The 115,343-nt window shown below is 60.8% G+C and carries 90 protein-coding genes and 3 pseudogenes (1 of these 93 running past the window's edge); 50 read left to right on the forward strand and 43 right to left on the reverse strand.

Translation table 11 applies throughout. From position 1 onward, the window contains the following. Positions 1 to 56: 56 nt before the first annotated feature. The 4 genes from ABH944_RS29490 to ABH944_RS29505 all read right to left on the reverse strand — a co-directional run bounded on the left by ABH944_RS29490 (position 57) and on the right by ABH944_RS29505 (position 4,193). Positions 57 to 239, reverse strand: coding sequence for a lipocalin-like domain-containing protein (locus tag ABH944_RS29490; protein ID WP_404610802.1), 183 nt, complete (start codon positions 237 to 239; stop codon positions 57 to 59). Between the two features lie 173 nt (positions 240 to 412). Further along, positions 413 to 1,546, reverse strand: a complete 1,134-nt coding sequence (locus ABH944_RS29495) for an NAD(P)H-dependent flavin oxidoreductase (protein ID WP_404610803.1) — start codon at positions 1,544 to 1,546, stop codon at positions 413 to 415. Positions 1,547 to 1,780: 234 nt separating this feature from the next. After that, positions 1,781 to 2,653, reverse strand: a complete 873-nt coding sequence (locus tag ABH944_RS29500; RefSeq protein WP_404610805.1) for a manganese catalase family protein — start codon at positions 2,651 to 2,653, stop codon at positions 1,781 to 1,783. Between the two features lie 418 nt (positions 2,654 to 3,071). After that, positions 3,072 to 4,193 (reverse strand): ATP-binding protein, encoded by a 1,122-nt coding sequence (locus ABH944_RS29505; protein WP_404610806.1) that lies wholly within the window; start codon positions 4,191 to 4,193, stop codon positions 3,072 to 3,074. A 132-nt stretch (positions 4,194 to 4,325) separates the two neighbouring features. On the opposite strand from ABH944_RS29505, the gene ABH944_RS29510 reads away from it, so the two are divergent. After that, on the forward strand, positions 4,326 to 4,742 hold the full coding sequence (locus ABH944_RS29510; protein WP_404610807.1) for a response regulator: 417 nt from the start codon (positions 4,326 to 4,328) through the stop codon (positions 4,740 to 4,742). Positions 4,743 to 5,039: 297 nt separating this feature from the next. On the opposite strand, the gene ABH944_RS29515 is transcribed toward ABH944_RS29510, so the two are convergent. Then, positions 5,040 to 5,444, reverse strand: a complete 405-nt coding sequence (locus tag ABH944_RS29515; protein ID WP_404610808.1) for a VOC family protein — start codon at positions 5,442 to 5,444, stop codon at positions 5,040 to 5,042. Positions 5,445 to 5,810: 366 nt separating this feature from the next. Continuing rightward, positions 5,811 to 6,764 (reverse strand): LysR family transcriptional regulator, encoded by a 954-nt coding sequence (locus ABH944_RS29520; protein WP_404610942.1) that lies wholly within the window; start codon positions 6,762 to 6,764, stop codon positions 5,811 to 5,813. Positions 6,765 to 6,854: 90 nt separating this feature from the next. Here ABH944_RS29520 and ABH944_RS29525 point away from each other — a divergent pair, with 90 nt between their 5' ends. The 3 genes and pseudogenes from ABH944_RS29525 to ABH944_RS29535 all read left to right on the forward strand — a co-directional run. Then, positions 6,855 to 7,550, forward strand: a complete 696-nt coding sequence (locus ABH944_RS29525) for a glutathione S-transferase family protein (protein ID WP_404610809.1) — start codon at positions 6,855 to 6,857, stop codon at positions 7,548 to 7,550. 81 nt (positions 7,551 to 7,631) lie between these two features. After that, positions 7,632 to 7,997, forward strand: a complete 366-nt coding sequence (locus tag ABH944_RS29530) for a nuclear transport factor 2 family protein (RefSeq protein ID WP_404610810.1) — start codon at positions 7,632 to 7,634, stop codon at positions 7,995 to 7,997. A gap of 207 nt (positions 7,998 to 8,204) precedes the next feature. After that, positions 8,205 to 8,439, forward strand: a pseudogene (locus ABH944_RS29535) (NAD(P)H-dependent oxidoreductase); the annotation flags it as partial. Positions 8,440 to 8,545: 106 nt separating this feature from the next. Here the strand turns inward: ABH944_RS29535 and ABH944_RS29540 are convergent. Next, on the reverse strand, positions 8,546 to 10,408 hold the full coding sequence (locus ABH944_RS29540; protein ID WP_404610811.1) for a hybrid sensor histidine kinase/response regulator: 1,863 nt from the start codon (positions 10,406 to 10,408) through the stop codon (positions 8,546 to 8,548). Between the two features lie 380 nt (positions 10,409 to 10,788). On the opposite strand from ABH944_RS29540, the gene ABH944_RS29545 reads away from it, so the two are divergent. Further along, a complete protein-coding gene (locus ABH944_RS29545; RefSeq protein ID WP_404610812.1) occupies positions 10,789 to 11,052 on the forward strand; it encodes a hypothetical protein in 264 nt (87 codons plus the stop codon). Between the two features lie 245 nt (positions 11,053 to 11,297). Here ABH944_RS29545 and ABH944_RS29550 read toward each other — a convergent pair whose 3' ends face one another. Beyond that, positions 11,298 to 11,897, reverse strand: a complete 600-nt coding sequence (locus tag ABH944_RS29550; RefSeq protein ID WP_404610813.1) for an NADPH-dependent F420 reductase — start codon at positions 11,895 to 11,897, stop codon at positions 11,298 to 11,300. A 105-nt stretch (positions 11,898 to 12,002) separates the two neighbouring features. Next, positions 12,003 to 12,491 (reverse strand): annotated as a pseudogene (locus ABH944_RS29555) (SDR family NAD(P)-dependent oxidoreductase); the annotation flags it as partial. Positions 12,492 to 12,824: 333 nt separating this feature from the next. On the opposite strand from ABH944_RS29555, the gene ABH944_RS29560 reads away from it, so the two are divergent. Together ABH944_RS29560 and nudC are read left to right on the forward strand one after the other, a co-directional pair. Further along, the gene (locus tag ABH944_RS29560; RefSeq protein WP_404610814.1) at positions 12,825 to 13,190 is read left to right on the forward strand and encodes a hypothetical protein; all 366 of its coding nucleotides are present in this window, start codon (positions 12,825 to 12,827) and stop codon (positions 13,188 to 13,190) included. A 177-nt stretch (positions 13,191 to 13,367) separates the two neighbouring features. Beyond that, positions 13,368 to 14,312: an NAD(+) diphosphatase gene (nudC, locus tag ABH944_RS29565; protein ID WP_404610815.1), complete on the forward strand. Its 945-nt coding sequence runs from the start codon at positions 13,368 to 13,370 to the stop codon at positions 14,310 to 14,312. Between the two features lie 7 nt (positions 14,313 to 14,319). Here the strand turns inward: nudC and ABH944_RS29570 are convergent, their stop codons facing one another. Beyond that, the gene (locus ABH944_RS29570) at positions 14,320 to 15,312 is read right to left on the reverse strand and encodes an NAD(P)H-quinone oxidoreductase (RefSeq protein ID WP_404610816.1); all 993 of its coding nucleotides are present in this window, start codon (positions 15,310 to 15,312) and stop codon (positions 14,320 to 14,322) included. 184 nt (positions 15,313 to 15,496) lie between these two features. Between ABH944_RS29570 and ABH944_RS29575 the strand changes: the two genes are divergently transcribed. After that, complete coding sequence (locus ABH944_RS29575) at positions 15,497 to 16,390, forward strand: LysR family transcriptional regulator (protein ID WP_404610817.1); 894 nt, start codon at positions 15,497 to 15,499, stop codon at positions 16,388 to 16,390. A gap of 67 nt (positions 16,391 to 16,457) precedes the next feature. Here ABH944_RS29575 and ABH944_RS29580 read toward each other — a convergent pair whose 3' ends face one another. Continuing rightward, complete coding sequence (locus ABH944_RS29580) at positions 16,458 to 17,210, reverse strand: hypothetical protein (protein WP_404610818.1); 753 nt, start codon at positions 17,208 to 17,210, stop codon at positions 16,458 to 16,460. A gap of 414 nt (positions 17,211 to 17,624) precedes the next feature. Here ABH944_RS29580 and ABH944_RS29585 point away from each other — a divergent pair, with 414 nt between their 5' ends. Continuing rightward, positions 17,625 to 18,059, forward strand: a complete 435-nt coding sequence (locus ABH944_RS29585; RefSeq protein WP_404610819.1) for a hypothetical protein — start codon at positions 17,625 to 17,627, stop codon at positions 18,057 to 18,059. A 143-nt stretch (positions 18,060 to 18,202) separates the two neighbouring features. On the opposite strand, the gene ABH944_RS29590 is transcribed toward ABH944_RS29585, so the two are convergent. From ABH944_RS29590 to ABH944_RS29610, 5 genes are all read right to left on the reverse strand, one after another. Further along, entirely contained in the window at positions 18,203 to 19,690 is a 1,488-nt protein-coding gene (locus ABH944_RS29590) for a SulP family inorganic anion transporter (protein ID WP_404610820.1), read from the reverse strand. 494 nt (positions 19,691 to 20,184) lie between these two features. Further along, on the reverse strand, positions 20,185 to 20,673 hold the full coding sequence (locus ABH944_RS29595; RefSeq protein WP_404610821.1) for an NUDIX domain-containing protein: 489 nt from the start codon (positions 20,671 to 20,673) through the stop codon (positions 20,185 to 20,187). A gap of 156 nt (positions 20,674 to 20,829) precedes the next feature. Continuing rightward, a complete protein-coding gene (locus ABH944_RS29600) occupies positions 20,830 to 21,291 on the reverse strand; it encodes a contact-dependent growth inhibition system immunity protein (protein ID WP_404659574.1) in 462 nt (153 codons plus the stop codon). A gap of 366 nt (positions 21,292 to 21,657) precedes the next feature. Continuing rightward, positions 21,658 to 22,002, reverse strand: a complete 345-nt coding sequence (locus tag ABH944_RS29605) for a DoxX family protein (protein WP_404610823.1) — start codon at positions 22,000 to 22,002, stop codon at positions 21,658 to 21,660. Between the two features lie 2 nt (positions 22,003 to 22,004). Next, complete coding sequence (locus tag ABH944_RS29610; RefSeq protein WP_404610824.1) at positions 22,005 to 22,928, reverse strand: NAD-dependent epimerase/dehydratase family protein; 924 nt, start codon at positions 22,926 to 22,928, stop codon at positions 22,005 to 22,007. 128 nt (positions 22,929 to 23,056) lie between these two features. Between ABH944_RS29610 and ABH944_RS29615 the strand changes: the two genes are divergently transcribed. Next, positions 23,057 to 23,662, forward strand: a complete 606-nt coding sequence (locus tag ABH944_RS29615; protein ID WP_404610825.1) for a TetR/AcrR family transcriptional regulator — start codon at positions 23,057 to 23,059, stop codon at positions 23,660 to 23,662. Positions 23,663 to 23,775: 113 nt separating this feature from the next. Here ABH944_RS29615 and argG read toward each other — a convergent pair whose 3' ends face one another. Then, positions 23,776 to 25,110: an argininosuccinate synthase gene (gene argG / locus ABH944_RS29620; protein WP_404610826.1), complete on the reverse strand. Its 1,335-nt coding sequence runs from the start codon at positions 25,108 to 25,110 to the stop codon at positions 23,776 to 23,778. 181 nt (positions 25,111 to 25,291) lie between these two features. Then, positions 25,292 to 26,308 carry a GGDEF domain-containing protein gene (locus ABH944_RS29625; protein ID WP_404610827.1) on the reverse strand — a complete coding sequence of 339 codons (1,017 nt, stop codon included), beginning with the start codon at positions 26,306 to 26,308 and terminating at the stop codon, positions 25,292 to 25,294. 440 nt (positions 26,309 to 26,748) lie between these two features. On the opposite strand from ABH944_RS29625, the gene ABH944_RS29630 reads away from it, so the two are divergent. Next, positions 26,749 to 27,003 carry a hypothetical protein gene (locus ABH944_RS29630; protein WP_404610828.1) on the forward strand — a complete coding sequence of 85 codons (255 nt, stop codon included), beginning with the start codon at positions 26,749 to 26,751 and terminating at the stop codon, positions 27,001 to 27,003. 16 nt (positions 27,004 to 27,019) lie between these two features. Here ABH944_RS29630 and ABH944_RS29635 read toward each other — a convergent pair whose 3' ends face one another. Both ABH944_RS29635 and ABH944_RS29640 read right to left on the reverse strand, forming a co-directional pair. Next, complete coding sequence (locus tag ABH944_RS29635; RefSeq protein WP_404610829.1) at positions 27,020 to 27,865, reverse strand: hypothetical protein; 846 nt, start codon at positions 27,863 to 27,865, stop codon at positions 27,020 to 27,022. A 178-nt stretch (positions 27,866 to 28,043) separates the two neighbouring features. Further along, complete coding sequence (locus ABH944_RS29640) at positions 28,044 to 28,640, reverse strand: nitroreductase family protein (protein ID WP_404610830.1); 597 nt, start codon at positions 28,638 to 28,640, stop codon at positions 28,044 to 28,046. A 146-nt stretch (positions 28,641 to 28,786) separates the two neighbouring features. Here ABH944_RS29640 and ABH944_RS29645 point away from each other — a divergent pair, with 146 nt between their 5' ends. The 12 genes from ABH944_RS29645 (at position 28,787) to fhuB (ending at position 64,711) form a co-directional block, all read left to right on the forward strand. Beyond that, positions 28,787 to 29,434, forward strand: a complete 648-nt coding sequence (locus ABH944_RS29645) for a 4'-phosphopantetheinyl transferase family protein (RefSeq protein ID WP_404610831.1) — start codon at positions 28,787 to 28,789, stop codon at positions 29,432 to 29,434. Between the two features lie 103 nt (positions 29,435 to 29,537). Continuing rightward, positions 29,538 to 29,762, forward strand: a complete 225-nt coding sequence (locus ABH944_RS29650; RefSeq protein WP_404610832.1) for an MbtH family protein — start codon at positions 29,538 to 29,540, stop codon at positions 29,760 to 29,762. 12 nt (positions 29,763 to 29,774) lie between these two features. After that, a complete protein-coding gene (locus ABH944_RS29655) occupies positions 29,775 to 30,599 on the forward strand; it encodes a thioesterase II family protein (protein WP_404610833.1) in 825 nt (274 codons plus the stop codon). Beyond that, on the forward strand, positions 30,596 to 32,032 hold the full coding sequence (locus ABH944_RS29660; RefSeq protein ID WP_404610834.1) for a cupin domain-containing protein: 1,437 nt from the start codon (positions 30,596 to 30,598) through the stop codon (positions 32,030 to 32,032). Before ABH944_RS29655 ends, ABH944_RS29660 begins: the two co-directional genes overlap by 4 nt. Positions 32,033 to 32,270: 238 nt before the next feature. After that, positions 32,271 to 43,541 carry an amino acid adenylation domain-containing protein gene (locus ABH944_RS29665; protein WP_404610835.1) on the forward strand — a complete coding sequence of 3,757 codons (11,271 nt, stop codon included), beginning with the start codon at positions 32,271 to 32,273 and terminating at the stop codon, positions 43,539 to 43,541. Next, a complete protein-coding gene (locus ABH944_RS29670) occupies positions 43,538 to 50,176 on the forward strand; it encodes an amino acid adenylation domain-containing protein (protein ID WP_404610836.1) in 6,639 nt (2,212 codons plus the stop codon). Before ABH944_RS29665 ends, ABH944_RS29670 begins: the two co-directional genes overlap by 4 nt. Positions 50,177 to 50,193: 17 nt before the next feature. Continuing rightward, positions 50,194 to 51,201 carry a TauD/TfdA family dioxygenase gene (locus ABH944_RS29675; RefSeq protein ID WP_404610837.1) on the forward strand — a complete coding sequence of 336 codons (1,008 nt, stop codon included), beginning with the start codon at positions 50,194 to 50,196 and terminating at the stop codon, positions 51,199 to 51,201. 39 nt (positions 51,202 to 51,240) lie between these two features. Continuing rightward, complete coding sequence (locus ABH944_RS29680; protein WP_404610838.1) at positions 51,241 to 51,495, forward strand: phosphopantetheine-binding protein; 255 nt, start codon at positions 51,241 to 51,243, stop codon at positions 51,493 to 51,495. A gap of 182 nt (positions 51,496 to 51,677) precedes the next feature. Then, positions 51,678 to 53,942 carry a TonB-dependent siderophore receptor gene (locus ABH944_RS29685; protein WP_404610839.1) on the forward strand — a complete coding sequence of 755 codons (2,265 nt, stop codon included), beginning with the start codon at positions 51,678 to 51,680 and terminating at the stop codon, positions 53,940 to 53,942. 22 nt (positions 53,943 to 53,964) lie between these two features. After that, positions 53,965 to 61,767, forward strand: a complete 7,803-nt coding sequence (locus ABH944_RS29690; RefSeq protein WP_404610840.1) for an amino acid adenylation domain-containing protein — start codon at positions 53,965 to 53,967, stop codon at positions 61,765 to 61,767. Continuing rightward, a complete protein-coding gene (locus tag ABH944_RS29695) occupies positions 61,764 to 62,684 on the forward strand; it encodes an iron-siderophore ABC transporter substrate-binding protein (protein ID WP_404610841.1) in 921 nt (306 codons plus the stop codon). The genes ABH944_RS29690 and ABH944_RS29695 overlap by 4 nt, the downstream gene beginning before the upstream one ends. Further along, entirely contained in the window at positions 62,681 to 64,711 is a 2,031-nt protein-coding gene (gene fhuB, locus ABH944_RS29700) for a Fe(3+)-hydroxamate ABC transporter permease FhuB (RefSeq protein ID WP_404610842.1), read from the forward strand. Before ABH944_RS29695 ends, fhuB begins: the two co-directional genes overlap by 4 nt. Before the next feature lie 24 nt (positions 64,712 to 64,735). Here the strand turns inward: fhuB and ABH944_RS29705 are convergent, their stop codons facing one another. Then, complete coding sequence (locus ABH944_RS29705) at positions 64,736 to 65,752, reverse strand: Ldh family oxidoreductase (protein ID WP_404610843.1); 1,017 nt, start codon at positions 65,750 to 65,752, stop codon at positions 64,736 to 64,738. 267 nt (positions 65,753 to 66,019) lie between these two features. On the opposite strand from ABH944_RS29705, the gene ABH944_RS29710 reads away from it, so the two are divergent. The 11 genes from ABH944_RS29710 (at position 66,020) to ABH944_RS29760 (ending at position 79,514) form a co-directional block, all read left to right on the forward strand. Then, on the forward strand, positions 66,020 to 67,432 hold the full coding sequence (locus ABH944_RS29710) for an MFS transporter (protein ID WP_404610844.1): 1,413 nt from the start codon (positions 66,020 to 66,022) through the stop codon (positions 67,430 to 67,432). 2 nt (positions 67,433 to 67,434) lie between these two features. Beyond that, positions 67,435 to 67,974 carry a GAF domain-containing protein gene (locus ABH944_RS29715; protein ID WP_404610845.1) on the forward strand — a complete coding sequence of 180 codons (540 nt, stop codon included), beginning with the start codon at positions 67,435 to 67,437 and terminating at the stop codon, positions 67,972 to 67,974. 68 nt (positions 67,975 to 68,042) lie between these two features. Further along, positions 68,043 to 69,317: an NAD(P)/FAD-dependent oxidoreductase gene (locus tag ABH944_RS29720; RefSeq protein ID WP_404610846.1), complete on the forward strand. Its 1,275-nt coding sequence runs from the start codon at positions 68,043 to 68,045 to the stop codon at positions 69,315 to 69,317. Positions 69,318 to 69,393: 76 nt separating this feature from the next. Continuing rightward, positions 69,394 to 70,293 (forward strand): dihydrodipicolinate synthase family protein, encoded by a 900-nt coding sequence (locus ABH944_RS29725; RefSeq protein ID WP_404610847.1) that lies wholly within the window; start codon positions 69,394 to 69,396, stop codon positions 70,291 to 70,293. Between the two features lie 119 nt (positions 70,294 to 70,412). Then, positions 70,413 to 71,411 carry a 4-hydroxyproline epimerase gene (locus ABH944_RS29730; RefSeq protein WP_404610848.1) on the forward strand — a complete coding sequence of 333 codons (999 nt, stop codon included), beginning with the start codon at positions 70,413 to 70,415 and terminating at the stop codon, positions 71,409 to 71,411. A 41-nt stretch (positions 71,412 to 71,452) separates the two neighbouring features. Beyond that, positions 71,453 to 72,688 (forward strand): metal-dependent hydrolase family protein, encoded by a 1,236-nt coding sequence (locus tag ABH944_RS29735; RefSeq protein ID WP_404610849.1) that lies wholly within the window; start codon positions 71,453 to 71,455, stop codon positions 72,686 to 72,688. A 15-nt stretch (positions 72,689 to 72,703) separates the two neighbouring features. Next, positions 72,704 to 73,504 carry a GntR family transcriptional regulator gene (locus ABH944_RS29740; RefSeq protein WP_404610850.1) on the forward strand — a complete coding sequence of 267 codons (801 nt, stop codon included), beginning with the start codon at positions 72,704 to 72,706 and terminating at the stop codon, positions 73,502 to 73,504. Positions 73,505 to 73,889: 385 nt separating this feature from the next. Continuing rightward, a complete protein-coding gene (locus tag ABH944_RS29745; protein WP_404610851.1) occupies positions 73,890 to 75,602 on the forward strand; it encodes a cyclic peptide export ABC transporter in 1,713 nt (570 codons plus the stop codon). A 6-nt stretch (positions 75,603 to 75,608) separates the two neighbouring features. Next, positions 75,609 to 76,448 (forward strand): ATP-binding cassette domain-containing protein, encoded by an 840-nt coding sequence (locus ABH944_RS29750; protein WP_404610852.1) that lies wholly within the window; start codon positions 75,609 to 75,611, stop codon positions 76,446 to 76,448. 16 nt (positions 76,449 to 76,464) lie between these two features. After that, positions 76,465 to 78,918 (forward strand): penicillin acylase family protein, encoded by a 2,454-nt coding sequence (locus ABH944_RS29755; protein ID WP_404610853.1) that lies wholly within the window; start codon positions 76,465 to 76,467, stop codon positions 78,916 to 78,918. A gap of 89 nt (positions 78,919 to 79,007) precedes the next feature. Then, positions 79,008 to 79,514: a GAF domain-containing protein gene (locus tag ABH944_RS29760; protein ID WP_404610943.1), complete on the forward strand. Its 507-nt coding sequence runs from the start codon at positions 79,008 to 79,010 to the stop codon at positions 79,512 to 79,514. A gap of 89 nt (positions 79,515 to 79,603) precedes the next feature. Here the strand turns inward: ABH944_RS29760 and ABH944_RS29765 are convergent, their stop codons facing one another. The 3 genes from ABH944_RS29765 to ABH944_RS29775 form a co-directional block, all read right to left on the reverse strand. Continuing rightward, entirely contained in the window at positions 79,604 to 80,380 is a 777-nt protein-coding gene (locus ABH944_RS29765) for an alpha/beta hydrolase family protein (protein ID WP_404610944.1), read from the reverse strand. 15 nt (positions 80,381 to 80,395) lie between these two features. Then, on the reverse strand, positions 80,396 to 80,554 hold the full coding sequence (locus ABH944_RS29770; protein ID WP_404610854.1) for a hypothetical protein: 159 nt from the start codon (positions 80,552 to 80,554) through the stop codon (positions 80,396 to 80,398). 211 nt (positions 80,555 to 80,765) lie between these two features. Continuing rightward, positions 80,766 to 81,344 (reverse strand): TetR/AcrR family transcriptional regulator, encoded by a 579-nt coding sequence (locus ABH944_RS29775; protein ID WP_404610855.1) that lies wholly within the window; start codon positions 81,342 to 81,344, stop codon positions 80,766 to 80,768. A 150-nt stretch (positions 81,345 to 81,494) separates the two neighbouring features. Between ABH944_RS29775 and ABH944_RS29780 the strand changes: the two genes are divergently transcribed. Further along, positions 81,495 to 81,917 carry a tautomerase family protein gene (locus ABH944_RS29780; protein ID WP_404610857.1) on the forward strand — a complete coding sequence of 141 codons (423 nt, stop codon included), beginning with the start codon at positions 81,495 to 81,497 and terminating at the stop codon, positions 81,915 to 81,917. Between the two features lie 152 nt (positions 81,918 to 82,069). On the opposite strand, the gene ABH944_RS29785 is transcribed toward ABH944_RS29780, so the two are convergent. Both ABH944_RS29785 and ABH944_RS29790 read right to left on the reverse strand, forming a co-directional pair. After that, positions 82,070 to 82,684 carry an HAD family hydrolase gene (locus tag ABH944_RS29785; RefSeq protein ID WP_404610858.1) on the reverse strand — a complete coding sequence of 205 codons (615 nt, stop codon included), beginning with the start codon at positions 82,682 to 82,684 and terminating at the stop codon, positions 82,070 to 82,072. Between the two features lie 202 nt (positions 82,685 to 82,886). Beyond that, on the reverse strand, positions 82,887 to 83,273 hold the full coding sequence (locus ABH944_RS29790) for a potassium channel family protein (protein WP_404610859.1): 387 nt from the start codon (positions 83,271 to 83,273) through the stop codon (positions 82,887 to 82,889). A 457-nt stretch (positions 83,274 to 83,730) separates the two neighbouring features. On the opposite strand from ABH944_RS29790, the gene ABH944_RS29795 reads away from it, so the two are divergent. Beyond that, entirely contained in the window at positions 83,731 to 85,137 is a 1,407-nt protein-coding gene (locus ABH944_RS29795) for a phospholipase D-like domain-containing protein (protein WP_404610860.1), read from the forward strand. A 34-nt stretch (positions 85,138 to 85,171) separates the two neighbouring features. Here the strand turns inward: ABH944_RS29795 and ABH944_RS29800 are convergent, their stop codons facing one another. The 4 genes from ABH944_RS29800 to ABH944_RS29815 form a co-directional block, all read right to left on the reverse strand. Further along, complete coding sequence (locus tag ABH944_RS29800; RefSeq protein WP_404610861.1) at positions 85,172 to 86,203, reverse strand: threonine aldolase family protein; 1,032 nt, start codon at positions 86,201 to 86,203, stop codon at positions 85,172 to 85,174. After that, positions 86,200 to 87,483, reverse strand: a complete 1,284-nt coding sequence (locus ABH944_RS29805) for a dicarboxylate/amino acid:cation symporter (protein WP_404610862.1) — start codon at positions 87,481 to 87,483, stop codon at positions 86,200 to 86,202. The genes ABH944_RS29800 and ABH944_RS29805 overlap by 4 nt, the downstream gene beginning before the upstream one ends. A 61-nt stretch (positions 87,484 to 87,544) precedes the next feature. Beyond that, positions 87,545 to 88,222 (reverse strand): GntR family transcriptional regulator, encoded by a 678-nt coding sequence (locus ABH944_RS29810; RefSeq protein ID WP_404610863.1) that lies wholly within the window; start codon positions 88,220 to 88,222, stop codon positions 87,545 to 87,547. Between the two features lie 128 nt (positions 88,223 to 88,350). Continuing rightward, positions 88,351 to 89,247 carry a LysR family transcriptional regulator gene (locus ABH944_RS29815; RefSeq protein ID WP_404610864.1) on the reverse strand — a complete coding sequence of 299 codons (897 nt, stop codon included), beginning with the start codon at positions 89,245 to 89,247 and terminating at the stop codon, positions 88,351 to 88,353. 162 nt (positions 89,248 to 89,409) lie between these two features. On the opposite strand from ABH944_RS29815, the gene ABH944_RS29820 reads away from it, so the two are divergent. After that, positions 89,410 to 90,789 carry an NAD(P)H-dependent oxidoreductase gene (locus ABH944_RS29820; protein WP_404610865.1) on the forward strand — a complete coding sequence of 460 codons (1,380 nt, stop codon included), beginning with the start codon at positions 89,410 to 89,412 and terminating at the stop codon, positions 90,787 to 90,789. 76 nt (positions 90,790 to 90,865) lie between these two features. Beyond that, positions 90,866 to 92,170: an MFS transporter gene (locus ABH944_RS29825; protein WP_404610866.1), complete on the forward strand. Its 1,305-nt coding sequence runs from the start codon at positions 90,866 to 90,868 to the stop codon at positions 92,168 to 92,170. A gap of 10 nt (positions 92,171 to 92,180) precedes the next feature. On the opposite strand, the gene ABH944_RS29830 is transcribed toward ABH944_RS29825, so the two are convergent. Then, the gene (locus ABH944_RS29830; RefSeq protein ID WP_404610867.1) at positions 92,181 to 93,446 is read right to left on the reverse strand and encodes an MFS transporter; all 1,266 of its coding nucleotides are present in this window, start codon (positions 93,444 to 93,446) and stop codon (positions 92,181 to 92,183) included. 122 nt (positions 93,447 to 93,568) lie between these two features. Between ABH944_RS29830 and ABH944_RS29835 the strand changes: the two genes are divergently transcribed. Then, entirely contained in the window at positions 93,569 to 94,519 is a 951-nt protein-coding gene (locus ABH944_RS29835) for a LysR family transcriptional regulator (protein ID WP_404610868.1), read from the forward strand. A gap of 35 nt (positions 94,520 to 94,554) precedes the next feature. Here the strand turns inward: ABH944_RS29835 and ABH944_RS29840 are convergent, their stop codons facing one another. Together ABH944_RS29840 and ABH944_RS29845 are read right to left on the reverse strand one after the other, a co-directional pair. Beyond that, a complete protein-coding gene (locus ABH944_RS29840) occupies positions 94,555 to 95,196 on the reverse strand; it encodes an alanyl-tRNA editing protein (protein WP_404610869.1) in 642 nt (213 codons plus the stop codon). Between the two features lie 91 nt (positions 95,197 to 95,287). After that, complete coding sequence (locus ABH944_RS29845) at positions 95,288 to 96,058, reverse strand: siderophore-interacting protein (RefSeq protein ID WP_404610870.1); 771 nt, start codon at positions 96,056 to 96,058, stop codon at positions 95,288 to 95,290. 125 nt (positions 96,059 to 96,183) lie between these two features. On the opposite strand from ABH944_RS29845, the gene ABH944_RS29850 reads away from it, so the two are divergent. The 3 genes from ABH944_RS29850 to ABH944_RS29860 all read left to right on the forward strand — a co-directional run bounded on the left by ABH944_RS29850 (position 96,184) and on the right by ABH944_RS29860 (position 97,832). Then, the gene (locus ABH944_RS29850; protein ID WP_404610871.1) at positions 96,184 to 97,044 is read left to right on the forward strand and encodes an AraC family transcriptional regulator; all 861 of its coding nucleotides are present in this window, start codon (positions 96,184 to 96,186) and stop codon (positions 97,042 to 97,044) included. Between the two features lie 143 nt (positions 97,045 to 97,187). Continuing rightward, positions 97,188 to 97,478 carry a hypothetical protein gene (locus ABH944_RS29855; protein ID WP_082913401.1) on the forward strand — a complete coding sequence of 97 codons (291 nt, stop codon included), beginning with the start codon at positions 97,188 to 97,190 and terminating at the stop codon, positions 97,476 to 97,478. 138 nt (positions 97,479 to 97,616) lie between these two features. Next, a complete protein-coding gene (locus ABH944_RS29860) occupies positions 97,617 to 97,832 on the forward strand; it encodes a hypothetical protein (protein ID WP_404610872.1) in 216 nt (71 codons plus the stop codon). A 39-nt stretch (positions 97,833 to 97,871) separates the two neighbouring features. Here the strand turns inward: ABH944_RS29860 and ABH944_RS29865 are convergent, their stop codons facing one another. After that, a complete protein-coding gene (locus ABH944_RS29865; protein WP_404610874.1) occupies positions 97,872 to 98,795 on the reverse strand; it encodes a LysR family transcriptional regulator in 924 nt (307 codons plus the stop codon). A 132-nt stretch (positions 98,796 to 98,927) separates the two neighbouring features. Here ABH944_RS29865 and ABH944_RS29870 point away from each other — a divergent pair, with 132 nt between their 5' ends. The 4 genes from ABH944_RS29870 to ABH944_RS29885 all read left to right on the forward strand — a co-directional run bounded on the left by ABH944_RS29870 (position 98,928) and on the right by ABH944_RS29885 (position 101,980). Further along, the gene (locus tag ABH944_RS29870) at positions 98,928 to 99,812 is read left to right on the forward strand and encodes an intradiol ring-cleavage dioxygenase (protein WP_404610875.1); all 885 of its coding nucleotides are present in this window, start codon (positions 98,928 to 98,930) and stop codon (positions 99,810 to 99,812) included. Beyond that, on the forward strand, positions 99,809 to 100,156 hold the full coding sequence (locus ABH944_RS29875; protein ID WP_404610876.1) for a Dabb family protein: 348 nt from the start codon (positions 99,809 to 99,811) through the stop codon (positions 100,154 to 100,156). The genes ABH944_RS29870 and ABH944_RS29875 overlap by 4 nt, the downstream gene beginning before the upstream one ends. Then, positions 100,143 to 101,213 (forward strand): maleylacetate reductase, encoded by a 1,071-nt coding sequence (locus ABH944_RS29880; RefSeq protein ID WP_404610877.1) that lies wholly within the window; start codon positions 100,143 to 100,145, stop codon positions 101,211 to 101,213. Before ABH944_RS29875 ends, ABH944_RS29880 begins: the two co-directional genes overlap by 14 nt. Before the next feature lie 221 nt (positions 101,214 to 101,434). Then, on the forward strand, positions 101,435 to 101,980 hold the full coding sequence (locus ABH944_RS29885; protein ID WP_404610878.1) for a glutathione peroxidase: 546 nt from the start codon (positions 101,435 to 101,437) through the stop codon (positions 101,978 to 101,980). 211 nt (positions 101,981 to 102,191) lie between these two features. Here ABH944_RS29885 and ABH944_RS29890 read toward each other — a convergent pair whose 3' ends face one another. Both ABH944_RS29890 and ABH944_RS29895 read right to left on the reverse strand, forming a co-directional pair. After that, positions 102,192 to 103,406, reverse strand: coding sequence for an MFS transporter (locus ABH944_RS29890; protein WP_404610879.1), 1,215 nt, complete (start codon positions 103,404 to 103,406; stop codon positions 102,192 to 102,194). 144 nt (positions 103,407 to 103,550) lie between these two features. Continuing rightward, positions 103,551 to 104,204: a DsbA family oxidoreductase gene (locus ABH944_RS29895; RefSeq protein WP_404610880.1), complete on the reverse strand. Its 654-nt coding sequence runs from the start codon at positions 104,202 to 104,204 to the stop codon at positions 103,551 to 103,553. A 122-nt stretch (positions 104,205 to 104,326) separates the two neighbouring features. On the opposite strand from ABH944_RS29895, the gene ABH944_RS29900 reads away from it, so the two are divergent. After that, positions 104,327 to 105,250, forward strand: a complete 924-nt coding sequence (locus ABH944_RS29900; RefSeq protein WP_404610881.1) for a LysR family transcriptional regulator — start codon at positions 104,327 to 104,329, stop codon at positions 105,248 to 105,250. 20 nt (positions 105,251 to 105,270) lie between these two features. Here the strand turns inward: ABH944_RS29900 and ABH944_RS29905 are convergent, their stop codons facing one another. Beyond that, positions 105,271 to 106,335: a HoxN/HupN/NixA family nickel/cobalt transporter gene (locus tag ABH944_RS29905; RefSeq protein ID WP_404610882.1), complete on the reverse strand. Its 1,065-nt coding sequence runs from the start codon at positions 106,333 to 106,335 to the stop codon at positions 105,271 to 105,273. Positions 106,336 to 106,595: 260 nt separating this feature from the next. Further along, the gene (locus ABH944_RS29910; RefSeq protein WP_404610883.1) at positions 106,596 to 108,179 is read right to left on the reverse strand and encodes a GGDEF domain-containing protein; all 1,584 of its coding nucleotides are present in this window, start codon (positions 108,177 to 108,179) and stop codon (positions 106,596 to 106,598) included. Positions 108,180 to 108,793: 614 nt separating this feature from the next. Here ABH944_RS29910 and ABH944_RS29915 point away from each other — a divergent pair. Beyond that, positions 108,794 to 109,489 (forward strand): P-loop NTPase family protein, encoded by a 696-nt coding sequence (locus tag ABH944_RS29915; RefSeq protein WP_404610884.1) that lies wholly within the window; start codon positions 108,794 to 108,796, stop codon positions 109,487 to 109,489. Between the two features lie 172 nt (positions 109,490 to 109,661). Here the strand turns inward: ABH944_RS29915 and ABH944_RS29920 are convergent, their stop codons facing one another. The 5 genes and pseudogenes from ABH944_RS29920 to ABH944_RS29940 all read right to left on the reverse strand — a co-directional run. Next, positions 109,662 to 111,899, reverse strand: a complete 2,238-nt coding sequence (locus ABH944_RS29920; RefSeq protein ID WP_404610885.1) for an NADP-dependent isocitrate dehydrogenase — start codon at positions 111,897 to 111,899, stop codon at positions 109,662 to 109,664. Positions 111,900 to 112,298: 399 nt separating this feature from the next. Further along, positions 112,299 to 112,595, reverse strand: a complete 297-nt coding sequence (locus ABH944_RS29925; protein ID WP_404610886.1) for a 4Fe-4S dicluster domain-containing protein — start codon at positions 112,593 to 112,595, stop codon at positions 112,299 to 112,301. Continuing rightward, positions 112,592 to 112,912, reverse strand: coding sequence for a hypothetical protein (locus tag ABH944_RS29930; protein WP_404610887.1), 321 nt, complete (start codon positions 112,910 to 112,912; stop codon positions 112,592 to 112,594). The genes ABH944_RS29925 and ABH944_RS29930 overlap by 4 nt, the downstream gene beginning before the upstream one ends. 12 nt (positions 112,913 to 112,924) lie before the next feature. Next, positions 112,925 to 113,512, reverse strand: a complete 588-nt coding sequence (locus tag ABH944_RS29935) for an RNA polymerase sigma factor (RefSeq protein WP_404610888.1) — start codon at positions 113,510 to 113,512, stop codon at positions 112,925 to 112,927. A gap of 187 nt (positions 113,513 to 113,699) precedes the next feature. Next, positions 113,700 to 113,804, reverse strand: a pseudogene (locus tag ABH944_RS29940) (phosphonate metabolism transcriptional regulator PhnF); the annotation flags it as partial. A 523-nt stretch (positions 113,805 to 114,327) separates the two neighbouring features. Between ABH944_RS29940 and ABH944_RS29945 the strand changes: the two are divergent. Both ABH944_RS29945 and ABH944_RS29950 read left to right on the forward strand, forming a co-directional pair. Continuing rightward, on the forward strand, positions 114,328 to 115,227 hold the full coding sequence (locus ABH944_RS29945) for a phosphate/phosphite/phosphonate ABC transporter substrate-binding protein (RefSeq protein ID WP_404610889.1): 900 nt from the start codon (positions 114,328 to 114,330) through the stop codon (positions 115,225 to 115,227). A gap of 26 nt (positions 115,228 to 115,253) precedes the next feature. After that, positions 115,254 to 115,343: the 5' end (the start) of a phosphonate ABC transporter ATP-binding protein gene (locus tag ABH944_RS29950; RefSeq protein WP_404610890.1), read on the forward strand. 741 nt of this gene lie beyond the right edge of the window; the window shows 90 of its 831 coding nt (coding positions 1–90); it begins with the start codon at positions 115,254 to 115,256; its stop codon lies off the right edge, out of view.

Consider the following 115,343-nt stretch of genomic DNA (forward strand, 5'->3'; position numbering starts at 1 on the left):
GCACAGCTGGTCGTCACGCTCCTGGAGCCGTATTTGCAACCCGATAATTAACGAGGCTAATTATTAAAGCTATTTAAGCGATGTTGTACTAGTACCATCATTCGCCCACCAGAGCCGAAAATAAGGTACCCATTGGGGTCGGCGCCCCACGGTTGAGTGCGCTCCTTTGAATCCTGAAGCTCGGTATCAAAAGAAACCAACCGCCAGCAACCGTGGAGCTTTGTGTCGCGCTCAGACATATTCCCTCCCGTAGTAGTTCGACTAAATGCACCCACCTGTCGAATGTTGGGTAAGTTGCCATGCAAATTGCAATAACACCATCAAATTCGCGGGATACGCCACGGGCCGCTTGTGGCCGAACCCATATATGCGCTTCCCCGTATCAACGCGAGGGGCTAAACAACGACCGCAGTCAGATATCCGTTCTGGACGTGTCCGATCCTGAACAGGCTGTGAAGTTGGTCCGTAGCGAAGCGATCGCGTCAACGATTTCCTGCGCGAGCGTCGCGACCAGCGACGTCGCGGGCATCGCTCGCGACAGGCGAACTCCCTCCCCGGCCCATCGTGCGGCGAAGGCTGAACTGCCATGTGCCTTCGCTGCTGCATTGAGCGCTTTGGCAGCGTCAAATGCAATTGGGAAGTCGGGAATTGGCGGGCAATCAGGATCGCGCTCAAGATCCATATATGCGTTTTCAATACCACGAGCAAGCCTGCCGGAAATCGCCTTCGTGAAGGCAGTGCGGCTTCGTGGGTCGAGCAGGGCAGCGCGGTCGGTTGCATCGGCTGCTGACTCAGGAGTAACGAGAAATGCAGTGCCGAGTTGTGCGGCTTGCGCGCCAAGCGCGAGCACAGCTGCGATACCCGCGCCGTTCATGATTCCGCCTGCCGCGATGACGGGCAACGACGTCTCGCGCCTTAGCAACTGAACAAGTGTCGTTGTCCCAAGCAACTCGTCTGGCGCTGCGGGATCGAATGTACCGCGGTGGCCTCCGGCTTGCGCACCTTGTGCAACGATCGCATCGATTTGCGCGTCTGCCACACGGCCGGCTTCATCCGCGTTGGTTGCAGTGGCAAACAGCACAATACCGGCATCGCGCAATGCGGCTATTGCGTCCGGTGCAGGTAACCCGAAGTGAAAGCTGACCACAGCTGGATGTTCCTCGATCAGCATCGCCAATACCGTATCGTCCTCAACGAAGCTCGGCACTACATCGCGCATGGCTGCGGGCGGCGGGGTCTGAAACTGCGCAAAGTAAGGATGGAGGTATTCGAGCCAGCGCGCTTCCCGGGCCGAATCGGCAGCGGCCCGTTTGTGGCAAAACACATTGACGTTGAATGGACTTTCGGTGAGCGACCGCGTCTTCTGGATAATGGCACGGGCGTCCTCCGCTTTCATGCCGCCAATCCCGAGTGACCCCAGTGCGCCCGCGTTGGACACAGCTGCGGCCAAGGCAGGCGTTGCCCAACCGGCCATCGGCGCCTGGACGATCGGCACGGTAATCCCGAGCCTCGCAAACAGATCTTCCGAATGGAAAGAGCAGTTCATTGCTTTCCTCCTTACAGAACCCGAGCGCTTATGTATGTCCAAGCCCGAAACATCCCACACTTATTGTGCAGTGATTGGAGGACGACGACACGATCGGACGCTCTGCCCTCGGACTGGCGGTTGGCAACTACCGATCCACAACGGCCCCTTGACTCTTTCGAAGGAGACATTCACAACAGGCTGCGACGCGCCAGATGCGCGGCCATTCTGACAGCCGCGCATCCCCCATCAACGTCAGGCGGCCTGACCGGCACCAAGGTCAGCGCCCGTGGTCGGATCGGAGCTTGCATCCGACGCCGTTCTCGATGCCATTGCCTGCAGCACCTTTACATCGCCCTTCGATACGTTGACCGTGGCAATTCCGTCCCCGCCGTCCACCGCCGGTTCCGGGGAGTCGACGAACTTCCAGTCCGGACCTTCGTTCCATGGCCCACGCGTCGCATCATCGCCTTGCGACATTTTGTAGTACACGCTGGTGTATTCCGGCACGCCGGGAAGCTTGCCCTGCGGAAAGTTTGGCTGGATCGAATGTAACGCTTTCTCGAACGATTTCTGGTGGGCGATTTCCCGTGTCATCAGGAAGCCGAGCGTTTCCTTGATGCCCGGATCATCCGTCACATTGATGAGGCGTTCATAGACAATCTTCGCGCGAGCCTCGGCGGCAATGTTCGACCGCAGATCGGCCGTTGGATCGCCGATCGTGTCGACATAGGCAGCAGACCACGGCACGCCCGCCGAATTCGTCAAGGCCGGTCCACCGCCGTAAAGCAACGCCGTCGTGTGAGAGTCGTTTCCTCCACCCGTCATCGAACGATACAACTCCGCCTCGGCTTCCACGGCTTCAGCCAATTGACCCTTCGCACTTTTGTTCAGCATGGCAACGATCGACCCGACAATTTCCAGATGGCTCAATTCCTCGGTCGCAATATCGAACAGCAGATCCTTGCGACCGGGATCATCTTCCCCAATGGCCTGGGTGAAGTATCGGCATGCGGCGCCGAGTTCTCCCTGAGGACCACCGAATTGCTCGAGCAGCAGATTCGCAAGGCCCGGATTCGGCGCCGCGACGCGCACGGTGTACTGAAGGCGTTTGTTATGAATGAACATGAGATTTTTCCGGTGATTGGCCGAAGCAATCCCGTACGGGCGCAGACGTGGACCTTGGATGTCCCTGTGCCCGTCCGAAGTCGCATACGACCATGGGTCTATCCGGACAGCGGTGCAACCCAATGGTTGTCCGCACCCAACGATGGGCGCCCGGCTCTCAGAGCGGACGCTCTGGCAGATGCGCGGCGAGAGTGCCGCGCATGGCAACGCGTTGCCGATCGTTATTCAGCATGCGCCGTGCCACTCGCGCACATTCCGTTGCCTGACTGACCATGTGGGGCTAACGCCAAGGCTTTGCGGGAAAATCAGTGAAGTGACACGAACTTTGCGAGAGTTCGATTGACCGGTGTGCTCGTTGGTATAGAGCGATTATTTACTTGGACGGCTTCCTGGCCCTTGGAGCCGCTGGGATGGGTTGCTACCTGCTGCGTGGCAGTCGTACGGTGAACACCGTTTCGCCGTTTTCGGAGTGCACCTGGATCTCACCTCCGTGAGCCTTCGCAATTTCACGGACGATGTACAGTCCGAGGCCGAGGTGGCTGTCTTCGTCATATCCTTCGCCATGATCCACGCCGCGCTTCAGGGGCTCAAAAAGCTGCTCCATGGCTACTGGTCCGATTGCAGTGCCGCTATTCGAGACAGCGATACAGACATCGGCCTCCTCGCCGGTCACAATGACTCGCACCGGTGAGTTCGGTGTGCCGTATCTGATCGCGTTCAGGACAAGATTTCCGAGTAATTGCTGCAAACGTTGGCCGTCCCAGACACCATCGCATTTCCCCCGTACCGTCAGATCCAGCTGACGATCAGGATGTATCGTACGAAGCTGGTCGAGTTGATCGCGGATGACGGCAGCGAGGTCCACGCTAGCCGGAACTATGTTGATGCCCAGACCTAGCTTCGTCCGGTTGAAATCACACAGGTCGTCCAGGAGGGATTGCATGCGGGCACCGCTTCTGATCAGACGACTCGCGGCACTCGCCACCCTGTCTCCGGCATTCAGCGCGACAAGATACGAAGCGGTCATCTGAATGGTCTGAAGCGGGCTGCGCATGTCGTGACCGAGCATGCCGAGAAACAGGTTGCGAGCCTGGTCCACTTGCTCGCTGAAAAGGCTGACCGATTCGGCGAGCGCCTGGTCGACGGCTTCATTGAACCGGATCATGTCATCCATATCCAGTTCGTCGCTCGGACAGTGGTCCATCCATAGACGAAGGACACTGGCGCGGAGCGCGCGGTATTCCGCCGCCAGTTGCTTGATGTCGAAACCGCCGCGTGCCCGCAGAATCGCGTGTGTCTGCGCAGCGGTCTCTGGAGCGTCAATGATCACCGGGGCGCGCCCCTTGGACTTTTCGAGTTGGGCATCCCTCGTCTGGATCACCGACAAGTCCTTCGCAACGGCCTCCAGGATCTGTTGCGCGTGGTCGCGTAACGCGGACGATTTCATGTTTGCGGCCGCCGGCAACAGCGTGCAAGCGAAGGCTTCCCACTGCGCAAGGATCGTTTCCATGTTCCGAAAAATGAACTCGGCCAACCGCATGTGTGCCTCGAATAGTGGCAAAGAGCCGTGAATTGAGTGTCTATATCGGACCCATACTACGCGGAAATCTTGCGGGCGAATGCCTCGGGTCTGCCAATTGCGTCCCAGCAGGCACAGTCCGGAGAAACGCAAATGCTCCCAGGCCCCACTCACCACTTACTTGTCGCAGATGACGACCCTGGTTTGCTCGCCGCATACGTCGACTATTTCGAGATTCACGGCTACGAGGTTCGGGCCGCTCAAGACGGAGTTGACGCGTTGGCCGAGTACTGCCGGTGGTTTCCGGCACTGGTTATTCTCGACATTCAGATGCCTCGACTCGACGGTCGGGAGGTGGCTCGGGAGATCAGGCGCCGCAAACGCGGACCTTCGCCACTGCTTGTCGCGGTGTCCGGGCTTTCATCGCAGGCCGAAAGGGCGCTATGCCTTCAGTCGGGTTTTGACCACCATGTTGCAAAACCAGCCCACATGCCGGTCATTCTTGCCATAGTTGCCTCTCACTCGCGCATCAGCGACCCGGACATTGCCCAAGTTCATAGTCGTTGTTGAGCGACCGCTTTCTGGACTCCTGTCGATTGACCGAAAGTGGCCGGTCACTGCCTCATACGATCAGCATATGCCGCGCCGCAAGCCAGTTGGGGTTTTGGGAAACATACTCTAAACGAATCTCGTCGCCGGACCTCGGATGCGTCCTAAGCGCGCGTACAGGAGGCTTCGAATAGCATCGAGGGGCTTGGGTATTGTGCCCATCCACGAATGGACGGACACTGGGACGCTATTGTTGAAGCAGTGTCGACAGACAACGGTCACGCAAGATTCCGCCAGACATGCGTTCATCTGCCATGATCAGGCAGCGACCCCGGGGCTTGGAAGAACCTCACCAATATCGATGCGATTCCCATCAGGATCTGCCAGCACGAAACACCTGAGTCCGAAGTCAGCATCGCGCAGGGCCTTGATGATCCGAACATCGTGGGTCGTGCAGTGCTCATAAAGGACAGCTGCGTCTTCGACCATGAGGTGCGCAACATTATTTAGCGAGGCCTTATGGTTCTTGTTCTGCGACAGATGCAGTTCAGCCTTGTCCTTCTTCAGGATGACGAACCCGACGGGATTCCCGTTCTCGAACACTTTGTTAAACCCCAGCACACCACAGTAAAACTGGAGGCTCCGGTTGAGGTCTTGAACTCCGAGGCCTGGTGCGAGTCTTCCAAAATTAACGCCATGCGGCGGAGACAACGTGGTTTCCATATTGACGCTCCATCGGATGAGCCAGAGGCAGCCTGAAAGGCGGTGCTTATCGAAAGCATGCGTGGTCTCGTGGGCGGAGCGGTGTCCGCACGGTAGGCGCCGCCCGGCGTGGTGTGCGGCACGCTCAAAACAATATCAGAAAGTCGCAGCGTGTCCAAAAAGCTTCGGGATACCTTCGGCTAACGACTATTGAACGCATGTCGTGTGCAATATGCAAAGGCTTGTCCGCTGTCCCGACTAGCGTCGATCAGTGCCGGCAGTTGAATTGAAATAGTCGAGCACACAGACATGGCCAACTCGGAGCACGTTGACCAGCAACAGACGTCATGAAATGCTGGCGCATCACGGACGTTGTGGACATCACAATCATTTGATGCGATGGGCGGGTGGTTTCCAACCCATGAGTGTTTCTGCGCTCCATTCCGCTGCGGCAAGTCTGGAGATGAAGAAATCAGCCAACGCGCTAACCTTCGCTGGCCGTGCGCGGGCAGTGGGGGTAACAAAATACAGACCACCTTCGGGTAGTCGCCAATCAGTCAGGATCGGTTCAAGCTGTTTGTCCGCGAAATACCGTGTCGCGACAAACTCGGGAAGCTCCGTGATCGCAAGTCCTGCGATGAGCATGGGCAGTAATGCTTCTACGCTTGTTACTCGCAATGCCCCGGTTGGTGTGATCGTGCATTCCTCGCCACTTTGGTGGGTGAAGCGCCAAACATCGCGCTTGCTCCTGTTGGCGTAGGTCAGGCACTGGTGGGCGCCAAGGTCGTGTGGGTGCTCCGGTCGACCACAGCGCAGCAGATAGGCTGGAGATGCCACGACAAACCGACGCACGGGTGCAATGAGACGTGCAGCGAGTGACGAGTCTTCCATGATCGCGATACGGAGTGCGGCGTCGAAGCCGTCTCCGATCAGATCGGCGTGGGTATCCGTGAGATGAAGATCCACGGCAATATCCGGATAGATCCGGAAGAACTCAGGCAGGAGCGGGGCGACCCAGCGAGCACCGAAGGACAGTGGTGCGGCGAGCTTTACCAGACCACGCGGCCGGCTCGAGGTCTCACGCGCGAAATCCTCGGCCTCCTCGGCGTCAGCGTAGATTTTCGCCGCTCGCTCGGCAAGCGTATAGCCGTAGTCCGTGAGTGCAAGTCGTCGGGAGGTACGGTTAAAAAGCCTCCCACCCAGCCGCTCTTCCAGGCGGGTGACCGCCCGGGAAACCGTGGCGACAGAGACGCCCATTGCCGCCGCCGCGGCTGCGAACGAACCTTCTTCAGCGACCTTCGCGAACATCGCGAATCCTTCAAAGTCCGGTAATTTTGACATCGGCAATTCTGCAACGATGGTTTTCAATCATTTCTATTTCGAAAAGTAGCACGCTGCCATAGATTTGTCTCGTCGCACAGGAGATAGATCATGAAACGAAAGAGGACACCAGGGCTTGTCGATCTCGGCGGCACCGATGCCGCGCAACAGCAGAGCATGCTCGAAGTTCATGCATTCACCACGCCCAACAGCATCAAAGTTCCCATCGCACTGGAAGAGATGGGGCTCGGCTATCGGCTGGTTCCCGTCAATCTGCGCCAGGGCGAGCAGAAGACTGATGCCTTCAAGGCAATGAATCCCAACGCGAAAGTCCCGGTTCTCATCGACCGATCCGTTCCTGGGGACGGCGACGTGATACTCAGCGAGTCTGCCGCGATCCTCGTATACCTTGCAGAGAAGACCGGGCAGCTTCTTCTGAAAGACGGTCCCCAACGCGGAAAGGTCTTCGAGCAACTTTTCTTCCACGCATCCGGCCTCAGCCCGGCGTTCCTGCAGTTATTCCAGGTCGCGATCCAAGCAGTGTCACAACCCGAGGCAAAAGCGCGGGCGCTGGCGGAGGTCGATCGGACGCTGGGTGTGCTCAACCAGATTCTCGAGCGTCATCCGTACGCTGCCGGCGTCGAGTACAGCATCGCAGACATTGCCCATTTCGGATGGGTGTGGCGCCATCAGGCGATTGGAGCGGCCCTCGACAAATTTCCGTTCGTCGCTCGCTGGTATGAAGCGATTTTGATGCGCCCGGCTGTCGTCGTGGCCATCGCAAAGACCGTGGCGCTCGCTCAGTAATGCGATGCAACCTCCAATTCCTCAGACATCTACACGTCGTGACGTGGCTCGGTCCACAGTCAATCACCAAGGAGAATCGCAATGAACGACCGTATCCATGAACTGCTTTATCGTAACCTTCAGGAGGTCTTCGGCGAAGGTGACGCAGAGCGTCGTCGCGCAGCCATCGAGGAGCTTTATACCGAAGATTGTGTGCTCTACGTGCCTCCAGGTACGTTCGTCGGGCACGACGCTCTCGACAAATTCGCGGGAGATCTTCGAGCGACGCACCCGCATTTTGTTTATGCGCCGCACGGTGAAGCGCAGGCCCTCCACCATGCTGGTCGCCTCGCATGGGGTTCCGGTCCGCGTGGTGAGGTGCCCGACTATACGGGCGTGGATGTCATCATCGTTCGCGACGGGAGGATTGAAGCACTCTATGTCTTTCTGGATTCCGTGCCGTCATAGCCGCGTCATGATCCACTCGGCTCTCCAGTGCACAAACATCGTGACACGGAGTTCGTGACTCACGTGTCTCCTGGTATTCCCTGAATCGGGGCAGTCCCTCAGGACGATTTACACGTGTGACGTCCAGTTTCAGCAGCAGCACTGTGCCGTTGCCGGGCACATCATTTCGTGACGAAATCACCGCGTGAAAATATATAGGAGTTCAAAATATATGGAACTCTGACTTTGTATTACTCATCGTATGGGCATGTCGAGGCGCTGGCAGATGCCGTTGCCCAAGGTGCGCGCTCGACGCGTGCTACGGTCGCAGAGTTCGCCGACTACGACGCGATCGTTGTCGGTACGCCGACTCGTTTCGGGCGTATGTCCATCCCGGATGGCGGCGTTTCTGGATCAGGCTGGCGGTCTGTGGATGAGCGGCGCGCTGAATGGCAAGGTTGGTGGCGCGTCGCTGCCAAAGTGAAGATCGACTGCCAGAACTTTTGGCGAGCCCACAGAACTCATCGTGATGCTGGCAGAGAAGGGCATTACGCTCGGGACGCTTTCAGTCACTGATCTCTCGCGAGATCGAGATTCATCTTCCGCTGAGCACTCACGTAACGGCTGATCTCCGTCAGCAGGTCTTTGGGGGCGGAGGACTTGCGCAATAGCACGAACGGTTCGGGGAAGTCGCGAAGGACGTGATCGGACAGCAACTCGCCCGTGATAAATGCGACGGGAATAATGCCGGCCCACGCGAAATGACGCCTGATCCGATCAGCAACCTCCTTACCTGTGGCTCCGTCGCGCAGACGGATATCGGCGACGATGAGATCGGGAATGCGGCTGTCGTCGGCAAGGATGGCTTCGAATCCAGCCATCGACTCGGCGGCGTGCACGAGCGCGCCCGCGCTTGAGAAAAGACGTCTCAGGCCTTCGAGGACGGTAGGTTCATCGTCGCACAGGAGCATGAACGTGCCAGTGAGATCGGGTGTGTAGACGTCGCCATCCTGAGCATTTGCCTCAACGGGCGGAGTTGATACCGAAACTGTCGCGTAAAGGGAAAAGCGCGATCCGCGTCCTTCCACGGAGGCGAAACTCATGCCGTGTCCCGGCAGAATACGGATCGCACGATGCACAATCGACAGCCCCAGTCCCAGCCCCTTCGAACGGTCGCGCCCCGGATTGTTGATCTGATAGTACTCGGAGAAGATCGCGTCCCGATGGGCAGGCGCAATGCCGATGCCCGTATCCCATACATCGACGCGCAACCGTTCATTCAGTTGCACCCAGCCAAGCACAACGCCGCCCGATGACGTGTTCTTGATCGCGTTCGATACGAGATTCGATAGGGACCGCTTGAAGAGCGATCGGTCGGTCTCGATGGACGGCGGGTACCCTCGCCGCCCCGCGATTCTTAGATCGATGCCACGCAACCGGGCCGTCTCCCGGTATTGCTCGAAGACCTCGGTCAATAGGCCGTGGGTATCGACGGGTACGACATGGGGAACATATGAGCCCAACTCGCTGTAGTCCTGAATGTCCTTGAACATGTCGAGGATGTCGACCGCGGTCTCCTCGATGACATCGAGCTCGCGATCCACGGCGTATCCGTCCCTGATCCTCGTCCGGGCGCTTCGGATGAAAAGATTGATTGCGGCGAGAGGCTGCTGGATGTCGTGATACGCCGATGAAAAGAATCGCTCTTTCTCCCTGGCGAGCTCCTGCATGCGTCTGTTCTGCTCGTTGACCACGCGCGACACCTCTTCGGCGCGCGCCTTGGCCGCGCGCAAGGTGCGCCGGTACATGAATTCGCGCCTCGCGGCACGTTCCAGCGGAATACTGAGCAGCACGCCAACGACCGACATCATCGGTAGCATCGTGGCATGCGCAGTCACCGACTCCACGCGCAGTTCGACGCTCCCGCCGACGGGTTTGAAATACAGCATGATCAGATAGCTGACGACGCAAATCCCGATTAGCCAAGCCGCCGTGATCACCCGAAGCCGAAAGGCCATGAATATCACGAAAAGGCAAAACATCAGCACCGGATAGACTTCCCGCCAGCCAAGGTCGCCTGGATAGAACTGCAGTATTCTCAGGGCGGTGAACCAGCAACTGATCGTCCAGACACCGAGCAGCCCGACGGCCCAACGTTCATCGAGTGCACGTGGGGTCCAGAACAGCACGGGAATCGTCATTCCGATCGCTCCGGCGACTCTGAGGAAAATCAGCTCGTTGTGGTGCAGATGGGAGGGATCGAGTGCGTTTAACCGGTAGAAGTCGCGGATGGACCATACGACCCACAACGCGGTGAAGATTGCGATGGCGAGCCTCCGCTGTCCGGAGAACCGTCGCGCGTAATCCCACCGGAACGCGCGCTCCTGAGCCGCCGAGCTGAACCTGCGCACCTTGAGGCCTGACGATCTCATGACGACGCTCGATCAGGAAATTCGCCGTCCGCGGATGGGGCAGCGTGCAATTCAAACAGGATAGCAGTCCGCCATCCAAACTTATACACACAAATGTAGCGTTCCGGATGCGCCTGCCAGATCAGGAGCGCCTACATCTTTCCGGACTCGATGCCGGTAGCCTACCTACCTACGTGGGTGGCGACGGCGTCCAGGCCGACCGAGAATCAATATGACAGCACCGGCAAACGAGAGTCGAGGTTTTTGTAACTGTTATTCGCCTCGGTGCGCCGTCCTCTCCTGCACTTCGTTCCCATTGTTTTTTGTTCTTGAGGCGGTCCGGGTTTGTCTCGTCTCGTCGCAACCGGATGTTGCGGCAACGCTCGTTAAAGGAGATTCTCATGAAAACAGTCTTGCTCGTCGCTGGTGGGCTACTCTGCACGTGCGCCTTGCACGCCAATGCGCAGGCCACCGGTGCAAATCCGACGACTGGGGTGCAGACCAGCGCGGACAATTCGGAAGGTTCGGACATATCCGGGAACTCCATGTCTGGCGCTCCTGCCATGCTCCATGGCAAAACCCGCGAGGAAGTCTATCAAGACCTCGTGCGCTCGCAGAAAAATGGTGAAGCGGTGCGGCTGCAAGAACTCTTTAAAGGCAATTGAGCTTCCCTTGACCTGCAATCGGGGCTGCGCGTGAAAAGGGAAGGTGATCTCAACAAGCACTCCCTAAATCATCGTTCTCTGTCGAACGGCGAATACACTCAGGCATAGTTCTGGCCGCAACTGTCCACCGGCCCTGGGGTTTTGTCCTGTTTCCTGCAGGACTCCAGGGCTTTGCGGATAAAGATGGGCTTAACAGATGGCCGCATGTAAGCCCAGCTATCCGGCGCTTCAGGATAAACGCGCCGCTATTTGAACCTGACGAGATCCTTGAAGATCAGTTGACCCCAGGTATTGCCCCTGGCTTGGACGAGCGAGCCACCCTCCTTGAGCGGTCCTGGCGCAATCGGCCCGAAACCGAGTTGTTCGGCCAGAACCGCGACCGGTGCTACCGCATTTTCGTCATCACTCGACAAAAACACGATGCGGCTGCCGCCATTCACGCTCGGATCAGCGGCCAGAACGGCAGCGGGCAGATGGTTCAAGCCCTTGACGAACCTGGCGCCGGTAAACGCTTCGGCGACAACCGCGGACGACGGCTGACCATCCAGGTCTTCAAGGGGAACACCGAAAGCATTGGTCATGTCGATGATCGTCTTGCCCTGCCAGGTTGTGATCTGCTTCGCGACTTCGCGATGTTCCCAAAACGGAACCGCCAGGAAGATCGTGTCCGACGCGATTGCATCCTGCAGCGTCCCGGGGACAACGGTGGGGCCGATCGCTTGTGCCTGCCGCGTCAACGTCTCGGGAGGTCGCCGGCTGGCGACGGTCACATCGATGTTCTTTCTTGCAAACGCTCGGGCGAATGCCTGACCTACCGCGCCAAAGCCAATAATCGAATAGCTCATGCGAACTCTCCATCCAGTATTGGTAAGGAATACATATTTATAGACACAACTCGAATCATCTTCGTCGAGTTGACAGATCCTTCTACACGCTTTTCGGCATGTTTTTCAGATGGCCGAGGTACCACCGTCAACATACAACCCCACCCCATTCACGAAGCTCGAATCGTCTGAAGCAAGGAACAGCGCGGCCGTCGCAATTTCCTCAGGATAACCCATCTTTCCCCGCGGGATCAGGGATTCGAAATACCGCTTCGTGTCGTTGTCGAAAAGTTGCTCCTGAATCGGTGTGGCGATCTGCCCCGGGCTCAGCACGTTCACCCGGATGTTCCTGCCCTTGAGTTCGTTGAGCCATCCGCGTGCGAATGAGTGCAACGCCGCCTTGCTCGCCGCATACACGCTGAAACCAGGAAAACCTTTCACCGAAGCAATTGACCCGGTCATGAAGATCGATCCGCCATCGTTGAACAGCGGCAACGCCTTCTGAACCGTAAACAGCGTGCCACGCGCATTCAGGCCGAAGGTCGCATCGAAATGCTGCTCGGTAATCTCGCCCAGAGGGACGGCTTCGCCCGTGCCGGCGCTCGCGAACAGGAGCTGTTGACGAAGGCGATGCGACGTTGGCGCGGCTGGGCCGTCGCACTACCCGGCGACACGCACATGGCCGGACTCTGTCTGACGCGGTCGGCTCAGTTCGACCCAATCCGGCATTGACGACCGGTCGCTTTGAAGCGATCTATTTGAGCCTGATACCATACCGGCTACGCGGCGTATTCGGCGCTGCCGTTATGGAGCGGATTGCATGAGTACTTCGGCCCAACATGACTGGAAGACCAAACTGCGTGACGGTGCGCTGCAGGTAATGCGGGCTAAGGAGTATCTCCATCTACTGCTTCATTTACCATTCAAGTTCGCAATGAAGGAGGCACCATGGCTAACCCTACGATGAAAAAATTCATGGTTCTGTACCTTGTTCCAGCCCAGGTCATGAGCGACTGGGCCGCAACTGATCCAGAAAAGCGTCAACCCGCTGAAGAGAAAATGCGCAAGGACTGGCAAAGCTGGATGGGCGAGCACGCGCAGATAATAAAGATCACTGAAGCAGCCGGTAAGACCAAAGTCGTGACGTCCACCGGAATTGCGGACACGAAGAACGACATCATGTTGTATTCAATCGTGGAGGCAGAGAGCCACGAGGCGGCCACCAAGGCGTTCGCGCACCACCCGCACCTGACGATTCCGCAATCCTCCATCCAGGTCATGGAAGTTCGACCGTTGGGCGACCCTCCTGCATAGCCCATGTCCCCTATGGCCTGATCCGGCGTGCGGTGGAAATCCCGCTGGTTGCACAGAAATGGCAGACGGCAGTTGATCAATGACCTTCGTGTCGTCGCCGACTGAGCCCCGGCGAGCGGCCGGACTGAACCCCTGCCATACTTGCGGATCCTCTCGCCCCTATGTCCAACGACCGTAATGACAGCTCTTTCCGCGTCCATCGGCTTTAACTTCAACCCGCTCGACCGCCGCTCCGACAAGCGGGACGACCGCGCCTTCGTCGAGCATCTGCGCAGCGACCCCGCCGCGCGCTTTCTCGTCTTCGACGGCGACGTCCCTTTGCTCAAGCGAGGCAGCGAATATGACCCGTGGTTCGTCGCCAGCGAGACCGCTGCCTTCGGCCAGCCGCTTCATAGCATCTTCCTCGGGGAAGACACCGACGGCAGCGGACGCTTCGCGCTCGCCATCGAGCTGAACCCTGCGCCAGAGGACCCAACGCCCGGCACCGGCTACGACCGCATCGACCTCCGCTCGCTCGCGCTGCAAGACCTCGTTGCTGCGGGAGCGCTCGGAATACTGGCCGAGGCGAAGTCGATGCTCGACTGGCATCGCCGCCACTCCTTCTGCGCAAACTGCGGTTCCGCAAGCCGCGTCACGACGGCCGGCTGGCAACGCATCTGCGATGTGTGCGGCGCGCGCCATTTCCCACGGGTGGATCCAGTCGTGATCATGCTGGTGATAGACGGCGAACGATGTCTGCTCGGACGCCAGCGCCATTTCGCCCCCGGAATGTACTCGGCGCTTGCCGGTTTCGTTGAACCGGGCGAGACCGCGGAAGACGCCGTGCGCCGCGAAGTGATGGAGGAGGCTCGCGTGAAGTGTGCGCAGGTTGTCTACTTCGCGTCGCAGCCTTGGCCGTTTCCTTCATCGCTGATGATCGGCTGCTTTGCGCAGGCGAGCGATACCGACATCGTCGTCGATACGGACGAACTCGAAGACGCCCGCTGGTTCTCGCGCCAGGAGGTTGCGGCTATGCTCACGGGAGCGCATGCGGACGGGCTGTCGGCGCCCAAGCCGTTCGCCATCGCCCATCATTTGCTGCAGGCGTACGTCGAGAAGGGTGGCTCGGTGTTGCTCGGCTGAGCGTCGGCTAAAGATCGGCACCTGTCGTCAGGACTATCTTTCCAAAGTGTGTGCCGGAATCGATCAGCTCGTGAGCGGCGCGGGCGTCGGCAAGCGCAAAGGTCTTGTAGACAACCGGCTTGACCCTGCCGCTCTCGATGTGCGGCCAGACCTGCCGCTCCAGTTCATTGATAATGATCGCCTTGTCCGCCGATGTCCGCGATCGCAAGGTCGAACCCATATGCGTCAGGCGTTTCGTCAACATCGGCAAGACGTTGAGATCCTTCGCCGCGCCCTTGATCACGCCCACCTGGAGGATCCGTCCGTCCATGGCTGCGGCATCATAGTTTCTGGCCACGTAGTCACCGGCAATGATGTCGAGGATCACGTCGACGCCCTTTCCATCGGTAGAGCGCTTCGTTTCGGCGACGAAATCTTCCTCGCGGTAATTTATCGCGACCTCTGCGCCCAGGGCCAGGCTAGCTTCCCTATGCGCCTGCGAGCCCACTGTCGTGATGATTTTCGCAGCGCCGAATGCCTTCGCCAGCATGGTCGCCGTGGTACCAATCCCTGATGCGCCGCCGTGGATCAACACCGATTCACCGGCAACCAGCTTGCCGCGCTGGAACAAGTTCAGCCATACCGTCATGAACGTTTCGGGCATGGCCGCCGCTTCCACCAACGTCAGGCCCTTGGGGATACGCATCGTGTTGCAAGCGTGGGCGACTGCGTATTCTGCGTAGCCACCGCCGGGTATCAATGCGCACACCAGTTCGCCGATCTGGAATTGGGATACGTCGGAACCAACGGCAACCACTTGACCCGCGACTTCCAGCCCTGGAATGTCCGAAGCGCCGGGAGGCGGATCATAAAGACCTTTGCGCTGGAAAACGTCTGGGCCATTCACGGCAGCCGCGTGGATGCGGATCAGAACCTCGTCGGCGGCCGGCATCGGCACCGGGCGCGTACCCGGCACCAGAACATCAGGACCGCCGGGCTGTTTGATCTCGATGGCCGTCATGGACGAAGGCACACGATAAGTTGAAGCAGATATGGATAGCACTCCTTCTATAGATGGGGCTCGATTGATCCGGGCGGATCATTGAACGAGAAACTCTTGAGCTCAGTATAGGCATCGACATTGATGAATAAACGCAGCATTATTCATGTCGTGGGATGCAAATTTGCATCAGGAGGGTGGCACGATGAACTGGGACGACGCGCGAGTGTTTCTCGCGGTGGAGCGCGAAAAAACGCTCCGTGGCGCGGCCAGGACGCTCAATCTCGATCAAGCGACGGTCGGCAGACGCATTGCGGCACTGGAGCACGCGCTGCGTGCAACGCTCTTTCTGCGCACCTCTGAGGGTTACGTGTTGACCGCCGCAGGAGAGGCCGCGTTGAGATCAGCGGAGAAAATGGAACACTCCGCAAACGAACTCGTCAGACGAACTCAAGGCACGGATACACGGCTTGCGGGGGACGTAAGAGTCACCAGCACCGATTCGATCGCGCTCGAATTCCTGCTGCCCGCCATTGAACGCCTGCATGCCGCGCATCCCGAAGTGCGCGTCCTGCTGGACACGTCGACGCGCATGCTGAATCTGGCAAAGCGTGAAGCGGATATCGCGGTCCGCTCAGTCAGGCCGGAAAATCCCGATCTTGTCGCGCGGCGCCTGGTTCGCTGGCCCATGGCGCTGTTTGCATCGAAGGCATATCTTGAGCAGCACGGCAAGCCCGCCGCTGGCTCCGCATTCGAGGGCCACGATCTTGTCGTCTATCAGGGAAACTGGACCGGTAATCGATCACCGACATTGCCGACTCTTGCTGGCGAACCAATACACGCGGGGCGCATTGTTTCGACCTTCAATTCCAGCCTCATGCTGCGTACCGCGGTAAAGGCCGGTATCGGCATCGGCGAGCTTCCGATACATCTGGCTGAACACGACGGCCTCGTGCAGATATGGCCGGAACCCGCACGTGGGGCGGTCTACGAAATCTGGCTCGTCACGCATCAAGACCTTCGGCATACCGCGCGCATCGCGGCAATGATCGACGGTATCGTCTCCGCGTTCGAAGATCACCCCAATCACACAAAATAATAGAGCACGACTTAGCTGCTGCTGCGGCCGCTGCGTGTCGTGTTACATGCCAGCGGGCGCCCGTGGATTATCGGCTTTGGGAGGCCTGGGCGCGTTGCAGCCACTCGCTGTTATGTTCGCGAGCGTGGCGTGGCCAATGCCGGGCATCGTGCACGATCTCGGCATAAAGTTCGCGCGCACGTTGGCGGTCGGCCTCGTCGGGCTGCGCCGCTAGCCAATCGGCGTACAGGCAACGAGGTGCAGCGTCGCTTGCGCAGGTGAGCGCCATCTCGAACGCGGCGCGCGTGCCCGGTGCGCCAATCGTGGCCAAGGCCCGTGCATATAGCAAGGCAGGCTCCGGTTGCTGGCGGGCGAGGGGATTGGCAGCGAACAGTTTTTCCAGCGTGTCCTGCGTGGCCGTAGCATTGCCGTTGGCAAACTGCGCACGCGCCAGCCCTTGGAGTAAAGCCGGATCGGATGCGAACGGCCCACTGACCGCGGCTTGGTAATGCTCCAGGGCTTCGGCGGCATTTCCTGCATGGAGCAGCGCCGCACCCAGCCGCATGCGATGCGCGACGGTCGGCGCGCGATCGAAATCCGTACGCGCCTCGCGCACCGCCCGGTTGGGATCGACAAGCTGAGAGATGGCCCTCGTTGCCGCCCTTGCCCCACGCGACTGGCGAAGGGACGGCAAATAAATGACAAAGAAATAGACCGCGCTGCCAAGGCCAGGGAAAAGAAACAGGATCAGCATCCAGTACATGTTCTGCTGGGTGCGCACGGCATGCACGGCAAAGAACAGGGCGATGATGACGTAAAGGCTTATTCCGAATATGCGCATTGACGAGAAAGTCAGTTGTGGTGCGTTGCCAGCGGCACGTCAGCGAAACGGCAGAACGATATTGTGACAGAAGCGCGCTGCCATGCCTTGTAGCTCAGCGGGCCCCCCGGGCCCGCGTTATTTCCCGCGACCTGGCAGTTAGCTCGGGCCGCCAGACAGCGAATCGATCATCCGGTCAACACTATCGGACGGGTCGCCGGCCTTTCCTGCCATTCGACAGTAAGCCGTAATCCGCCCGCTGGAAGCCTCTTGCCGGTTGCTCACGACACTGTATTTGCGGATGTCAGCTTACGGCTGAGGCGACCGCGTGCTAGCGACCTCGAGAGCCGCGGCTGTCCAGATACAAAAAGCTTTGAAAGAGGACTATGATCGCCAAACTGGGCGGCCCTGATATTGAAATTGACGGAGGTTCGTTTGAGAGCGAAAACCAAATTCATCTTTTTCCCGGGCAACAATACTCCCAACTCAGTTCGAGCCGCAGTCGCGGTTTATTGGATTATGTTCTCAGTTTTTCTCGTCCGTTTCGGTCTTCAAGTGGGCGTTCCGCCTTTCAGTACTCGCCCGGAAGTGATAGGGGCGATCACGGTGTTTGGGCTGTTCTCGGCACTTTTGATCCTCGATGCATTCACCATCATGCGGATTTCGGCTGGAAAACTTTGGGCAAGAAACGTCGCACTTTTTTTGACGGCAATCGTCCTGATAATAAACCTCTATCGTCTGTTTACAGACGGGCTATCCGCCGAGCAGAACAACGTCGAGGGTTTAATAAACGCTGCTGCGGGAACTGTCGCCGGGTTATTTTTGCTTTCCCCGGAAAGCACCACATGGTTCAAATCAAAGATTAAATAACCCGACATACTTGAACGGACTTGGATTGGCCGCTTTGGGGTGGCCGGTGTCTGTCCGACGCGGTTGGCCGGGTTCGACATGCCTCATTCGAAATGGCTGCTTTCGAAATGCAAGGGCCACAAGGGTTTGCGATTCAATCAGCGTCAGGCGTTGATCAAGGAAACACCGGCACGTTCGAGAATATGTTGATTGCGCGTCGACAGGTTCGTAAATCGCAAACGCCTTCCGGCCTTTTGATAGCGGTCCTTCAGTGTTTCGAAAGCAACTATCGCCGAGTGGTCAGCCACGTGCAAATGCTGGCAATCAACAATGACTTCTTCAGCATCGGTTTGGGGATGGAAAAGGTCCTGGAAATTTGCGGTAGACGCGAAGAACAATGTGCCATGCAAAACATATGTTCGTGCACCATCATTGCTGGTTTTCATCTCGGCGCGTATTTCGCGTGCATGCTGCCAGGCGAAGTTCAATGCGGCTATGACGATGCCGCACAATACGGCAATTGCCAGGTCGGTAAAAACGGTAATGACCGTCACGGCGATGATCACCAGCGCGTCGTTGTGGGGAACTTTACCAAGCACCCGAAGCGATCCCCATGCAAAGGTCTGTTGGGCGACAACGAACATCACCCCGACCAGTGCGGCCAGGGGGATTCGTTCGATGAGCGGGGACAAGAAGAGGATGAACAGAAGGATCATGATGCCGCTCGTCGCTCCTGACAGGCGGCTGCGTCCGCCCGAACTCAGGTTGATCATGGTTTGACCGATCATCGCGCAACCGCCCATGCCGCCGAACAGGCCCGAAACCACATTTGAAATGCCGAGTGCGAGACACTCGCGATTTGGCCGTCCACTGGTCTCGGTGATCTCATCGGTAAGATTGAAAGTAAGCAGTGTTTCCAGTAAACCCACTATGGCCATCAGCAGGGCGTAGGGAAAGACAATCCGAAAAGTCTCGAAGTCAACCGGTATCTGCGGCAGGTGAAAGCTCGGGAAGGCGCCTGCGATATGCGCCATGTCGCCTAATGTCCGCGTGGGCAAATGCATTATCTGACTGAGCAATCCGACACTCACGATGGCGACAAGGGCCGGCGGTACGGCTCTGGTGATTCGAGGCAGAAGGTAGACAGTCAACATGGTCAGCGCAACCAATGCACACATGATCACCAGCGATGTCCCTTGCAGCCAACCCTCACCTTGGGGAGTAGCGCGCTTGAAATGCTCCAGTTGCGCCATGGCGATGATAATAGCCAGGCCGTTCACAAATCCGATCATCACCGGATGCGGCACCATCCGAATCAGCTTACCCAGACGCAATAGCCCGAAAAGCATCATCAGCGCACCGCTCAAGACGACGGTGGCGAGAAGGAATTGCGTGCCGTGCTCCACGACAAGCGCGACGATAACGACAGCCATCGAGCCGGCAGCGCCCGAGATCATTCCAGGCCTGCCACCAAAAATGGCGGTCAGTGTACAAATGATGAAGGCGCCGTAAAGTCCCATAAGAGGATTCACATGTGCGACCAACGCAAAGGCGATGCATTCGGGGACGAGGGCGAACGACGAGGTGAGGCCCGCAAGCACGTTAGCGGGGAGGGTCGATAGCCACTGCTCTCGGAGTGATTGAATCTTCATTAATTGTGTTCGCGGTCAAATAAAAAACACTGCGCCTGTGAATGGCGCGAGGTGCTGAATGTGGCGACTGGAAGCCCTCGGGCTCAAAGTGCGACAAGACGACAACGCAACGCTTCAAAGCATGGCGTCTGTAAAAGTCGACAGGTGAAGCGCGTTGTCTGGATATCGAACAAGCGAGTGCACCGATGCCCGAGAACCCTCAGGTGGGACGCCGTTATGAACGGTCGGGAGGTTCTCGGAAAGCTACATGGGTACGTTATGAATTGAAGTCGATGTAGACCCGTATGGCAGAATTCTCTCCCGGGCCGGTAGCTAGTTTATCGTAGTCCACGCGAGCGTATGAATTTCACTGATAATGTGGACGGACTCCACGTCTGCATGTCCGTGAGCGGCAGCGGATCGCAGCCTGACGACGGACCGTGTGCGCGGGCTCTCTCTGCGGTCCGGCACACGAGACCAATCCCGTCGGGATGTACCGAAAGGAAACGGGACGACTAACAGCGGAGATCTCTGCCGAGATACGCAGCGACCGCCCGCGTCAGCGCGACGCCCTGCAATTCCTCCGGCAATGCCAGATGCGCGGCGATGATCTCACGATTATCAAACCGCAGCTCGGGTATGCAATCGAGGTGCAGCTCAAAGAAATGCACCCGGTCTCTTCGCCCGTCCCAAATGCCGCAGGCGCTGCCTGCGGGCAGTAACGAGTACGACGAGAGACCAATCTCCTCCTCCATTTCGCGCTGTGCCGCTGCATCGGGCGTCTCACCGGGCCGGACACTACCGCCGGGAAAATTCCACTCGGACCGATACGATGATTTCACCGGTAACAGCGCCCGCCCGACGTAGATTGCTACGAGGGCCCCCTCATGGCGAGGCCGTCGAAGGTGCCACCAGGCGCGAGCGAGCCGGAATCCGAGGCGGAGCACCATGCGCCAGACAGTGTCGACAAGCGTAGCCGGTCGCGTTCGCTCAGGGCTCGGCATGAGGTCTCTTCTTTTCTTTCATGGTCAGAGGGTTTTCCGGGTCGCCGCGTTCATGTGGCATGGATCTCGCAAGGTTACGACGGGCGGGACGCGACCCTGAAGAGACATCTACGTTTCAGGGAGGCGGTCGTTCGAGTCTCCGCGATTTTCGCGCCGCTAGGTACAACGGCCAGATGCGGCAATCAGTGCCGCACCAATTTCGGAAGGACTACTCGTCGCTGGAATGACCACATCCTCAATTCCATCGCCGACGGAGCGGCTCCAACTGTCTAGCTTGTCGTGATGACTTGGAACAAAAACCAGTCGTTCTGCGGACCTTGCGATGCTGCAACTCTTCATATTTTTGAAGAGCGCGCGTCTTGTTTTATAGGCGAAACGATCCATCAGTGACTGCACCCACTCTGAGTATCGGGATTCAGCCGTCAGGCGCAAGGCGTTAGCCTCCGTGAGCGACAGGAATCGGCTTTCCGCCAGAGCCCCTTGAATTGCATTTCCGATTTCGACAGCTGAGGCATCCGCCGTTAACAGGCGTTCTGTTGCCATAGGCTCAGCCATTGCCAGTCGATACCCCGACTGAGGCACTATGCAGAGAAACTCTTCAGTCATCTTCGCCGTCAATCGACTCTTCCAGTTCGGTTCGCTGAGCATATTTACGGATATATTGGCTAATCGCACCGTCGAGCCAATGTTGGCACTAACAGATCGCAATTGTCGACGATTGTTGTTGAAACGTCGAGCTGCTGAAACTGACCACCCGCTGCCCATGCATGAGGGGCCGCTTCTCGTGGCACGTAAAGCGGTGATCTGCGGCAGGCGACCCGGAGCGTCCATCCATCGCTACAAAAAATGCACACATGACGCGCGTGATCAAATTGGAGTTGCTCCAATGCCGCTATCCATGTGCGTATTTTTCAAGTTCATGCAGCACGGATTGCCGCGCGGCTTGTTAGCGTCCGGGCTCACTCGCCTGGTGGCGAGCAAGCCTCAACCGCGGAGCGCCACAGTAACCACAACGAGCGCCGAGAAGATCAGCGCCGGGGCGAGATGCCCGAACGGCTCCCGGTTTCGTAGCAACGTGAAGAGCGCGGCGACCATGATCGCACCGGCCAGCGTCAGGCCCAGAACCCTGGTTTGTTGTCCAAAAAGAAGTGCCGCAGACAACAACTCAAGAGCGCCACAGAGCAAACGAAACCATGCCGGGTAACCCCAGCGCGCGAAGTCGCGCTTCACCGCGCCGAGTCCTGCGAGATTGACCATTCCGGCAACCGCGAACAGAACCGCGACGATCATCGCGGAAATCGACTCGAAAGATGCACTGTTCCACGCCATGGTCATGCTCCGTCGATTTGCTGAAAGTGCTTTGGTACGGAGAGGTCCGCAATCAGGCCGGGGCCATGGGGCTTCCACGCAAGAACTCGCCGGGCATGCTCGCCGCTTACTGTCTGATCGAGCGCCAGTGCGTCAGCGAACGGTCCAAGCGATTTGCGAGCATCGTCAAGCGGCCCGGGTTCGACGCGATCGGCGCCGACCGAGGCCCGAATTGCTTCACCCATTTCGGCAACGGCAACGGCATCTTCCGCGACCACGTTGAAGATCTGTCCCGCGACTCGATCGTCCCCACTTGCCGCCCGCTCCACCGCGCTCAGGTAGGCCGTGGCGAGATCATCGACGTGAACGGCAGGCCAATGGTTGCGACCATCGCCGACGACTCTCACACTGCCGGTCTGACGGACCATGCCGGCAAGCATGCCGAAGACGCCGCCGCCGTAGCCGTGCACCATCGCCGGCCTGAGGATCACTGCGGCAATCGAGTGGCGTGCTGCCAGCGCCAGCACCTGTTGCTCCACTGCGGGCCGCCAGGCGATGAGTGGTGTCGGGTTCAGCGCCGATGCTTCAGTCGCGGACTCCCCCTCCGTATTGCCGTAGACCCAGGTGCCCGACGTATAGACAAACGCCGCGTCCGGATGCAAATGCGAAAGCATCGCTACAGCCGCGGCCTCATCGGCAGCACCGGCGGAAGCATCGTTGGTCGAAGCGGTGTGCACCACACCATCAGCGGCACCGGCAGTCGCAGCGAAAGACTGTGGCTCGCGCAGGTCGCCGGAATGCAGTGCCACACCGAGACGTGCAAGCGCGATGGCAGCCGCCGAGTTGTCATCGCGCACCAGCGCCGTCACTTGATGGCCGAGGCTGATTGCCTTGCGCGCGACCGCTTGCCCGATGAAGCCAGTACCACCTGTAAGGAACAGTTTCAAAGCGTTCTCCAATGATTGGCTACGAAGTCGAATAGTCATACAAACGAGACTCATCAGTCTCGTTTCCGCAAATCTAAACGAGACTGACCAGTCTTGTCAACTACTCAACGATCTGTTATTTATCTTGCATGGATACTTCTTCTCTCCCCGGCCTGAGCCCGCTGCAATGCCGCAAGCGGTCTGCAATCCTCGACGGCGCGAAAACCGTTTTCTTACGTGAGGGTTTCGGTTTGGCGACGATGGACGATGTCGCCTCGGCCGCCGGCGTCGGTAAACAGACGGTCTACCGCCACTTCAAGTCGAAGGAGGCGCTCTTCGTGGGTCTGGTGAGCGCGATGTGCGCTGAGGTGGGCGAGCTGCTTGCCAGCGCTCAGGGCGAGCAAGCCGATGGCGCACCTGAAGTCGAGTTGCGCGAGTTGGGATGGTTGCTGGCACGAAGCCTTATTACGCCGGATTATCTGCGGCTTTACCGGGCTATCGTTGCTGAGGCCGAGCGTCTTCCGGAACTTGGCCAGGTGTTTTTCGAAAACGGTGCAAAGGTCGTGCGTGCCTTTGCCGCGAAAATTCTGCGAAAGCGTTTTGACGAATCGACTGCTGCATTGCGGGCAGCGACATTCGTTCAGTTGGTGCTGGGCGACGCGTATCTGGAACTGTCAATTGGCTTCACGGTGCCGGATGTCGACGCACGCTTTGCGCTGCAGATTGACGAGGCGGTAGAGGTTGCACTTCGCTGAGGAGCGCCGCGTAAGCTGTCGAGCCCTTGCATGCGGAACGCAACAGCGTGTGCGCGGGAAGCAGGACAGCCGGTCGGACGACGGAGTATTCGTCCGACCATGATCCACTCGACTTATTGCTTATCGTCCTTCGGTTGCGGCAGCGCCAGAGTCTCGCTCGGTGCCAGCAATCCCGTCTCCGAGTAGATCAGCAGCTTTGCGCGTGTATCGGTGATGTCCAGATTACGCATTGTCAGTTGGCCGATCCGATCGCGCGGCGAGAAGGGCGATTCAACCTTCTCCATTGACAGCCGCTCCGGCTGGTACGTCAGATTCGCCGACTTGGTGCTCAGGATCGAGTAGTCGTTGCCGCGGCGCAGTTCCATAGTGACCTCGCCCGTGATCGCGCGCGCCACCCAACGCTGTGCCGCTTCACGCAGCATGATCGCCTGCGGATCGAACCAGCGGCCTTGATACAGCAGACGGCCGAGACGCCGGCCATTCTCGCGGTATTGCTCGATGGTGTCTTCATTGTGGATGCCCGTGACAAGGCGTTCGTACGCGATATACAGCAGCGCGAGGCCGGGGGCTTCATAGATCCCGCGGCTCTTTGCCTCGATGATCCGATTCTCGATCTGGTCGCTCATGCCGAGCCCATGGCGCCCGCCGATGCGGTTCGCTTCCAGCAGCAGCTCGACGGCATCCGTGTACTGGACACCGTTCAGCGCGACCGGATGGCCTTCTTCGAAGCGGACCGTCACTTCTTCCTTCGCGACGGGCACATCGTCACGCCAGAACGCGACGCCCATGATGGGATTGACGATCTTGATGCCGCTTTCGAGGCTCTCGAGGTCCTTTGCTTCATGCGTCGCACCCAGCAAGTTCGAATCAGTGGAATAGGCCTTCTCCGCCGACATCTTGTAATCGAACCCCGACTGGCGCATGAACTCCGACATTTCTGCGCGGCCGCCCAGCTCGTCGATGAACGACTGGTCGAGCCACGGCTTATAGATTTTCAGATCCGGATTCATCAGCAGGCCGTACCGGTAGAAACGCTCGATGTCGTTGCCCTTGTACGTGCTGCCGTCGCCCCAGATGTTGACGCCGTCTTCCTTCATCGCGGCAACCAGCATGGTGCCGGTCACGGCGCGGCCGATCGGAGTCGTATTGAAGTAGGTTACCCCGGCTGTCGAGATGTGGAACGCGCTGGACTGCAGGGCGGCGATGCCCTCCGCGACGAGTTGGGCCCGGCAGTCGATGAGTCGCGCGCCTTCCGCGCCATACTGGATCGCCCGACGCGGAATGGACTCGTAGTCGTCTTCGTCGGGCTGGCCGAGGTTTGCCGTATACGCGTAAGGGACAGCGCCTTTGATCCGCATCCAGTGGAGTGCAGCGCTGGTGTCGAGTCCGCCGGAAAATGCAATACCTACTTTCTGGCCGATCGGAAGACTTTCGAGGATTGTGCTCATATGGAAAACCGGGAAGTTGAAAACCGTAAAGTCGGGTTAGAGAGAATACCGCACAGCGGCAAAAGTGCCAGAATTATGGCGTCATTCAGATCAAACGTCGCTCGATCCAGAACCGGGCGCAACGGGTTACCCGGATCGTAATACGCATGGACAGCGGAGCCGACTGGTCCCAGCCGATCACTCATTCACCGCGCGGGACAGATTGCTTGCGCCTTCGTTTTTCGCTGTACATTGCGGCGTCCGCCAACTCTAGCGCCTGATCGACGGACATCAGCCTGACGGCGATCACGCCAGCGCTCACGCCGGCGTATTCGACGCTCCTGCCGCCGAGCGTGTAGAGACCGCAAGTCACCTCGGAAGCACGTTTTTGCAATTGATCCGCTGCGCTGTGCGCCTTCTTTGCAGCGACAGGGCCAGGCCCGACCAGGGCGAATTCATCACCGCCAACCCGCGCCAGCATGTCCGTGTCGCGCGTAATTCCAGCGAGGCGTTGTGCACATTCGCTCAGGAAGCGATCACCCGCTACGTGCCCATATGAGTCGTTCACGCGCTTGAAGTCGTCGAGGTCGATCATTCCGACGATGACGTACGATCCGTCCCTCGCCGCTCGCGCCAATAGCCTGCCTAGCTCGTCATGCAGCGCCCGCCTGTTGGGCAAGCCGGTCAGGGAGTCAGTCAAAGCGAAGTTTGCGAGGTATTCGTTCGATCGCCTCAACTCGCCAACCAATCGTTCTCGCTCAACGTGCTGGCCGATCAGCTTCGAAAATACGTTTAAGGTGCTCAGCGCCTCCGGCCCAACCGTCTGGCTACGCTTGCTTGCGCCACACAAGGTCCCGATCACCGAGCCATTACTGGCGCGAATGGCCGCGCTGACATATGTCTGGATCCCGAGATCCCTGGCAGCTTGCGAATCGCCCCAAATCTCGCTTACGTTGGACGTAAACCGGCGTCCTTCTTCCAGGCAGCGCTTGCACAGGGTATCGGACCATGGAACGGACAGTCCCTCGGGGATAAAAAGTTCACCCGCGTTCCTGACATAGTCGACGGACTGCACCCCCGCCTCTTCATCGATAGAGGTCAGGTACAAGGACTCAAGGCCGCTGACCAGTTCGAGCATTTCCAGCAACGGCCTCGCGAGCTGCTCAAGGTTTTCAGCCGAGGCGACCGACTCCGACAGCCGTTCAAGCATCAACTCCATGTGGACCCCTGTTTTTATCTATTACAGTTTGTATTCTGGCACATTGGCGGTCACCATCGACGCGATTCCTCCGGCAGAACTTCCCGGCGGGCTCTGTGCACGGTGTTCGCGCGAGGGGTATGGAAGGCGGCGTGGGGATCCGTCGTGATTCTATTGATCGAGCACCGTGGTCGCGGGTGTGGCAGGTTGGTTGGGCTTGCGTTCATGGCCGGGAGTGCTTTGATCCGGCTTGAAATGTGGGTTTGCCGACCCCATTGATTAGCCGTGGCGCAGGGATGAAGCATTTGCATTCCATGCGCCATGTGCGTTAAGCGCCAGTCCGGATGCGTGGCGCTAACGGCGAGCTTACAAAGTTGCTTGACCAAGAACCCGGGCGGACCTTGACGACTTTAATTACCTTAAGGACCTTAAGGATCGCCCCGACAAGGAATGAGGTGTCAATGAAAGTGAAAATCGCAATGCTGGCCGTCGCGCTTTCAGCAGCCAGCTTCGCTGCCCAGGTTCAGGCTGCAGGATGCCTGAAGGGCGCTGTCGTGGGCGGCGTGGCCGGTCACTATGTCGGTAAAGGCCATGCAGTGCTGGGCGCAGCCGGAGGGTGCATCGTGGGTCACCACATGGCGAGCAAGAAAGCCAGGGAAGACGCGTTGGCACGCGAGCATGCACAACAAGGCATTGCCGGAACGTCAGGGACCTGAGCATAGCTAAGTATCACTAAGCGTCGTTACGCTTGCTCCACCCAAAAGCGAGAATGGTGCTTAGCGGCGTCGCGCTGCATACCGACGCGCAGAGCTGCCCAGGCATAGGCAGGTCAAAGACATGCCAGGGTTCGCCTCCGGTCACGCTGACCAAAGCCGGGGCGGGTTCACTGGACGCAAGGTTGGAATGATCGATAGCCGTGCGATGTCCGGCCGCGCTAAGCAAGCTGTTGTCGCGCGCCCGCTGCTTGCTGAAGAGCAGGTTATCCGGGGGCGGTGAGATCTGGCTCGATACCCCGCCTTCCGGCGGGGTATCGTCGTCGGCCGCCATCTTGTACGAAGGCAGCGACGTTCCCAAACCCACGTAACTTGCGCTGATGCCAAGCATGATCCACACGCCGGCATAGGCTATGTCGGCACATAAAACAGCATCCCCTGCAGGGTCTTGCGCAAACATCCGGCCCCGCGCGTCGTCGCGCAGATCGACTGCATCGGGCTGGCATCCGAGCATCCGGGCCACTGCCAGCCGCAGCACCGCCCGGCTCGATATATACCGGTACCGCAACGCGGGACTCGGCAACAACGCCGCTCGCCGGGTTTCGTCCTGCGTCAGCCAACGCGCCGAATCGTGCGCACTCACTCGCTGCCATTGACTGCGGAACCGGAACACGAAAATCTCGCCCGGTGCCGGCGTACACGGACTGAGCGACAGCGTTTCGTTCATGCGAAGCGGCAGGAACTGCGGCGGTGTTTCGTCATCGCCGGGCTGGGCCGGGGTATCGAGGTCATCGATAAAATCCCGCCGCGATGTCTGCTTCGATGTCTGCGTCAGCAAGCTCTCAGTCAATAAACCCGTGGGCATGGTAAGTACCGTTTCAGAGCGAGAGGGCATGGGGCGGGCAGGCAAGATGCGGCCACGCTGGAGCGGCCCGCCGAATGGCAAGCGCCGGCCGTCCTCTCAAGCCGATGAGGAATAGGAGCACGAACGAACGCGGCGTGGGCGCCGCTGTTTGCATCGTGCAAATTCTGTCTGCCATGCCTTAAACGGTGGCTTCGAGCCACTCGGTCACATAGCGGTCGCTGGACGGCCGCTCGACCGCACGCACGCCGTCAGGCGGCGTGCCGACAAACAGGAATCCAAGCAGCCGGTCACGTTCCTCCAGCCCGAGCGCGCGATGCATTTGCGGCTCGTAACTATCCGCTCCGGTCGCCCAGAAACCACCAAAACCGAGCGCATGAATTGCGTTCAGCATGTTCATGGCCGCAGCGCCAACGGAGAGCAACTGCTCAACTTCAGGCACCTTCGTCTCGCGTGCCAGCGACGCCACCAGCGCAATCACGACAGGCGCCGCGAGCGCACGGCGGCCGCGATGTTCATGCGCCGAACGCGGTTCGCCGGGCGAGCGGGCAGAGGCGAGGTCTACCAGCAACTCGCCGAGTTTCAGCCGCGCGTTACCGCGGATCAGGATAAAGCGCCACGGCCGCAATGCGCCGTGGTCGGGCGCGCGCAGGGCGGCATCGAAAATCTGTTGAAGCTGGGAATCGTCCGGCGCGGGCTCGGCCAGCGGCCAGTACGACTGGCGTGTCATCAACACGTTCAGGGCGTCGACACCGACGCCGGGGTTCATTGTTTCCATCGGAAGGTCCGGGCTTTCTCAAAGTATCCATGATCGCGAAATTCTCGCCGTATTGCAAATGATTCTCAATAACTTGATTTTGTCATGGCAGATGCCTATGCTTCGGTCCTGTTCACAATTTTTAAAACTTGCCGTCGATGACCCCCGTGCCGATCCCGATCCCGATCCCGACCGCCGGACGCTGGCCCGCCGATGTCGGCTTATGGCGCGTGGAACTCGACCTGGGGATCGATCCGGCGGGCGCGTGCGGCTACCTTGCCGCGAGCGAGATCGAGCGGATGGGGCGTTACGTGCAGCAGGCCGACCGGGTGCGTTTCGCCGTTGCGCGCTCCGTCTTGCGGGGAATTCTGGGCGCGCGTCTGGACTGCGATCCGGCGCAACTGGCGTTCGAAGTGGGTCCGTTCGGGCGGCCGTCGCTGGTCGCGCATCCCGGGGTGTCGTTCAACGTGTCGCATTCGGGCGAGCGTGTCCTGGTGGCTGTATCGGCGCTCAGGACGGTGGGTGTGGACATTGAGGCGATCGATCCGGCTCTCGACTGGCGCGCGTTGCTCGACCTGGTTTGCGCGCCGGAAGAGGCGCGGTGGATAGGGTCCACAGGCGAGTTTTATCGCTGCTGGACGGTGAAAGAGGCGCTGTTGAAGGCGACTGGCAAGGGTATTGGCGCCGGGCTGAAATCCATCGATGTGACGAGCGACGTGATCATCGACTCGACAAGCGCGAAGCTTCCGCCAAAGCTGCGCTTTATCTGTCTCGACGAACTGGACGGCTACTCGGGCGCGCTCGCGTTCGGGTGATGAGGGCCGCTGAGCCTGCCACCCTCACGCTGACAAGAGATATCTGCATCACACGGTTTAAACTGTAATAATATTCATTCTCATTCGTATTAAGGAGATTTCAATGAGCTGGGGCGACGAAAACACGACCTACAACGTTGTGATGAACCACGAGGAACAGTATTCGATCTGGCCGGACTACAAGGCGCTGCCCGCAGGCTGGACTGCCGTGGGCAAGACCGGCAAGAAGGACGATTGCCTCGCGTACATCGACGCAGTGTGGACGGATATGCGCCCGCTCAGCCTGCGTCAGGCGATGGCTGCCGACGCCAGCGCCAACGCGGCCTGAGACAGGTTGCGGATGAAGGTCACGCTGATCTGCCTGCCGTTCGCCGGAGCAAGCGCGGCGGTTTATCGGCAGTGGGGCGCACTGCTGCCGTCGTGGATACGCGTTCACGCCCTCGACCTTCCCGGCCATGGCGTGAAGCGCGCGCAGCCGGCGCTGCATCGTTGGCCTGAGGTTGCGGACGCACTGGAGCGCGAAGCCCTGCGAGTGATTGACGGACCGTTCGCGATCTTCGGCTACAGCATGGGCGCGTTGACCGGCCTCGAAATGGCGCACCGGCTGCGCCGCACTCACGGTCTCACGCCCTTGTGGTTCGGGGCGGCGGCGTGTGCGGCGCCGGCCTGCCGGACGCCCGATGCGACATGGCTGGATTGCCCGGACGAAGCGATGATCGCCGAACTGCGGCGCCTTGGCGCCACGCCCGAAGAACTGCTCGGAGACCGCGGCTTTCTCGATCTGGCTTTACCCGTGCTGCGTGCTGACTTTCATTTGTGCGCCACGTACGTTCGTCCGGACAATGCATTGCGAGCGCCGCTCGCTTGTCCTTTGCTCGCGCTGGGTGGCCGGAACGATACGTTATCCGAACAATCCGATTACCTGTCGGCGTGGGCACACGAGACGTCGGCGGGCTTTACGCAGCGTGTTTTCGACGGCGGCCATTTTTTCATCGATACGGCACGCGCCGAATTGATCGACGCGATCGTGACTTCGTTGGCGTCAGCATCAACCTGCGCAGCCCCCGCCAATCCGCTTGCTCATGCCGGCATTCCGGGCGCGGCTTTCCGCACAGCATCCATTGATTCCGCCGGCGCGGCCGGTCCAAGGAGCTTTCATTCATGACGTTTTCTTATCCTGCGCTGTTTGATTTCGAACCCTTTGCCGGACGAAGCGAGGAGTTCGTGGCGCTGATCAGGCAGTTCGCGGCCGCGCATCCGTTTCGCAGTGCCACCGTCGATGAATTGCTGCTCGACGACGACTATCATCGCCGGCCATTGCGCCCGGAAGATTTCGAATTCCTCAAGTTCATGAAGCCGGTGCGTGCCGACAACGTCAGCCGCCTGCCTTCGCTGGCGTCGAACCGGACGCTGCTGTCGATCTACGAGCTGGAGGCCGCGCGCATGCCGCGCAGCGGCGAGGCCGCGGACTGGCAGCGCTTCACGGAGTTCTATCGCGACGACGTCAGGACGCTCGGCGCACAACTCGCACCGTTTCTCGAAGCGTATGCGTTCTCGTATCTGCGTGGAACGTCGCCGGCGGGAGAAAGCGTGGCCACGGCGAGTGCGCGGCTTGCCCGCATCATCGACGACGAAAGCACGTTCTGGGACGCAACGTTTGCGCGCCTGATGCGCAACGACTATCTGGAAGAAGGACTGCGCTTCATCATGGTCCAGCGCTGGGCGCTCGCGCCGTCGAAGCGGCGCGCGGTGGCGCGGGCGGCGGCGAATGGTTATTTCGATGCGTTGCCGCCGGAAGCGCGGCCGGCGCTCGATGGCGACCTTCCCGACGACGCGTTGCTGCAGCGCGTAGCGGCCATGTGTGGCGTGACTCGCCAGCAGCACGCGTATTGGCAGTTCTATTTGCCGACGAGCATGGCGAAGACCAATCTGCTGTATGCGCTTGCACGGCGTCCGGATCGCGTGTTTGCGCTGACCGGCGCGGTGTTTGCGGCCGAAGCCGAGTGGCTGGCTTTCGGTCTGGCGCTCGAACGTGCGTGCGCGTGGCTGCAGCCGGCGGGTCGTCGCCCCGGTGAAGCCGAGGCGCGCAAGACTGCATTGACCGCGCGATTCGCAACAGCGCTGCAAACCGTGGCGGACCGTTTTGGCGATACCGCGTTCGAGCAGTGCGTGGCGGGTGCGGCAGCGGGTGAACGTCTGGCGGAGCGCGGCCGTTGGGATCTCGGCGAGCAATTGCAATGGCTGGGTGCGATCCCTCAATACTGCGAATTCGCGCGCCGCATCAGTCAGCGGATCGATGCGGAATGTCCGGATATTGACCGCGAGACGTTCATCGAGCCGCATGAAATGTGTTCGACGACGCATGTGCATAACGACCATCGGCTTGTCACGATCCAGGAAGGCGACATGCTGTTCTGGGGCAACGTCGGCATGCAGCTCAAGATGCATCAGGGGGACATGGTCCTGATTCCCGACGGCCGGTTGCATGGTTCGACCGTGGTATCGGGTGAGTGCACGTACCACCAGCCGATCATCCCGGACGACTGGGTGCAGGCGCTCGTCGCCGAGCTGGATGCCACGGCACACGCGGCGCGCTAGCCGCGCTTGAGCGGTAGCAAAGCGGCATCAAGCAGCATCCGGCGGAGTGCAATGCACTTCGCTGTCCAGGCGCCTCGCTCGAAGGCGCCGGTTCTCCCCACAAAAAACACGGATAGGTCCGGCACCCATGACAGGGCCGGTATCGGCTCGCCCGTCGAACGTGCCGCGCAGCGCGCGGACACCTGGACACCAGGGCGAAGTCGGGTGCGAAGTTGCGTGACTAGCGAGAGGAATGAAGATGCTGACAAACGAAGAGATGACGCAGCAAAATGCCGCCAGACCGGCACGAGCGCCCGATGCGGCGCAGTCCGCGGGCGCGGCGCCCGAGTTCGATCCGGGTGATTGGAAAAGCCGCATCATTGCGGGGCGCCTGACCGGTTCGGCGGTGCATTTGCCGGCATGGCTGGACGTGTCGTATGAGACCTTGCGCGAGCAGGTGATGCATCCGGCCTATCCGTGTTTCTTCGGTACCACGGCGGAACGGCGCGGCGAGATGTTCTACTCGTTCGTCAGCGGCAAGGAAAAGGACATCTGCGATCTCGCGGCGACCATGCGGACTTTCGCGGAACTGGCTTCGCTGCCGCAGTACCGCAAGAACAACATCGCGGTGTTTTTTGAACCGGACGCCGTTCCGCTTTCACACGATGAGTATCACGAACTATTCTGGAAAACGCTCCAGCACCTTCACGATGTCGACCCCGATCCCGCTGCCGACCAGCAGCCCGAGCCGTCGCACGAAGAGTGGGAGTTTTCATTCGCGGGCGTGCAGATGTTCGTTGTCTGCGCGTGTCCTTCATTCCGTTTGCGCCATAGCCGCAACCTTGGCCCGGGCATGGTGCTGCTGTTCCAGCCTCGCAGTGTGTTTGTGGATACGATTACCAACAAGGTCATTGGCCGCGAGGCGCGCAACCAGGTTCGCAAGCGTCTGGAAACCTGGGACGAAACGCCGGCACATCCGGACCTGGGCTTTTACGGCGATGCAGGCAACCTTGAATGGAAGCAGTATTTCCTCGACGACCATAACGTCGCCGCGCAGGATGCCTGTCCGTTCCTGAAGCGGCAGGCTCGCAAGAACATGCCTGAAGCGGCTGCCGTGAAGCTGCAAGGCGCAGTACCGGAAGCGCACGCGGCGACGCCTGCGCCCGGCGGGCTGCAGGCTGTCGCTCAAACGTATGCGAGCTTGCCGCCTGAAAAACGCGCCGCTTTCCGTCTGCGTTTGCGTGAGCGCGGCATGTCGGGCGAGCAGTTGCCCATTGTCGCGCTTGAGGGGCGTTCAGCGCGCTTTCCGCTGTCGCCCGCGCAGGTGCGCTTATGGTTTCTGTGGCAACTCGATCCGGACGACGCCAGCTACAACCTGTCGGGTGCACTGAGGCTCGAGGGGGGGCTGCAGAGTGAGAAGCTCCGTGCCGCGCTGGCGCATGTGGTGCAGCGGCATGAAGTACTGCGCACGCGTTTTGTCGAAGCCGATGGACAGGCGTGGCAGGTCGTGGGCGAAACTGGCTACGGCTGGACCGATATCAACCCGGCGGACGCGAGCGCGCTTGAAGTACGCTTGCAAGCGCTGTCGCTGCAACCGTTCGACCTCACGCGTGGGCCGCTCCTGCGGGTCGCGCTGCTGAGTGAGGCGGCCGGCTCACATGTGCTGCACGTGTCGATGCATCACATCATCTCCGACCATGCTTCCGTCAAGCTGCTGCTTGATGAATTCATCGCGGCCTATGAACAACTGTGCAGCGCCGGGGCGCTGGTAGCCGAGCCATTGGCGGTGCAGTACGGCGACTACGCCGCGTGGCAGAGGGAATGGTCGGAAGACAGCCGGAACGATCCGCATCTCGCTTACTGGGTCAAGCAACTGGGCGGGACGCAGCCCGTGCTCGAACTGCCGGTCGTAAAGAGCCGCGCGAGCGCGCAGACCACGCGCAATGCCCGCGGCGCGCGCGTCAGCGTCACGCTGGACGCCGTTCAGACCCGGTCGCTTAAACAAGCGGCGGCCAGTCACCATACGACCCTGTTCACGCTGCTGTTGTCGGCCTATGCGGTTTTGCTCGCGCGTTACAGCGGTCAGAAGGACCTGCGTATCGGCGTACCGGTCGCTGGGCGCAGCCGGCTTGAAACGGAACGGGTGATCGGCTTCTTCGTCAACACGCTGGTGATCCGCGCGGACCTCACCGGCGTTGCATCGTTCGGGACGTTGCTAAGCCGGCTTCACGAGCGCGTGCTTGAAGCGCATCGTCACGATGCGTTGTCGTTCGCCCAGCTTGTCGAGGCACTGCAGCCTGAACGCAGCATCGGGCAGACGCCGCTGTTCCAGGTCATGTTCAATCACACGCGCGGGCAGCATACGGACATCAGCGTGGCAGGACTGCGCGTGTCGGAAGTGGCGAACGACGTGCCGACAGCACGCTTCGACCTGGTGCTGAACGCTGTCGAGCGCGACGATGAGTTGAGGTTGTCGTTCAACTATGCAACTGACCTGTTCGACAAAACCATCGTCAGGCAGATGCTTGCGCACTACGTCGAAATCCTGGGGCAAGTGAGCGCAGCAGCGGACCAGCCGCTGGCACAGATTGCACTAAGCCGCGATGGCGCGCATGGCGCGACGGAGCGGACCGTGGCAAGCACGGCATTCGAACCGGTCGGTCCGCGTTTCAGCCGGCAGGCGTCGAAACATCCGCTTGCGCCTGCGCTGCATTGCGAGGGCGACCGGCTTTCGTACGGCGAACTCGAGCGTTGGACAAATCGCATTGCGCACCGCTTGAAACGGGTCGGCGTTCGTCCTGACGAATGCATTGGCCTGTGCGTGGAACGCTCGGCCGCGCTCGCTGCGGGGGTGCTTGGGGTGCTGAAATCGGGCGCGGCATTCGTGCCGCTCGATCCGGCTTATCCGCTCGAACGGCTTGCCGCGATGCTCGACGACGCCGGGATCGTACGGGTGCTGGTCGACAAGACGGGGCTTGAGCGTTTGGGTGAATTGCTGCGTGGCCGCGAGCCGATTCACGTGGCCGATGACCGGCCGCAGCAAGGCGAACCCGAAGCCGATACCGCGTTCGTTGCATCGATTCATCCGGAACAACTGGCCTACGTGATCTACACGTCGGGCTCGACGGGGCGTCCAAAGGGCGTGGCGATCAACCACGGCACCCTGAGTCAGCATCTGGACGACTTCATCGGCACGTATCGCATCAGTGCGGCCGACAAGGTGCTGCAATCATCGACGATCAACTTCGACGTCGCCCTGCACGAACTCCTGCCCGCGCTGCTGAGCGGCGGTCAGGTCGAGATGCGCGGCCCGCAACTCTGGGACCCTGAGACCACCAGCCGTCATCTGATTGATGAGAGGGTGACGTTCGCGCGCATCCCGACGGCGTACTGGCAACAGTGGCTGCGGGAGCCGCCGCCCGCGGCTTCGCTCTCCGCATTACGGCAGATCACGGTGGGCGGCGAAGGGTTGCCCGGCGACGCATTGCGGCAATGGCGCAACGGTCCGCTAGGGGGCATCCGGCTCGACAACCTGTACGGTCCGACAGAAACGACTATCGCCTGCATGTATCGCGAAACCCGTGCTCAGGACGAGGAACAGGCGATCGTATCGATTGGCGGTCCTTATCCGTCGCGTTCGGTTCATGTCTGCGACGCCGACGGCAACGAGGCGCCGGCGGGCGCGCTGGGCGAGTTGTGCATCGGTGGGCATACGCTGGCGCGAGGTTATCTCGGGCGTGCCGGGCTGAGCGCCGAGCGGTTTGTTCCCGATCCCAATGGTTCTGCCGGCAGCCGGCTTTATCGAACGGGAGACCTGTGCCGCCGCCGCCCGGATGGCAGCATCGACTTCCTTGGGCGGATGGACCAGCAAGTGAAGCTGCGCGGGTACCGCATCGAGTTGGGCGAGATCGAGGCGGTGCTGCGTGAAGCGCCCGGGGTGCAGGCAGCCGCTGCTGCCTTGCGCGGCGAAGGTGATGCGAAACGGCTTGTGGGCTACGTGGTTGGGGACGCCGATGACGCCACCGTGCGCCGTATCCTGCAGAGCCGTCTGCCGGGTTATATGGTGCCGTCGGCGCTGGTATGGATGGAACACTTGCCGCTGATGCAGAACGGCAAGGTGGATCGTGCGGCGTTGCCCGAACCGGGTGTGGAAGCGGCACGCCAGCGCATGGCGCCGCGCACGGAACTGGAAGCGGCGTTGCTGGCGATCTGGCAGTCGGTGCTGGGTCGTGACGGTTTGAGCATGACCGACAACTTCTTCGAGGTCGGTGGTCACTCGTTGCTGATGATGCGTGTGGCTTCGCGTATCCGTCAGGAACTGAGCCGCGATGTCTCGCTGCAGACGTTGTTCCTGCACCCCGTGCTTGAAAGTCTCGCGGCCGAACTGGCGTTGCACGAGACGCGTACGGCAGACGTTATCTCACCCCGAGATGCCGCGGCTCGCATTCCGCTGACGCACGAGCAGGAGCGGTTGTGGTTCCTGTGGAAGCTCGAACCGTACGGCGCCGCTTACACCATTACCGGCGCCGTGAACCTGCGTGGTGCGCTCGACCGGCAAGCGATACGCGTTTCGCTGGATCGCTTGCTTGAGCGGCATGAAAGCCTGCGTACGCGTTTCGTCGAAGAGGATGGTCAACCATGGCAAGTCGTCGATAACACAGTACACGATGGATCCCACGGGCGTTATGGCTGGCGCGAGGAGAGCGTTGTTGGTCCGGACGAACTCGACGCGCGCGTGCTTGAACTGGGCCGCGAGCCCTTCGATCTCGAACATGGTCCGATGCTGCGCGTCACGTTGCTGACACTTGCACAGAATGAAACCGTGCTGCATTTTGCGATGCCGCACGTTGTGTCTGACGCCTGGTCGCAGGGCATCCTGTTGCGTGAGTTTTCTCAACTGTATAGCGCGGCGAGCCGCAACGAAGCGGCCGATCTGGCGCCGCTGCCGATCCAGTACGGGGACTATGCGTCATGGCAGCGCAACGCCCGCAACGAAGCCGCACTCTATACCCACTACGCGTACTGGCAGCAAGAGCTCGGCGATGAACAACCACTGCTTGCGTTGCCTGTCGACCGGATACGTCATGGGGCACGCAGCGGTGCAGGCGCGGTCGTTGCACGATCGCTCGGTGTCGAGTTGACCGATGCCCTTGAACAACGCTCGCGCGAGCATGGCGCCACGCGTTTCATGACCATGCTTGCTGCCTATGGCACGCTGCTGCAGGGCTATAGCGCACAGGACGACATCCGTGTCGGCGTGCCCGTAGCAGGCCGTGACCGCCTTGAGACCGAGCCGTTGATCGGCTTCTTCGTCAACACGCTGGTCATCCGCATGGCCACGCGCCGGACCGCGCCGTTCAGCACTCTGCTCGCCGAGGTACGCGACCGGATGGCCGGCGCGCAGGCGCATGCCGGTGTGCCGTTTGCGAAGCTGGTTGAATTGCTGCAGCCGCAACGCAGCATCAGCCACACACCTGTCTTCCAGGCGATGTTCAACTACAGCGCAGAGCCGCGTGCGCAAGTCGAACTACCCGGTATTGAAGTGAGCACGCTGACGGGCGGTACGGGAACGGCGCAGTTCGACTTGTCGCTGGATGTATCGGTGAATGGCGATGGCCTCAGGATCGCGCTGAACTACGCAACCGATCTCTTCGACCCGGCCACGGCTACACGCCTGCTCGATAGTTATGTTGCTGTGCTGGAGACCATCGCGAGCCGGCCGGACACGCGTGCGGTGCCACTGCTGGGAGATCGCGAGCGACAGCAACTCCTGGCGTGGGGCCGCAACGACCAGACGTTTGCGCGGGGGGAGCCGGTGCACCGTTTGTTCGAACGCCAGGCGATAAAGTCGCCGGATGCGCTCGCGCTGGTATTCGGCGACCAGACATTCACGTACCGCGAACTCGACGAACGGGCCAACCGGCTCGCGCACAGACTGGTGCGCCTGGGCGTTGGACCCGAGGTGAAGGTCGGTATCGGCCTGGAGCGTTCGCTGGAGATGCTGGTCGGGTTGCTGGCTATCGTGAAGGCGGGCGGTGCTTATGTGCCGCTTGATCCGCAGTATCCGGCGGAGCGTCTGGCGTACATGTTGGCCCATAGCGGCGTGCGCTTGTTGCTTACGCAAAGAGCAGTTGCACAGCGCTTCAACGCGAACGGGCAGACCCTGCCGGTGCTGGCGCTGGATGCACTGGACCTTGACGACGAATCGTCGCACTCGCCGCACGTGGACGTACGCGGGCACAACCTGGCCTACGTCATCTATACCTCCGGTTCGACGGGACAGCCGAAGGGCGTGATGGTTCATCACCACGCGCTCAGCCACTTCATTCACAGCATGCAGATGCAGCCTGGCCTGGCAGCGGATGACGTGCTGGTCGCGGTGACCTCGCTGTCATTCGATATTGCCGCGCTCGAGCTGTACTTGCCGCTAGTGGCCGGTGCCCGGATTGTCCTGGCTACGCGAGAGACGGCTCGGGATGGCGCCGCGTTGGCGCGACTGGTGCAGGACTCCAAGGCGACGGTGTTGCAGTCGACCCCTGCCGGCTGGCGGTTGCTGCGGGCCGGCGGCTGGCCGCAGGCGCCGCTCGTTCGCTTCAAAGGGTTGTGCGGCGGCGAAGCATTGCAGCCGGATCTGGCACGCGACCTGAACGAGCAGGGCGTCGAGCTATGGAACATGTATGGCCCGACCGAGACCACGATCTGGTCGGCTGCTGCGCGCGTGCTGGATGCCGTCCCGGGGCTGGGCAGCGCCATCGCGGGAACGCAGCTTTATGTCCTCGATTCGAGCATGGCGCTCGTCCCGCCCAATGTGCCGGGCGAGTTGTATCTCGGTGGTGTTGGGCTGGCGCGCGGTTATATCGGGCAGGGCGGGCTGACGTCGGAGCGATTTGTGGCCGACCCGTTCAACGGCAACGGCGCACGCCTGTACAGGACAGGCGATCTCGTGAAGTGGCGAGGCGACGGCCGTCTTGAGTATCTGGGGCGTATCGACCATCAGGTGAAGATCAGGGGCTTCCGTATCGAACTGGGAGAGGTCGAGGCGCGGTTGCTTACGCAACCGGAGGTGCGCGAAGCCGTGGTGGTGGCGCACGAAGGCGCAGGGGGCGCGCGGCTGGTGGCGTATGTGTCGCGTCGGGCTGGACAACTGGCCGACGCCGCCACGCTCGCCAGGCAGCTACGAGAAAAACTGATCGCGGTGCTGCCGGAGTACATGGTGCCTTCCGTGATCGTGATCCTGGACAGCTTGCCGCTGAACACGAACGGCAAGGTCGATCGCCACGCACTGCCGCTGCCCGAACAAACCGAACGAATCCGGGAGGCGCCGAAGGGTGAGACAGAACCGTTGCTCGCTTCCGTCTGGCAGGACGTACTGCGTGTCGACCGTATTGGCCGTCACGATAATTTCTTCGAGCTGGGCGGGCAATCGTTGTTGGCATTGCGCGCGGTCGCGGCAATCCGCGCGGCGTTGAACGTCGAGCTGCCGGTGCAGCGGCTATTCGCTTATCCGGTGCTGACAGATCTGGCGCGTGCGATAGAAGCGGGTACACCGGACGTGGCGTCCGGGACAGCCGTCACGCTGCCCGCGATGATCGTCGAAAGACCAAAAGGAATGCTTGACATACCGTTGTCCTCCGCACAGGAAAGGCTGTGGTTCTTCTCGCGCCTGAGTCCGCAGAGTCCCGCGTACAACCTTGCGGGCGCGGTGAAACTGGAGGGTGCGCTTGACCGCGACAGCCTGCGCGAAGCGGTCGCGGCGCTCGTCGCACGTCATGAAAGCTTGCGCACGCGTTTTGTTGAAATCGATGGCGTGGCGACGCAGCAAGCCGATGTGATCGAACCGGGCTGGTCGGTGCTCGATCTTGAAGACGTCCCGCAGGAGAGCAGAACGAGGCGCGTGGCCGACACCGTTAACGCAATTTCCCGTGCACCGTTCTCACTGGAGCAAGGACCGTTGTTCCGCGTGACGCTGATCCGGCTCGGTGACTGCGAACACGTGCTTCATTTCGTGACGCATCACATCATCTCGGATGCATGGTCGAACCGGATCATCCTCGACGAATTCTCGCGTCTCTACACGGCGATCCGTCAGGGACGCCCGCATCAACTTGCACCGTTGCCGGTCCAGTACGCCGACTACGCGCTCTGGCAAAACGACGCGGCACAGCAAGCACGCGCCGGCGTGGAACTCGCGTTCTGGCGCGAGCGGCTTGGCGGCGAACCGATGATGCTCGAACTGCCGTTCGACCGCTCGCCGCCCGCTTCGCGAAATCAGGCCGGGGCACGGGTCGACGCCAGGCTCGCGGCGCCGGTGACCGATGCCGTCCGAGCGCTGTCACGACGGTATCAGGCGACGCCGTTCATGGTGTTGTTGGCCGCATTCGATGTCCTGCTCGCGCGTTACAGCGGGCAAGCCGATATCCGCGTGGGCGTGCCGGTAGCAGGGCGGGACCGGCTGGAGACGCAATCGCTGATCGGCTTCTTCGTCAACACGCTGGTGATTCGCACGGAGATGGTGGGGCTCGATACCGTCGAAGCGCTGCTCGGCCATGTTCGCGAGCGCGTGCTCGAAGCGCAGGCGCACCAGGACGTGCCGTTCGCGCGGGTGGTCGATGCGTTGAACCCCGGCCGTAGCCTCACGCAGACACCGCTCTTCAGCGTCATGTTCAACTACGATCACGGCACGGATGGAGAGGGGCTCAGCTTGCCCGGCCTGCGGGTCTCGCCGGTTGAAACATCGACGGGTACCGCGCGTTTTGATCTCGTACTGTCCGTTCGTGAGCGGAGCGACGGGATCACGGTGTCGTTGAACTATGCACGCGATGTGTTCAACGCTCAAACCGTTGAACGGATGCTTGGCCACTATGTCTCGCTGCTGGGGCAGATCGCGACGAAGGACCATGTGCACCTGGCTGAGCTTGTGCTCGATGCAGACGTTCGCCAACCCGCGCTTCGCGCTCATGCGTTCGTGCCGGCTGGCGAACGTATCGCTGCGCAGGCACGTCGCCAGCCTCAGGCGCCTGCCTTGCATTGCGAAGGTGTGCACCTGTCTTACGGCGAACTCGACGACTGGTCGAACCGCATCGCGCGAGCGTTGCATGCACGAGGGATGGGTGCCGAAGCACGCGTAGGGTTGTGCCTGACGCGATCGGCCGGATTGGTGGCGGCACTCGTCGGCGTGCTCCGGTCGGGTGCGGCTTTCGTGCCGCTCGATCCGGCTTATCCGGCCGAGCGCCTGCGCACCATGATCGATGACGCTCAACTGTCGTGCGTGCTCGTGGATGCCATGACGCTGGCGACCTGCGGGCCGCTCTTCGCCAACCGCGAGGTCATCGATATAAATGCGCTTGACACCTCGTCTGGCGATCCGCTCGATGTCACCATTCATCCCGAGCAACTGGCCTATGTGATCTACACATCGGGATCGACGGGACGGCCCAAAGGCGTGGCGATCAGTCATGTTGCGCTCAGCCGGCATCTGGACGATTTCATCGGCGCATACGGGATCGATGCGGCCGATATCCAGTTGCAATCGTCGACGATCAACTTCGACGTGGCCCTGCACGAAATGCTGCCCGCGCTGATGCAGGGCGGCCAGGTCGAGATGCGCGGTCCGCAGTTGTGGGACATCCGGACGACCAGCCGCCACCTGAAGGAAGGCCGCGTGACGTTCGCGCGGATTCCGACCGCTTACTGGCAACAGTGGCTGCGCACGCCACCGCCGCTGGACGATCTGGCCGCGTTGCGGCAAATCACCGTGGGTGGTGAGGGGCTTCCCGGCGATGCGCTCGCGCAGTGGCGCAACGGGCCGCTCGCACGCATCCGGCTGGACAACCTGTACGGCCCGACGGAGACCACGGTGGCGTGCATGTATCGCGAGACGCGTGCAGAGGATACGGCGCAGGCAATCGTATCGATCGGTGAGCCGTATGAATCGCGAAGAGTCTATGTGATTGACCGGCACGGCAACGAGGCGCCGGTCGGCGCGCTGGGCGAGTTGTGCATTGGCGGGCTTACGCTGGCGCGCGGTTATCTGGATCGTCCGGGTCTGACGGCCGGACGGTTTGTGCCGGACCCGCATGTGCCGGGGGCGCGTTTGTATCGCAGCGGCGACCTGTGCCGGCGGCGGGCGGATGGCAGCATCGACTTCCTCGGGCGGCTGGACAGCCAGGTGAAGCTGCGCGGTTTCCGCATTGAACTGGGCGAGATAGAAGCGGTGTTGCGTGAGGCGCCCGGCGTGCAGGCTGCGGTTGCCACGCTGCACGGTGAAGGTGATCAAAAGCGGATCGTCGGATACGTGGTGGGAGATCGTGAACAGTTCGAAGAAGAAGCTGTGCGCGGTGTGCTGGAGCGTCGCTTGCCGAGCTACATGGTGCCGTCGGTGCTGGTCTGGCTCGAGCGCCTGCCGCTCATGCAGAACGGCAAGCTCGATCGTGCCGCGCTGCCTGAACCGGGGGACCGCAAGAGCGCTGCGAAAACCGCGCCGCGTACGCCTCTCGAGGCGCAGTTGCTTGGTATCTGGCAAGACGCGCTGCAGCGTGACGACCTTGGCGTCACCGATAACTTCTTCGAAGCAGGCGGCCATTCCCTGCTCGCGCTCAAGGTGCTCGCTAAAAGCGCTCAGGCCGGTTTGATCAGCCTGACGTTGGAAGCGTTGTTCCAGCACGCGACGGTTCGCACGCTCGCGGCCCATCTTGCGGTACAGGATGCAGGTCCCGCAGCGAATGTTGTATCGATGAGCGAGCGCACCGACGCTCCGATCGTCTTCGCCATCCATCCGGCGTCAGGGCTGGTCGCGGACTATCGTCCGCTAGCCGCGGCACTCGATGGCGTCGCAAGCGTGTACGGCGTGCAGGCGCCGTTCTATACCGAAGACTGGTGGCCCGGTGATCTGTCGGAGCTTGCCGCTGACTACGCCGCGCGCATTCGCACGGTGCAGCCGGCGGGGCCATACCGGCTGATCGGCTGGTCGGTCGGTGGCGTGATCGCGACCGAGGTGGCGCGTGTGCTTGCACGCGACGGCGGTGAAGTGCCGTTCGTCGGTTTGATCGATGCACATGTGCCGGGTGCCGATGATCATCGCGAAGTTCACGATGAAGCCCCGGTGACTCACGAGCAGATGCGTACGTATCGCGCCACGGATCATGAGCTGCAGAAAGTGCTCGATGATGCCGGCAAGAAATGGCCGTCGATGCAAGGCGAATTGTCCGATGCCGGCACCCGCGCGCTGCTCAGCAAAGTGATGTTGTTCCAGCGGCACCTGGGTCATATTGTCCGCTACACGGAGCGCACGCCGCTGCCGCTCGACCTGAAGCTGTGGTGGGCGCGGCACCGGCCTTACCGCCCCGCGCACGAGGCGACGGCAATATGGTCGTCGCACTCGACCGGGCGCGTTTCAGTGGCCAACGAGATCGATGCGGATCACACGCATATCGTGCGCCACAGCGATCTCTTCGATGACCTCGCGCGTGCGCTTTCGTCGGGCGCTTCGGGTGAGCATGACCATGACCATCGGCCGGAGCACCTGTCATGAGCGCATGGCAATCCGGAGAGGCCAGCATGGCCACGCGCCTGCGCACGCTGGCACTTGAGCGGCCCGGCGCGATCGCCTTGATCACGATCGACGCCACGGGTGAAGCGCAGTACGACTACGTTGAAGTCGATCGTCGGGCGACGCGCCTCGCTGCGCACTTCAGTGATCAACACGCGGCCGGTGAGCGCGCGTTGCTTCTGATGGACAGTGGCATCGACTATGTGAGCGCGTTTTTTGCTTGCCTCTATGCCGGCGTGGTTGCGGTCCCGGTCTATCCGCCGGAATCGAAACGCGAACAGCATCTGGCGCGGCTGCGCGGGATTGCGCAGGACGCGGGGGTGCGGTACGTACTGACTACGTCGGTGTTGCAGGAGCGCTTCGCTGATCAATATTGCGAACTGGCGCCGGACGCAGAAGTCATCGCGGTGGATGCGCTGTGCTCGACGGGTGACAGCAACGCCTTCACGCTGCATGACGTGCAACCGTCCGATATCGCGTTCCTGCAATACACGTCGGGTTCCACGGGAACGCCGAAGGGCGTGATGGTCAGCCACGGCAACCTGATTGCCAACGAAATCGCGATCAAGGCGGGCCTCGGCGTGCAGAGTGACGACGTGTTCGTGAGCTGGCTGCCGCTGTATCACGACATGGGGTTGATCGGCAGCTTGTTGCAGCCGGTCTTCAGCGGCATTCCCCTCGTACTGATGTCGCCGCAGTATTTTCTCGAGCGTCCGCTGCGCTGGCTTCAGGCCATCGCGCGGCATCGCGGCACGATTTCGGGTGCGCCTGATTTTGCGTATCGCCTGTGCGCCGAACGCCTGCGCGACAACGCGGTGGCGCAACTCGACCTGTCGAGCTGGCGGCTCGCTTTCTCGGGTTCCGAACCGGTACGGCGCGACACGCTCGATGCGTTTGTCGCGCGCTTCGCGTGTACTGGCTTTGATCCCGCCGCGCTATATCCGTGTTACGGCCTTGCCGAGGCCACGCTCTTCGTGACGGGTGGACGGCGTGGCGCGGGGTTGGTATCGGGCAGGTTCGAGACTGATGCATTGTCTGCCGCACGCGTGGCCGTCGCACCGGAGACCCGGCCGGGTACGGTGCTGGTCGCCTGTGGCACGACGCAACCAGGCCACGTGATTTCGATCGTCGATCCGGTGAACGGGCAGACACTCGCGAGCGGCGGGATTGGAGAAATTCATGTAAGCGGGCCGAGCGTGGCGCACGGTTATTGGCAACGCGCCGAGGCCTCGTCGTCAACGTTTCGCACCGACGGTGCAACGCGATGGCTGCGCACCGGCGACCTGGGTTTTGTTCACGACGGCCAACTCTATATAGCCGGCCGTTGCAAGGACCTGATCATCGTGCGCGGGAAGAACCTGTATCCGCAGGATATCGAGCAGGCGGTTGAAGCGCGCTGCGAGTTCGTGCGCAAGGGCCGGGTCATCGCGTTTAGCGCTGATATTGACGGCGCCGAAGGTCCCGCGCTTGCACTCGAAATAGCACCGATGATGAAAAAACGCTTCGCGGCGGCGGATATCGCGGCGCAGTTGAACCGATGCGTATTCGATGCATGTGGTGAGGTACCGGTCGCCATCGTGCTGCTCAACCCAGCCGCGTTGCCGAAGACATCGAGTGGAAAATTGCAGCGCGCGGCTGCGCGGCAAGGCTGGCGGAACCGCACGCTCGATGCATATGCGCTTTGGGAGCGCGGTCAGTTCGTCGTGGGTACGGGCGCGGCTGCCACATTGCAGCAGCCTCCGCTCGAAGGCCTCGAACAAGAACTCGCCGCGCTATGGACCGATGTGCTCGACTGCGAGATCACAACACGCGACGCGCATTTTTTCGTATCCGGGGGCAGTTCGCTGACGGCTGCGCGTCTTGCCACGCTGGTTCATCAGCATTGGCGACGGCCGTTTGAACTCGCGCAGGTATTCGAATTCCCGACGCTCGCGGCCATGGCCGAAGCATTGGCCCAAGCACTTGAAAAGCCCGCATGCGAGCCAGCCGATACCACTCCATTGGAACGTGGCAGCGAGCTCGTTGTATCGCACGCGCAGCAGCGCCAGCTGTTCGCATGGCAACTCGATCCACAGAGCCGCGCGTATCACATTGCTACCGGCATACGCTTGCGCGGTCAGATCAATATGGATGCGTTGCGCCGCAGTTTCGACATGCTGGTCGAACGTCATGCAGCGCTGCGCACGAGTTTTGTCGAGACGGCGGGCGCTGCACATGTCTACGCGCCGCGCATCCATCCAGCGAAACCACTCGACTGGATGCAGGCCGATCTCCTTGATAGAGACTCAAGCGAAGAAGCGCTCGGCAAGCTCGCCCGGCGTTTTGCCACCGAGCCATTCAATCTCGCGCGAGGACCAGTGTTGCGCGTCGGCCTTGTACGTTACCGCGACAACGAGCATTTGCTGCTGCTTGCACTGCATCACATTGCAACCGACGGCTGGTCGATGCGGATCATCGTCGACGAATTCGTTGCGCACTACCGCTCCGCCGTCACGAGTACGCAGGCGGACATCGCCGCGCCGTTGGTCAGCTATACCGACTACGCGGCGTGGCAACACCGTTGGCTCGATGGCGGTGAAGCGCAGCGCCAGCTCGACTACTGGCGCAACGAACTCGGCGACGAAGCGCCCGCGCTGGCCTTGCCATTCGATCGTTCACCTACCGCCGGGACTGGCAGCCTCGCTGCCGCGCGCATGCCGTTCACGCTTCCGGTAACCCTTGCACGTCAGGTCCGCGATGCAGCAAGCCAGCATGGCGCCACGCCGTTCATCCTGCTGCTCGCGGCGTATCACGCGTGGTTGTATCGGGTGACGGGACAGGCCGATATCCGCACCGGCGTGCCGGTAGCGAATCGCCAGCGGCCTGAAACGCATGGCGTGGTGGGATTTTTCACCAACACGATCGTGCTGCGCAGCGTCTGCACGGCGTCGCTGAGTGTATCGGCGCTGGTGGCGGCGCTTCGTCGAGCAGCAATCGATGGTCAGGCGCATCAGGCGCTGCCGTTCGATGTGCTGGTCGAGCGGCTGAACCCGGCGCGCGGCGCGCAAGGCCAGCCGCTCTTCGAGACGACGTTCAACTATCTCTCCGATGACTATCCCGCACTCGAGCGTCTGCCCGGTCTCATTGCATCGCGTTACGAGATCGAAGAGGAGCACGTGAAAGTTCCGCTTGGACTGGATCTGCGTGAATCGCGGGACGGTGGAATTCGCGCGTACCTGACTTACGCAAGCGATCTGTTCGATGCAACAAGCGCTGAACGGATGGCTGCGCAATATCAGCGCGTGGTGGAAGCCTTTGTTGCCGCGTTGCTCCACGATGACCCCGCCGCTGACTCGACCCTCGCTGCACTCGACTTGCTCGATCCCGAAGGGCAGGCGCGCGTGGCATTGGCGAGTCGCGGTGAGCAAACGAACTTCTCCGGTGAGCCGATGCATGTGCGCGTGGCACACCATGCAACGGAGCGGCCTCAAGCACTTGCGGTGATCGATGGAACCACGCGCCTGACCTACAGCGAACTCAACCAGCGTGCGCAATCGATAGCATGCTGGCTACTCGATCACGGGCTTCGGGCCGGGCAGCATGTTGCGATCGTCGCGGACCGCTCGTCGTCGTTTGTCGTTGCGATGCTCGGTGTGTTGAAGGCAGGTGGCGCGTATGTTCCGCTCGATGCGGCTAATCCGCCGCAGAGACTTGAGCAGACCTTGCGCGGTTGCGGAGCGCGGTTTGTGCTGTGGGAAAAGGCCGGCATAAGGATCGATGGCTTGCATCAAGCGACGATCGATCACGTGCAACAACATGCGCTTTTGTTGACCCGCGACCTGCCCGTTGTGGACTCGCGTGAAGCAGCTTACGTGATCTACACATCGGGTTCGAGCGGCACGCCGAAGGGTGTAGTCATACCGCACGCGGCATTGAGCAATTATGTCGATGCGGTGCTGGACCGTCTCGCGTTACCTGGGCGCATGGCATTCGCGATGGTGTCAACCGTGGCTGCCGATCTTGGTCATACCGTGTTGTTCGGCGCGCTTGCATCAGGCGGCACGCTGCATCTGATCGACCGGGACACAACGCTCGACGCAGATAGCTTCGCGCGATATATGGTTGAAAACAGCATAGACATACTGAAGATTGTTCCGGGGCATCTGAATGCATTGCTGCAGGCGCAGGACGCCGCGGATGTCCTTCCGGCTCATACGCTGGTGCTGGGCGGCGAGGCGACGGCCTGGCCGTTGCTTGAGAATATCCGCTCGCTCAAGCCATCGTGCCGCGTGATTAATCACTATGGCCCGACCGAGACGACTGTCGGCATCCTGACGCAAGACGCGGCGCACACTGACTCAAGCGCAGCGACCTTGCCTGTCGGTTCGCCGCTAGCCAACGCCGCGACATGGGTACTCGATGCACACATGAACCCCGTCAGTGGAGGCGAGACCGGCGAACTCTATCTGGGCGGTGTGGGTGTCGCGCGGGGGTATCTGGACCGGCCGGGCATGACGGCGGAACGTTTTGTTCCCGATCCCTTCACGCCGGGCGGAAGGTTGTACCGCAGCGGCGACCGGGCTCGCAGGCTGACGGATGGCGCTATCGAGTATTTGGGCCGTATCGACGATCAGGTAAAGATCAGGGGTTATCGCGTTGAGCCCGGCGAGATCGCAGCGCGACTACGTGCGCTGGATGGCGTGCTCGATGCCGCGGTGCTTGTGTCGGCAGCGGGGCGTCTGGCCGGGTTTGTAACCGCTAAACCCGGATGCACACTCGACACAACCCTGCTGAAGAAACAACTCGCAGCCGTCCTGCCGGACTACATGGTGCCGTCGAGTTTGCGCGTGCTCGACGCGTTGCCGCTTAACCGCAACGGCAAGCTCGACAGGCAGGCGCTAAGTGAACTGGCACGCACGGCAACGAGAACGTACGCGAGCGTTCGTCGTATGCCGGAGGGCGCAACCGAAATCACGCTCGCGCGCATCTGGTCGGACGTGCTGGGACTAACCGGAAGCAAACCCGAAAACAGCATTGCCCGCGACGACAACTTCTTTGCGCTCGGTGGTCATTCCCTCGCAGCCATGCGGATGCTGTCGCGCGTGCGCGTCGCGTGGCCGATCGAGTTACCGCTGCGTGCGGTGTTCAGCGCGCCGACGCTCCAGGCGCTTGCCGTGCGTATCGATGAGCTATCGAGTGAAGGAGACGCGACTGGTAGCGGGGCGCCGATCCGTATCGTCGAACGGCGGCGGGAGATGCCGCTGTCGCTCACGCAGCAGCGCATCTGGGTGGTCGATCGGTTGGCAGGCGGCAGCCTCGCGTCGTACAACATGGCTGCGGGGCTGGACCTGCGTGGTGAACTCGATGCGACCCTGCTGCATGCGAGCCTCGCTGCACTGATCGAGCGGCATGAAGTCCTGCGTTCGTCGTTTGGAGAGGATGACGGGGATCCTGTCCTGACAATCGCGGATCAACTAGATGTGCCAATGCCGCTTGTCGACTGCGGCACAACATTGCCCGATACACAGCGCCAGCAGATCATTGATCGTTACCTGACCGACGCTGCGAACCGCCCATTCGATCTCGCTGCACCGCCGCTGATGCGCGCGCTGCTGTTGAAGTTCGATGCGTCGCATCACGTGCTGATTCTGGTGCTGCATCACATCGTGGCGGATGGCGCGTCGGTGCATATTCTTATCGATGAGTTGTGTGCCGGGTATCGTGCGCGGCGCATCGGCATGCCGGCCGCGCTGCCGGCCTTGCCGGTCCAGTACGCTGACTACGCGGCGTGGCAGCGCGAGCAATCGACCTCTTTGGGTGGGCGCGGCGAACAGGACTTCTGGCGCGCGTATCTGGCGAATGCGCCGCACTTCCTCGCGCTGCCTGCGGACCGGCCGCGTCCGCCGGTTGCTTCGCACGATGGCGGCGTGGTGCGCCTGACGTTGTCTCGCGAAACCGCCGCGCGGGTCAGGACGCTTGCGACCGCCCGCGGCATGACGCCGTTCGCCGTGCTGCTCGCCAGCTTCCAACTGTTCCTGCACAGGCTCACGGGCCAAGCCGATCTTCTGGTCGGCACCGACGTAGCAGGGCGTGACCGCACCGAGCTCGAAGGGCTGATCGGTTTCTTCATCAACGTGTTGCCGGTCCGCTCGCGCATAGCCGATGACGGGGCGAACACGGCGAGCTTCAACGCATGGCTCGGCACCGCCAGGCATTCCGCTTGGGAAGCGCTTGAACATCGGGTCTTGCCGTTCGACCGGATTGTCGATGCGCTTGCTGTTTCGCGCCGACGCGATGCGAATCCGCTGCTGCAATTGTTGTTCGTACTGCGCGACTTGCCGCGCAGGAACACGAGCGTGCCGGGACTTGCGATCGAACTGCTGCGAGCGCAGGCAACGCAATCGAAATTCGACATGGCGCTGTTCGTGGAGCCAGTCGACGGCGGGTACGAAGTCGAATGGGTCTACGCATCGTCGCTGTTCCTGCGGTCCACGGTGGAGCGCTGGTTCGCCTCATGGCGTGAACTGCTCGACAAGGTATCGGCCGATCCTGAAGCACCGCTCATTCTCGATCCGACGCTTGCCCGCCACTCGCCCGGCACGGTGCCCCATCGCTTGCCCGACGCCATTCCGCAATGAACGAGAGCCCTTCATTTATGAACGCGAACCCGATCACCGACGCCTGTGTCGAGACCTCTTTCTTCAACTCCGGCTCGCGTCTTCCCATTGTCCTGACACCAACCGTTTCAATAGACGATCTGTCTGCGTGGATCGAGACGCATCGCGATGAACTCGAGACGTGGTTTACCCGTCACGGCGCCGTTCTGTTCCGCGATTTCGGCCTGTCGGGCCCTGCTGATTTCGAGGCCTTCGCCGAAGCCATTTCACCGGGGCTGTATGGCGAATACGGTGACCTGCCAAAGAAGGAGGGCGGCCGCAATACGTATCGGTCCACGCCTTATCCCGAGCGGCAGATGATCCTCTACCACAACGAAAGTTCGCACCTGTCGCGCTGGCCGCGGCGGCAATTTTTCTTTTGCGAACTGGCGTCGGTGTCGGGCGGGGCAACGCCCATCGTGGATTGCCGCGAGATGCTGCGGCAGTTGCCGGCGCAGCTGGTGGATACCTTCGAGCGCAAGCAGTTGATGTACGTGCGCACTTTCACACGCGGCCTGGATGTGCCGTGGCGCGAGTTCTTCGATACCGACGACCGGCGCGTAGTGGAGTCGCGTTGCGACGGGGCGGGTGTCCAGTATGAATGGCTGCCGAACGACGAACTGCAGACGCGCACGGTATGTCCGGCGGTGATCGTGCATCCGCTGACCGGCGAACGGTCCTTCTTCAACCAGGTGCAGTTGCATCACATCGCGTGTCTCGCGCCGGATGTCCGCATGGATCTGCTCGATATGGCCGGGCTCGAACGTATGCCGAGACACGCGTATTTCGGCGACGGCAGCGCGATCAGCGACGACGACATCGCGCTGATCGGCGCCGCGTACGAGCGTTGCGCGGTGCGTTTCGACTGGCGTGCCGGCGACGTGCTGATGCTCGACAACATGCTTGTTGCACACGCTCGCGATCCCTACCAGGGGCCTCGCAAGATTGTCGTGGCGATGAGCGAGCTGCTCGACCGCTCCCAATTCGCGCGTGCCGCCAGCGCCTGATACCCCAACATTTCCCATCCAGAAAGCAGACAACAGAACATGGACCAACTGACTTCCCAACTCGAGCAACCCGCTCTCGACGCCAGCCTGCGCGCGCTCTTCGCAACCTTGCTGGAGATCGATCCCGGCACCGTTGGCGACGATGACGACTTCTTCGAACTGGGCGCCGACTCGCTGCTGGTGATCAAGCTGGTCGCCCGGATCCGGCGCACGCTGCATCGCGAACTCTCGCCAGGCGACGTCTTCGATCACCCGACCGTCGCCGGTCTGGCCCGCTTCCTCGAAGGCGCCTGACTGACCTGACCAACCCGACCAACCCCGCGGACGGACCCGCGTGATGAATCCACGCCACAGACCCGCACGATAGTCAGGGAAATTTCACACAAAAAAATATCTCGCCGATATACTATCGTATTAGTAATCATTCGCATTTGCATTATCGTTCACAAATTCAACCACACCAACCGCAAGAGACCATGGCACGACAACAATCAGAACGACGCGGCGTGGGCCGCGTCGGTGCGCGCGGGCGCGCAAAGAATCCCTGGCGGCTTGCGCCGATCGCAGCGGCCGTGTTCCTGGTGACCTCCGCGTTTGCGCAAACCGACGCTGTCGTGCCGACGGATGCGACCGGTCAGGCGGCCACATCCGCCAGCCCGGGGCAACAGTTGCCGGCGGTGGTGGTGAAGGGACAGCGCGACGCGGAAACGGGCACGGGACCGGTGAAGGGGTACGTGGCGAAACAGAGCACGGCGGGTACCAAGACCGACACGCCGATCATCAAGACGCCGCAGGCGATCTCGGTGGTGACACGCGACCAGATGGATATCCAGGACGCGCAGAGCGTCGCGCAGGCGCTGCGCTATACGTCCGGCATCAACCCGGAGCAGCGCGGCACGAACACGGATTCGCTCGAGTACCTGTACGCGCGCGGTTTTCTCGTCGACGAGTTCTGGAACGGCTTGCGCACGCCCGGTCCGGCCGGCGGTTTCGGCTTCAACGTGACGAGTTTCGACCCGTACATGTTCGAGCGTATCGAGTTGCTGCACGGGCCGGCTTCGGTGTTGTACGGGCAGGGTTCGCCGGGTGGCACGGTGAATCTCGTGAGCAAGATGCCGACGGCCGAGCCGCTGCACGAAGTCGGATTCCAGACCGGCAGCTATGGGCGCTTGCAGGGCTTCTTCGACTTCAGTGGTCCTATCGATCAGGACGGCAAGGTGCTTTACCGTTTGACGGCGGACGGTTTTAATACCGCCACGCAAACGGACTACGTGAATCAGCAGCGCTTCGCGATTTCGCCGACCATCACGTGGAAGCCGACGAAAGACACTACGTTCACGGTCTTTGCGAACTACCAGGCGGACCCCGAAGCGGGTATCTACAACAGCGTGCCGGCGGTGGGCACGATCCTGACCGGTGTCTCGCAGTTGTCGCGCAGTTTCTATCCCGGCGAGCCGACCTTCGACAGTTTCCGCAAGACGCAGGAGTCGATTGGTTACCAGTTGGATCATCGCCTGAACGACATCTGGTCGTTCAAGCAGAGCTATCGTTTCCTTCACAACAGCCAGACCGTCAAGTATGTGGCCGACGACCTGGGTTATACAAACAACGGCACGGAGTTGGCGCGCGAGGCGTACCTGAACAGCGGTCGCCTGAACTCGCACACACTCGACAACCAGGCGAGCGCGCGTTTCAACACCGGGCCGGTGTCGCATACGGCGACCGTGGGTGTCGACTACCAGAATACCCAGTTCGACCACGTTTTCTACGGATCGTCCGAGGACAATGTGCCGTCGCTCAGCATCACGAATCCGCAATACGGTCAGTCCATTCCGTACCCGACCTTCATGTTCGGCACGTCGAACAAGCAGTCGATCAAACAGCTTGGTACGTACGCGCAGGACCAGATCGACATCTACAAATGGTCGTTCTTGCTGGGCGTGCGTGAAGACTGGACGAACGAAGACACCCTGTCGTACAAGACGGGTGCGCAGACCAGCCAGTTCAATCGCGCGTTCACCTGGCGTGCCGGTGGTGTGTACAAGTTCGACAATGGTTTTGCGCCTTACGTCAGCTACACGACCTCGTTCCAGCCGCAGGTCGGCACGACTCTTTCGGGGACAGCGTTCGTTCCGACCACGGCCCAGCAGTACGAGGTCGGCGTGAAGTATCAGCCGACGGGCTACAACAGCTTTGTCACGGTATCGGCGTTCCACCTGACGCAGCAAAACGTGCTGACCACGGACCCGACCAACAGCAACTTCCAGGTGCAGACTGGTGAAGTGCGGTCCCAGGGTTTCGAGGTCGAAGCCCATGCGAGCCTGACCAGCAACCTGCAGTTGATCTTCAGCTACACGTACACGAACCTGCTCAATACGAAGAGCAATACCTCGAACCTCGACAAGGTGCCGGTCGGTATTCCGCGTAACACCGCCTCGCTGTGGGCGGACTATACGGTGACGAGCGGGCTGCTCAACGGTGTGCAAGCGGGCGCGGGCCTGCGTTATATCGGCGGTTCATACGGCGATACCGCAAACTCGATCCTGCTTTCGTCGGCCACGCTGGTCGACCTCGCGCTGCGTTATGACCTCGGCCGCGCGTTCCCTTCCATGCACGGCTGGACCGCCTCGCTCAATGCAAGCAACCTGCTCAATCGCGCTTACATGGCGTCGTGCAGCAACGGTTCTTGCTACTGGGGTCAAGGTCGACTCGTACTCGCAGGATTGAAGTATCAGTGGTAATTCATCAGGAGGCAGGGCGCCGATGCGGTCATTTTCGACGAGAGGTTTAATCGCGGCGTTAGCGACGCCCGGCGAACAAGCCGGACCCTGGCCGCTGTCTCCTGCGCAGGAAGGACTCTGGTTCATGCAGCGGCTCGCGCCGCTGTCTACCGCCTACCATCTGGCGCGTGTTTTTCATTTGCGCGGACAGGCCCATATCAGCGCGCTTGAACAGGCGTTGAATGCCGTGCGTGCACGGCAGGCAGCATTGCGTACCCGTTTTGCCGAACGGGACGGCAAGCCTTTTCAGATTGTGGATGCCCCGGCCGATGTGCCGTTGCCATTGACCGATCTTTCCTCGCTTCATGCCGATGCACGCGAAGCGGCGCTGGCGGAAGCGCTTGCCCGCGAGGCGCAGCAACCGTTCGACCTGAGCACGGAAGGCGCGATCCGCTTGCGGGTTTTCGTGATGTCGACGCAGTGGACCGTGCTGTCCGTCGTGGCTCATCATCTGGTCTCCGACGGAACGTCGACCGGGATCTTCACGCGTGAACTCGCTCACGCGTACGGCAGGATCGTGCATGACGAAGCGGTTCCTGAGCTACCGGAGTTGACGTGGCAGTACGCCGATTTCGTCGCGTGGCAACGCAATATGCTGGCAAGCGAAAACGCGCGCGCCGACATGGCCTGGTGGACCACCTATATAGGCTCGTCGCATGCGAGCTTCGACCTGCCCGCTGATTTCACGCGAGCGCCGACTCAGGAACGTCTGGCGCGCACCCACACCTTCACGCTGACCGAAGCAACAACCAATACGCTGCGCTCGCGCTGCAAAGCCGAGCGCTGCACGCTGTTTGCCGTGCTGATGGCGGCGTGGCAGTTGGTGTTGTCGCGCCATGCCGGCAGCGACGATTTTTGCATCGGCGTGCCGACCAGCGGACGAAGGGTCGAGGAAAGCGAAGACCTGATCGGTCTTTTTGTCGATACGCAGGTTTATCGCGCGCGTATTCAACCGGCCATGAGCGGGCGGGCGCTGCTGCAAGCGGTGCGCAACGACACCCGCGCGGCGCTCGATCATGGCAGCGTGACGCTGGCCGCACTCGTCGATGCGTTGGGCGTGCGGCGCGAAGCCGGTCGTCACCCGCTGTTCCAGACGCTCTTTAACGTGCAGGGCGCTGCCGCTTCGGGAAAGTTGCAACTTGCCGGTCTTGAGGTCGATATTGTCGACACCGAAAGTCAGGCGGCGAAATTTGACCTGAGCCTGGATATCCGCGTGAGCGCCGACGCTGTCACGTGCACCGCGCGTTACGACGGCACGTTATATCGCGCTGAAACCATCGCCCGGCTTGGACGCCACTATGAAGCCATGCTGACGGGCCTGTGCCAGAAGCCTGAGCGTCCGGTGTCGGAGATTGCGTTTATCGATGAAGAGGAACTTGGGCGTCTCTCGCACTGGAGCACGCACATTGCGGAGTTCGGCGAAGCGGAACCTGTTCACCGTCTATTCGAGCGCTACGCGACAAAGACCCCGGATGCGGCGGCGTTGTTGTTCGGCGACGAGGCACTGACGTACCGCGAACTCGACCGGCGAGCCAATAGGCTCGCGCATCGGCTCGTGAAGCTTGGAGTGGGACCGGAGGTGAAGGTCGGTATCGGCCTCGAACGTTCCGTGGAGATGGTGGCCGGCTTGCTGGCCATATTGAAGGCGGGCGGTGCTTACGTTCCGCTCGATCCCGACTATCCGCCCGAGCGGCTGGCGTACATGATCGGCGACAGCGGCGTCGCGCTGTTGCTTACGCAGCGCACTGTGCGTGAACGTCTGCAGAAGCATTTACCCCCGGGCGACGCATGCACGCTACTCGAACTCGACGCGCTGGATACATCGGGTGAATCGCCGCTTCGTCCTGATGTTCGGATTCACGCGGAAAACCTCGCTTACGTGATCTATACGTCGGGTTCGACTGGCCGTCCGAAGGGCGCCGCGAATCGCCACGGCGCATTGTTCAACCGGCTGGCCTGGATGCAGGCCGCGTACCGGCTCGACGCCACCCATACCGTTCTGCAAAAAACGCCGTTCAGTTTCGATGTGTCGGTCTGGGAGTTCTTCTGGCCGCTCATGACGGGTGCGTGTCTGGCGGTGGCGGGGCCGGGCGATCATCGGGACCCTGCAAGGCTCGTCGAATTGATCGACCGCTTCAAGGTGACCACGCTGCATTTCGTGCCGCCGATGTTGCAGGCCTTTATCGCTTCATTCGCTGGCGACAGCGCCGTTTGCGCAAGCCTGCGCCAGATCATCTGCAGCGGTGAGGCGCTGCCGGCCACGCTGCAGGATCGTGCGTTGCAACGCCTGCCGCATGTGCAATTGCATAACCTGTATGGTCCGACCGAAGCGGCTATCGACGTCACGCACTGGACTTGTCATGTAGGCGACCCGGTGGTGCCGATCGGCCGGCCGATTGCGAACGTAAGCACGCATGTGCTCGATCAGTCGATGAATCGTTTGCCTGTGGGTGTTGCGGGTGAACTCTATCTGGGCGGCGCGGGACTCGCACGCGGTTATCTCGACCGTCCGGGACTGACGGCCGAGCGCTTCGTGCCTGATCCGTTCAAGGAGGGTGAGCGGCTGTATCGGACCGGCGACCTCGCGCGCTGGCGTGAGGATGGGGCGCTGGACTATCTGGGACGGCTCGATCATCAGGTCAAGATCCGCGGCTTTCGCATTGAACCCGGCGAGATAGAAGCTGCGTTGCAGACGCTGCCGGGCGTTGACGAAGCCGTCGTCGTCGCGCAGGACGGGCCGGGAGGTAAGCGCTTGGTGGCATATGTAACGGCGCAAGCGGGTCATGCTCTGCGGCGCGAAGCGCTGGCTGCGCGCTTGCATGACGTCCTGCCCGAATACATGGTGCCGTCCGCGTGGGTTGAACTCGAGCGGTTGCCGCTGTCGCCGAATGGCAAGGTGGATCGCCGCGCGCTGCCCGAGCCTGCTCAGACGGAACGGCTATGGGAGGCGCCGCAAGGCGAGGTTGAAACGGTGCTGGCGCGTGTCTGGCAGGAGGTGTTGGGCGTCGAACGTGTTGGCCGGGGTGATAACTTCTTCGAGCTGGGCGGCGATTCAATTCTTAGCCTGCTGATTGTGGAGCGTGTACGGCTGGCCGGATGGAAGGTAACTCCGCGGCAATTGTTTGAGCGCCAGACGGTGGTTCAACTCGCCGCCGTAGCCGAGCCGGTTGTTGCGACTCATGCTGTCATTCAGGACACCGCCGCCGCCAATGCATTTCTGCCGATGCAGGCATGGTTCCTCGATCTGCCGATGACGCATCGGCATCATTGGAACCAGGCTGTCCTGTTGAAGAGCCTTGAACCGCTTGATGCTGCGTTGCTGGAGAACACACTGCAAGCGCTTGTGCAGCACCACGACGCGCTGCGGATGCGCGTTACGCAGGACACGGAAGGACGATGGTCCTTATCAGGTAGTGAGCCGGCGTCGGCGGCCCTGCTATGGGTACGCGATGCGGCTACACCGGCGGACATCCCGACGCTTTGCGACGAGGCGCAACGTAGCCTTGATCTGACCCATGGACCTCTGCTGAGAGCGCTGGCCATCAACGTCGCCGACGGCAGCTCGCGGCTCCTGTTTGCTATCCACCATCTGGCTGTGGACGGCGTGTCGTGGCGCATCTTGCTGGCGGATCTGCGAACGATCCATGGACAACTTCGGGCGGGCGAGCCCGTCGTATTGCCGCCGAAGACAAGTTCATGCGCACAGTGGGCGACGCGCCTCGCGGACCACGCATCGAGCACAGCGCTGCGGGGCCAACTCAACTATTGGCTGGACATGGCACGTACGCCCGCAGGCTTGCCTCGCGACTTCCCGGACGGTGTAAACACTGTCGCGCATCGCCTGCAGGCCACGCTCACGCTCGACCGCCTCTGGACGCAACGGCTGCTGCAGGAAGCGCCGGCCGCGTATCGGACGCACGTGAACGACCTGCTGCTGACCGCGCTCGGCCGCGCACTGTGTGAATGGACCGGAAGCGAGCGAATCCGAATCGACCTTGAAGGGCACGGCCGTGAAGATCTCTTCGATGACATCGACCTGAGCCGCACGATTGGCTGGTTCACGAGCCTGTATCCCGTCTCCCTCGATCCGCAGGGCGATGTGGGCGCGGCACTTGGGCGCGTCAAGGAAGCATTGCGCCAGGTGCCCGACCGCGGTCTTGGTTTTGGCGTGCTCAAGTACCTGGGTGATGACGCGGACCGGCAGGCGCTGGGTGGTATCGAATCATCGCAGGTCGTGTTCAACTATCTCGGCCAGTTCGATCAGAGCTTTGACGCAACCTCCACCTGGCAACCGGCATCTGAATCCGTAGGCTATTCTCAAGACGAAGGTACACCACTGCCGCATGACCTGTCCGTCAGCGGCAAGGTACTGGACGGCACGCTCATGTTGAGCGTGGGGTATAGCGGCAAGCGTTATCGGGCAAGCACGGTTGAACGGCTGATCGATGCCGTTCGCGTAGAACTGGAGCGCGTGATCGAGCATTGCACGAGCGGAAAATCCGGTGCCACACCTTCGGACTTCGAATTAATATCGCTGAATCAGGATGAACTTGACCGATTGCCGCTGACGTTCAGGAACGTCGCGGATATTTACCCGCTGTCGCCCATGCAATCGGGCATGTTGTTCCATACCTTGTATGCGCCTGGCAGCAGTGTGTATCTGAATCAGTTGCGTGCGGATATAGATGGACTGGATGTCGCGCGTTTCGGTGCGGCATGGGCCGCGGTAACAGCGCGGCACGACATCCTGCGGACAGGTTTTGTACCGCAGGGCGAGGGCTGGCTGCAGTGGGTGGCGCGATCGGTGGAACTGCCGCTAAGTCACCACGACCTGCGCGGCCGGCACGACCTTGCCGCCGCGCTGGACGATCTGGCCTCGGCCGACCTCAAGCAGGGTTTCGACGTCACGCGTGCACCCTTGCAAAGACTCTCGCTGATACGTGTGGACACGGATCGCTATCACTTCGTGTGGACGCACCATCATGTGCTGATGGACGGCTGGAGCGTGGCGCAGTTGCTCGGCGAAGTGCTGCGTCACTACAGCGGACAGAGCTTGCCCGCCCACGGCGGCCGGTATCGCGACTATATCGGCTGGTTGCAGAAGCACGACGCGCAGGCGAGCGCCGCACACTGGCGCGAGCAGGTAACGCGGATCGAGGAGCCAACGCGGTTGGCTACTGCAGTCGCGAGCCGCTATGAGAGGGCCGGCACTGAGGGCGACCGTGAATACGGACAACATACGTTTGAACTGGACGCGGCGTCGACCGCGCGCCTTGTCGCGTTTGCCCGTCAGGAACGGGTGACGGTGAACACGTTGGTTCAAGCCGCTTGGGCGCTGCTGCTGCAGCGTTACACCCACCAGCCCACGGTGACCTTCGGCGCGACACTGGCTGGCCGTCCTGCCGGTCTGGCCGGCGCATCGCAGTTGCTGGGGCTTTTCATCAACACGCTGCCGGTGATCGCCCAGCCGCATGCCGGCAAGCGGCTGGATAGCTGGCTGCGCGAATTGCAGCAGCAAGGCATGGCGGCGCAGGAACATGCGCACACGCCGCTGTATGAGATCCAGCGCTGGGCAGGTGCAAGTGCGCAGGGCCTGTTCGATACCGTTGTGGTCTTCGAGAATTATCCTGTCGATACCGCGCTCAAGAATGCATCGCCCGGTGGCCTGACGATCGACAACGTACGTGCCTGCGATGAAACCAGTTACCCGCTGACCTTGGGCGTGATGCTGGGTGAAACGCTCAGGCTGGACTACCGGTTTGCACATGACGCGTTTTCGGATGAGGACATGGCAGGCATTGCGCAGCAAACGGCGGGGCTGCTGAACGCGTTTGCCGGCGCAGCGGACCGGCTGCTTGCCGAGTTCGACCTGCTTGATGGCATGCAGCGGCAAGCGCTGATGACGATGGGCCATACCGACGCATTGACTACATCAGCAGAAAATACACTGCCCGTACACGCGCTGATCGAAACACGTGAACAACAAAAACACGATGCGCTCGCGCTCGTGGCCGGCAATCTCAGCTTGAGTTACGGCGAACTGAACGCGAGGGCAAACCGGCTTGCGCATCGTTTGATGCGGGAGGGTGTGGGGCCGGAGGTGAGGGTCGGGTTCGCTGTGGCGCGTTCGGTAGACATGATCGTGGGCATGCTGGCCGTGCTGAAGGCGGGCGGTGCATACGTACCCTTGGATCCGGCGTATCCCCTCGAACGTCTTGCTCACATGGTCGCGGACAGCGGCATCAGCTTGTTGCTTACGCAGTCGCATCTGCATGGACGCTTGCCGGCAGAAACCGGTCTGACGCGGCTGGATCTGGATACGCTCGATGTATCGGCGGAGCCGGCAAGCAATCCGTCTGTGACGCTCTCTGATGCCAACCTGGCGTATGTGATCTATACATCGGGCTCCACCGGCAAGCCAAAGGGTGTGGCGGTGGCACACCGCGCGCTGTCGATGCATTGTTCGGCTATTGTTTCTCGCTACGGCATCACCCCGGAAGACCGGCAACTGCACTTCGCTTCGATCAGCTTCGACGCTGCCGCCGAGCAGTGGCTGGCTCCCTTGATCAGCGGTGCGGCAATCGTGTTGCGCGACGATACCGTCTGGACGGCACAGCGGCTCGCTGCCGAGATAAAGGCGCAAGAGATATCGATACTGGATTTGCCGCCTGCCTATATCAACGCCTTTGCCCAGGAGACCGAGGCGGGGACGGTATCCGTCAGGACCTGCATTGTCGGCGGGGAAGGCTGGTCGCGAAGCGGCTTCGAAGCGGTAAAGAAACACCTGAACCCCGAGCGGATTTTCAACGCGTACGGACCGTCGGAAACGGTGATCACGTCGACCGTGTGGAGCGCGGACGGCGCGTCGGAGTTCGATAGCGCCTATGCACCCATCGGCGTCCCTGTCGGCGAGCGGATGACGTATGTGCTGGACCCAGCGATGTGTCTCGTGCCGCAGGGTACGGCGGGCGAACTGTATGTGGGTGGCGCGGGACTGGCGCGGGGTTATCTGAACCGTGCAGCGCTGACGGCCGAGCGGTTCGTACCCGACCCGTTCGGCAGGGGCGAAGGCGGCGGGCGTTTATATCGGACCGGTGACCTGGTGCGCCGGAACAGCACGGGCGAACTGGAATTCCTCGGACGCATTGATCATCAGGTGAAGCTGCGCGGTTTCCGTATCGAACTGGGCGAGATCGAGACGGCGTTGCTTGCGCTGCCCGGCGTGCGGGACGCGGTAGCAACCCTTCACGACGCCACGGGCAGCGCTCGTCTTGTCGCATACGTGAGCGGGCAGGCGGGCACGGTTATCGACGGGTCGACCCTGAAAACCGCACTGCATGACGTTCTTCCGGAGTACATGCTACCCAGCGCGATAGTCGTGCTGGACGCGCTGCCGTTGACGCCGAACGGCAAGGTGGATCGGCACGCGTTGCCGGCGCCTGAACTTCTCGCGGCGGAGCACTATGAAGCACCGCAAGGCGAAGTGGAAGAAGCCATTGCGGGCATCTGGTCCGAGGTACTTGGAATAGAACAGATTGGACGGGTGGGGCGCCGCGACAACTTCTTCGAACTCGGCGGCGACTCTATTTTCAGCCTTCAGGTTCAGCGGCGAATCTCGCGGCAGTTGTCGGTCGAAGTTGAACTCGCTGTGCTCTTTGCTTCGCCAACGCTCGAGGCGTTCGCCGCTGTCGTGTCGGCCGCGCGAACGAGCGCGGCGGCCGCGGGACAACAACAAGACCGCTTGACCGACGACATGCAATCCATCCTCTCCGAACTCATGCGATGAACAGACGCGCCATGCTTTCCGCGCTGCTGGGCGCCGGCGCGCTTGCCGCAACCGCACTGTCCGATGTTGCACTGGCGGGCGATGCTCGCCTGGCGCCGCCACGCCGTATTGTCGTGCTCGACTGGGGACTGACGGAGATGGTGCTGTCGATCGGTGTGGTGCCGGTCGGGATTGCGAATACCCGCGACTTCCGCAGGAATTACACGGCGTGCGATGTGCCTGAATCAGTGGTGGATCTTGGCCTGATGTTTCAACCGAACATGGAATTGCTGTTCGCGTTGAAGCCTGACCTGATCGTCATCGCACCGGCTCACGCGACCCTGCGGGCGGCCCTGGAACGCGTTGCGCCCACCGTGACGCTCGGGCTTTACCGGTCGAGTGAAACGCCCTACACCGCGGCCCGTGCCGAAACGCTTCGGCTCGCTCGCCTGCTGGGCTGCGAAGCGCGGGCCGAGGCACTTCTCGCGCGAGCGGACACCGTGCTCGGCCACGCGCGCACCGCGCTTGCCACTTTGCCGGGTGCAAGCGGCAAGCCGCTTTTCATGGTGAATTTCATCGATGAAGCACATGTGCGCGTGTTCGGCCCAAACAGCTTCTACGGCGAACTGATGACGGGACTCGGGCTGCAAAACGCGTGGCAAAATGCGGCCCACGCGGGAGCGTTCTCCACAACCGGTTTCGACGTGCTGGGTAGTGTGCCCGACGCGACGTTGCTCTACATGAAGCCGCTCGCGTCTTCCGTTGCGAACATGATGAAAACCAGCCCCTTGTGGCACGCCATGCCGTTCACGAACGAGGGCCGCATGATCGGCCTGCCACGCGTTCCTCCCGACGGCTGCGTGCTTTCCGCCATGCTCTTCGCCCGCGTGCTTGTTGATGCCTTTGGCCAGACCGGTGCCGCGAAGGAGCACGCGTGAAAAGCGTCCCTGCAGTTCCCTTGACGCTGTCACCACGTTGGCCGCTCCTGCCGGTTTGTCTTGTCATCGCGCTTGCCACGGTGTTGTCGCTGCACAGGCTGGAGGACCGGTTGCCCGTGTCGCTGTGGTGGCAGGCGCTGGTGGCTCCGTCGCCGACGGATCTGCGGCAATTGCTTGTCCATTACGGCGACTTGCCGCGCATCGCGGTAGCGTGGTTATGCGGCGCGGCGCTCGGGCTTGCCGGTGTTGCGACTCAGCAGGTCCTGCGCAATCCCCTCGCCGAACCGATGACGCTCGGCGTTTTCTCCGGCTCTTATCTTGGGCTTTCGATAGCGACGGTCTACGCACCCGGCTTGCTGGTGTCGGGCCGCGACGGGGTTGCGCTGGCCGGCGGCGCAGTGGCATTGGCGATTGTTTTTGCGCTGGCCGCGCGACGCGGCATCTCGCCGCTCGCGCTGATTCTCGGCGGCATGATCGTCAACCTGTGCTGCGGCGCGCTGAGTTTCGCGCTCGCCATTTCGCACTATGACTTGGTGAGCGCACTGATGATCTGGGGCGGCGGCTCGCTAGGCCAGCACGACTGGAGCGTCGCGCTGGCGCTGCTCGTGCGGCTCGTGCCGTGCGTGGCGTTGCTGCTGCTGTGCATGCGTCCCATGGCCGTATTCGATCTAGGTGACACCGTCGCCAGCAGCCTGGGTGTCTCGTTGCGCATGACGCGCGGCGCGGCGCTCTTCCTGACCTTGCTCGTGACGGCGTTCGTGGTAAGCGCAGTGGGTGTCATCGGCTTTATCGGACTTGCCGCGCCGACGCTTGCACGTCTTGCAGGCGCGCGCCGCTTGCGCGACCGGATGGTGTGGTCGCCGTTGTTCGGCGCGGCGCTGCTGTGGCTTGCGGACCAGATCGCGCAGGAGTTCTCGGGACGTTACGGCATCACGGTTCCCACGGGCGCGATCACCACGTTGCTGGGCGCGCCGCTGTTGCTGGTCATGTTGCGGCGCTTGCGCGGAAGGCCTGACCTGACGCATGCGCCCGCGGTCCAGTCAGCCCCGCTGTCATCACGCGCGCTGGTCTTGACGGCAGGCATCTGCGTGCTGCTGCTTCTGGTGGTTATCGGCTTGTCGCTGGGTGTGGGGCGAGGTCTTGCCGGCTGGCACATCAGCCGCCCCGACGAGATCGCAGCGTTACTGTTCCTGCGCTTGCCGCATGTGGTCGCCGCAATGGGCGTAGGCGTGCTGCTAGCACTCGCGGGCGGTATCGTCCAGCGCATGACCGGCAATCCGATGGCAAGCCCCGACCTGCTGGGCATCACCGCCGGCGGTGCGATGGGACTTACCGGCGCGCTTTTCCTGACGGCGAATCCCGGGTTGCCCACGTTCCTTGTCTGGTGCGCATGCGGGTCGGTGATCACGCTGGGCGCGCTGCTGCTGTTTGCACGTAAATCGTCCTACGCACCCGACACGCTGATACTCGCCGGCGTGACGATCAGCGCCATATTCCAGGCAGTATCGACTATTGCTGTTGCCAGTGGCGATCCCCGCGTGATCATCCTCTATAACCTGCTTGCAGGATCGACTTATAACGTCAGCGCGGGGGCTGCGGGCGTAGTAGCCGTGGTTGCGCTGGCGGCGCTTGGCGCGGTGCCGTTCTGCCGGCGCTGGCTGGAGATATTACCGTTGGGCGCGGCCGTGTCGCGGGGCCTGGGCGTGAACATTGCCGTCGCGCGTTTTGCGCTGCTGATGCTGAGTGCGCTGCTGACGGCAGCCGCGACGCTGGTGATCGGCCCGCTGTCATTTATCGGCCTGATGGCGCCGCATATGACACGCATGCTCGGTATCCGCCGCGCTGTGCCGCTGCTGTTTGTTTCGGCGGCGCTCGGCGCAGCACTGATGGTCGCATCCGACTGGCTCGGCCGCTGGGTCCTGTTCCCGCAGGAGATGCCGGCGGGCGTGATGGCGACGCTGCTGGGCGGCGTATACCTCATTGTCACGATGTTCAAACGCAGCCCGCGTGATGCATCCGGTGCGTGATGATTTCGAGCTGTCGCCTATGGGTCAGCTCGGGATCAGGGCCAACACATCGGCGAGAAGTTGACGGGGCACTTGCACACCGTCGGCTTCGCTTCTAAGCCGAGCGTCAAACCGCCGTTGCGATGGCAAGCGAGCACCCTGGCCGACAATGCCGCCAAAAAGAGCTTCGGCACGCTGAAGGTCGTCAGCACTGTTGCCGCTTGAGAACATGGCCGGATTAAACGCAAGGATCAATTCGCCGTGACACGGTGTTGCTCCAACACCCTCGTCGAAAGCCATCGACCCGGCAGAGGTGAGGTCCCCAATGAGCGGCCCAGCCAGTAATTCGACCATCGCGGAGAGAGCGGAGCCCTTGTGACCGCCGAAGGTCATCATCGCGCCGCGCATTGCGGCAGCGGGATCGTCAGTCGGTTGACCGTTCGCGTCCATAGCCCAGTCCAGAGGAATTGTTTTGCCCGCGCGCCGGTGCAGTTCGATGTCACCACGCGCGATCGCGCTCGTCGCGAAATCAAACACGTAAGGAAAGCGCCCGGGTCGAGGCCACGCAAAGGCGATCGGGTTTGTGCCGAATAGAGGTTTGGCTCCGCCCGCGGGGGCAACCCAACTATGGCTCGGCGTCATTGCCAAAGCTGCAAGGCCCTCGCCCGCGAGATATTCCACCTCGGGCCACAGCGCCGAAAAGTGAAAGCAGTTGTTGATAGCCAACGCTGCGATCCCGACCTGCAGGGCCTTTTGAACAAGCACCTTGCTTCCCATCTGAAACGCCAACTGAGAATAGCCGAACCTGGCGTCTACACGCACCAGCGCCGGCGAAACATCAACCAGTTCGGGCTTCGCGTCGCGAACCACTTTGCCGTTTCGTAACGTGTTGACGCAGACGATCAACCGGTAGATTCCGTGTGATTGACATTCATCACGCTGGCCCGCGACGATCACTTCCGCGATCACTTGAGCGTGATCGGCAGCCATTCCGTTTGCAGTAAGGACCCGGTTGGAGAGTTCAGACAGCTCCGCCAGAGTCAAAGTAACCGTATTGTCCATGTCAGCCCAAAGAATGATTGAAGCACCAAGCTGCGTTTGTTGATGCTGGATACAATATCCTACACTGCAAATTTATCCAAACCTTCGCCGCGCAAAGGCAAGCGGGCCCAAAGGATCCGGCTGACAAGGGTTTACCCGTTAAAAAAATTACATAGGGCACATTCGGCTTGACACGGGATTTTGGATCCAAGATATTGGACTCACTCAGGATTGACCCGACATTCGTTGTTCAAGATTGTTCAGCGATCCCTTCACTGCGGAGTCCATATGTCACCCATTGCAGCGCGGCTTGAGCGGTTACCGTTCAGTCGCTTCCATTTCATACTGCTCATCATGGGCGGTCTGGGATTCATGTTTGAAGCGGTTGACGCCGGCATCATTGCTTTCATCCTTCCCGTGGTGCGTGCGAAGTGGCATCTGACGAGCTTTGAGACCGGGCTCCTCGGTAGCAGCACCTACGTGGGCTTCCTGGTGGGTGCGCTGTTTGCCGGACTGCTTGGAGACCGCTTCGGTCGCAAAGTCGTCATGATGTGGGCGCTTATGTTCTTCTGCGTCCTTACGTTTGCCAATGCGTTTGTGAACGACTGGCACACGTTCGCGCTGCTGCGGGCGATCGCGGGTATTGGCATGGGGGCGGAAGGTGCAATCATCGCTCCGTTCCTTGTCGAGTTCGTGAGCAACCGCTACCGCGGCGCTTTCACGGGTGCACTCGCAGGATTTTTCTCCTTCGGCTTCGTTGCTTCGGCCCTGATCGGTTATTTTTTGATTCCTCTTAACCCCGAGGGCTGGCGCATTTCACTGATAGTCGTCTCGCTGCCCGTCGTGGTCCTGTTGTGGTGGCGCCGGTCGTTGCACGAATCACCGCGCTGGCTGGAAATGCGTGGACGGCATGACGAAGCAGACGCGGTTGTCTCTGACATCGAGCGTCGTATTGAGCGCTCCGGTGTGACGCTGCCGCCAGTTGTTCCGGTCGCGGGATGGACTTTCGAATCACGGGAGTCAGGCTCTTTCTTCAGCAATCTGAAGCTTCTGTGGAAGCCGCCTCTGGCCAAAACGACCGCCATGTCCTGGTGTTTGTGGCTCTCAGTCACTTTCTGCTCATACGCGTTCTTCGTGTGGATCCCGGGTCTTCTGGTGGCGCGAGGCATGACCATTACGAAGAGCTTCTCCGTATCGATCCTGATCTATCTGGCGCAGATTCCAGGCTACTACTCGTCCGCCTATTTCTGCGAGAAGCTGGGGCGGAAGGTGACGATCGTCAGCTATATGGGACTTGCCTGCCTCGCCGGCGTCTGGTTGGCTTATGCGCAAGGCGACACCGCGGTCGTACTCGCCTCCATCTTCATGTCGTTCGCGATGAATGGCGTGAATGCCGGCGAATATGCCTACACGCCTGAAGTCTTCCCGACGCATCTCAGGGCCACGGGCATGGGAACGGCTTCCGCGTTTGGCCGCATCGGCGCGATCTGCTCTCCCATGCTGGTGGGCTACATCTACCCGATCTGGGGGTTCGCCGGTGTATTTGGAATGACCACGTCCATCCTCCTGGTGGGTGCCCTTGCCGTGATCATCCTGGGTGTGTCGACCAGCGGGAAAACGCTGGAAGAGATCACGGCGGATGAATACGGCGTCGGCGATGGTCGTGGCGGAAGCCTCCCTCAAGCGAAGGCGAGGATATAGATATGTCTGAAGCCAGTTCGATGTCGGCAATCAGCTCGCTAGCATTTTCCTTGCATCGGAACGAGGCGGTCGAGACCTTCTGGAAGGAGTTGGATCACGGCTTGCAGGATGCGTTTGGCCACAAACTCTTCACGGTGCTGGCATATGACGCTTCGAGCGGACTGCTGGGTCGCGTTTATAGCACGCAGCAGCAAATCAACCCGGTGGGTGGCCGAAAGCGTGTGACGAAAAGTGCCTGGACCCAGCAGGTGCTTGAGGAAGGAAAGGTGTTTCGCGGAGCAACGCGCGAAGACATCAAGGCGGTGTTTTCTGACTACGAGGTGTTGTGGTCGATCGGCTGCGAGAGCGTGTTGAATATCCCGATCCGCAAGCAAGGAATCGCCATCGGCTCGCTCAATCTCCTTGATGGTGCGGGCCATTATGACGACGCGCGCATCGAACTGGCCTACGTGTTCGCTCAGCTCGCCATTACCCCGTTAGAAGCGTGCCGCGAAGCGCTCCAGCTGGACGGCGCGGACAGCGGTGACCTGGAGTACGTGTAAGCGTTTCTAGTAAGTGTTTTTAGTAAGCGGCCGGCAGTGCCGGTCGTCAGACGGGGGTTTTCAACAAAATGGCAAACCAGACGGCCTTGACCACAAGCATTTCTGATGTCCTCGTGATTGGCGCGGGGGTCGTCGGGCTTGCTTGTGCGTGGTCCGCACTCAAGGAGGGATTGACGGTCACAATCGTCGATCGCGATTTCGACGGTGACCGCACCTCACACGGTAACGCCGGTGGTATTGCAGTGACCGAAAGCACGCCGATCTCCGTGCCGGGCCTGTTTTTCAAAGCGACGAAATGGTTGTTCGATCCGTTGGGTCCCCTAGCGCTCGATTGGAAGCACGTGCCAAGCGCGTTGCCTTGGTTCCTGGAGTTTCAGCGCGCCAGTAATCCTGCGAGGTTCAAGGAAATTTCCGTGGCGCTCGCAGCCCTCAATAATCGCGTCTATGACGACCTGATTCCACTATTCGAAGACGTTGGTGCGATGGGCACATTTTATCGTCGGGGCGCGTTGACCTTATATGAAACCGACGAGGCTTTTCACGCCGATGCGGACGAATGGAAGTTAAAGAAAGAGCTTGGGGTTCGTTGGCGCGCGCTGAACCAGCAAGAGGTGCAGGAGTGCGAACCCGCACTGGCGCCGGTGTTCAGGCACGGGATGTTTCTCGAAGACTGGTCGCATATCGGTGACCCGAAGCAGCTCGTTTCGCAGATATGCACACGGGTCAAGGCGCTGGGCGCTCGCTTTGCTGAAGGGGTGGTGACCAGACTGGACGTAACAAACCAGGAAGCGCCATTTGCAGTTCTACAGACCGGAGCATCCATCGCCGCGCGGCAGATAGTGGTCGCCACCGGAGCATGGTCGGCTTCGTTGGCTGAATCAGTGGGAGACAGGGTGTTGCTCGATAGCGAGCGCGGGTACAACACGACGTTGCCACATCCCGGCATTGCGTTGTCGAGAGAGGTCATTTTTGCGGAGCGCAAATTCGTGGCAACGCCGCTTGATATTGGCATTCGCATCGGGGGCGCGGCGGAGTTTGCCGGACTCGAGGCCAAGCCGAACTACAAGCGTAGCGATGCATTGCTCACGTTAGGGAAGCGGTTTCTGCCTGGCATCCAGGACGAGGGCGCGGTGCAATGGATGGGACATAGGCCCGCCACGCCCGATTCCTTGCCGGTGATCGGTAAATCACCCTCAGCGAAGTCGGTGATCTATGCGTTCGGGCACGGGCATCTCGGGCTTACCCAAGCTGCCACGACCGGCGCGCTCGTCGCAGATTTATTAGTGAATCGAATATCCCGGACGCCGCTGGATGCCTATTCCATCGGGCGATTCCGGAAATAAGCGAGGCGTCCATGCGACCTCGGTTTCTCGCGGCACAGCCCGCTTAAGCTTTTAGTTCATTCTCAGAGGTGGTGTCATGCAAGTTAACTGGAAAGGTGTTTTTCCCGCGGTTACAACGAAATTGAAGGACGACGGTTCGCTCGATCAGGAAGCCATCAAGGCCGGTCTGAATCGCCTCATCGACAACGGCGCGGGTGGCGTTGTCATGATGGGCATGGTCGGCGAAAACGCTCAACTGACACCGGACGAAAAGCGCACCGTCCTCAGGATTGCCGTTGAAACGGTCAATGGCCGTGTGCCGGTTGTGTCGGGTCTTGCTGAAACGAACACGGGCAGCGCGATTCAGTTTGCGCGAGATGCAGAAGAAATTGGCGTACAGGGCCTGATGGTTTTCCCCGGCCTGACCTACAAGTCCGATGATCGTGAAACGGTCGAGTTTTATCGCGCCATTGCTCGCTCCACCAAACTTGGCATCATGATCTACAACAATCCGCGCGGCTATGGCGTGGATATGCGTCCGGATCTGCTCGAGCAATTGAAGGGCGAAGCCAATATTGTCGCTATAAAGGAAGAGTCGTACGACACAACACGCGTGACCGATATTTACAACCAGTTCGGCGATCGCTTCGTGGTGTTCTGTGGCGTTGATGATCTGGTGCTTGAATCGGCCGCGCTGGGAGTGACGGGCTGGGTGTCAGGTATGGCAAACGCTGTGCCGAAGGAATCGGTCGAGCTACTCGACCTGGCGGTGAAGGGTGACTTCGAAAAGGCTCGCAAGCTGTATCGCGTGCTTACGCCGCTGTTCCACCTCGATGTCCATGTCAAGCTGGTCCAATACATCAAACTCGCCGAAAACATCACCGCCGGCTATTCGGAAAACCTGAAGGCTCCGCGCCTCAAACTCGAAGGTGAAGAGCGTCAAAGGATCGTCGCCATCATCGAGAAGACGATGAAGGACTTGAAGGCATTGTCGTAAGCTTCGCGCGTGCTCTTTGCCGTGCCTGGGCAGGCGTGGCAAAGACAATCCGAGGTTGAGCGTCGCGAGCCTGGACGACATACTCTCGAGCGAGGTCTAACGATGAACGGAGTCAAGCAATGAAAAGTACCTTCTTCTGTATCGATGGTCACACCTGCGGTAACCCGGTCCGCGTGGTCGCGGGCGGCGCTCCCGTGCTCCAGGGCGCGAACATGATTGAGAAAAGGGCTTATTTCGAGCAGGAGTTCGACTGGATCCGCACAGCCCTGATGTTTGAGCCGCGTGGGCATGAGGTGATGTCGGGATCGATCTTGTATCCGTCGACCCGACCGGATTGCGATATCTCCATCCTGTTCATCGAGGTCAGCGGCTGTCTGCCAATGTGCGGTCATGGAACCATAGGAACGGTCACGACCGCTATCGAAAACGGGCTTGTTCGTCCGCGTGAGCCGGGTGTCGTTCGGCTCGACACGCCGGCCGGCCTTGTGGTCGCGCGCTACAAGTTGAACGGAGATAACGTCGATTCAGTTCAACTGATCAATGTTCCCTCATTCGTGCATTCGACTGACCTAAGCGTGGATCTGGAAGGGCTCGGTGAGATCCGTTTCGATGTGGCCTATGGCGGCAACTTCTACGCCATCATCGAGCCGCAAGAGAACTTCGCGGGCATGCATACCTTGCGCCCGACCGATATCCAGCGGCTGAGCCCGATCCTTCGGCAGAAGGCGAATGAAAAATACCAGTTCGTTCATCCGGAAAAGCCCGAGATTCATGGCTTGAGTCATGTGATGTGGACGGGCGAGCCAACGGTAGCCGGCGCGAGCGCGCGCAATGCCGTCTTTTATGGCGACAAGGCGATCGACAGGTCACCTTGCGGAACGGGCACATCCGCTCGCATGGCGCACCTGGTGGCCAAGGGAAAACTCGGGATTGGCGAGACTTTCGTTCACGAAAGCATTATTGGCACCCTCTTTAATGGCATTGCGACCGAGTCAACGAAGGTTGGCGAATACGACGCGATCATCCCAAGCATTGAAGGGTGGGCCCGAGTCACAGGCTTCAACACAATCTTTGTGGATGATCGGGACCCGCTTGCCAGGGGTTTCCTGCTCAAGTGAATTCGAGGGAGTTCATCGGTCTGCTTGCATTGGAGTATTGAATGATTATCTTGAAGAACGCGCGGGTGCTCGACGCGAATCATGAACTCGACAAGGCCTTGTATTCGATCGTGATCGAGGGAAACCTGATCACTAGCGTGTCGCGCGAGCCGGTTCCGGAACAAGGCGCGGAGATCCTTGACGTGGCCGGGCGCACGGTCATGCCTGGCCTGATCGACTGCCATGCGCACGTGATTGCGTCAGTGGCGAATCTGGGATCGAACAGCCGCCTGCCCAACACCTTTGCGGTGCTGAAGGCGGTGCCTATCCTTGAACGCATGCTCAATCGCGGCTTTACGACTGTGCGGGACGCCGGCGGTGCGGACTATGCATTGGCAAAAGCGATTGATGAAGGTGTGATTGCGGGACCCCGGCTTTTCGTTGCAGGGAAGGCGCTCTCTCAAACAGGCGGTCATGGAGATTTCCGCGACAGATTCGACAACACCGATCCCGATCCCTGCGGCTGCAATCGCAATCTCGGTGCCATTGGACGCATCGTTGACGGCGTGGATGAGATGCGCAAGGCAGTGCGCGAGGAAATGCGCGCCGGCGCGAACCACGTCAAGATCATGGCGTCAGGCGGAGTCGCATCGCCCACTGACCCGATCGGCAATTTTCAGTTTTCCGTCGACGAAGTCAAGGCGGCGGTGGAAGAAGCTCATTCGCATCAGACCTATGTGATGGCGCATGCCTACACGGGTGCCGCAATCAAGCGCGTGGTTGAGCTGGGCGTTCGCACCATTGAGCACGGTAACCTGATTGATGATGAAGCGGCTGCGGTGATGGCGAAATACGGCGCCTATGCGGTCCCGACCTTGGTGACCTACGACGCAATGAGCAAGGTCGGCGCGAAGTCCGGTGTGTCCGGGAGCGCGCTGAAGAAGAACGAGGATGTGCGGACGCAGGGCTTGCGCGCACTTGAGATTCTCAAACGCAACGGTGTAAAGATTGGGTTGGGAACGGACCTGCTCGGTGACATGCATCAGTTCCAGAGCGACGAATTGTCGATTCGGGCGGCTATCGTGGGGGCATTCGAGACCATCTGCCAGGCAACGAAGATTGGCGCCGAAATTGTTGGAATGGAGGGCAAGCTGGGCATTGTTGCGAAGGACGCATTCGCTGATCTGCTGATTGTCGATGGCGATCCGTTGGAGGATATCAACGTGTTAACGGGCCAGGGCGAACGGATTGCAGCGGTGATGAAAGACGGCTCCTGGATACGGCGCGCGGCAATGTAAACAGCAGATTGGATTTTGGATACGAAAGCCGGTTCATGGTACATTTGTTTGTCCCTACCAAACAGACAGTCGGCAATGGCCACCGCAACTCCCACGAAAAGATCTTCCAAGACAATGGCTTCTCCCGAACCGGAAGTCGTGGAGCGCGTCACGCGAAAAATCGTTCGCCCCACCGCGGTGGAACTCGTCACTGACGAAATCCGGCAGATGATCTTGAGCGGGCAGATCTCGCCGGGCAGTGTTCTGCGTCAGGAAGTGCTGGCTGAAGAACTGGGCGTGAGCCGCGTGCCGGTCCGCGAAGCGATCACCAGACTCCATTCAGAAGGTCTTTTGAATGTGGTTCCGCATAAGGGCGCGTACGTTCAGGAATTGTCGGTTGACGAGGTGCGAGAGACATTTAATATTCGCCTCCGCCTCGAACCGTGGGTGTTCTCCGAAGCCATTCCTTTGATCACAGACGTGGAAATCGGCAAGGCGGAGCGAATCGTCAAGGACATGGATAAGGCGACAGGTGGAGAGTGGGGCTCGTTGAACTGGAAGCTTCATGAAACGCTTTATCGTCCCGCACGTTGCGACATCACGCTTCAGATGCTTCGCGTCCTGCATGACCGTTGCGATCGGTATTTCCGCTTTCAGGTGGTGAAGGTGCCTATTCGTGAGCAATCGCATGCAGAGCACATGGCGATCATTGATGCCTGCCGTAATCGTGATGTAAAACTCGGTACCAAGTTGCTCGAGACCCACGTGAAGATTGCAAGTCAGCAGATCATGAGCATTGTTGAGGCGGTCATGGCGAAAGCGGAACGCGCTCGATAAGAAACGCCGTAGTGCCACGACCCTACTTCGCCCTCGCGCCTTACCTCTGGTCCCGGACGCTTGCAACTTCGACATAGGGATCGTTTGATCCTTCTCGGAATACCCGTCCAGCTTTTCTCAGTGTGGCCAAAGCTCCATCGTGCGGAGCTTGCGCAACACAAATCGCCGAATCCCTCCTGAAACACCCCCTTCCTGCATCCGGTCAAAAGCCGGGCAGCGCTGTTCCATGCGCGCCGGTCTTCCTTACCGGTGAATACAAGCAAATGCAAATGATTCGCATTTAATTGACTTCATTTGCCAAATTAATTATTCTGTGACGCGGCCGGACGTCCTTTCACCGGCGGGATTGAGCCCGGTTTTCACTCGTTGCCTCACAAGGAGTTTCATGTCGCTGTTCTTGTATCTTGTCCGCAACTCACGCTGGGTGCTGGCCGTCGCGGTGGTGGCGAGCCTCGTCAGCGGGTTCGGCAACGCGGCGCTCATAGCCTTGATCAACCAGGCGCTCGGAGCGTCGAATACGAAGCTCGTCGAACTCGGCTGGCAATTCCTGATCGTGGGCGTAGCGGTGCTCGGCACACGAACCCTTTCACAAACCTTGTTCATGCAACTCGGCCAGCGTGCCAAGGCAACGCTGCGCATGCGTACCATCCGGCGCATTGCCGAAGCGTCGTATCAGCATCTGGAGAAGCAGGGCGCGGCCAAGTCGCTTACCGTGCTGACCCAGGACCTGGATACGATCGTCATGCTGTTCCTGGCCCTGCCCGCGCTCGCCATGCACGGCGCGGTGATCGCCGGTTGCCTTGCGTATCTCGGTTATCTGTCATGGCAGATTCTGCTCTTCGCGGTCTTGACCATCTTCATCGGCTCGTTCGGTTTTCATGTTGCCAACACGAAAGCGCTGTTTCATCTGCGCGGGTCGCGGCGCCGCGAGGACGATCTCGTCAAGCATTTCCGCGCGCTCTTCGACGGCGCCAAGGAGCTCAAGCTGCATCGCGAGCGCAAGAACGCGTTCGTGACTGACACGCTGGAAACCAACGTGGAAGCAGTGCGTGTCCAGCGTACGCGCGGTTATATCCTGTACGCCGCAGCAGCCAGCTGGGGCAGCTTCATTCTGTTCGCGTTCATCGGCATTACGCTGTTCGTGCTTGCGCGCATGTTTCCGGTGAGCCCGCACGTCATGTCCGGCTACGCCATGATCTTCCTGTACATGATCATGCCGATCGAAGGCCTGCTGTCCGCCATCCCGAACATCAGTTCGGCGAAGGTTGCGCTGGAGCGCATTGAACAGGTCAATGCCGACCTGCCGCTCGAAGAGACCTTGCACCAAACACCGGCCAAGTCCTTCGACAGCATCGTGCTCGACAAGGTCACGCACCGGTACTTCCGCGAAAAAGAAAACGAAGTCTTTACGCTGGGCCCGATCGATCTGACGTTCAAGCCGGGCGAATTGATCTACCTGATCGGCGGCAACGGCAGCGGCAAGACGACGCTCGCGAAAATGCTCGTGGGACTTTACGCGCCAGAGGGCGGGCAGATCCTGCTCAACGGCAAACCGGTCGATGAAGCGCATCGCGATATCTATCGCCAGCATTTCTCGGTGGTCTTTAACGACTTCTACCTGTTCGACACGCTGTTCGGCATGAAGGTGGACGGCCTCGACCGTCAGGCCCAATCGCTGCTTGAACACCTGCAGCTCGATCACAAGGTCACGATCAGGGACGGCGTGTTTTCCACGACCAATTTGTCGCAAGGCCAGCGCAAGCGCCTGGCTTTGCTGGTCACGTATCTGGAAGACCGGCCGTTCTATGTCTTCGACGAATGGGCCGCCGACCAGGATCCGACTTTCAAGGAAGTGTTCTACAAGCAGTTGCTGCCGGAGCTTCAGGCCAAGGGCAAGACCATCGTTGTCATCACGCACGACGACCGTTATTACCATCTCGCCGATCGCTATATCAAGCTCGACTACGGTCAGGTCGCTGAACTCGGCCGTGGCGCGGACCTGCGTGTCGATCATCCGAACGCTATTCATCCGCACGCTCACGCGCAGTCGCAAGGTCAGGCGCCTGCGGGTACGTCTGCGCCGCTTGCATCGGCATAAACCAATATGAACGCCAGCCCGGCATTTCTCAACCACGACGCCGATCGCGCGGTCACTCGTGCATCCGATCCCGAGTCCATGTATTCGCTCGAAGAGATCTCGTTCAGTATCGGCGATCGGGTGCTGCTGCATCCGCTGTCGCTGGAGTTGCCCAAGCACCGGGTATGCGGGCTCATCGGGCATAACGGTTCAGGCAAGTCCACGCTGCTGAAGCTGCTCGCGCGCCAGCAAGCACCAGGCAGTGGCACGGTGCGTTTCGCGGGCAAGCCACTCGACGACTGGGAGGGCCGCGCGTTCGCACGCAAGGTCGCGTACTTGCCGCAACAACCGCCTGCTGCCGACGGCATGACCGTGCGCGAACTCGTCGCACTGGGGCGTTATCCATGGCACGGGGCGCTCGGACGTTTCAGCGCACAAGACGCCGCGAAAGTGGAAGAGGCCATGCGGCTGACCGACGTCGAGCGTTTCGCGCACCGCACGGTGGACAGCCTCTCCGGCGGCGAGCGCCAGCGTGTGTGGATCGCCATGCTGGTTGCGCAGGACAGCGAATGCCTGCTGCTTGACGAACCTATTTCGGCGCTGGACATTGCGCATCAGATCGAGGTTTTGCAACTCGTGCGAACTTTGAGCGTGGAGCGCGGACTCGGTGTGGTGGTAGTGCTGCACGACGTCAACATGGCCGCGCGTTTCTGCGACGATCTGCTGGCGCTCAAGGGCGGCCGGCTGCTGGAATCGGGTACGCCTGCGGAGCTGATGCACGGTGAGACGCTCGGCGCAATCTACGGCATTCCGATGGGCACGGTCCAGCACCCTCACGGCGGTTCACCAATCAGTTTCGCCCATTGATTCAAGGTTCAATGTCATGAAACAAGTTGTCAGGCTCGCGGCTGCGGTGGTGTTCGCCGCGGTCACCTTGAGCGGCTGTGTACAGTCTCCCCGAAACCTCGCGAGCGCCCAGTCGCCCTTTAGTGTCGAGATCCGCCGCACGCAAGACGGGATCCCGCATATCAAGGCCGACGACTGGGCCAGCCTCGGTTATGGCTACGGATACGTGCAGGCGCAAGACAACCTGTGCACGCTCGCAGATGGTTTCGTCACGTTTCGCGGCGAACGTTCGGCGTATTTCGGTGCCGACGCGCGTCCGCCGTCAGCGGCTTCCTTCGGTCAGCCGCGCAATCTCGACGCCGACTTCTTCTTTCGTTTCGTCGACGACTCGAGCGCCGTCGAGCGCTACAAGTCCGCTCAGTCCGCGCCCATTCGCGAGTTGATGGACGGTTTCGCGGCGGGCTATAACCGATACGTCGACGAACTGGACGCGGGACGCATGGGCGGCGCGAATGCCGAGTGCAAAGGCAAGCCGTGGGTCGGCAAGATCACTTCCGACGATATCATCCGCCGGCTCGTGGCAGCCAATCTCGCGGGCGGCGCCGCACGGTTTTTGCCGCAGATAGCGCATGCGCAGCCTCCTGCGAAACAGGCGCCGTCAGCGCCGGGCGTGCAAACCGGCGCTGTCGATATTGCACCCTCGCAGTTCGATATAGGCGGGCGGCGGGGTATTGGCAGCAATGCGCTTGCGTTTGGTGCGCCGGTCACGCAGGAAGGCCGCAGCCTCCTGTTCGGCAACCCGCACTGGTTCTGGCGCGGGCCTGACCGCTTCTATGAAGCGCAGTTGACCATCCCTGGTCAACTGGATGTGGCGGGCGTGTCGTTCCTCGGCGTGCCCGTCGTGATGATCGGCTTTAACAACGACATCGCGTGGACGCATACCGTGTCGAGCGCGCGGCGCTTCGGCATCTTCCAGTTGTCGCTCGATCCCGCCGATCCCACGCGTTATGTGTACGACGGCGTCAGCGAGCCAATGACACGCGTGCCTGTCACGGTCCAGACCCGCAGCGCCGACGGCACGCTGAAGCCCGTCACGCGCACGCTGTACCGCTCGCGTTTTGGTCCGCTCATCGATCTGTCCTCCATGTCACCGGCGCTCGCATGGAATGCGCAACATGCGTTCGCACTGCGCGACGTGAACACCGACAACACGCGTTCCTTCGAGAACTTCCTGTTGTGGGACCAGGCGCGCTCCCTCGATGACTTCATCGCGATCCAGAAGCGCCTCGCGGCTACACCGTGGGTCAACACCCTGGCAATTGGCCGCGACGATCCACGCGCATGGTTCGCTGACCTCGGCGCTGTGCCGGACGTGCCTGATTCACTCGCTGCGACCTGCACGACACCGCTTGGCCGCGCGTTCGGCGCGAAGGCGCCCGGTGTGCCGTTTCTCGATGGATCGAAAAGTGCGTGCGGCTGGCGCGTGGAAGCATCGAGCGTGCAGCCGGGTGCATTGCCGGTTGCCGGGGTGCCGAGCATGGCGCGCGGTGATTACGTCGGCAACTTCAACGGCAGTTACTGGCTGACCAACGCCAGTGCGCCCATGACAGGTTATCCGCAAGTGGCGGGCATTACCGGCACGGAGCAGTCGCTGCGTACGCGGTTTGGCCACATGCTCGCGGCTGAATTGCAGGTGCAGAAGGGCGGCGTGACGCGACTCGCGCTCGAGACGAAGGTGCTGGATAGCCGGTCCATGTCGGAGCAATTGTTCCGCAAGCCTATTCTCGATGCGCTTTGTGCCGATGAATCGGATCCGGTGGTTTCAGTCACGCAAGGCACGCCCGGCGGCAAGGCGCAAACGGTGGATCTTGGACCGGCGTGCAAGGTACTGCGTGAGTGGGACGGCACCGCCAACACCAATGCGCGTGGCGCCAATCTCTGGGACGAATTCTGGCGTCGCCTGGATGGGGCGGGGCTGGCGCATTTCTATCGCGTGCCGTTCGATCCAGCCGCGCCGCTCGCGACGCCACGGGGTCTCGACGCCTCCAATCCCGCGCTCAAACCCGCTCTTCAGCAGGCGCTCGGCGGCGCGGTGCTTGCCATGCAGCGCTACGGTTTTGCGCTCGACTCAACCCGTGGCGAACTGCTGCATGTCGAGCGCAACGGCGAGCGTGTGCCGCTCTTTGGCGGCTGCGACGATGCAGGTTATTTCACGGTGACATGTGCGCTTCATCCGCTCGATGCAGGCGGCTTTGCAATCGACCGCAACGGCCACGGCGAGAGCTACATGCAAGTGGTTTCGTTTGACGCCAACGGCGTGCAGGCGGACACCATGCTGGCGCATTCGGAATCCGACGACCCCGCCTCGCCCCATTTCAGCGATGCCACGCGCCGCTTCGCCGACAAGCAATGGCTGCGCTTTCCGTTCACCGAAGAGGCCATTGCCGCTGACCCGGGCATGACGTCCGTGAAGCTGCAAGCGCCGAGGTAAGCCGACTTCGGCGCGCTGTGCTATGGTCGAAAAACCCTACTCTTTCAACAGCCATGACCTCACCGGTCATGGCTTCGACCGTATCCATCATGTCCTTCACCGTCCAGCCATCAACCGGTTCAAAAGCGGCGCAATACGACGAGCTGGTTGCTCAGGCGCGCTCGCTTCTCAGCGATGAAACTGATCGCATCGCGAATGCGGCCAACTTCTCGGCGCTGGTGTATCACACGCTGCCCGACCTGAACTGGAGCGGCTTTTATTTCTTCGATGGCGTTGAACTCGTCGTCGGTCCTTTCCAGGGCAAACCGGCTTGCGTTCGCATCGCGCTTGGGAAGGGCGTATGCGGCACCGCCGCGCAAACCCGCCTCACGCAGGTGGTGCAGGACGTTCACGAGTTTCCCGGCCACATTGCATGCGACTCGGCATCGCAATCCGAGATTGTCGTGCCGCTGGTTGCCAAAGACGGCAGCCTGGCCGGTGTATGGGATGTGGACAGTCCTTCAGTGGCCCGCTTCGACGAGGACGACGCCAAAGGAATGGAAGCACTGTGCCGCGTATTCATGGAGCTGGCATGGGAGCCGCGGGCACCGGCCTGAGGCGCTGCTAAAGCACGATGCCGGGCTTGCGCGTTGAAAGGGTGCGTTCCCGTGCAGCAGATGGATTTCGCCGCTTCAGTGCGAGCAAATCATCGGGCGTCAGTCTTGACGACAAACTGCGCAAGGTCGGCACGCACCGAGCGAGCCTTCAGCCATTCGAGCGGGATCTGCCACAGCGATGTTTCGAAGCGGCTATGGAAAAACGCAAAGTGGCCGATCTCGCGATATCCCATTGACTCCGGCGGAATACGCAGATGCGTGACCGGGCTGTTCCTGAAGTAAGCAAGCAAACGTTCGATGGCCGATGCCGTGCCAAATTCGTCATCGGTTACGCTGAGCGCAAGCGTTGGCCCCTGCAACCCGGAAAAACCTTTGACCAGGGTCGCGCGTTCGGCTTCCGTCAGGGCGTGCGGGCCGTGCCGGAACGCATCCTCGAAGCGGGGTTGCGGCGCAATCCAGTCGCGCACGACCCCGCGCGGCGTGTCTTCCATCCAGCCGAGCATGCCACCGGGAAAGTAGCCGAGTGCGGCAGTAAGCGCCGGCATGATGGCATGCCATTTGATCAGCATGCCGAATCGTTTGTGGCTGGCGTAGTCCCGCCAGTGCGCGAACTGCGCGCCCATGCTGAAAACGCGGTCGATCAGATGATTCGACGGAGCCAGTCCCACCAGAACGCCGCCTACGCTATGGGCAACAACCTGTACAGGTTGCTGAGGAAACGTGCTGGATGCCAGGCGTAATACCGCTTCGAAATCGAGGCGTCCCCAGTCCAGCCACCCTGCGTGCAGGCTGCGAAGCGACGCCGGGCGCGAGCCGCCAATGCCTCGATAATCGTAGGTGATGACGTCGAATCCGTGTGCATGCAGGAACGCGGCGAAGCGCTAGTAGTAGCTGCACCGGACCGATGTGGCCGGGTTGATGATGACCACGGGCCTGGGTCCGCTGGCGTCGAGAGCGTCATGATGGCGCCATATCTGGCCCTTCAGCGCGTAGCCGTCCTCGGCATGTATGGTGACGGGCGCAGGCTGGACCTCACTCATTCTCGCGTCTCTTTTTGGGCAGTTCGTCGATAGTTCGAATATACCGTTGTTCGTCGGTTCACTCTTCATGATAACGCGGGCCCTAACTGAATGTGTTCTGCATCCAGGGTATGGATGCGGCGAAGATTCCGGTGCGTCATGTCGATGGGAAAAGCCGTTCGGTGGTGCAGGCCGGATCGCTTACCCCTGAGTTAAAAATGTCTATCCGTCCCTAAGCCTGAACACCGAGCTTGAGCGCGGCCTTGCGGACGGCTGCGGCTATGTCGTTGCTGATTGCGGGATCCTGCACTGCACGCGCGAGCGTTACCCCGCCAACCATCATGGCGAGCAGCGCGGTTGCTTCCTCGCGCCGGGCCTTCGGTTTTCCCTCCAGTCCGTCGGCCATTGCTTCGATGATCGCGCACAATTGCGTCTCGTAAGCTTGCCGGGTCTCGTCATCGGCACGGGCTACTTCGCTCGAAAGGCTTTGCAGCGCGCAGCTCTCCGCCAGATCGCAGGTGCGGCGGTCTCCCAGGTAGAAGTTGATGAAACCCTCGCGCCAACGGCTTCCTCGTTGCTCGCGCATCTGCTCGATCCCCCCTTTCAGTTCTTCGAGTCCAACCGTCACCGCCTCGCGGAACGCAGCCGTTTTCGACTTGAAGTGTACGTAGAACGCGCCTGATGTCACCTCGGCATCCTTTGCCAGTCCGTCCACCCCCGCGCCACCGAATCCCAGGCTGCGAAACCCCCGGCCTGCGCTCTTGAGAATCTTCAGCCTGCTTTCTTCCTTCTGATCCGCCCGATGTGCCATGTCCACGCTCTCCAGATAACGATCGATATTTGGTGCTTGACGATATCACGATTGTTGTGAAACTATCGCCACATCACGATCGTTATATAACGATCGTGATGTGAATGCAGGAACTCTGATTCGACCAACCGTCATCAAGGAGTTGCTTAAATGCCTATTTCAATCCAGGTCACCGAAGCTCTTCTCACCCGCGAAGGCGAGCGTGAAGTGTTCCCGCTCGTCGCGGACGCGTTGTTGCGCGCACACGGCCTGAGCGGCAACCGGTTCATGACCCCGAACGTCATTGGTCATCTGACCGTGAGTCCTGCGTCGGGGAGTTATGTGGGCGGCAAGCCCCAGTCGCTGGCGATTGTCGAGGTGAAGGTTCCGTCGACCACCTTCCCGAATGCCGACGTCAAGCAGGCGTTTGTTGGCGCGGTCACGGACATCATCGACCGGTTCAAGGCGGGGGATCATCCGCGCGACCGGACGTTTGTCAACGTGACGTACGCGGTGGACGGCGCGTGGGGTATCGGCGGGAAGGCGTATTCCAACGCCGAGATTGGCGAGGCTATTCAGCAGGGCGCCAGCTAACGCGTACCGCGCAGGCGCAACGAAACACACTCCGGGAGCATTGACAACGCAGCTTTCAAACTACCTGTTCTTCACGGCAGCGTGTGAGCAAGCTCTCGACTTCTACACCCGGTGCGGTTTGATTTCTTTTGAACCAGGGCTGATTGCATGCGCTAAAGCAATTGCCGGCGCGTCAGTTCTTCTGATAACGCATCGACGCTGACAAACTTGTATCCGTGCAGACCGGCACTAATAGCGCCTGCTACGTTGGGGTCGGAGTCGTCGATGAAAAGCGTTTCATCCGAGCTTACGTCGAGCTGTTCGAGGCAGCGAAGATAGGCCTGAGCCGCCGGCTTCGCCGCACCGAACGAAGCGGATGCATACACGTGAGGACCGAAGAGTTGCGCCACGGGAGGATTCAGATAGCCAATATGATCAGTCACCAGGCGGCAGTTGTTTGTCAGCACCGCGATCCGGGAGCGTTCGGCAACACATGCGGCGAGTGCGATCACTTCCGTGTAAGGCGTGATCGACGCGCGGCGGGCAGCCAGCCAGTCGTCTCGATGGATCGAGCAGCCTAGCAGCACGCCCAATGCGCTTAGATACTCGTCGTCGCTGATCTGTCCGGCGTCGGCGCGCGCTTCGAGTCCGGAGCCCCAGATAGCGTGGCGCACGGCGTCGGGCGCTTGACCTGATACGGCGGACAAGTGCTCGACTCGCGCGGAGCGGTCGTAGTGAGACAGTACGCCTTCCATGTCGAACAGGACCAGCGCGGGGGATGCTGCCATGGTGTGGGCCTCGCGGTGAAAGCTTCCAGAAGGCGAAGCATTCATCGGGTGATATGCCTGCAGGCCGCTGGAAGTTTCTATTGTGCCTTGACGAAAAATACGGTGGTTACCCGGCTAAGCAAGGATTAACGCCGCCGGCCAGGTTGTTGGCATCGGCCATAGTGTTTATCTCTCGTACAGGTGGACCAGCAGCCGTCCGCGTCTACCGAGGTAACAGGCCGGCCCGTTGCCCAGCCACCTGAATACCATACACAGCGGACGCTGTTACCACGCCGGTCATCAACACGCCGAGCAACCCGAGCAATACCGCAACAATCCGGCCAAGCACGGTGGTGGGTACCACGTCGCCGTAGCCGATGGTCAGTGCCGCGACTGCACAAAAGTAGAAAGTTTGACCCAGCGATGATTGTGTTCGCGTGCTTGTGTCGACTGTGCCGCCGAAGTAATGCATTGTGACCGACAAAGTGAGGAACAGGATCAGCAGAAAAGTCAGAAAGCTTCGCAGGTGCCAGAGAACCCTGGCAATCTCGGCAATCGCATGCTTTGGCTGGATCTGGGCGCGAACCGGGTTCTTGGGTGTGTCGTTCATGTGATGAATCTCGCAGTGCTGCAGGCCATGTTTTCTAAAAAAGATCGATAGTACTACGTGGTTTATCCTAAAAATGAGCGAAATCCGACATGGATTGAATCGGTCGATAGAGCCACGGCTCCGCTACAGCGCCCGAGAGTCAAGGGTTTTCGACAGTATGCCCGGCACTGAGATAGTCGAATGGCCCTTGCTTTTTATGCCAGCTTGTTGCCAACCTCCGGGAGGATCTTTCTGGCGAGCGCGTTCATGTCCGATTGCCGATGCAGTCCGGGATTATTCAAGGCTGCTTGGCTGACTAACCGGCACGACTACGCAAGAAGATTTCTATAACCGCAGCGAGATACGGTGTGCACGTTTGCATTGGATAGTGTCCGCAGTTCTGCAGTGTCACGGATTTCCGGTATCGTGACCTGCCCATTTCAAACACTGCCGACAGTGCGGATAAGGAGTTCCCCCAATGGATCAACATGACGCGCCCGCCACCGCTGAATCGGGGCAACACATTCCGTTCATCGCGCACGGATCCTATCCGAGGCGGGGAGGGAATCGGGTCCGGCCTTTGATCGATAGCGGTCCGGCTTTCCGCCGGATTTGCGAAGCGGTGGAGCATGCGCGGCACAGCGTCTGGATCACGGTCACTTTCATCGCCACGGATTTCCAGATGCCGGATGGACGCGGCTCGATTTTCGATGTCCTAGACCGCGCGGTCGAACGGGGCGTAGACGTTCGTGTGATTTTTTGGCGGCCAAATCCCGAGAGCAGTGGCTACGGCCAGACGTTCGCCGGGACAAGCACGGACTTCGATCTGCTAGCCCGACGCGGCTCGCGTTTTCGCGCCCGCTGGGACCGTGCTCCTCTTGCTTATTGTCATCATCAGAAGATCTGGCTGATCGATGCGGGCGCGCAATCGGAAACGGCTTTTGTCGGCGGGATCAATCCTACTTTCGCTGCGGTCGAACCGGGTCACATGGGTGAAGGGCAACGCCACGATATCTATGTCGAGGTCACAGGTCCGTCCGCTAGCGACGTGCACCACAATTTCGTGCAACGATGGAACGAGGCCAGCGAGCGGAACACGGAGTCAGGAGTATGGGGGCATGACAGCGACGAGCGTTTGCCCTTCCCTCATGGCCTGTCCGATGCACGAGGCGGCAGCGTTGTCCAGATTCAACGCAACGTGCATGCGGGTTGTTATGGCGACCCTCATGCTGCGCCTGGAAGCGCTGCGCATTACATCGTTGGCGGCGAGCGGTCGATCACCCATCAATACCTGCTGGCGATCAACGCGGCCCGCCGCACGATCTACCTGGAGAATCAGGCGCTCCCCGTGCCCGAGATTGCGTTCGCGCTCGAGGACGCGCTTGAACGAGGCGTACAGGTTGTCCTTCTCGTGTCGGGTGAGCCCGAGGAATATCTGGGCCTGTGGCGGCAACGTCCCGAGCGCAAGCCGTTTTTCGACCGGCTGGAAGCACTCGGCCAATACGAGCATTTCACGCTGACGGGCATTGCCGGGCAAACGCAATCCGGCGCTCGGGCATACGTCTACGTTCACGCGAAGATCATGCTGGTCGACGACGAATGGGCGACGATCGGCTCGTGCAACCTGCACGCCAATTCCCTGTTCGGACACAGCGAGATGAATGCAACGGTGTGGGATCGTGACGTGGTGCGAGCGCTGCGCTGCCAGCTTCTGCTTGAACATCTCGGACAAGATACCGGGCACCTGGACGACCGCCCGGCACTGCAGCTATACCAACATATAGCCTACGAAAATGCGGCTCGATGGCAAGCTGGCAATGGCGGCTGGCAAGGTCTCGCATGCAGCCTGGATCCCGTGACGTATGGCGAACCCCGGGCGCGTTAGATGACGCAAGGGGTATGATTCGTGATCCGGATCATTATCCTGGCAGTGCCTCAAACGCATTGCTCACTGTGTCGATAGCCGTGTCGTCAATATGCCGGTGAATCACAAGACGCATCGCTTGCGGGCTGCTCGCCCGCACCGCAACGCCCTGGGTCGCGAGCCATCGCGCATGGTTTTCCGCGCGGCCGTCCGGTACCGCGAGCCGCAGGATATTGGTTTGCGGCGCAACACGATCAATCTCCACGCGCGTGTTTTCCCGTAGCCTTTCCCAAAGCATCAGGGTGCGCCGGTGATCATCGGCAAGTTTCGCGGGCATTGTCCGTAACGCGACCAGACCGGCAGCGGCCATGATGCCCGCTTGCCTGAGTCCGCCGCCAATGGTCCGGCGCAGCGTCCTTGCGCGTTCGATGAATTCACGCGAGCCGAGCAACACCGAACCCATTGGCGCGCTCAGTCCTTTCGACAGGCAGAACGTGACGCTATCGCCATACAGGGCAATCTCGCGGGCTTCCACACCCAGCGCTGCCGCCGCGTTGAACAGACGCGCGCCATCCAGATGGAGCGCCGCGCCACGCTCGCGTGCAACGCCTGCCACCCGAGAAAAATACTCGAGCCCTTGAACGCAACCGCCCGCAGCGTTATGGCTCGTTTCGATAGCCACCATTGCCGTTGGCTCGCCGTAGCGCGAATACCCGCCGCGGACGTTGTCGCTCAGAAGGTCCAGGTCCATTTCCCCGCGATGTGAGGCAATCGTGCGGCAGAACAGGCCAGCAAGGCGCGAGACGCCGCCGCCTTCCGAGTTGGCCATGTGCGCGTGCTGGTCGAGGACGGCTTCGCCGCCGCGGGTCGCGTGAACGAGTGTCGCGAGGACATTGCCCATGGTGCCGCTGCATACGAAGAGCGCGTCCTCTTTCCCGAGCAATGCTGCCGCTTCCTGTTCCAGCGCCTGGACGGTTGCGTCGCCCTCCAGCGTGTCGTCGCCAAGCGTTGCTTCGCGCATCGCGTCCCACATGGCATCGGTCGGGCGCGTCACGGTATCGCTGCGCAGATCAATCATGCCGGTCATGCAAGCCCCCTCGGCGCATTCGCCGCGTGCTGCGGTGAACTTGAGTCCTGTGCCGGCTCGGCCTCCGGCTCTTCATAAGCCACGTGCGCCAGTTTCATCACCAGCTTGACGGCGACCGTGTTGCTATAGACGTTGATGGCCGTGCGGCCCATGTCGAGAAACGCGTCGACGCCCGCAATGATCGCGAGTGCTTCGACTGGAACGCCGATGGTGGTGAGCACCATCGCGACCGCCACGAGGCCGCCGGAGGGCACGTTTGCACTGCCCTTGCTGGCAAGCGTGGTGACGATCACGATCGACAGCAGCGTGTGCCAGTCGAGCGGAATACGATACGCGTCCGCCAGGAAACCGACCGCGAGCGCGAAGTACATGATCGACCCGTCGCGATTGAAGGCATAGCCGAGCGGCAGCACCACGGAAACCACGGCTTTCGGCACGCCCATCTGGACCAGCTTCTCCATGTGCACCGGAAGGCTCGCTTCCGACGAACGCGTGGCGAACGCCAGCAGCACGGGTTCGCTGATCTGGCGGCTCACCTGCCAGGGCTTTTCACCGATCGCCTTCAGGATGATCGCGAAGATCACCACGAGCAGCGCAAGGCCGAGATACATGACCCCCACCAGCTTGACAAGCGACAGCAGCGTCCCGATTCCCTGAGTGGCGAACAGCCACGAGATGATCGCGAAGATGGCGATGGGCGAGAGCGAAATGATCCAGTCCGTCACTTTGAAAACAGCGGCCATCAGTGCATCCAGCACGTCGATGAGCGGCTTCGCGCGGTTACCCAGCGAGCCCAGCGCAAGTCCGAGAAGCGCGGCGAAGAACAGCACGGGCAGAAGGTTGCTGCCGGACATGGCGGCCACGATGTTGCTCGGAATCATGTCGAGGAAGAACTTGGTCCAGTCCACGCTCGCGGCAACCACCTTGCCCGGCTTGGCTGCCTCGGCCAGATTGGCGCCGAGCCCCGGATGGAACAGCGCATTGAGGCCGAGACCGATGAAGATCGAGATCACCGTCGCGACGAAGAAGTAGATGAGGCTGATCGCGGATACCCGTCCGAGCGAGCGCGCCTGATTGCCCATCTGGCAGATGCCGAGCGTGATCGCGGTGAACACGAGTGGCACGACGATCATCTTGATTGCCTGCACGAATGCGGTGCCGACCGGCGCAAGCTTCTCGGCGAAATGCGGAAACAGAAACCCGACTGCACACCCCAGGACAAGTCCGAGAAGCATCTGCAAAGGCAAGGCTATCTTTCTACGACCGTGATGCGACCGCATGACTATTCTCCCGGGGGCAGGGGTTGATCGATGTGAATAACTTGAGCGGCAGAGAGGACGCTTACGTCCGCTCGTCACCCGTGTGCGCGAGAAACTTCAGGCGAATCTGCATCGCGCGTTCAATGTGGCCATAGACAAGTCCGCGGGCGCCTTCGGCGTCGCCGGCTTGAATCGCCGCATAGATTTCGAGGTGCTCCAGCACCGCCTGTTTCGTCCGCTCGGCGCTATAGCGTTCAACGCGCCGCAATGCGAGGCCGCTCTGGTCGCGCAGGTTCCGGTAGGTCTGCCGCAAGCGCCCGTTGTCGGCGCATTCGAACATGGCGTCGTGGAATGCCCAGCCAATGCTCTGCGCTTCATCCACGTCCAGCACGCCGCCGGCATCCACCCCGGCTACCAGCGCTTGCAGTCCCGCTGCCGCGTCGTCCAGCGAAGCGCCGCGGCCATGGCGAGCGGCGAGGAAAGCTGCCATGCCCTCTAACGCAAGACGCATTTCGTGGATCTCGCGCAGGTCGGCGACGGACATCTCGCGCACGAACGTGCCGCGCATGGGCACGATTTCGAGCAGGCCGTCGCGCGCGAGCCATTTGACCGCCTCACGAATGGGCGTCCTGCCGACCTGCAAGCGCTCGGCAAGACTACGTTCGGAAAGTGCTTCGCCCGGGCGCAGCGACCCATCGACGATCAACGCGCGAAGGCTCGCGTAAGGTTCGGGAATTTCACTGGTTTCTATCTGGTTCATGACTGGTATACCAGCATGGAAAAAATCAGTTGGCAAGATTTTTTGCAAAAGTCCGCGTGGCGTGCAATGCGCGTCAGCGGCGTATGCGATGTGAAAGTCCTGGATTTCCAGGTGGCCTTCAGGTGGCCTTATCCCACCCAGAACAACCCTGACGTGCTGCATTCGGCACGGATGAAATCCGCTAACAGCTTGACTCGTGCCACATCGTGCGAGTCCGCATGCGAGACCAGCCAGTAAGAGCGGCTGAGCGAAATTTCATCGGGGAGAATACGAACGAGAGTGGGGTCGATGCGCGCAATAAAGCATGGCAATACGCCGATACCCACCCCGCCGCTAACCGCTGCCGCCTGACTGATGACGTTCGAAATACGCACGGACGGCGTGAGGGACGTGGAGATCTGCGACAGGTAATCGAGCTCCGCGCTCCACATCAGATCTTCGACGTAACCAATCCAGGGATGATTGAAGATGTCCTGGAACGCCTTGATGGGCGCATGCGTCTCCAGGTACCGGGGCGCTGCGTACACCCCGAGCGAATAGTCGTTGAGCTTGTGAGCATAGACGCGGCCCTGACTTGGGCGCGTCATGGTCACCGCAATATCGGCTTCGCGTTTGGAGAGGCTGAATGTGCGCGGATTGGCGACCAGTTCTATCTCCAGGTCGGGGTGCATGGCCGTGAGCTTCGCAAGCCTGGGCGCAAGAAAGTAAGTGCCGAATCCTTCCGGTGTGCCGACCCTGACCGTTCCCGTCAGGCCGGCTGACGGATCGCCCAGACGCGCGTTGATACGCAGCGCCAGGCTCTCCATGGCCTCGGCATCGGTCATCAAACGTTCCCCCTCGGGTGTCAGCAGAAAGCCGACCGACCGACGCTCGAACAACTGCACGCCGATGCTTGCTTCAAGCGACGCCACGCGCCGGCTCAGCGTGGAATGGTCGATGCCCATTTGTTGCGCCGCGACAGTGAGACGGCCCGCGCGAGCAACAGCGAGGAAGGCTTGCAGGGAATCCCAGTCAAATCTTCGCATCGGAATTTTTGCACAGCGCGGTTGTGGAATTGCCCATTCTATTGCAAAAAGCTGGCTGCTATCTTTGGCTTCATGTCCTTCCCCGACGAAGGCGCGCGGCTCGATCCCGGTATGACGAACCATGACGAACCGCGATTCAACCGTATGAAAAAAGGAGACAGCATGTCGCTTATCGCGAAGCTCGAAGCTCGTGCCCAGGCAGGGCGTCCCGTCAGAGTAGGGCTGATCGGCGCGGGTAAATTCGGTTCGATGTATCTCTCGCAGGCGCCGCGTACGCCGGGCATTCATCTGGTCGGCATTGCGGATCTGTCGCCGGCCCGGGCACGCAGCGCGATGCAACGGGTGGGCTGGGAAGAAGCGCGTTACTCGGCCGGTTCGTGGGCTGAGGCCTTGCGCAGCGGTTCGACTTTCATCACCGACGACGCCGATGCAATGATCGTAAGCGACCACGTCGATATCGTCATCGATGCAACGGGAAGCCCTGCTGCGGGCATTCATCACGCGCTGCTGTGCTGCAAGCACAAGAAACACATTGTGATGGTCAACGTTGAAGCGGACGTCCTCGCGGGTCCGCTGCTTGCCCGGCGCGCGGCTGAGGCGGGCATCATCTATTCGATGGCCTCGGGGGATCAGCCGGCGCTGATTGCGGAGCTGGTGGACTGGGCTCGCACGATCGGCTTTGAAGTCATCTGCGCGGGCAAGGGCACCAAGTACTTGCCGGTCTATCACCAGTCGACGCCCGACACCGTCTGGAGTTACTACGGCTTCACGGAAGAGCAGGTTGCTTCCGGCGACTTCAACGCGCAGATGTTCAACTCCTTCCTCGACGGCACGAAGTCGGCGCTGGAAATGGCGGCGGTATCGAACGCGTGCGATCTGCGCCCGCCCCCCGACGGCCTGGCGTTTCCTGCCTGTGGCGTCGACGATCTGCCGGAGTTGCTGCGCCCGGCCTCCGAGGGCGGAATCTTGCCGCATCGTGGCAGCGTGGAAGTGGTGTCGTCGCTTGAGCGCGACGGCCGTCCCGTGTTCCGTGACTTGCGCTGGGGTGTCTATGCCGTATTTGAAGCGCCTTCCGGTTACGTCCGCGACTGCTTTGCGCAATACGGTCTGAAGACTAACAAGAGCGGGCGTTTCGCCGCCATGTACAAGCCGTATCACCTGATTGGCCTTGAACTCGGGGTATCGATTGCAAGCATTGCGGTGAGGGGAGAGGCAACGGGCGCAACTACCGGATTCCACGGCGACGTGGCCGCCACCGCCAAGCGCGATCTGCGAGCAGGCGAACGGCTGGACGGCGAGGGCGGCCACACCGTCTACGGCAAGCTGATGCCCGCAGTGGACTCGCTGCTGCACGGCGCGTTGCCCATTGGCCTTGCGCACAACATGGTGCTGCAGCGGCCGGTAGCGGCAGGGCGCCCGGTCCGCTGGAGCGACGTGGCCTTCGACTCTACGAAAGAAGCCGTGCGCGTACGTCTCGAGATGGAGGCGCTGTTCCGCAAGGAACTCGGCGTGGAGGTCGTAGCCGACAAGCTCGCATCATAAGCATGCCTGATTGAATCTGGCCGGGCGTCCGCCCGGCCGCACTCTATAACGTCCGGCAAAGGGCGACGGAGGAGACATGAGCCATATCAGCGAAACCCTTTTGGTGGGGCCGGCGGCGCGTACCGACGTGTACCGCAAGATCAGTTGGCGCATCATGCCGTTCATCGTGCTGTGTTATCTGTGCGGTTATCTCGACCGGGTGAACGTGGGCTTCGCCAAGTTGCAGATGCTGAACGACCTGCACATGAGCGATGCTGTCTATGGCCTGGGCGCGGGTATCTTCTTCATCGGCTATTTTATTTTCGAAGTGCCCAGCAACCTGATCCTGCACCGGGTTGGCGCCCGTCTCTGGATCGCGCGCATCATGATCACGTGGGGGATTATTTCCGCACTCACGCTGCTGGTGAAAACGCCGATGCAGTTCTACACCGCCCGCTTTTTCCTAGGCGTGGCTGAAGCCGGTTTCTCGCCGGGCATCATGTTGTATCTGACCTATTGGTTTCCCGCGAGAAAACGGGGCTTCGCGCTGGGCGTGTATTACATCGCGATTCCGTTGTCAGGCGTGGTAGGCGGTCCGTTGTCGGGCTGGGTACTCAGCAGCTTCAGCCATTCCACCGTGATGGCGGGATGGCAGTGGCTGTTCCTGATTGAAGCGCTTCCGGCCCTGCTTTGCGGCATAGCGGTGTTTGCACTGATGGTCGACCGGCCCACGCAGGCGAAGTGGCTGACCGAGGATGAAAAAGCCCAGGTGACAGGGGAGATCGATCGAGAGGACTCCGAGAAGACGACGCATCAAAACTTTGGCGCCATTCTTTCCGATCGTCATATCTGGAAACTCTGCGCCGTCTACTTCTGCCAGATCATCGGCCTGTATGGCATCAGCTTCTGGCTGCCGTCGATCATCAAGGACTCGGGGCTCAGCGACGTCTCGACCATCGGCTGGTTATCGGCCATTCCTTATCTCGTCGCGATCCCTGCGATTGTGCTGACCGGAATGAGCTCGGACCGCTTCCGTTCGCGCCGGATGCATTTCTCCGTGCTGGCGGTGATCGGCGCGATCGGGTTCGCTGCAAGCGGGTACGTGGGCCACCATCCCGCACTCGCGGTGATCTGGTTGAGCGTGGCGGCTGCGGGCATATTGTCGGCGCTGTCGCTGTTCTGGAGCATTCCGTCGTCGTTCCTTGCCGGCACGTCCGTGGCGGTCGGGATTGCGGGAATCAACTGCGTGGGTAACCTCGCGGGTTTTGTCTCGCCCTATGCGGTGGGATGGCTCAACGTGACCACCCACGACAATCGCATGGGACTGTATTTCGTTGCCGCGTGTCTGGTGCTCGGTGCGCTGCTGGTGCGAACCATCTCGGGCAAACTCGCGGATCGGTGATTACCGATCGTTACTTGTTGCTTATCCGGCCTCGCCTCGTTAGCCGCAGAACGAAAGCGAGGCCGGTGAAAACGAATCCGGCTACACAGACGCCGGTCCAGCCGTCCATCGCCCACGCAGCGCCGGAAAGCGCTGCGCCCAACGCGCCGCCGACGAAAAACACCCCGACGAATAGACCGTTCAACCTTCCGCGCGCAGCGGGATCCATCAGGTTGATCGCCCGCCGACCCAGGGTCTGGTCGGTGACGACTCCTGCATCGAGTGCGGCCGCGCCCGCGACGAGCATCGCCACCGCCAGCACCGGATGGGCGCTCGCCGAAAAGCCTCCCCAGCCCGCGCCTGCCACGCCGATTGCCACCAGCGCGAGGAGCATGGTCAGGTGGCCGGCGAGCAAGGTCCTGCGACCCCACCCGCGGTCGCCCGCGCGGCCGGCGAGGGGCGTCACGATCGCACCCGCCGCGCCGGCGAGTGCGAACAGCGCGACGCCATTCATGTCGAAGCTGAACGGCGGCTGCACGAGCCGCAGGCCGATCGCCGTCCAGAACGCGCTGAACGCGCCCATCACCAACGCCGCCGATACAGCATTCCGTTGCAGCACAGGCTCGGTGCGCATCAGCGTCCAGAGCGAGCGCAGGAGCGCCGGATAGCGCGTAGGGGTGCCTGGCACGCGCGCAGGCAGCTTCATGTACAGGACGACGGCAAGCAGCGCATTGATCACCGCGGCAAGCCCGTAGAAAGCACGCCAGCCGATGGACCCGGCAATGACGCTGGCCGCCGGACGCGACAACAGGATGCCGAGCATCAGGCCGCTCATGACATTGCCGACTGCACGCCCGCGATGGCTTTCCGGCACCATTGAAGCGGCCATGGGCACCAGCATCTGGATCACGCTGGACGCGGCACCGGCCAGGAAGACAGCGGCCAGAAACACTACGCGTGAATCGGTAAGCATCGCGATGGCGAGAAAAGCGGCGCCGCACGCCAGTGTGCGCACGATCAGCCGGCGGTTTTCCAGCAGGTCGCACAGCGGCACGAGCAACACCAGGCCGACTGCGTAGCCGAGCTGCGGCAGCATGGCGGCGAGGCCGGCGAATTCAGGGGCGAGATGCAAGCTGCGGCTGATCGCGCCGGTCAGCGTTTGCGCGGCAAACAGGTTCATCACAATCACGCCGACTGCCGTCGCGAAGAAGACAGTCAGCGGCCCGGTGAGTCTGTGCGGGTTGTCGGCTTCCGGCGCGGTGATGGCACGGGCGGGACATTCTGCGGATGGATTCATCGAACGGGTTCTCAAAACGGGGTCTGAGAAGCCATCCTAGTGATGCATTTACTATGCGACAATTGAAATATGTTGATAATGATTATGCGATATAGTTTGCCCTACTCGTTTGGAGCAACCGTGTGAATACGCGTGATCTACAGGCATTCGTTGCAGTTGTCGACAGCGGTTCGATGGTGCGCGCCGCAGAAAAACTCCACCTCACGCAGCCCGGGTTGACGCGGCGTGTGCAAAACCTTGAAAGCGTGCTGGGCGCGGAATTGCTCGATCGCCAGAGCAAGCCGCTCAAGCCGACCGCTGCGGGCAACGAGGTGTATGCGCTGGCGCGCACCGTGTTGCGCGCGGTGGATGATCTACTGCTTGTCGCGTCTCCCGAAAGCGAGCCGTCCGGCGAGTTGAGAATTGGCCTGCCGCCGTTTCTGGCGGAAGTGGCGCTCGAGAAGCCCGTCGACGTCCTGCGCGGTGCCTTTCCGCGACTGACCTTGCGCGTGACAGCGGGTTGGTCGCCGACTCTGTTGCAGAGTGTCGAACGGGCATCGCTTGATGCATCTATCGTGTTGATGCCGTCCGGCACCGTACCGCCCGAGACGTTGCACGCTACGCTCCTCGCGTTCCTGCCGACCGTGATCGTCGCGGCACGTACCCTTGGTCTGCCCGATACACCAATGACACTCGCAGATCTGGCGTCTTACGAATGGGTACTCAATCAGGATGGCTGCGGATTGCGCTCGGCACTAAGACGCGCGATGGAAGCAGCGGGACTGCCATTCAATGTCGCCGTTGAAGCGTTTGGCTCCGAGCTGCAATTGTCTCTGGTCGCGCGTGGCCTCGGTATCGGGCTCGTTACGCCGGACATGCTGGAACGCACGGCGCATCTCCCGGCGCTCCAGGTGATAGAGACCACTGATTTCCGCACGGGAGTCGATGTGTGGTTCGTCCATGGTTCAGTCCCCGGGCGGCTGATGCGGGCTATCGATCTGTTGCGTGGTTCGCTCGCTGAAGTGCTGACCAGCGGCAAGACAGCGAAGCAAGGGAAAGACACAAAACGCGCAAGAATAAGACGCCAATCATAGGCTCGCGAGCGCAACGGCCGCCACCTGCCGCTCATCTACTCCACCAGTGTAATTTCGATCCGCTCCTTCCCCTTGCCCGTATTCTTGCGCTTGAGCCTGACCGGACCGACCTCCGCGGTGGATCGCGGATGGGTTCCGCCACATGCCATCCGCGCGAAGCCTTCGACTTCCCAGTACCGGTGGCCGGCTTGCTCGTCACTGAACGCAGTGAGAATGGGGCGGTCATCTTTCGTCAGGAATCCTGCTTCCTGTTCGATAACCGGGAATAGCGCAGCCAGACTCGTTTCACTGGCAAAGTCGATTCGCGCTTTGTCGGGTGATATGTGAGCGCCTATACGCTCTATCCCAGGCCGGTGTTTGTACACCAGTTGAAGGACCATCTCTGCGGCGAAGTGGAGTCGCATCAACTTGTAGCGCCTGTCCCAGTCGATGCGCAACGTCACGCGGTCGCCGACCTTGAGCGTATGCCCGGGCGGCAGCGTGTACACAATGTTCATCCCCTGGTTTTCCGCCAGGAGAACCGGGTAGCCTCCTATCGTGCCGGCATCGCTTTCCTGCCCGCCCGAAAAGGCGAAGAACACGGTCTGTTCAACCTGCACCTGATCACCGGAAACCTGGGTCAGCACGGTATCGAGTTCGGTCTGATAAGGGGCGCTCCAGAATACTTTCTGCGTCATGTCTTTGTCTCGATCAAACGACTGTCAATCGCGACATGATAGAGGGCGCAGGGGCATGGCGACTTGTACGAACTTGCGCAACGGCCCTGCCTCAATCCAGTCCGGTCTTTCCCGGCGCCCAATAGGCTTTTGTCCTGATTCGCGCCGCCTCGATCCCGCTGGCCTTGAGAACGCGGCGAACCCGCTGGATGGATGACGCCTTGCCGGACAGCACGAAGGAATCAGGCCGCCACTCGTCAATGACCTTCAGCAGGTGGGCTTCGACTTCATCCAGATGGGCATCGCTATTTCCCGAGGCACGAGGAACGAAGCGGGCAGGCTTCGCGCTGATTGCCTGCCAGACACGCTCCGACTCCTCGACACACGAGACCTCGAACACCGACGCGATGGCTCCCGAAGGACCCAGGTTTGAACCGAGCGCCAAGGCGAGGCCAAACGCGGTTTCGTCACCGAACACCAGCGATCGCTGGTTAGTGAGTCCATCGAGATCGAGAGAGCGCCGCGGCCCGAAGAACGAACAGGCCTTGCCGATTCGCGCCGTTGAGGCCCACATCGCACCGGGTCCGTCGCCGTGAGAGAACGCCAGGATGCGTGTCTCGCCGGTGGCGGCGTTCCAGGAGACCGGTGTGTAGGTGCGGTTCTTGCCGCCGCCAACATCGACCTGGATCTTCTGGCCCGGCACCCACGCGACCGCTTTCAGGTCCTCTCCCGCGAGCGTGACCAGCCGGAAATGCTCCGACAGCGATTCGACCCCTGAAACCGTCGCCTGGCGGAAGAGCCACTTGATCAACAGCGCCGTCAGGCGGCCGGGTTTTTTCAGACCCGGCTCGTCCGCGATCGCTCCGGTGCTCAATGAATCCATGCATCAGCTCCCTTGGTGGATATCGTGATTCGGTTTCGATGAGGATAGGCGCGGCGCCACGCGGCGTCGTTGGGCATGACGGCCTGAATATGTTTTAATCCGGCCAGAATGATGAGGATGGACTCATGGCGCAGGCAGAAAGAGATGACTCGGTTGTGATACTGGATCACGGGCAAGACCTGGACTGGGGCCAGTACGAGCATCTGAATCCCGACAAGGTGTCGCGCGCAGTCGTCGCGATCAGCGCGAGCGTGGTGACCACCGGCCCGGGAGCCGTTCCCCGTCACCAGCATCGCAAGGCCGAGCTTATCTACACGGTCCGCGGCGTGATCAATTGCGACATGGAGGGAGGGCTCTGGATCGTTCCACCGCAGTGCGCGGTATGGATTCCCTCCGGGATGCCGCACAGCGTTGCCTGCGTGGGCGATTTCGAATGTCACTGCATGTTCGTTGACGCCGACGTGGCCGGGGCCCTGCCGGATCGTTGCTGCACCGTGTCGATATCGCCGTTCCTCCGGGAGCTGCTGCTGCGGGCTACGCGGCTTCCTCAACTCTATGACGACAACGGACGTGATGGCCGTCTCGTCGCGGTCTTTCTCGATGAACTGGCTGCAGCGCCTGTCGAGAATCTCCACCTGCCAATGCCGGCGGACAAGCGGCTTCGCAAGCTCGCCGACCTGATGCGGGCGCAGCCGGGTGATCGTGCGAGCGTGCGCGAGTGGGCGTCGCGCGTGGCGCTCAGCGAGCGCAGCTTGAGCCGCCTGCTGCTGCAGCAGATCGGGATGAGCTTCGGCCAGTGGCGCCGGCAGCTTCACGTCATCATGGCGGTGCAGCGCCTGACGGCGGGCGAGAGCGTTCAGTCTGTCGCTATCGACCTTGGTTACGAGAGCGCAAGCAGTTTCGTCACCATGTTCAGGAAGGTCCTGGGGAAACCGCCGGGCCGTTACCTTCGAGGCGTCGCCGCGAGGACGGATAAACCGGCGTGAGGAAAGTCATGCCGTTTTTACGGAACCTATACGCTGGAAAGCGCTCTTTCGACGCGGCCATTACCGTCGAAGATCAACAATAACGGGCGATCCGAAGAAAGGACGGTTGTCGCGACATCGAAACTATAAAAAGCGGGGGTACCATGACCGATGACGTTGGAGCCTTGATTGAAGAAATTCAACGATATGCGGGAAACCGTGCGCAAGATGTGGCTCGTGGCGCAGAAACACCGGCGCTTGCAGCGCTGATGGTCGAGAAGTTTGGTGAGGGTCTGGTCAAGGCGGGTTACTTGCTGGGAGTCGGCCGCGCTGATGAACTCAAGCATGAAATTGACCGTCTGGTACGTAAGATCGACGTGCACTACCCCACGCATCTTCAATATCGTTTTGAAGCGCGCCCGGCGGGGCTGGCCATCAACGGTACGGCTCACTGAGCGGATTTGAGCGGCACCGGGCAGTGCTCGTCCCAATGGGACGATTTCCGCTAGAGAGCACTACGAAGTATATATGGCTTGATTGTTTTTTTATGCGCGTTCCGTCAATCGGTCCGTGCAAAATTCATGGAGGATGCCATGGCATTCAAACAAACCGAGGGGAACGTGACCGTTGAGGCGTGTGTCCTGCCGTCGCCCGGTCAGATGTTCAAAGGTGCGCTCCGCGTGACAACCGTGCGTGACACGAAGACGATCGAGCGCGTGACGGGACGCGGCTGTGGACGTCCAATGCGCGACGCTGACGCCGCATTGGCAATGGCTGAAACAGCCGCTAAGCAGATGCTCGGTGTTTAAGCTTTTGACGGCATGACCGCAGCAGGGGTGTGCCGTTGCTCATGCAGGCAGTGCGCTCCACTTTCTTGCCAGGTCCAGCCGCTCGACACGATCGATCAACGCCTGCGTGAAGACACGAATCTTGGCCGGCTGGTGCCGCCGGCTCTGGTAAGCAATATTTATCGTGAGACGGGGTAGTTGCCAGTCTTTGAGCAGGGGTACGAGACGTCCGGCAACAATGTCGTCGTGAACAATGTAGAGCGGCTGTATGACGATACCCATGCCGGCGCAACCCGCCGCGCAGATGACCTGCCCTTCGTCTGAATCGAGTGCGCTGGTGATCGGGACATGGCGGCTTTCTTCTCCCCGCGTGAGGTGCAGCACGTAGGGATCCAGCGCGAGGTTGTAGACAAGCATCCGGTGGCCGCCAAGGTCTTCGGGTGTCCTCGGACGCCCGTGCCTGGCCAGGTACCCGGGCGACGCCGCCAGTACCCGCCGCGTTTGGGCCAGACGCCTTACCGTGATGCCGGAATCGCCTTCGTGTTCACGCGTGCGAATGGCCACGTCAATACCCGCTTCGATGAAATCCGGATACCGGTTGGCCGCCACGATCTGCACTGATAGCTCCGGATACTGCAAGCTGAATTCAGGCAGCCACGGCGCGATATGCATCATGGCGAACGAGACGGAACTCGTCACCCGCAACGTGCCGCGCGGGCTCAGCGCGGCGTCGCCGGCAGCGGCGTCGGCCTCGGCCATCTCCGCCAGTATGGTGCTGCAGCGCCGGTGATAGTCGCGCCCGGCGTCGGTCAGCCAGAGGCGGCGGGTGGTTCGTTCCACCAGCCTCGCGCCCAGCCGCTCTTCCAGCGCATTCAATGTCCGGCTGGCCGCGGCGTTCGACATGTTCAGTTTCTCCGCCGCTTTCGAAAGACTGCCTGTCTCCGCCGTCAGGACAAAAAATTCGATCTGGGTCAATCGGTCCATAAGGGATTTTTCCGCTGGGTGGAAATATCTTTTCACTATAGCTCGTTTTATTCCACCGGACCAAGGGCTAATATCGATGGAATCAGGCTCGCTGATCGTCATGAACAGCGGCTATAAAAGGAGACATCCACAATGCGCAATATTGACGAAGACACCATCACACAGGCCGTCCTTGAATCAATGGATGGCTGCCGCAACCCACGCCTTCTCACTGTCATGACGAGCCTCGTGCAGCATCTGCACGCGTTCGCCCGCGAGGTAAAGCTCACCGAGGACGAGTGGTTCACGGCCATCAGGTTCCTGACCGACGTGGGCCATATCACCGACGACAAACGCCAGGAGTTCGTCCTGCTGTCCGATACGCTGGGACTGTCCATGCTGGTCACCACGCAGAACAACAAGAAGCCTGCAGCGTGCACCGAGGCGACCGTGTTGGGCCCCTTCTTTGTCGACGGTGCGCCGGAGTACCAGAACGGTGACGATGTATCCAACGGCGCGGTGGGTGCGCCGTGTTTTGTGCAGGGCCAGATTCGCGGCGTGGACGGCAAGCCCGTTGCCAATGCGTCAATCGACGTCTGGCAATCCGATGAGGACGGTTTCTACGACGTGCAGAAAACGACTGAAGACGTCGGCGACATGGTGCATAGCGCACGTGGCAAGTTGCGCTCGCTGGCGGATGGGCGCTTTCATTTCCGCTCGATTCTCGCCGAGGCCTATCCGATCCCTCACGACGGCCCGGTCGGAAAAATGCTCGATGCCCTCGGGCGCCATCCGTGGCGGCCCGCCCATCTGCATTTCTGGATCAAGGCGCCCGGCTACGACACCCTGATCACCCACGTGTTTCGCGACGGTGACCAATATCTGGATTCGGATGCGGTGTTTGGCGTGCGATCGAATCTGGTCGTGGAATGGGTGAAGCACGGACCCGGCATTGCGCCCGACGGCAGCGTCATGACCACACCGTTCTATACGCTCGACTATGACTTCGTTCTGAACCAGCAAGAGGCTGCGGCATGATTCGGCATATTGTCATGTGGCGTGTGAGCGGAGGGTCGCCGGAGGAAAACAGCGCCTCGCGGTTACTCGTCAAGCGCAGCTTCGAAGGGCTGCGGGGATGCATCCCCGGCATGATTCATCTGGAGGTCGGGTTGGACTCCAGTGCCGTGGACTATGCCTGCGACGTTGTCCTGGTGACAGAATTCGAATCGCAGCAAGCGCTTGACGCCTATGCGAGCCACCCCGAGCATCTGCGGGTCAGGCAGCAGCTTGGCAGTCTCCGGACCGCCCGTTTTCAAGTTGATTACCCGGTCGAGCCTTTGGCTCTGATTTCACCGTCGGAGGCGGCCAATGCAGACATCTGACTTCGTCTATTCGGCGCGGGCAGCGCGCGTGGTGTTCGGCGCGGGAAGCTTGCAACATATTGAACGTGAAGTACTGAACCTGAACGCCGGGCGTGCGCTGATCCTTTGTACTCCGCAGCATCGGGATATTGCCGAAGCGCTTGCCGAGCGGCTCGGGTCACGCGTTGCAGGTATCTTCGATCGCGCCGTCATGCACGTGCCGGTCGAACTCGTGGTCGAAGTCCGGGAACTCGCAAGAAAATTGAATGCGGATTGCGCGATTGCGCTGGGCGGCGGCTCGACCATTGGACTTGGCAAGGCAATTGCCCTTGAATCGGATCTACCGATACTCGCCATTCCCACGACCTACGCCGGCAGCGAAATGACGCCCATTTTCGGTTTGACGGAAGGAGGGCTGAAGCGTACCGGAACCGACTTGCGAGTGCTTCCCAAGACTGTCATCTACGATCCCGAGTTGACGTTGACGCTTCCGGCGCAACTGTCGGTGACTAGCGGTATCAATGCGATTGCACACGCCGCCGAAGGACTCTATTCCCGCGATGCCAATCCGATCATCAGTTTGATGGCGGAAGAGGGCATTGCGGCGCTGGCGCGTGCGTTGCCGGTGATCGTTGCTCATCCGGAGGACAAGCACGCGAGGTCGCAGGCGCTGTACGGCGCGTGGTTGTGCGGCACGGTGCTCGGAAGCGTCGGCATGGCCTTGCATCACAAGCTGTGTCATACGCTTGGCGGCAGTTTCAATCTGCCGCATGCGGAGACGCACACGATCATCCTGCCCCATGCGCTGTCCTGCAACGCGGGCGCCGCGCCCGAGGCAATGAAGCGGATTGCGCGTGCACTTGGGCATGACAACGCGGCAATGGGCGTGTATGAACTGGCAAAGGCGAGTGGTGCTCCGGTGGCGCTCAAGGACATTGGCATGACCGCGTCGCAGCTCGACCGGGCGGCGGAGATTGCCAGTGCCAATCCGTACTGGAATCCGCGTGCTGTTGAATACAACGTGATTCGTGCGCTGCTTCAGGATGCGTTTGAGGGTGTCCCGCCGCGCGAGTATTGACGCGGTTCGATGCTATACCACCCGGCTTGCGCGAAGCTGCGCGTCAGTTCGGCGGAAGCGCCGGCAATCGCGTTGCCGGGGGACAGTCGCTAGGAAGGTTCATCGAAGAAGCGGCGGCCCTGTGCAGACATTCACGGTTCCGGAGTAGGATAGGACGCGCTTGCCTGAATGACCCTAAGCGCCTGATCCCTTCCTGATCCCATTCTCCACCGAGTCCCAACATGAGCCAGACAATCTACGATATTCCCGTGAAATCCATCGACGGCGCGGCGCTTACGCTGGAGCCGTTCAAGGGCAAGGTCTTGCTGATCGTCAACGTAGCCTCCAAGTGCGGGCTGACGCCGCAATATGAAGCCCTGGAGAAACTCTATGAGGACAAGCGGGCTGACGGCCTGGAGGTGCTGGGCTTTCCCGCGAACAACTTCAAGGGTCAGGAACCAGGCACCGACGAAGAGATCAAGGAATTCTGCAGCTCGACCTACGACGTGAAATTCCCGATGTTTTCGAAGGTATCGGTGGTCGGCGCCGATCAGCATCCGCTGTATCAGACGCTGACCAGCACGCAACCCGACGCGACCGGTGACGGCCCGTTCCGCGAGCGGCTCAAAGGCTATGGCATCGAGCCGAACCCGGTGCCGGATGTGTTGTGGAACTTCGAGAAGTTCGTGATCGGCAGGGATGGCCGCGTAGTGGGCCGTTTCTCGCCCGATGTCACTGCAGACGATCCGCGCTTGCTCGAAACGATCCAGACCGCTCTGTCGAACTGAGGTCATCAGCATCGCTTGGCGGGGTGGCGAGTGGCATTCAGACCCGCCTTCCCAGGCCTGAACCTTCGCCACGAGTTGCTCGGGAGCGTCGCTATTCCGCTCTGGAAAATGAGCCCGGGTCAGATCACTCAAGAAGCATTCAGCGTTGCATAAGGCTTGGTTGCGTCTTCATGGCAGTGCCCCCGCCCACGCGAGGAGCGCATGATGCCGTTCAAGCCGTGGCCATTGCAACCGACCTGCCGACCGCCAGGTAGTGAACCAGCGCGATAAGAGGGAACACGCTTGCGACCGTCGCGGTCAAGGTCCATCCGCCGTGCTCGTACAGGCTGCTGGCCAGTGCCGACCCAATCGCGCCGCCAATGAAGATGCTGGTCATGTAAAGCGCGTTCAGGCGGTTCCGGCTGGCCGCATGCAACGCATAGATCTCACGTTGGCCGAGCACCATGTTCATCTGCACGGCGAAGTCCAGCACGACGCCGGTCACGACCAGTCCCCCCACACCCCACGCCGGATGAATCAGCGCCGGTGTGAACGCGAGCGCGCCGACTACAAGCGCGATCAACGTAGCGCCGGCCGTTCGCCCCGCGTCGGCAAGCCGTCCCGCCACGGGCGCGGACGTTGCGCCTATCGCACCAACCAGCGCGAATAAAGCGATCGCGTTTTGCGACAAACCGTAGTGACGTGTCAGCTCGATCGGCACCGCGGTCCAGAAGAGACTGAACGTGGCAAACATCAGCCCCTGACAAAGCGCGCGATGGCGCAGTACCGGCAAGGTCACGACCAGCTCGCCCAGCGAACGGATCAACTGGAAGTAGGTAGCCTGATGCGAGGGCTGGCGGCGCGGGATTGTCAAAGCGAGGACCGTCGTCACGATCGCCATCAATACGGAGGCGGATCCGAATACCACGCGCCAGCCAAAATGACCGGCCACCACGCTCGATATCGGGCGTGACAGCAAGATGCCGAGCAGAAGGCCGCTCATGATGTTGCCGACCACGCGGCCACGCGATTCGTCGGGTGCAAGGTGCGCGGCCAGCGGGATCAGGATCTGCACCGCGACCGAACTGAAACCGACAAGCAACGAGACCGCCAGGAACGCGTTCGGCTGACGCGTGACGGACGCCAGCGCGAGACTGAAGATCGAGACAATGGCTGTCGTGATCATCAGCTTGCGGTTTTCCAGCAGATCGCCGAGCGGAACCAGGAAGAACAGGCCGAATGCGTAGCCAACCTGCGTGAGGGAGACGATCAGGCTCGCCGTCCCGCCTGACATATGAATGTCCGGCGCGATGAGCTCGGTGATCGGTTGCGCGTAATAGAGGTTGGCGACAATCGCGCCGCAGCAGAACGCGAACAGCGCGATCATGCCCTGGGTCAGCTTGACTGCGCCGCCGTTCTGGCCGGCGTCAGGTGCGTTGGGCGTCATGTGATGGATCCTTCAGTGGCTAAAAGTGGTTTCATGTTCGATGTTCATCAAGCGGTTCCCGAGCGACACGCCAAGATCGGTCATGCGGATGCCGGGCTGAAGCCGGGCGCGCTTCCAACGTTCTGGCGCGCCGTCAATCCCTGCTCATGCCGGGCTCCGTTCGAGCGCCGCCCGCAACGCCGTGGCGAACACCGCCGGGGGTTGCGCGCCGCTGATCGCCTCGCCTGCAATGAACACGGTTGGCACCGAACGAATGCCTTGCTGCTGAGCGAGGCGCTGCGCCTCAAGCACCTGTGCAAGGCCTCGGCCTTGCACAAGGTATTCCTCGGCGGCGGCAGCGTCGAAACCACTTTTCGCGGCGATATCAGCCAATGTGGCGGCCAGGCCTATATCGCGGCCCTCCGAAAAGTACGCCGTGAATATCGACTGATACAGCGCTTCGGTTTTCTGCGCGCCGCCAATGCTCATCGCGTGCTGCATCAACTGATGAGCGAGGCGTGTGTTTGGCGTTCTGCTGACCTTGTCGTAGTTGAAGTGCGCGCCTGCGGCGAGGCCCGTTGCCGCCACCTGCGCGTCCATCCCTTGCGAGCGCACCCAACTGCCGAACTTGGCCGTCCGGTATTCGCGGCGGTCCATCCCGTCCGCAGGCATCGTGGGGTTCAGTTCGAACGGTACGTACCGGATTGACACGGGCACGGGCAGGTTGGCTGCGCGGATTCCCGATGCAAGATTCAGGTGGCCGATCCAGCACCACGGACAAATGAAGTCGTAGTTGACAGAGATTTCGATGGCTTGCACGGAGCGCTCCTGAGGAAGATTACGCACAGGATATCGATTGCAATTAATTAGTAGAATACGTTCGCAGAGCAATCTCACGTTGCGTGCGACGCAACGGAACGCTCAGACAGCGGAGCCATCAAGTGGACAAACTCGTGGCATTGACGACGTTGCTGGAAGTGGCCGAAGCCGGTGGTTTTTCCAAGGCGGCGCAGCGCCTGGGGGTGGCCACTTCGTCGGTGACGCGCCTGATGGATGCGCTCGAAGCGTCGCTTGGCACGGCGCTGCTCACGCGCACCACGCGCCTTGTAAGCCTGACCGATGCCGGCACCGCTTACGTGGAGCAAATCAGCAAGGTGCTGGACGACCTCGCTGAAGCCGATGACAGCATCTTCGACAGCGGCGCGGCGCCCGTTGGTGCGCTGCGCATTTCCGTGCCTACCGCTTATAGCCGGCTTTGCCTCGCGCCGCACCTGGCCACGTTCCTTTGCGAGCACCCGCGTGTGGTGCTCGACGTGGTGGTCGCCGACCACTACCTGGACCTTGCTGCGGAACGTATCGACGTCGCGATTCGAATCGGCTTGCCCTCACGCGATGAAAACCTGGTCGTCAGGAAGCTGGCTGAAAACAAGCGATTTGTCGTGGCAAGCCATGATTACCTCGAGCGGCGCGGCGCGCCTGCTGATCCGCAGGCACTGGCTGACCACGAGTGCCTGCGCTTCGCCTATGGCGGACCGCATCGGGCTGCACGTCAGGTGTGGACGTTCCGCCACGGAGCTGTTGAAGAGCGGGTCGAAGTGCGCGGCCACCTGATTGCCAACAACCCGGACGTGCTGTTCGAAGCCGTCCTCGCGGGCCGGGGCATTGCGCTGCTGCCTGAGTGGCTGGTGGCCGCCGAGATTGGCGCCGGGCGCCTGATGCGCCTCTTTGAGAACGCCGATGTCAATCCGCATGCGGGCGATTCGGTGATCTACGCTGCCTACTTGCCGAATCGCCGCCATTCGAGCAAGGTACGCACCTTCGTGCAGTTTCTGGCCGCACGCGTGCAAACACCGGTAGTGGAATGATCGGCTGTGGCGTGTTGCCCTTATGGATTGCTTCTGCCCACTTCCAGATCGTCGAAGCGTTTGAAGCGGTAGATCAGCACCGACGCCGCCCAGCTCAGCGCGAAGATCCCTATGATGACGTAGCCCAAGGTGCCGAAATTGTCGTTGAGTGCGCCTATGGCATCCCACATCGGGCCTTGCAGTTTCAACTGGTCTGCCAGCAGCCCGAGCGCCTCGATACTGCCAACCACCACCGCCACGATCACCGACACCATTGTGATGGTCATGTTGTAGTAGATCTTGCGGACCGGTTTGAGGTAGGCCCAACCGTAAGCGCCGAGCATCAGATGGCCGTCCAGCGTGTCGACCAGGGACATGCCTGCGCTGAAGAGCAGGGGGAACACCATGATCGCCCACGGCGGCAGACCTTGCGCCGCCTGATTGGCGGAAATGCCCAGCAAGGCGATTTCAGTTGCGGTATCGAAGCCGAGGCCAAACAGGAATCCGAGCGGGAACATATGCCAGCTACGGGTGATGATCCTGAACAACGGGCGGAAAAGGCGGGCAAAGAATCCACGGTCGGCTAGCAGCATGTCGAAGTCGTCGTCGACATACTTGCCGCCGTTCCTGACGTTGCGCCACGCCTTGAAAATCGATCTCAGGATGATCAGGTTCATCAACGCGATCAAGAACAGGAATAGAGCCGACACTGACGTGCCGACCACTCCGCCTATGTCCTTGTAGTGATCAAGACGTCCCTTCATGGCCGATGTCACCACGGCGACGCCCAGCGACGCGAGGACAACGACAGTCGAATGCCCGAGCGAAAAGAAAAAGCCCACCGTGACCGGACGTTTCTTCTCCTGCATCAGTTTGCGGGTGACATTGTCGATCGCGGCAATATGGTCGGCGTCCACCGCATGGCGCAAGCCAAAACCGTAGGCCAGCAAAGCCGTGCCGAGCAACACGGGGTGGTGACGAAAAGCCACTAGCGCCCAGAGCCATACCAGCACGTTTGCGGCAAGCAATACGCCATAGATGCCGAAAAGCTTGCCCCGCACTTTGGTGTTGGAATCGCTGAAGACGTGGCCGAGTTGGGAAAACACATGCAGCTCCTTGGGATTACGCGTCCCGAATGGCGTTGGAAAGAAAGACGAAGAGAGGTCTGGCTGCTGGTTCGACAAGCCCGCTATTTCCGAACCAGATACAGTGGCGCGACCGCGACGGATTTTCACCGGCTTCTCTCTGCGCTGAATTGAATGACGCAGGGGTCATTCGCGCTTATACACGTTTTCGCTTTCGCTATCGACCATTTCAAAAAAGGGCTGGGAAAGGGCTGGGCCTTGCACCCGGCACACAGACGAGGCTAGTGACTCGTCGAGCTTTCGATGTCAGACACAATGCAGTTGCGGCCACCCAGCTTGGCGCTGTAAAGCAGCTTGTCGGCACGTAACAGAAGGGCATCAAGCGTCTCTCGCCCGGTTTGCGTAGCCAGCGAGATCCCAAAGCTCAACGTGACCGTAAAGCGGACACCGTCAAGTTCCAGTGCCGTGGATGCGAGACGCCGTCGCAGTTCGTTGGCAGCGGCAACGGCTTCGAAGGCGTCATCAACCCTTGTCAGCACAGCGAACTCTTCACCGCCGAGGCGCGCGACTATATCCGGCTGATGCCATATCTCGCTGCATAGTCTTCCAATCGTCTGCAGCGCCAGATCACCGGCGGCATGGCCCAGGGTGTCGTTGATCTGCTTGAAGCGGTCCGCGTCGAACATGATGAGGACCTGCTTGGCTTGGGTTCCCGCGCGCCTGCTCAGCGTTGCGGTCGCCTTGCGTTCGAACGCACGGCGGTTGAGCAAGCGGGTGAGGAAGTCGGTGTCCGCAACGGTCTCGAGTTCGCGCAGCAGGATATTGCGCTCATGCTCAAGCCGCATTTTTTCGATGCTGTTTTCCTTCAGCACGAGGATTGCGTGAAAGAGGCTACGGATCTCAAGCCGGTGTTCACCGTGAGGAACGGGTGTTTCCAACTTTCCATCGGCGATCGCCATGATGATGTCCGCGGCTTGAATAAACGGTTGCACGAACCGCCGCCGGAAGTACACGGACGCAATCAGCAAAAGGTAGAGAACAACCGCGGTACCGATCCCGCTTGCAACCAGTAACATCAGCGCATCATTACGATGTCCCTTGACTTCGGTTTCCGCCAGATCCAGCACATAGTCACGAAATTGCACGATGGGCTGCATGGTGGGCACATACTCCGCGGCCAGTTCGGCTGCCGTGAGATTGGCGCCTTCCGGATGCAATGCCATGGCGCGCACACGTGCCATGTAGCTCATGCCATTGTCGTAGTAGACGCTCGCTAGGCGTTGATAAATAGCCGAACCGACCGGTGTATGTTCTACGCGCGCAGCTATCAGGCTGCGCAATTCTTCTATACGTCCCTTAGCCCGCTCTTGCGCGAATAATTCGGTTTCGCTCAAGCGCCGGTGAGCGGTCAGCGCCGCGGTGAAGGTCGACCCGAGAAGCCCTGCCTGTTCACGCAACTGAGCGGTCAGCCGAGCGACCAAAACGCAATTCAGTGCATTGGGGTCGCCGCGCACAACGCCGGCCGAGCTGGCATTTGCCAGCGGCCCGAAGCTGGGAATGACGGCGATCATCTCGTTGACCGCGCTCAGGACGGCATCGTGTTCGCGTTGTTCCAGGGGTTGGGCAATCAGGCCGTCCACTTGCTTGCGGGCAGCAGCAAGCTGCGTTTGTACGGCATCTACAGAGGCGCGTTCAACCGTGCAGCCGGGACATGCCTGACTCGTGACCAGTGAGCGCAGCACCGCCAGGCGCCGGTCGCTTTCGGCACGCGCGTTGATCAAGGGGAGTCGCAGCGACGGCGCATTCAGGGCATCAGCGCCGAGTGCGCCGTTAGCGGGGCCGCGTTCGGCCGATACGCTTTCCATGGCGAGCAACGTGGCGCGAAAGCGGTCTAACGATCGAACCCCGTTCTCCGCCAATGAATAAGCGCGTGATTGATGCAGGAGCAAAGGCGTCGCAAGGCTTAAGACCAACACGCACAGAGCCGCTGTTGTCAGCTTGAGCCGCTTGGCAAGCAAGATCCGGGTTGAGGGCATTTTTGTTAATTTCGCAGCAGGTCGCTTGCCAGACACGTTCTTGGAACAGGGCGACTTATTGCAGCCGGTAATTCAACATACCGCAGCCCACCGGAATCGTCTACTCGGACAAAACACGATCGTTAGACCGTTTCTTCAGAAAAAAGCGGCGTGTTGTTCATCTGGAACCAGGGAGCTGTTGTCGGGGAAAAAGGTTGATCGGAGATGATTTCCCTTTGTTAACGGCACATTAGCCGCTTTATTTAGCACCGCGGGTGCCTGGCTCATGCGGGCCGCGTTACGCAGCTTCCGGCGGATTTAACAATTCAGTGCGAGCGCACGGCAAGCTGCTGTCACGTATTTCTTTTCCGTGTAGCCTAAGCCGCTGCTGCTGCATGTTATGTCACCGAAACTCGTTATTCTTGTTTTCACCCAGCCCGCTCCTCGACAAAGGATCCGCAGAAATGAGCTACATCCACTTCATCGGTGGCGAAAAAGGCGGCGTCGGCAAATCGCTCGTCGCCCGCGTATTGGCCCAGCACTTCGTTGATCGGAGCATCCCGTTCATGGGTTTCGACACGGATAAATCCCATGGCGCGCTATTGCGTTTCTATGCTGATTTTGCCGCTCCGGCCGTGCTTGACCGGCACGACAGCCTCGATCCCATCATCGAACATGCGCTTGAAGATCCCCAGCGCCGCATCCTGGTTGATCTTGCCGCGCAGACGCAACAGTCTCTCGGGAAATGGCTCGACGACGCGGATGTTCTTGGTCTCGCGCAAGAGCATGGCCTGACATTGACCTGGTGGCACGTCATGGATGCCGGACGCGATTCGGTCGATCTGCTGCGGCAGTGGCTCGATCAGTTCGGCGGCCGCATCAAGCTGGTCATCGTCCTGAATGAGATTCGCGGTGACCGTTTCGAGATCCTGGAATCGTCAGGCGAACTCGCCCGGGCCGAAGCGCTGGGCGCCAGCGTGATCAGCCTGCGGCGTCTGCCGGATACCACGATGCAGAAAATCGATCAGCATGGTGCCAGTTTCTGGGCGGCCGTCAATCACCCGGATCGAGCCGCGTCAGGGCTCGGTTTGCTCGAGCGGCAGCGGGTCAAGGTGTGGCTGAATCGCGCCTATGGGGAGATGGGTAGTCTGGCGTTGTAGAGGGGGAGACCGGGCGCAGATGGAGAGCAGCTCGGTCCTCAAGGAATGGATAGTTATGCGAACTAAACTGGACAAAAACCAGCGCGGATAATCGTGTTGATTTATCCGCGCCGATACCTGCAGGAAATCACGCTTTCTTCCGGCCGAAGCCGGAAGAAAGCGGTCAAATTCCTCAAGCCTGAGCAGTCGCCAGCGCGGCGTTCAGCGTCTTGCTCGGGCGCATTACCGACTCCAGCTTCTCGAAGTCCGGCTTGTAATACCCGCCAATGTCCGCCGGTTCGCCCTGAACTGCCGACAGTTCGCCCACAATGGTCTGTTCGTCCGCGGTCAGGCGCTTCGCCAGCGGCGCGAACTGAGCAGCCAGTTCAGCGTCGTCGGTTTGTGCCGCCAGTTCCTGCGCCCAGTACATCGCGAGATAGAACTGGCTGCCGCGGTTGTCCAGTTGCCCGGTCTTGGGCGACGGGTTCTTGTTGTTCTCAAGCAGTTGACCCGTGGCGGCATCCAGCGTTTTCGCCAGGACCTTGGCCCGCGTGTTGCCGGTCTTGATGCCGAGGTCTTCCAGCGACACCGCCAGCGCCAGGAATTCACCCAGCGAATCCCAACGCAGATGGTTTTCTTCCACCAGTTGCTTGACGTGCTTGGGAGCCGAACCGCCCGCGCCAGTCTCGTACATGCCGCCGCCGGCCATCAACGGGACGATGGAAAGCATCTTGGCGCTGGTGCCCAATTCCATGATCGGGAACAGGTCGGTCAGGTAGTCGCGCAGGATGTTACCCGTGACCGAGATGGTGTCCAGGCCGCGGATGACACGCTCAAGCGTATAACGCATGGCACGCACTTGCGACATGATCTGGATGTCGAGACCCTTGGTGTCGTGATCCTTCAGGTAGGTCTCGACCTTCTTGATCACTTCGGCTTCATGCGGACGGTACGGGTCCAGCCAGAAAATGGCCGGCATGCCGGAGTTGCGGGCACGCGTGACGGCCAGCTTGACCCAGTCGCGGATCGGCGCGTCCTTGACCTGGCACATACGCCAGATGTCGCCTTCTTCGACGTTCTGCGTGAGCAGCACTTCACCGGTGGCGATGTCGACAATGCGCGCTTCGCCTGCTTCCGGCACTTCAAACGTCTTGTCGTGCGAGCCGTATTCCTCTGCTTGCTGAGCCATCAGCCCAACGTTCGGCACCGTGCCCATGGTGACCGGGTCGAAGTTGCCGTTGGTCTTGCAGAAGTTGATGATCTCCTGATAGATCCGCGCAAACGTGCTTTCCGGAATCACGGCCTTGGTGTCCTTCGGACGGCCGTCGGCGCCCCACATCTTGCCGCCAATGCGAATCATGGCGGGCATGGATGCATCCACGATGATGTCGTTGGGTGCATGCAGGTTCGAGATGCCCTTGGCGGAGTCGACCATCGCCAGTTCAGGACGATGCTCGTGGCACGCATGCATGTCGCGAATGATTTCTTCGTGCTTGGAAGTCGGCAGGCTTTCCAGCTTGTCGTACAGGTTGACCAGACCGTTGTTGACGTTCACGCCCAGCTCGTCAAACAGCTTGCCGTGCTTCTCAAAAGCTTCCTTGTAGAAGATCTTCACGGCATGACCGAAGACGATAGGGTGAGAGACCTTCATCATCGTGGCCTTCACGTGCAGCGAGAACATCACGCCGGTCTTGCGCGCGTCTTCCATCTGTTCTTCATAGAAGTCGCACAGCGCCTTCTTGCTCATGAACATGCTGTCGATAATCTCGCCGTCCAGCAGCGACACCTTCGGCTTGAGCACGATGGTCTTGCCGCTCTGGGTGACCAGTTCCATCTTCACGTCGCGAGCCTTGTCGACCGTCATGGATTTTTCGCCATGATAGAAGTCGCCATGCTTCATGTGGGCCACGTGGGTGCGCGAAGCCATGCTCCATTCGCCCATGCTGTGCGGGTTCTTGCGAGCGTAGTTCTTGACGGCGGCAGGCGCACGGCGGTCCGAGTTACCTTCGCGCAGCACCGGATTCACGGCGCTGCCCAGGCACTTGGAATAACGCTGGCGGATGGCCTTCTCTGCGTCGGTCTTCGGTTCCTCGGGGAAGTCCGGGACCTTGTAGCCCTTGCCCTGCAGTTCCTTGATCGCGCCGATCAACTGGTGCTGGGATGCGCTGATGTTCGGCAGCTTGATGATGTTGGTTTCGGGCAGCAAGGTCAGGCGGCCCAGCTCGGCCAGATTGTCCGGTACGCGTTGTTCTTCCGTCAGGAATTCCGGGAACTCGCCCAGGATACGGCCGGCGACCGAGATGTCGCTGGTGGTGACGCGGATTCCGGCAGGCGCGGTGAACGTGCGGATGATGGGCAGGAAGGCGCTGGTCGCCAGCAGCGGGGCCTCGTCGGTGAGGGTGTAGATGATTGTGGGTTGCTCGGTACTCATCGCATATCTCGAGAAAAATGGGTTGGGGGCGCCGCCGGCTGTGTCAACGACCGGGGTTAACCATCGAATTTTGCCTGATTTTGCTTTCAAGAGGGCTGAACCCGCCCTGCGTTTAGCGTCACAACCCGCAATTTGCGGGTTTTTTGGGGCGTGCGAGGCGGGCACCGGGACCTTTCGGTCCACCGGGCAGATGCGCTTAAGCGCCTAAATTTAAAGGGTAAATCGCCAGGCAGGTTGCCTGGGCTGCCCACCGGCGCCCGGTTTATCGCCTCAAAGCTGCTGGTGCGACATTAAGGGCGAAAAAACGGGCCGCCGCCCTGGCGACGTGTGTGAATGGCGGCTGGATACCCGGCGGCGATGTGTCCGGGAGGAGGGTCTGCCCGCCCCGGCGAGGTGCTGTCAAGTCATCCGTGCCAATGTGATCGCCCGCTCGGGACAGGCGGTCACGCACAAGCCGCAGGCCCGGCAGGCATCGGCGTTCGGCGTGTACGCGACCTTCATGCCGTGCACGCGCAGCTTGAATTTCTGCAGCGGCCCCAGGCGCTCATAGTCGGCGGTGTCGATCCGGCGGATATCGAAGACGTTCTCGGGACACACGACCGCGCAATCGGCCTTGCCCTCGCAGCGGCCGAAGTTCACAACGGGCACGATCACGCCCGGCGCCTGCTTGCAGGAGGATGCCGGCGCATTGCTCATACAACATCCCCCTGGGCTTTAGCCCGGCCGCGGCCGCAGCCCATGCCCGTTTGAAACTTCTCGCGCTCCTCCGGCGTCATCTGTTCCCACCGGCGCCAGTGCTGGCGGGAACGCCAGCCACCATGACCCCGGAATCCGCCGAACAGGATCCGGCTCAGGATCAACAGCCCCAGCGCATGGGCGAAATCGATCGCCCGCGCGCCCACGAACAGCGCCGGAATGACCCAGTTCCACAAGGTCATCACCATCCATCCGAGCACTGCAACGCCCACGATGACCAGCAGCGCCTTGCTCAGGAATCTCAGTCTGAAACTCATCTGCTTTCTCCTTTAAATATCCAGTTCGTCATACACGGCTTGCAAGCGGGCACGCAGATGCAGCACCGCGTAACGCTTGCGTGCCAGCAGGGTGTTCAGGCCCACGCCGCTTTCCACAGCCAGTTCCTTGAAGCTGCGGCCCTCGATTTCGTGAGCAATGAAAATGTCGCGCTGGTTGTCCGGCAGTTCGTCGAGCGCGTGTTGCAAGGCTGCCAACAGCACCGACCGGGCGTACGCGGCTTCAGGGCCGGCATCGTGCGAAGGCAGGGCCAGATCCAGCCGGTATTCGCCGTCGGCATCGGTGGCACCGATTTCGTCCGCTGTCTCGTTCAGAGGCTGTTCCTTCTTCTTGCGAAAGCGGTCGATGATGCGGTTGCGCGCTACCCGAAACAGCCACGCGCTGACTTGTTCAATGGGTTCGGGAAGCCGGTACGCCTGTACGAACTCGTGCAGCACGTCTTGCAGGATGTCTTCGGCGTCGCCCGGATCACGCACGCGACGCCGGATGAAGTTCCCGAGTTTTGTACGCTCACGCAAGACGGTCGCGGTGATGTCGCTATCTCTGTCGATCATCGGGTTCGTGGGCGGCGGCTGTTCCATACAGGTGAAGACGTTTCACGATCGGGAATATTGTGCGCGGCTGGAAAAAAATGGCGTCACGGCCCGTCGACGCCCAGGCGGAGCGCCTGCGGCGTGAAATGACAGGAGACCACGATTTCGTCTGTGGCGGTGAAACTGCGGTTCAGGCGGGCGCTAAGGGATGGGCAGCGGTTATGTGATGCCGTTAACGCAGGTTTTCCGAAAAACGCGTGCGTTGCCCGATCGTGTAGTCGATCGCGCCTGGACGCGCGAACGTGCCTCGCCCCTGCCTGACGCTGACAAGGCCGCGCGCGCGAGGTGCCCGGCATGGCGTTATCCATCGCTGTCATTGTGTCGTCATTCCGGTCAGTTCAAATGAATTGCTGTCGCGAATTGCAGAGGGCGGTCCGTGATGGAAATGTGAGGGTTGGCTTGCGTAACGGTAAGGTCAGGGTAAGGTCCGGCGTACGTAGATTTGTCTAGACGTCTGGATGAATAATTACTTTCATAAGCCTCACAAATAGCTGACGCTCTCAAGCTCGCGCATGCCGGACTGCCCGATATTCTTTCGGCAGATCATGTGTCCCCGAATTTGCTGAGCACCGCCCGCAACGGCGAGCGTTCCGGTTGTATCTGTCCGCACTAATCGTCTGAAGGTCCGTTCGCGGAAACTAAGTCATCTAGACGTCTCGATAAGTACATCGATGTGTCACACGATGTTTATAGAGTGGCACCGCTCGATAGAAGTCCGGACGCATTGATGACCTGCACGGGGCAGGATCGAATTCTTGAATCGTCGTTAGCTCGGCACAAGCGAAAATTTAGTTGAGGAACATATGAAGGTATCCAACGTTCTGGCTGCTGTGTTGTTCGCAGCGGGTCTTGTCTCCGTGACCGCCCACGCGGCCGGCACCTGTCCGAATGACGGCGTGGTGCGTTTCGGCGTCGAGCCGTACGAATCAGCGCAACGCATGCTGCCGGTCTACGAGGATTTGGCCAAGATGATCGGCGACAAGATCGGCTGCAAGGTGCAGCTTTATGTGGCAACCAGCTACAACGCTGAAATCGAGGCAATGCGGAACAACAAGCTTGAATTCGGCGAATTCGGCCCCCTCGGTTATGTGCTGGCTCACCAGGTCGCGCACGCGCAAGCCGTCGCCACGTTCGCAGGCACGCAAGGCAAGCCGGCCACCTATTACGCTTCCATCGTCACGTGGCCGGGTTCGGGCGTGAAGACGCTGGCGGATATCAAGGGCCGCTCGTTCGCTTATGCCGATCCGGCTTCCACGTCCGGGCACCTGTTTCCCGCATTCGGCCTGAGCAAGAACGGCATTGATCCGGACAAGGGCGTGAAGGGCGTTTATGCAGGGAGCCACACTGCGTCGTTCGAGGCGCTGCGCAACCATAAGGTCGACGCGGGCGAACTGAACAGCGAAGAAATAGAGAGCGCCAAGCTGCACAACGAATACGATCCTTCGGCTTACGTAACGTTGTGGAAATCGGAGCCCATCCCCCTCGATCCGTTGGCAATTCGTGGCGACTTGCCCGATGATTTCAAGGCCCGGCTGACAAGCGTGCTGAGTTCGCTTGACCTGCACCAACTGCCGGAAGCCGATCAGAAGTTCCTGGCATCGAATGAAAACCCGGAGTTGAGGACCGTGCCCCAGACGGACGCGGCCTATGACCAGATCCGCGACCTGGTCTCGACACTCCATATCGACCTGGCAAAGCTGTGAACACTCCCTTTAGTACATCACGGGATATGTCCCTCGGTGTAGCGGCTGCGTTCGGGTCCACCGGGTCGGACATGCCGGGGGCAGTAAAGCCCGCCGTGCGCGCCTCCGGTGTCAGG

This window comes from Caballeronia udeis (assembly GCF_044909315.1).
Classification (GTDB): Bacteria; Pseudomonadota; Gammaproteobacteria; order Burkholderiales; family Burkholderiaceae; genus Caballeronia; species Caballeronia udeis_A.

Coding starts and splice junctions, on each gene's coding strand:
- ABH944_RS29550 (WP_404610813.1), bottom strand. CDS start 11,897: ATGAGCTATTCGATTATTGGCTTTGGCGCGGTAGGTCAGGCATTCGCC.
- ABH944_RS29510 (WP_404610807.1), top strand. CDS start 4,326: ATGCTCCCAGGCCCCACTCACCACTTACTTGTCGCAGATGACGACCCT.
- ABH944_RS29865 (WP_404610874.1), bottom strand. CDS start 98,795: ATGGACCGATTGACCCAGATCGAATTTTTTGTCCTGACGGCGGAGACA.
- ABH944_RS29575 (WP_404610817.1), top strand. CDS start 15,497: ATGAACTGGGACGACGCGCGAGTGTTTCTCGCGGTGGAGCGCGAAAAA.
- ABH944_RS29670 (WP_404610836.1), top strand. CDS start 43,538: ATGAGCGCATGGCAATCCGGAGAGGCCAGCATGGCCACGCGCCTGCGC.
- ABH944_RS29715 (WP_404610845.1), top strand. CDS start 67,435: ATGTCTGAAGCCAGTTCGATGTCGGCAATCAGCTCGCTAGCATTTTCC.
- ABH944_RS29690 (WP_404610840.1), top strand. CDS start 53,965: ATGCGGTCATTTTCGACGAGAGGTTTAATCGCGGCGTTAGCGACGCCC.
- ABH944_RS29915 (WP_404610884.1), top strand. CDS start 108,794: ATGAGCTACATCCACTTCATCGGTGGCGAAAAAGGCGGCGTCGGCAAA.
- ABH944_RS29735 (WP_404610849.1), top strand. CDS start 71,453: ATGATTATCTTGAAGAACGCGCGGGTGCTCGACGCGAATCATGAACTC.
- ABH944_RS29530 (WP_404610810.1), top strand. CDS start 7,632: ATGAACGACCGTATCCATGAACTGCTTTATCGTAACCTTCAGGAGGTC.
- ABH944_RS29695 (WP_404610841.1), top strand. CDS start 61,764: ATGAACAGACGCGCCATGCTTTCCGCGCTGCTGGGCGCCGGCGCGCTT.
- ABH944_RS29885 (WP_404610878.1), top strand. CDS start 101,435: ATGAGCCAGACAATCTACGATATTCCCGTGAAATCCATCGACGGCGCG.
- ABH944_RS29515 (WP_404610808.1), bottom strand. CDS start 5,444: ATGGAAACCACGTTGTCTCCGCCGCATGGCGTTAATTTTGGAAGACTC.
- ABH944_RS29870 (WP_404610875.1), top strand. CDS start 98,928: ATGCGCAATATTGACGAAGACACCATCACACAGGCCGTCCTTGAATCA.
- ABH944_RS29655 (WP_404610833.1), top strand. CDS start 29,775: ATGAAGGTCACGCTGATCTGCCTGCCGTTCGCCGGAGCAAGCGCGGCG.
- ABH944_RS29560 (WP_404610814.1), top strand. CDS start 12,825: ATGGCTAACCCTACGATGAAAAAATTCATGGTTCTGTACCTTGTTCCA.
- ABH944_RS29640 (WP_404610830.1), bottom strand. CDS start 28,640: ATGGAAACAATGAACCCCGGCGTCGGTGTCGACGCCCTGAACGTGTTG.
- ABH944_RS29635 (WP_404610829.1), bottom strand. CDS start 27,865: ATGCCCACGGGTTTATTGACTGAGAGCTTGCTGACGCAGACATCGAAG.
- ABH944_RS29665 (WP_404610835.1), top strand. CDS start 32,271: ATGCTGACAAACGAAGAGATGACGCAGCAAAATGCCGCCAGACCGGCA.
- ABH944_RS29725 (WP_404610847.1), top strand. CDS start 69,394: ATGCAAGTTAACTGGAAAGGTGTTTTTCCCGCGGTTACAACGAAATTG.
- ABH944_RS29810 (WP_404610863.1), bottom strand. CDS start 88,222: ATGAACCAGATAGAAACCAGTGAAATTCCCGAACCTTACGCGAGCCTT.
- ABH944_RS29760 (WP_404610943.1), top strand. CDS start 79,008: ATGTCCTTCACCGTCCAGCCATCAACCGGTTCAAAAGCGGCGCAATAC.
- ABH944_RS29675 (WP_404610837.1), top strand. CDS start 50,194: ATGAACGCGAACCCGATCACCGACGCCTGTGTCGAGACCTCTTTCTTC.
- ABH944_RS29890 (WP_404610879.1), bottom strand. CDS start 103,406: ATGACGCCCAACGCACCTGACGCCGGCCAGAACGGCGGCGCAGTCAAG.
- ABH944_RS29625 (WP_404610827.1), bottom strand. CDS start 26,308: ATGGAGTTGATGCTTGAACGGCTGTCGGAGTCGGTCGCCTCGGCTGAA.
- ABH944_RS29935 (WP_404610888.1), bottom strand. CDS start 113,512: ATGGAACAGCCGCCGCCCACGAACCCGATGATCGACAGAGATAGCGAC.
- ABH944_RS29850 (WP_404610871.1), top strand. CDS start 96,184: ATGGCGCAGGCAGAAAGAGATGACTCGGTTGTGATACTGGATCACGGG.
- ABH944_RS29490 (WP_404610802.1), bottom strand. CDS start 239: ATGTCTGAGCGCGACACAAAGCTCCACGGTTGCTGGCGGTTGGTTTCT.
- ABH944_RS29580 (WP_404610818.1), bottom strand. CDS start 17,210: ATGCGCATATTCGGAATAAGCCTTTACGTCATCATCGCCCTGTTCTTT.
- ABH944_RS29595 (WP_404610821.1), bottom strand. CDS start 20,673: ATGCCGAGCCCTGAGCGAACGCGACCGGCTACGCTTGTCGACACTGTC.
- ABH944_RS29540 (WP_404610811.1), bottom strand. CDS start 10,408: ATGAGATCGTCAGGCCTCAAGGTGCGCAGGTTCAGCTCGGCGGCTCAG.
- ABH944_RS29925 (WP_404610886.1), bottom strand. CDS start 112,595: ATGAGCAATGCGCCGGCATCCTCCTGCAAGCAGGCGCCGGGCGTGATC.
- ABH944_RS29790 (WP_404610859.1), bottom strand. CDS start 83,273: ATGAACGACACACCCAAGAACCCGGTTCGCGCCCAGATCCAGCCAAAG.
- ABH944_RS29710 (WP_404610844.1), top strand. CDS start 66,020: ATGTCACCCATTGCAGCGCGGCTTGAGCGGTTACCGTTCAGTCGCTTC.
- ABH944_RS29800 (WP_404610861.1), bottom strand. CDS start 86,203: ATGACCGGCATGATTGATCTGCGCAGCGATACCGTGACGCGCCCGACC.
- ABH944_RS29775 (WP_404610855.1), bottom strand. CDS start 81,344: ATGGCACATCGGGCGGATCAGAAGGAAGAAAGCAGGCTGAAGATTCTC.
- ABH944_RS29825 (WP_404610866.1), top strand. CDS start 90,866: ATGAGCCATATCAGCGAAACCCTTTTGGTGGGGCCGGCGGCGCGTACC.
- ABH944_RS29525 (WP_404610809.1), top strand. CDS start 6,855: ATGAAACGAAAGAGGACACCAGGGCTTGTCGATCTCGGCGGCACCGAT.
- ABH944_RS29795 (WP_404610860.1), top strand. CDS start 83,731: ATGGATCAACATGACGCGCCCGCCACCGCTGAATCGGGGCAACACATT.
- ABH944_RS29910 (WP_404610883.1), bottom strand. CDS start 108,179: ATGGAAAGCGTATCGGCCGAACGCGGCCCCGCTAACGGCGCACTCGGC.
- ABH944_RS29750 (WP_404610852.1), top strand. CDS start 75,609: ATGAACGCCAGCCCGGCATTTCTCAACCACGACGCCGATCGCGCGGTC.
- ABH944_RS29500 (WP_404610805.1), bottom strand. CDS start 2,653: ATGTTCATTCATAACAAACGCCTTCAGTACACCGTGCGCGTCGCGGCG.
- ABH944_RS29590 (WP_404610820.1), bottom strand. CDS start 19,690: ATGAAGATTCAATCACTCCGAGAGCAGTGGCTATCGACCCTCCCCGCT.
- ABH944_RS29945 (WP_404610889.1), top strand. CDS start 114,328: ATGAAGGTATCCAACGTTCTGGCTGCTGTGTTGTTCGCAGCGGGTCTT.
- ABH944_RS29720 (WP_404610846.1), top strand. CDS start 68,043: ATGGCAAACCAGACGGCCTTGACCACAAGCATTTCTGATGTCCTCGTG.
- ABH944_RS29605 (WP_404610823.1), bottom strand. CDS start 22,002: ATGGCGTGGAACAGTGCATCTTTCGAGTCGATTTCCGCGATGATCGTC.
- ABH944_RS29845 (WP_404610870.1), bottom strand. CDS start 96,058: ATGGATTCATTGAGCACCGGAGCGATCGCGGACGAGCCGGGTCTGAAA.
- ABH944_RS29785 (WP_404610858.1), bottom strand. CDS start 82,684: ATGGCAGCATCCCCCGCGCTGGTCCTGTTCGACATGGAAGGCGTACTG.
- ABH944_RS29860 (WP_404610872.1), top strand. CDS start 97,617: ATGGCATTCAAACAAACCGAGGGGAACGTGACCGTTGAGGCGTGTGTC.
- argG (WP_404610826.1), bottom strand. CDS start 25,110: ATGAGCACAATCCTCGAAAGTCTTCCGATCGGCCAGAAAGTAGGTATT.
- ABH944_RS29505 (WP_404610806.1), bottom strand. CDS start 4,193: ATGCGGTTGGCCGAGTTCATTTTTCGGAACATGGAAACGATCCTTGCG.
- ABH944_RS29855 (WP_082913401.1), top strand. CDS start 97,188: ATGACCGATGACGTTGGAGCCTTGATTGAAGAAATTCAACGATATGCG.
- ABH944_RS29615 (WP_404610825.1), top strand. CDS start 23,057: ATGGATACTTCTTCTCTCCCCGGCCTGAGCCCGCTGCAATGCCGCAAG.
- ABH944_RS29705 (WP_404610843.1), bottom strand. CDS start 65,752: ATGGACAATACGGTTACTTTGACTCTGGCGGAGCTGTCTGAACTCTCC.
- ABH944_RS29805 (WP_404610862.1), bottom strand. CDS start 87,483: ATGCGGTCGCATCACGGTCGTAGAAAGATAGCCTTGCCTTTGCAGATG.
- ABH944_RS29745 (WP_404610851.1), top strand. CDS start 73,890: ATGTCGCTGTTCTTGTATCTTGTCCGCAACTCACGCTGGGTGCTGGCC.
- ABH944_RS29875 (WP_404610876.1), top strand. CDS start 99,809: ATGATTCGGCATATTGTCATGTGGCGTGTGAGCGGAGGGTCGCCGGAG.
- ABH944_RS29930 (WP_404610887.1), bottom strand. CDS start 112,912: ATGAGTTTCAGACTGAGATTCCTGAGCAAGGCGCTGCTGGTCATCGTG.
- ABH944_RS29685 (WP_404610839.1), top strand. CDS start 51,678: ATGGCACGACAACAATCAGAACGACGCGGCGTGGGCCGCGTCGGTGCG.
- ABH944_RS29820 (WP_404610865.1), top strand. CDS start 89,410: ATGTCGCTTATCGCGAAGCTCGAAGCTCGTGCCCAGGCAGGGCGTCCC.
- ABH944_RS29830 (WP_404610867.1), bottom strand. CDS start 93,446: ATGAATCCATCCGCAGAATGTCCCGCCCGTGCCATCACCGCGCCGGAA.
- ABH944_RS29755 (WP_404610853.1), top strand. CDS start 76,465: ATGAAACAAGTTGTCAGGCTCGCGGCTGCGGTGGTGTTCGCCGCGGTC.
- ABH944_RS29730 (WP_404610848.1), top strand. CDS start 70,413: ATGAAAAGTACCTTCTTCTGTATCGATGGTCACACCTGCGGTAACCCG.
- ABH944_RS29815 (WP_404610864.1), bottom strand. CDS start 89,247: ATGCGAAGATTTGACTGGGATTCCCTGCAAGCCTTCCTCGCTGTTGCT.
- ABH944_RS29520 (WP_404610942.1), bottom strand. CDS start 6,764: ATGTCAAAATTACCGGACTTTGAAGGATTCGCGATGTTCGCGAAGGTC.
- ABH944_RS29495 (WP_404610803.1), bottom strand. CDS start 1,546: ATGAACTGCTCTTTCCATTCGGAAGATCTGTTTGCGAGGCTCGGGATT.
- ABH944_RS29660 (WP_404610834.1), top strand. CDS start 30,596: ATGACGTTTTCTTATCCTGCGCTGTTTGATTTCGAACCCTTTGCCGGA.
- ABH944_RS29920 (WP_404610885.1), bottom strand. CDS start 111,899: ATGAGTACCGAGCAACCCACAATCATCTACACCCTCACCGACGAGGCC.
- ABH944_RS29650 (WP_404610832.1), top strand. CDS start 29,538: ATGAGCTGGGGCGACGAAAACACGACCTACAACGTTGTGATGAACCAC.
- ABH944_RS29570 (WP_404610816.1), bottom strand. CDS start 15,312: ATGACGGCCATCGAGATCAAACAGCCCGGCGGTCCTGATGTTCTGGTG.
- ABH944_RS29680 (WP_404610838.1), top strand. CDS start 51,241: ATGGACCAACTGACTTCCCAACTCGAGCAACCCGCTCTCGACGCCAGC.
- ABH944_RS29880 (WP_404610877.1), top strand. CDS start 100,143: ATGCAGACATCTGACTTCGTCTATTCGGCGCGGGCAGCGCGCGTGGTG.
- ABH944_RS29770 (WP_404610854.1), bottom strand. CDS start 80,554: ATGAGTGAGGTCCAGCCTGCGCCCGTCACCATACATGCCGAGGACGGC.
- ABH944_RS29840 (WP_404610869.1), bottom strand. CDS start 95,196: ATGACGCAGAAAGTATTCTGGAGCGCCCCTTATCAGACCGAACTCGAT.
- ABH944_RS29630 (WP_404610828.1), top strand. CDS start 26,749: ATGAAAGTGAAAATCGCAATGCTGGCCGTCGCGCTTTCAGCAGCCAGC.
- ABH944_RS29780 (WP_404610857.1), top strand. CDS start 81,495: ATGCCTATTTCAATCCAGGTCACCGAAGCTCTTCTCACCCGCGAAGGC.
- nudC (WP_404610815.1), top strand. CDS start 13,368: ATGACAGCTCTTTCCGCGTCCATCGGCTTTAACTTCAACCCGCTCGAC.
- ABH944_RS29545 (WP_404610812.1), top strand. CDS start 10,789: ATGAAAACAGTCTTGCTCGTCGCTGGTGGGCTACTCTGCACGTGCGCC.